The 115,343-nt window shown below is 40.3% G+C and carries 109 protein-coding genes, 2 pseudogenes, 1 riboswitch and 2 other annotated features; of the genes and pseudogenes, 30 read left to right on the top strand and 81 right to left on the bottom strand.

Going from position 1 to position 115,343, the window contains the following annotated elements:
• Positions 1-35: 35 nt before the first annotated feature.
• The 4 genes from speD to ytaF all read right to left on the bottom strand — a co-directional run bounded on the left by speD (position 36) and on the right by ytaF (position 3,477).
• Positions 36-419: an adenosylmethionine decarboxylase gene (gene speD / locus EEJ45_RS08010; protein WP_187695352.1), complete on the bottom strand. Its 384-nt coding sequence runs from the start codon at positions 417-419 to the stop codon at positions 36-38.
• Positions 420-778: 359 nt separating this feature from the next.
• Complete coding sequence (locus tag EEJ45_RS08015; protein WP_124564292.1) at positions 779-1,804, bottom strand: glyceraldehyde-3-phosphate dehydrogenase; 1,026 nt, start codon at positions 1,802-1,804, stop codon at positions 779-781.
• A 115-nt stretch (positions 1,805-1,919) separates the two neighbouring features.
• Entirely contained in the window at positions 1,920-2,516 is a 597-nt protein-coding gene (coaE, locus tag EEJ45_RS08020; RefSeq protein ID WP_124564293.1) for a dephospho-CoA kinase, read from the bottom strand.
• A 328-nt stretch (positions 2,517-2,844) separates the two neighbouring features.
• Entirely contained in the window at positions 2,845-3,477 is a 633-nt protein-coding gene (gene ytaF / locus EEJ45_RS08025) for a sporulation membrane protein YtaF (RefSeq protein ID WP_124564294.1), read from the bottom strand.
• A gap of 212 nt (positions 3,478-3,689) precedes the next feature.
• Here ytaF and EEJ45_RS18680 point away from each other — a divergent pair.
• Positions 3,690-3,764: pseudogene (locus EEJ45_RS18680) on the top strand (GNAT family N-acetyltransferase); the annotation flags it as partial.
• An 80-nt stretch (positions 3,765-3,844) separates the two neighbouring features.
• Here EEJ45_RS18680 and mutM read toward each other — a convergent pair.
• From mutM to EEJ45_RS08075, 9 genes are all read right to left on the bottom strand, one after another.
• Positions 3,845-4,663 (bottom strand): DNA-formamidopyrimidine glycosylase, encoded by an 819-nt coding sequence (gene mutM / locus EEJ45_RS08035; RefSeq protein ID WP_124564295.1) that lies wholly within the window; start codon positions 4,661-4,663, stop codon positions 3,845-3,847.
• A gap of 11 nt (positions 4,664-4,674) precedes the next feature.
• Positions 4,675-7,299: a DNA polymerase I gene (gene polA, locus EEJ45_RS08040; RefSeq protein ID WP_124564296.1), complete on the bottom strand. Its 2,625-nt coding sequence runs from the start codon at positions 7,297-7,299 to the stop codon at positions 4,675-4,677.
• A gap of 510 nt (positions 7,300-7,809) precedes the next feature.
• Complete coding sequence (pnpS, locus tag EEJ45_RS08045) at positions 7,810-9,558, bottom strand: two-component system histidine kinase PnpS (protein ID WP_124564297.1); 1,749 nt, start codon at positions 9,556-9,558, stop codon at positions 7,810-7,812.
• Positions 9,551-10,267 carry a response regulator transcription factor gene (locus tag EEJ45_RS08050; protein ID WP_124564298.1) on the bottom strand — a complete coding sequence of 239 codons (717 nt, stop codon included), beginning with the start codon at positions 10,265-10,267 and terminating at the stop codon, positions 9,551-9,553. The genes pnpS and EEJ45_RS08050 overlap by 8 nt, the downstream gene beginning before the upstream one ends.
• Positions 10,268-10,430: 163 nt before the next feature.
• Complete coding sequence (locus EEJ45_RS08055; protein ID WP_124564299.1) at positions 10,431-10,904, bottom strand: MaoC family dehydratase; 474 nt, start codon at positions 10,902-10,904, stop codon at positions 10,431-10,433.
• A 163-nt stretch (positions 10,905-11,067) separates the two neighbouring features.
• On the bottom strand, positions 11,068-12,006 hold the full coding sequence (gene mdh / locus EEJ45_RS08060) for a malate dehydrogenase (RefSeq protein WP_124564300.1): 939 nt from the start codon (positions 12,004-12,006) through the stop codon (positions 11,068-11,070).
• A 19-nt stretch (positions 12,007-12,025) separates the two neighbouring features.
• Positions 12,026-13,321, bottom strand: a complete 1,296-nt coding sequence (icd, locus tag EEJ45_RS08065; protein ID WP_124564301.1) for an NADP-dependent isocitrate dehydrogenase — start codon at positions 13,319-13,321, stop codon at positions 12,026-12,028.
• Positions 13,322-13,459: 138 nt separating this feature from the next.
• The gene (gene citZ / locus EEJ45_RS08070; protein WP_187695353.1) at positions 13,460-14,611 is read right to left on the bottom strand and encodes a citrate synthase; all 1,152 of its coding nucleotides are present in this window, start codon (positions 14,609-14,611) and stop codon (positions 13,460-13,462) included.
• A gap of 191 nt (positions 14,612-14,802) precedes the next feature.
• Entirely contained in the window at positions 14,803-15,264 is a 462-nt protein-coding gene (locus EEJ45_RS08075; protein WP_124564303.1) for a DUF441 domain-containing protein, read from the bottom strand.
• A 190-nt stretch (positions 15,265-15,454) separates the two neighbouring features.
• Here EEJ45_RS08075 and ytvI point away from each other — a divergent pair, with 190 nt between their 5' ends.
• Positions 15,455-16,570, top strand: a complete 1,116-nt coding sequence (ytvI, locus tag EEJ45_RS08080; RefSeq protein WP_124564304.1) for a sporulation integral membrane protein YtvI — start codon at positions 15,455-15,457, stop codon at positions 16,568-16,570.
• A 256-nt stretch (positions 16,571-16,826) separates the two neighbouring features.
• Here ytvI and EEJ45_RS08085 read toward each other — a convergent pair whose 3' ends face one another.
• From EEJ45_RS08085 to dnaE, 8 genes are all read right to left on the bottom strand, one after another.
• A complete protein-coding gene (locus EEJ45_RS08085) occupies positions 16,827-17,204 on the bottom strand; it encodes an FxsA family protein (RefSeq protein WP_124564305.1) in 378 nt (125 codons plus the stop codon).
• A gap of 49 nt (positions 17,205-17,253) precedes the next feature.
• Entirely contained in the window at positions 17,254-19,011 is a 1,758-nt protein-coding gene (pyk, locus tag EEJ45_RS08090) for a pyruvate kinase (RefSeq protein WP_124564306.1), read from the bottom strand.
• A 53-nt stretch (positions 19,012-19,064) separates the two neighbouring features.
• Positions 19,065-20,024: a 6-phosphofructokinase gene (gene pfkA, locus EEJ45_RS08095; protein ID WP_124564307.1), complete on the bottom strand. Its 960-nt coding sequence runs from the start codon at positions 20,022-20,024 to the stop codon at positions 19,065-19,067.
• Positions 20,025-20,328: 304 nt separating this feature from the next.
• Positions 20,329-21,297: an acetyl-CoA carboxylase carboxyl transferase subunit alpha gene (gene accA, locus EEJ45_RS08100; protein ID WP_124564308.1), complete on the bottom strand. Its 969-nt coding sequence runs from the start codon at positions 21,295-21,297 to the stop codon at positions 20,329-20,331.
• Entirely contained in the window at positions 21,285-22,154 is an 870-nt protein-coding gene (gene accD / locus EEJ45_RS08105) for an acetyl-CoA carboxylase, carboxyltransferase subunit beta (protein WP_124564309.1), read from the bottom strand. The genes accA and accD overlap by 13 nt, the downstream gene beginning before the upstream one ends.
• Positions 22,155-22,260: 106 nt before the next feature.
• Complete coding sequence (locus EEJ45_RS08110; protein ID WP_124564310.1) at positions 22,261-22,839, bottom strand: FadR/GntR family transcriptional regulator; 579 nt, start codon at positions 22,837-22,839, stop codon at positions 22,261-22,263.
• A gap of 14 nt (positions 22,840-22,853) precedes the next feature.
• Positions 22,854-24,089 carry an NADP-dependent malic enzyme gene (ystJ, locus tag EEJ45_RS08115; RefSeq protein ID WP_124564311.1) on the bottom strand — a complete coding sequence of 412 codons (1,236 nt, stop codon included), beginning with the start codon at positions 24,087-24,089 and terminating at the stop codon, positions 22,854-22,856.
• Positions 24,090-24,194: 105 nt separating this feature from the next.
• Entirely contained in the window at positions 24,195-27,524 is a 3,330-nt protein-coding gene (gene dnaE / locus EEJ45_RS08120) for a DNA polymerase III subunit alpha (protein WP_124564312.1), read from the bottom strand.
• A gap of 304 nt (positions 27,525-27,828) precedes the next feature.
• Here dnaE and ytrH point away from each other — a divergent pair, with 304 nt between their 5' ends.
• A complete protein-coding gene (gene ytrH, locus EEJ45_RS08125; RefSeq protein WP_124564313.1) occupies positions 27,829-28,164 on the top strand; it encodes a sporulation membrane protein YtrH in 336 nt (111 codons plus the stop codon).
• Positions 28,161-28,661, top strand: a complete 501-nt coding sequence (gene ytrI, locus EEJ45_RS08130) for a sporulation membrane protein YtrI (RefSeq protein WP_124564314.1) — start codon at positions 28,161-28,163, stop codon at positions 28,659-28,661. The genes ytrH and ytrI overlap by 4 nt, the downstream gene beginning before the upstream one ends.
• Before the next feature lie 20 nt (positions 28,662-28,681).
• Here the strand turns inward: ytrI and EEJ45_RS08135 are convergent, their stop codons facing one another.
• Entirely contained in the window at positions 28,682-29,620 is a 939-nt protein-coding gene (locus EEJ45_RS08135) for a DHH family phosphoesterase (protein WP_124564315.1), read from the bottom strand.
• Between the two features lie 279 nt (positions 29,621-29,899).
• Here EEJ45_RS08135 and EEJ45_RS08140 point away from each other — a divergent pair, with 279 nt between their 5' ends.
• On the top strand, positions 29,900-30,199 hold the full coding sequence (locus tag EEJ45_RS08140) for a YtpI family protein (protein ID WP_124564316.1): 300 nt from the start codon (positions 29,900-29,902) through the stop codon (positions 30,197-30,199).
• A 180-nt stretch (positions 30,200-30,379) separates the two neighbouring features.
• On the opposite strand, the gene EEJ45_RS08145 is transcribed toward EEJ45_RS08140, so the two are convergent.
• A complete protein-coding gene (locus tag EEJ45_RS08145; RefSeq protein WP_124564317.1) occupies positions 30,380-31,693 on the bottom strand; it encodes a DRTGG domain-containing protein in 1,314 nt (437 codons plus the stop codon).
• Positions 31,694-32,132: 439 nt separating this feature from the next.
• Positions 32,133-32,816: a metal-dependent hydrolase gene (locus tag EEJ45_RS08150; RefSeq protein WP_124564318.1), complete on the bottom strand. Its 684-nt coding sequence runs from the start codon at positions 32,814-32,816 to the stop codon at positions 32,133-32,135.
• Between the two features lie 154 nt (positions 32,817-32,970).
• Between EEJ45_RS08150 and EEJ45_RS08155 the strand changes: the two genes are divergently transcribed.
• Positions 32,971-34,068: a M24 family metallopeptidase gene (locus EEJ45_RS08155; protein WP_124564319.1), complete on the top strand. Its 1,098-nt coding sequence runs from the start codon at positions 32,971-32,973 to the stop codon at positions 34,066-34,068.
• Between the two features lie 63 nt (positions 34,069-34,131).
• Here the strand turns inward: EEJ45_RS08155 and ald are convergent, their stop codons facing one another.
• Together ald and EEJ45_RS08165 are read right to left on the bottom strand one after the other, a co-directional pair.
• Positions 34,132-35,256: an alanine dehydrogenase gene (gene ald / locus EEJ45_RS08160; RefSeq protein WP_124564320.1), complete on the bottom strand. Its 1,125-nt coding sequence runs from the start codon at positions 35,254-35,256 to the stop codon at positions 34,132-34,134.
• A gap of 119 nt (positions 35,257-35,375) precedes the next feature.
• The gene (locus EEJ45_RS08165; RefSeq protein WP_124564321.1) at positions 35,376-36,128 is read right to left on the bottom strand and encodes an SDR family oxidoreductase; all 753 of its coding nucleotides are present in this window, start codon (positions 36,126-36,128) and stop codon (positions 35,376-35,378) included.
• Between the two features lie 175 nt (positions 36,129-36,303).
• Here EEJ45_RS08165 and EEJ45_RS08170 point away from each other — a divergent pair, with 175 nt between their 5' ends.
• Positions 36,304-36,756: a universal stress protein gene (locus tag EEJ45_RS08170; protein ID WP_380018260.1), complete on the top strand. Its 453-nt coding sequence runs from the start codon at positions 36,304-36,306 to the stop codon at positions 36,754-36,756.
• Positions 36,757-36,783: 27 nt separating this feature from the next.
• On the opposite strand, the gene argH is transcribed toward EEJ45_RS08170, so the two are convergent.
• Together argH and EEJ45_RS08180 are read right to left on the bottom strand one after the other, a co-directional pair.
• Positions 36,784-38,163 carry an argininosuccinate lyase gene (gene argH / locus EEJ45_RS08175; RefSeq protein WP_124564323.1) on the bottom strand — a complete coding sequence of 460 codons (1,380 nt, stop codon included), beginning with the start codon at positions 38,161-38,163 and terminating at the stop codon, positions 36,784-36,786.
• The gene (locus EEJ45_RS08180) at positions 38,160-39,368 is read right to left on the bottom strand and encodes an argininosuccinate synthase (RefSeq protein WP_124564324.1); all 1,209 of its coding nucleotides are present in this window, start codon (positions 39,366-39,368) and stop codon (positions 38,160-38,162) included. The genes argH and EEJ45_RS08180 overlap by 4 nt, the downstream gene beginning before the upstream one ends.
• Positions 39,369-39,550: 182 nt before the next feature.
• Between EEJ45_RS08180 and EEJ45_RS08185 the strand changes: the two genes are divergently transcribed.
• Positions 39,551-39,868, top strand: coding sequence for a radical SAM protein (locus EEJ45_RS08185; RefSeq protein ID WP_124564325.1), 318 nt, complete (start codon positions 39,551-39,553; stop codon positions 39,866-39,868).
• Positions 39,869-39,962: 94 nt separating this feature from the next.
• Here EEJ45_RS08185 and EEJ45_RS08190 read toward each other — a convergent pair whose 3' ends face one another.
• The 6 genes from EEJ45_RS08190 to EEJ45_RS08215 form a co-directional block, all read right to left on the bottom strand.
• Complete coding sequence (locus tag EEJ45_RS08190; protein ID WP_124564326.1) at positions 39,963-40,802, bottom strand: EcsC family protein; 840 nt, start codon at positions 40,800-40,802, stop codon at positions 39,963-39,965.
• Between the two features lie 139 nt (positions 40,803-40,941).
• Complete coding sequence (locus tag EEJ45_RS08195) at positions 40,942-42,132, bottom strand: acetate kinase (protein WP_124564327.1); 1,191 nt, start codon at positions 42,130-42,132, stop codon at positions 40,942-40,944.
• Positions 42,133-42,368: 236 nt separating this feature from the next.
• Complete coding sequence (locus EEJ45_RS08200) at positions 42,369-43,352, bottom strand: class I SAM-dependent methyltransferase (RefSeq protein ID WP_124564328.1); 984 nt, start codon at positions 43,350-43,352, stop codon at positions 42,369-42,371.
• 102 nt (positions 43,353-43,454) lie between these two features.
• Positions 43,455-43,955 carry a thiol peroxidase gene (gene tpx, locus EEJ45_RS08205; RefSeq protein WP_124564329.1) on the bottom strand — a complete coding sequence of 167 codons (501 nt, stop codon included), beginning with the start codon at positions 43,953-43,955 and terminating at the stop codon, positions 43,455-43,457.
• Positions 43,956-44,073: 118 nt separating this feature from the next.
• Positions 44,074-44,457 (bottom strand): GerW family sporulation protein, encoded by a 384-nt coding sequence (ytfJ, locus tag EEJ45_RS08210; protein WP_124564330.1) that lies wholly within the window; start codon positions 44,455-44,457, stop codon positions 44,074-44,076.
• Between the two features lie 4 nt (positions 44,458-44,461).
• A complete protein-coding gene (locus tag EEJ45_RS08215) occupies positions 44,462-45,088 on the bottom strand; it encodes a DUF2953 domain-containing protein (protein ID WP_124564331.1) in 627 nt (208 codons plus the stop codon).
• Positions 45,089-45,347: 259 nt separating this feature from the next.
• Between EEJ45_RS08215 and EEJ45_RS08220 the strand changes: the two genes are divergently transcribed.
• The gene (locus EEJ45_RS08220) at positions 45,348-46,151 is read left to right on the top strand and encodes an NAD kinase (RefSeq protein ID WP_124564332.1); all 804 of its coding nucleotides are present in this window, start codon (positions 45,348-45,350) and stop codon (positions 46,149-46,151) included.
• A 165-nt stretch (positions 46,152-46,316) separates the two neighbouring features.
• On the opposite strand, the gene EEJ45_RS08225 is transcribed toward EEJ45_RS08220, so the two are convergent.
• The 7 genes from EEJ45_RS08225 to refZ form a co-directional block, all read right to left on the bottom strand.
• The gene (locus EEJ45_RS08225) at positions 46,317-47,870 is read right to left on the bottom strand and encodes an amidohydrolase (protein WP_124564333.1); all 1,554 of its coding nucleotides are present in this window, start codon (positions 47,868-47,870) and stop codon (positions 46,317-46,319) included.
• 86 nt (positions 47,871-47,956) lie between these two features.
• Entirely contained in the window at positions 47,957-49,537 is a 1,581-nt protein-coding gene (mbcS, locus tag EEJ45_RS08230; RefSeq protein ID WP_124564334.1) for an acyl-CoA synthetase MbcS, read from the bottom strand.
• Positions 49,538-49,848: 311 nt separating this feature from the next.
• On the bottom strand, positions 49,849-50,043 hold the full coding sequence (locus tag EEJ45_RS08235; RefSeq protein ID WP_124564335.1) for an alpha/beta-type small acid-soluble spore protein: 195 nt from the start codon (positions 50,041-50,043) through the stop codon (positions 49,849-49,851).
• 75 nt (positions 50,044-50,118) lie between these two features.
• Positions 50,119-51,324, bottom strand: a complete 1,206-nt coding sequence (gene thiI / locus EEJ45_RS08240) for a tRNA uracil 4-sulfurtransferase ThiI (protein WP_124564336.1) — start codon at positions 51,322-51,324, stop codon at positions 50,119-50,121.
• Entirely contained in the window at positions 51,321-52,469 is a 1,149-nt protein-coding gene (locus EEJ45_RS08245; RefSeq protein WP_124564337.1) for a cysteine desulfurase family protein, read from the bottom strand. Before EEJ45_RS08245 ends, thiI begins: the two co-directional genes overlap by 4 nt.
• Before the next feature lie 240 nt (positions 52,470-52,709).
• Positions 52,710-54,410 (bottom strand): septation ring formation regulator EzrA, encoded by a 1,701-nt coding sequence (ezrA, locus tag EEJ45_RS08250; RefSeq protein ID WP_124564338.1) that lies wholly within the window; start codon positions 54,408-54,410, stop codon positions 52,710-52,712.
• Positions 54,411-54,702: 292 nt separating this feature from the next.
• The gene (gene refZ / locus EEJ45_RS08255) at positions 54,703-55,335 is read right to left on the bottom strand and encodes a forespore capture DNA-binding protein RefZ (RefSeq protein ID WP_124564339.1); all 633 of its coding nucleotides are present in this window, start codon (positions 55,333-55,335) and stop codon (positions 54,703-54,705) included.
• A 271-nt stretch (positions 55,336-55,606) separates the two neighbouring features.
• On the opposite strand from refZ, the gene EEJ45_RS08260 reads away from it, so the two are divergent.
• Positions 55,607-56,089, top strand: a complete 483-nt coding sequence (locus EEJ45_RS08260; protein ID WP_124564340.1) for a GAF domain-containing protein — start codon at positions 55,607-55,609, stop codon at positions 56,087-56,089.
• 31 nt (positions 56,090-56,120) lie between these two features.
• Here EEJ45_RS08260 and megL read toward each other — a convergent pair whose 3' ends face one another.
• Complete coding sequence (gene megL / locus EEJ45_RS08265) at positions 56,121-57,293, bottom strand: methionine gamma-lyase (protein WP_124564429.1); 1,173 nt, start codon at positions 57,291-57,293, stop codon at positions 56,121-56,123.
• Between the two features lie 405 nt (positions 57,294-57,698).
• Here megL and rpsD point away from each other — a divergent pair, with 405 nt between their 5' ends.
• The gene (rpsD, locus tag EEJ45_RS08270; RefSeq protein WP_124564341.1) at positions 57,699-58,301 is read left to right on the top strand and encodes a 30S ribosomal protein S4; all 603 of its coding nucleotides are present in this window, start codon (positions 57,699-57,701) and stop codon (positions 58,299-58,301) included.
• Positions 58,302-58,582: 281 nt separating this feature from the next.
• Here the strand turns inward: rpsD and EEJ45_RS08275 are convergent, their stop codons facing one another.
• The 4 genes from EEJ45_RS08275 to acsA all read right to left on the bottom strand — a co-directional run bounded on the left by EEJ45_RS08275 (position 58,583) and on the right by acsA (position 62,905).
• Positions 58,583-59,167 (bottom strand): mechanosensitive ion channel family protein, encoded by a 585-nt coding sequence (locus tag EEJ45_RS08275; protein ID WP_124564342.1) that lies wholly within the window; start codon positions 59,165-59,167, stop codon positions 58,583-58,585.
• A 60-nt stretch (positions 59,168-59,227) separates the two neighbouring features.
• Positions 59,228-60,484 (bottom strand): tyrosine--tRNA ligase, encoded by a 1,257-nt coding sequence (gene tyrS, locus EEJ45_RS08280; RefSeq protein ID WP_124564343.1) that lies wholly within the window; start codon positions 60,482-60,484, stop codon positions 59,228-59,230.
• 36 nt (positions 60,485-60,520) lie between these two features.
• Positions 60,521-60,745: a binding site (T-box leader), on the bottom strand.
• A 63-nt stretch (positions 60,746-60,808) separates the two neighbouring features.
• A complete protein-coding gene (locus tag EEJ45_RS08285; protein WP_124564344.1) occupies positions 60,809-61,039 on the bottom strand; it encodes a hypothetical protein in 231 nt (76 codons plus the stop codon).
• 147 nt (positions 61,040-61,186) lie between these two features.
• Positions 61,187-62,905 (bottom strand): acetate--CoA ligase, encoded by a 1,719-nt coding sequence (gene acsA / locus EEJ45_RS08290; protein WP_124564345.1) that lies wholly within the window; start codon positions 62,903-62,905, stop codon positions 61,187-61,189.
• Positions 62,906-63,078: 173 nt separating this feature from the next.
• On the opposite strand from acsA, the gene EEJ45_RS08295 reads away from it, so the two are divergent.
• From EEJ45_RS08295 to EEJ45_RS08305, 3 genes are read left to right on the top strand one after another with little or no spacing between them, the layout of a single operon-like run.
• Positions 63,079-63,711, top strand: a complete 633-nt coding sequence (locus EEJ45_RS08295; RefSeq protein WP_124564346.1) for a GNAT family N-acetyltransferase — start codon at positions 63,079-63,081, stop codon at positions 63,709-63,711.
• 12 nt (positions 63,712-63,723) lie between these two features.
• Positions 63,724-64,359 (top strand): acetoin utilization AcuB family protein, encoded by a 636-nt coding sequence (locus tag EEJ45_RS08300; RefSeq protein ID WP_124564347.1) that lies wholly within the window; start codon positions 63,724-63,726, stop codon positions 64,357-64,359.
• Complete coding sequence (locus EEJ45_RS08305) at positions 64,359-65,522, top strand: acetoin utilization protein AcuC (RefSeq protein WP_124564430.1); 1,164 nt, start codon at positions 64,359-64,361, stop codon at positions 65,520-65,522. Before EEJ45_RS08300 ends, EEJ45_RS08305 begins: the two co-directional genes overlap by 1 nt.
• Positions 65,523-65,820: 298 nt before the next feature.
• Here the strand turns inward: EEJ45_RS08305 and EEJ45_RS08310 are convergent, their stop codons facing one another.
• From EEJ45_RS08310 to EEJ45_RS08325, 4 genes are all read right to left on the bottom strand, one after another.
• The gene (locus EEJ45_RS08310) at positions 65,821-67,800 is read right to left on the bottom strand and encodes a methyl-accepting chemotaxis protein (protein WP_380018268.1); all 1,980 of its coding nucleotides are present in this window, start codon (positions 67,798-67,800) and stop codon (positions 65,821-65,823) included.
• Positions 67,801-68,116: 316 nt separating this feature from the next.
• The gene (gene ccpA, locus EEJ45_RS08315; RefSeq protein WP_124564349.1) at positions 68,117-69,115 is read right to left on the bottom strand and encodes a catabolite control protein A; all 999 of its coding nucleotides are present in this window, start codon (positions 69,113-69,115) and stop codon (positions 68,117-68,119) included.
• A 332-nt stretch (positions 69,116-69,447) separates the two neighbouring features.
• Complete coding sequence (ytxJ, locus tag EEJ45_RS08320) at positions 69,448-69,765, bottom strand: bacillithiol system redox-active protein YtxJ (RefSeq protein WP_124564350.1); 318 nt, start codon at positions 69,763-69,765, stop codon at positions 69,448-69,450.
• Position 69,766: 1 nt separating this feature from the next.
• Positions 69,767-70,243, bottom strand: coding sequence for a DUF948 domain-containing protein (locus EEJ45_RS08325; RefSeq protein ID WP_124564351.1), 477 nt, complete (start codon positions 70,241-70,243; stop codon positions 69,767-69,769).
• 225 nt (positions 70,244-70,468) lie between these two features.
• On the opposite strand from EEJ45_RS08325, the gene EEJ45_RS08330 reads away from it, so the two are divergent.
• Positions 70,469-71,584, top strand: coding sequence for an aminopeptidase (locus EEJ45_RS08330; RefSeq protein WP_124564352.1), 1,116 nt, complete (start codon positions 70,469-70,471; stop codon positions 71,582-71,584).
• A gap of 83 nt (positions 71,585-71,667) precedes the next feature.
• A complete protein-coding gene (locus tag EEJ45_RS08335) occupies positions 71,668-71,823 on the top strand; it encodes a DUF1540 domain-containing protein (RefSeq protein WP_124564353.1) in 156 nt (51 codons plus the stop codon).
• A gap of 35 nt (positions 71,824-71,858) precedes the next feature.
• On the opposite strand, the gene murC is transcribed toward EEJ45_RS08335, so the two are convergent.
• From murC to EEJ45_RS08375, 8 genes and pseudogenes are all read right to left on the bottom strand, one after another.
• Positions 71,859-73,163: a UDP-N-acetylmuramate--L-alanine ligase gene (gene murC / locus EEJ45_RS08340; protein WP_124564354.1), complete on the bottom strand. Its 1,305-nt coding sequence runs from the start codon at positions 73,161-73,163 to the stop codon at positions 71,859-71,861.
• Positions 73,164-73,365: 202 nt separating this feature from the next.
• On the bottom strand, positions 73,366-74,481 hold the full coding sequence (locus tag EEJ45_RS08345) for a nicotinate phosphoribosyltransferase (RefSeq protein WP_124564355.1): 1,116 nt from the start codon (positions 74,479-74,481) through the stop codon (positions 73,366-73,368).
• 140 nt (positions 74,482-74,621) lie between these two features.
• A pseudogene (locus tag EEJ45_RS19050) lies at positions 74,622-76,034 on the bottom strand (DNA translocase FtsK); the annotation flags it as partial.
• A 1,182-nt stretch (positions 76,035-77,216) separates the two neighbouring features.
• Positions 77,217-77,447: a hypothetical protein gene (locus EEJ45_RS08355; protein WP_124564357.1), complete on the bottom strand. Its 231-nt coding sequence runs from the start codon at positions 77,445-77,447 to the stop codon at positions 77,217-77,219.
• A 13-nt stretch (positions 77,448-77,460) separates the two neighbouring features.
• On the bottom strand, positions 77,461-78,270 hold the full coding sequence (locus tag EEJ45_RS08360; protein WP_124564358.1) for a DUF1444 domain-containing protein: 810 nt from the start codon (positions 78,268-78,270) through the stop codon (positions 77,461-77,463).
• Between the two features lie 15 nt (positions 78,271-78,285).
• Positions 78,286-78,597 (bottom strand): thioredoxin family protein, encoded by a 312-nt coding sequence (locus tag EEJ45_RS08365; protein WP_124564359.1) that lies wholly within the window; start codon positions 78,595-78,597, stop codon positions 78,286-78,288.
• A gap of 39 nt (positions 78,598-78,636) precedes the next feature.
• Positions 78,637-79,149, bottom strand: a complete 513-nt coding sequence (locus EEJ45_RS08370) for a DUF84 family protein (protein WP_124564360.1) — start codon at positions 79,147-79,149, stop codon at positions 78,637-78,639.
• Positions 79,150-79,196: 47 nt separating this feature from the next.
• Entirely contained in the window at positions 79,197-80,270 is a 1,074-nt protein-coding gene (locus EEJ45_RS08375) for a M42 family metallopeptidase (protein ID WP_124564361.1), read from the bottom strand.
• A gap of 140 nt (positions 80,271-80,410) precedes the next feature.
• On the opposite strand from EEJ45_RS08375, the gene EEJ45_RS08380 reads away from it, so the two are divergent.
• Positions 80,411-80,719 (top strand): PepSY domain-containing protein, encoded by a 309-nt coding sequence (locus tag EEJ45_RS08380; RefSeq protein ID WP_124564362.1) that lies wholly within the window; start codon positions 80,411-80,413, stop codon positions 80,717-80,719.
• Between the two features lie 93 nt (positions 80,720-80,812).
• On the opposite strand, the gene EEJ45_RS08385 is transcribed toward EEJ45_RS08380, so the two are convergent.
• Both EEJ45_RS08385 and trmB read right to left on the bottom strand, forming a co-directional pair.
• The gene (locus tag EEJ45_RS08385; protein WP_124564363.1) at positions 80,813-81,649 is read right to left on the bottom strand and encodes a YtnP family quorum-quenching lactonase; all 837 of its coding nucleotides are present in this window, start codon (positions 81,647-81,649) and stop codon (positions 80,813-80,815) included.
• Between the two features lie 164 nt (positions 81,650-81,813).
• Positions 81,814-82,467, bottom strand: a complete 654-nt coding sequence (gene trmB / locus EEJ45_RS08390; protein WP_124564364.1) for a tRNA (guanosine(46)-N7)-methyltransferase TrmB — start codon at positions 82,465-82,467, stop codon at positions 81,814-81,816.
• A gap of 121 nt (positions 82,468-82,588) precedes the next feature.
• Between trmB and EEJ45_RS08395 the strand changes: the two genes are divergently transcribed.
• On the top strand, positions 82,589-82,867 hold the full coding sequence (locus EEJ45_RS08395) for a YtzH-like family protein (protein ID WP_124564365.1): 279 nt from the start codon (positions 82,589-82,591) through the stop codon (positions 82,865-82,867).
• Here EEJ45_RS08395 and EEJ45_RS08400 read toward each other — a convergent pair.
• The 4 genes from EEJ45_RS08400 to pepV form a co-directional block, all read right to left on the bottom strand.
• The gene (locus tag EEJ45_RS08400; protein WP_124564366.1) at positions 82,862-83,644 is read right to left on the bottom strand and encodes a phosphotransferase family protein; all 783 of its coding nucleotides are present in this window, start codon (positions 83,642-83,644) and stop codon (positions 82,862-82,864) included. The two genes, EEJ45_RS08395 and EEJ45_RS08400, sit on opposite strands and share 6 nt — an antisense overlap.
• Before the next feature lie 191 nt (positions 83,645-83,835).
• On the bottom strand, positions 83,836-85,968 hold the full coding sequence (gene pulA, locus EEJ45_RS08405) for a type I pullulanase (protein WP_124564367.1): 2,133 nt from the start codon (positions 85,966-85,968) through the stop codon (positions 83,836-83,838).
• A 253-nt stretch (positions 85,969-86,221) separates the two neighbouring features.
• Positions 86,222-87,388, bottom strand: coding sequence for an MFS transporter (locus EEJ45_RS08410; RefSeq protein WP_124564368.1), 1,167 nt, complete (start codon positions 87,386-87,388; stop codon positions 86,222-86,224).
• 67 nt (positions 87,389-87,455) lie between these two features.
• On the bottom strand, positions 87,456-88,835 hold the full coding sequence (gene pepV, locus EEJ45_RS08415; protein WP_124564369.1) for a dipeptidase PepV: 1,380 nt from the start codon (positions 88,833-88,835) through the stop codon (positions 87,456-87,458).
• A 358-nt stretch (positions 88,836-89,193) separates the two neighbouring features.
• Between pepV and EEJ45_RS08420 the strand changes: the two genes are divergently transcribed.
• Positions 89,194-89,415: a DeoR family transcriptional regulator gene (locus tag EEJ45_RS08420; protein ID WP_124564370.1), complete on the top strand. Its 222-nt coding sequence runs from the start codon at positions 89,194-89,196 to the stop codon at positions 89,413-89,415.
• A gap of 52 nt (positions 89,416-89,467) precedes the next feature.
• On the opposite strand, the gene EEJ45_RS08425 is transcribed toward EEJ45_RS08420, so the two are convergent.
• Positions 89,468-90,178, bottom strand: coding sequence for a pseudouridine synthase (locus EEJ45_RS08425; RefSeq protein WP_124564371.1), 711 nt, complete (start codon positions 90,176-90,178; stop codon positions 89,468-89,470).
• A gap of 34 nt (positions 90,179-90,212) precedes the next feature.
• On the bottom strand, positions 90,213-91,859 hold the full coding sequence (locus EEJ45_RS08430; RefSeq protein ID WP_124564372.1) for a putative polysaccharide biosynthesis protein: 1,647 nt from the start codon (positions 91,857-91,859) through the stop codon (positions 90,213-90,215).
• Between the two features lie 299 nt (positions 91,860-92,158).
• Here EEJ45_RS08430 and EEJ45_RS08435 point away from each other — a divergent pair, with 299 nt between their 5' ends.
• Positions 92,159-93,433, top strand: a complete 1,275-nt coding sequence (locus EEJ45_RS08435) for a BaiN/RdsA family NAD(P)/FAD-dependent oxidoreductase (RefSeq protein WP_124564373.1) — start codon at positions 92,159-92,161, stop codon at positions 93,431-93,433.
• Positions 93,434-93,551: 118 nt separating this feature from the next.
• Here the strand turns inward: EEJ45_RS08435 and EEJ45_RS08440 are convergent, their stop codons facing one another.
• From EEJ45_RS08440 to EEJ45_RS08460, 5 genes are all read right to left on the bottom strand, one after another.
• Positions 93,552-93,731: a sporulation protein Cse60 gene (locus EEJ45_RS08440; protein ID WP_124564374.1), complete on the bottom strand. Its 180-nt coding sequence runs from the start codon at positions 93,729-93,731 to the stop codon at positions 93,552-93,554.
• Position 93,732: 1 nt separating this feature from the next.
• Positions 93,733-93,969, bottom strand: a complete 237-nt coding sequence (locus EEJ45_RS08445; RefSeq protein WP_124564375.1) for a DUF2553 family protein — start codon at positions 93,967-93,969, stop codon at positions 93,733-93,735.
• A 73-nt stretch (positions 93,970-94,042) separates the two neighbouring features.
• Positions 94,043-94,270 carry a hypothetical protein gene (locus tag EEJ45_RS08450; RefSeq protein WP_124564376.1) on the bottom strand — a complete coding sequence of 76 codons (228 nt, stop codon included), beginning with the start codon at positions 94,268-94,270 and terminating at the stop codon, positions 94,043-94,045.
• Between the two features lie 24 nt (positions 94,271-94,294).
• Positions 94,295-94,522, bottom strand: a complete 228-nt coding sequence (locus tag EEJ45_RS18940; RefSeq protein ID WP_124564377.1) for a spore germination protein — start codon at positions 94,520-94,522, stop codon at positions 94,295-94,297.
• A gap of 367 nt (positions 94,523-94,889) precedes the next feature.
• Positions 94,890-95,198 (bottom strand): rhodanese-like domain-containing protein, encoded by a 309-nt coding sequence (locus EEJ45_RS08460; protein WP_124564378.1) that lies wholly within the window; start codon positions 95,196-95,198, stop codon positions 94,890-94,892.
• A gap of 265 nt (positions 95,199-95,463) precedes the next feature.
• Here EEJ45_RS08460 and EEJ45_RS18370 point away from each other — a divergent pair, with 265 nt between their 5' ends.
• Positions 95,464-96,057: a hypothetical protein gene (locus tag EEJ45_RS18370; protein WP_164464226.1), complete on the top strand. Its 594-nt coding sequence runs from the start codon at positions 95,464-95,466 to the stop codon at positions 96,055-96,057.
• A gap of 353 nt (positions 96,058-96,410) precedes the next feature.
• Here the strand turns inward: EEJ45_RS18370 and leuS are convergent, their stop codons facing one another.
• From leuS to EEJ45_RS08485, 4 genes are all read right to left on the bottom strand, one after another.
• Complete coding sequence (gene leuS / locus EEJ45_RS08470) at positions 96,411-98,825, bottom strand: leucine--tRNA ligase (protein ID WP_124564379.1); 2,415 nt, start codon at positions 98,823-98,825, stop codon at positions 96,411-96,413.
• 57 nt (positions 98,826-98,882) lie between these two features.
• Positions 98,883-99,098: a binding site (T-box leader), on the bottom strand.
• Positions 99,099-99,140: 42 nt separating this feature from the next.
• Positions 99,141-100,325: an MDR family MFS transporter gene (locus EEJ45_RS08475; protein ID WP_124564380.1), complete on the bottom strand. Its 1,185-nt coding sequence runs from the start codon at positions 100,323-100,325 to the stop codon at positions 99,141-99,143.
• A 263-nt stretch (positions 100,326-100,588) separates the two neighbouring features.
• Complete coding sequence (locus tag EEJ45_RS08480) at positions 100,589-100,732, bottom strand: glycogen biosynthesis protein GlgD (RefSeq protein WP_124564381.1); 144 nt, start codon at positions 100,730-100,732, stop codon at positions 100,589-100,591.
• Between the two features lie 12 nt (positions 100,733-100,744).
• On the bottom strand, positions 100,745-101,008 hold the full coding sequence (locus tag EEJ45_RS08485; protein ID WP_124564382.1) for a YtzC family protein: 264 nt from the start codon (positions 101,006-101,008) through the stop codon (positions 100,745-100,747).
• Positions 101,009-101,126: 118 nt separating this feature from the next.
• Here EEJ45_RS08485 and mnmL point away from each other — a divergent pair, with 118 nt between their 5' ends.
• Together mnmL and mnmM are read left to right on the top strand one after the other, a co-directional pair.
• On the top strand, positions 101,127-102,080 hold the full coding sequence (gene mnmL / locus EEJ45_RS08490) for a tRNA modification radical SAM protein MnmL/YtqA (RefSeq protein ID WP_124564383.1): 954 nt from the start codon (positions 101,127-101,129) through the stop codon (positions 102,078-102,080).
• Positions 102,077-102,649, top strand: a complete 573-nt coding sequence (gene mnmM, locus EEJ45_RS08495; protein WP_124564384.1) for a tRNA 5-(aminomethyl)-2-thiouridylate-methyltransferase MnmM — start codon at positions 102,077-102,079, stop codon at positions 102,647-102,649. The genes mnmL and mnmM overlap by 4 nt, the downstream gene beginning before the upstream one ends.
• Positions 102,650-102,668: 19 nt before the next feature.
• On the opposite strand, the gene EEJ45_RS08500 is transcribed toward mnmM, so the two are convergent.
• Both EEJ45_RS08500 and EEJ45_RS08505 read right to left on the bottom strand, forming a co-directional pair.
• Positions 102,669-103,724, bottom strand: coding sequence for a tetraprenyl-beta-curcumene synthase family protein (locus EEJ45_RS08500; protein ID WP_124564385.1), 1,056 nt, complete (start codon positions 103,722-103,724; stop codon positions 102,669-102,671).
• Positions 103,725-103,729: 5 nt separating this feature from the next.
• On the bottom strand, positions 103,730-104,515 hold the full coding sequence (locus EEJ45_RS08505; RefSeq protein ID WP_124564386.1) for an alpha/beta hydrolase: 786 nt from the start codon (positions 104,513-104,515) through the stop codon (positions 103,730-103,732).
• An 89-nt stretch (positions 104,516-104,604) separates the two neighbouring features.
• Here EEJ45_RS08505 and EEJ45_RS08510 point away from each other — a divergent pair, with 89 nt between their 5' ends.
• The 5 genes from EEJ45_RS08510 to EEJ45_RS08530 all read left to right on the top strand — a co-directional run bounded on the left by EEJ45_RS08510 (position 104,605) and on the right by EEJ45_RS08530 (position 109,226).
• Positions 104,605-105,123: a gamma carbonic anhydrase gene (locus EEJ45_RS08510; protein ID WP_124564387.1), complete on the top strand. Its 519-nt coding sequence runs from the start codon at positions 104,605-104,607 to the stop codon at positions 105,121-105,123.
• A 139-nt stretch (positions 105,124-105,262) separates the two neighbouring features.
• Positions 105,263-105,796, top strand: coding sequence for a phosphatase PAP2 family protein (locus tag EEJ45_RS08515; RefSeq protein WP_124564388.1), 534 nt, complete (start codon positions 105,263-105,265; stop codon positions 105,794-105,796).
• A 14-nt stretch (positions 105,797-105,810) separates the two neighbouring features.
• The gene (locus EEJ45_RS08520; protein WP_124564389.1) at positions 105,811-106,953 is read left to right on the top strand and encodes a glycosyltransferase family 4 protein; all 1,143 of its coding nucleotides are present in this window, start codon (positions 105,811-105,813) and stop codon (positions 106,951-106,953) included.
• 164 nt (positions 106,954-107,117) lie between these two features.
• Positions 107,118-108,644 carry an MDR family MFS transporter gene (locus EEJ45_RS08525; RefSeq protein ID WP_124564390.1) on the top strand — a complete coding sequence of 509 codons (1,527 nt, stop codon included), beginning with the start codon at positions 107,118-107,120 and terminating at the stop codon, positions 108,642-108,644.
• A 3-nt stretch (positions 108,645-108,647) separates the two neighbouring features.
• A complete protein-coding gene (locus tag EEJ45_RS08530) occupies positions 108,648-109,226 on the top strand; it encodes a PadR family transcriptional regulator (protein WP_124564391.1) in 579 nt (192 codons plus the stop codon).
• Between the two features lie 13 nt (positions 109,227-109,239).
• Here the strand turns inward: EEJ45_RS08530 and EEJ45_RS08535 are convergent, their stop codons facing one another.
• The 3 genes from EEJ45_RS08535 to EEJ45_RS08545 all read right to left on the bottom strand — a co-directional run bounded on the left by EEJ45_RS08535 (position 109,240) and on the right by EEJ45_RS08545 (position 110,969).
• Positions 109,240-109,863 carry a VanZ family protein gene (locus EEJ45_RS08535; RefSeq protein WP_164464227.1) on the bottom strand — a complete coding sequence of 208 codons (624 nt, stop codon included), beginning with the start codon at positions 109,861-109,863 and terminating at the stop codon, positions 109,240-109,242.
• 283 nt (positions 109,864-110,146) lie between these two features.
• On the bottom strand, positions 110,147-110,326 hold the full coding sequence (locus tag EEJ45_RS08540; RefSeq protein WP_124564393.1) for a hypothetical protein: 180 nt from the start codon (positions 110,324-110,326) through the stop codon (positions 110,147-110,149).
• 271 nt (positions 110,327-110,597) lie between these two features.
• Positions 110,598-110,969, bottom strand: coding sequence for a winged helix-turn-helix transcriptional regulator (locus EEJ45_RS08545; RefSeq protein ID WP_124564394.1), 372 nt, complete (start codon positions 110,967-110,969; stop codon positions 110,598-110,600).
• 147 nt (positions 110,970-111,116) lie between these two features.
• Here EEJ45_RS08545 and EEJ45_RS08550 point away from each other — a divergent pair, with 147 nt between their 5' ends.
• Positions 111,117-111,791: an NAD(P)H-dependent oxidoreductase gene (locus tag EEJ45_RS08550; RefSeq protein ID WP_124564395.1), complete on the top strand. Its 675-nt coding sequence runs from the start codon at positions 111,117-111,119 to the stop codon at positions 111,789-111,791.
• A gap of 136 nt (positions 111,792-111,927) precedes the next feature.
• On the opposite strand, the gene metK is transcribed toward EEJ45_RS08550, so the two are convergent.
• Positions 111,928-113,127: a methionine adenosyltransferase gene (gene metK, locus EEJ45_RS08555; RefSeq protein WP_124564396.1), complete on the bottom strand. Its 1,200-nt coding sequence runs from the start codon at positions 113,125-113,127 to the stop codon at positions 111,928-111,930.
• Between the two features lie 137 nt (positions 113,128-113,264).
• A riboswitch (SAM riboswitch) is annotated at positions 113,265-113,371 on the bottom strand.
• A 295-nt stretch (positions 113,372-113,666) separates the two neighbouring features.
• Here metK and pckA point away from each other — a divergent pair.
• Positions 113,667-115,253 (top strand): phosphoenolpyruvate carboxykinase (ATP), encoded by a 1,587-nt coding sequence (pckA, locus tag EEJ45_RS08560; RefSeq protein ID WP_124564397.1) that lies wholly within the window; start codon positions 113,667-113,669, stop codon positions 115,251-115,253.
• The last annotated feature ends 90 nt before the right edge of the window (positions 115,254-115,343 follow it).

Raw genomic sequence — 115,343 nt, forward strand, 5'->3', positions numbered from 1 at the left:
CACCTCTTTTCATTTTAAAGCAAATATCTATTTTTTTAAAGTGCTTTTGCGTCACGCTTCTTAATTTCGAAGCTGCCTGTTCCGCGTGGTAATTCAATACTTTCTCTTGTTTTTGCATTTAAACCCTCAGCAATATAGTCAGCAGCTACATTTGGGTCAATACGATCTCCGCAAGTATATACATCAATGCTCGCATAACCGTGCTCAGGGAAACTGTGAATTGTTAAGTGAGACTCAGAGATAATAACAACTCCACTCACACCCTGCGGTGCAAATTTGTGAAACGCAACCTCACGAACTTCCGCTCCTGATTTTAGCGCAGCATCTACAAATAGTTGTTCAATAAAAGGCATATCGTTCAGTTTGTCAAAATCGCAGCCCCATAGTTCAGCAATAACATGGCGGCCCATAGTGTCCATAGTGTGCATTTTATTTCCCCCTTAGAATTCGGTTTTACTTAAACGAACACACCATTGATACGTTTGGCTACCACGGGGGAAAGTTAGTCCAAAGAGGTCCTAACCCTTTAAGTAAGCTACTTTATCGGCATGTTTTGTTTACGAAAGATAGTATACTTTGTTTAATTTCATTTTGCAACAAGTCTTTTTATTTTTTTCAAAATGTCAATAAATATTTACGGTCACTAATCGTGATCAACGCTGTACAAGAGATACTTTATATAATGAATCATTTGAAATTTTCACTCTTTCAGGTTGTCAAATCTGACTTAAAGCAAAAAGCCTGCACCTTACGTGCAGGCTTTTTATGACGTAGCATATTAAATATGCTGTACATTTTGCTTTGCCAATTCTTTTGAAACAAGAGCTGTCAATTCTACAACACGACGAGAGTAACCCCACTCATTGTCGTACCAAGCCAATACTTTAATTTTACGAGAGCCGATGACCATTGTGGATAAGCTATCAATAATGGCAGAATGCGTATTTGTATTAAAATCTACAGAGACAAGCGGCTCATCGCAATATGCGACAATCCCCTTCATCGATCCTTGTGCAGCGATAGCAAAAGCTGCATTTACCTCTTCTAATGTCACATCTCTTTTTACATCCACAACAAGATCTACTAAAGAAACATTTGGCGTTGGAACACGTAGCGCCATACCATGCAACTTACCTGCCAGGTGCGGAAGTACTTTAGAAAGCGCTTTCGCAGCTCCCGTTGTAGTAGGAATAATGGATTGCGCACATGCTCTTGCACGGCGTAAATCTTTATGCGGATTATCTATATTTTTTTGATCATTTGTATACGCGTGAACAGTCGTCATTAAACCATTATCAATGCCAAATCTTTCGTCAAGTACCTTTACAACCGGCGCTAGACAGTTTGTTGTACAAGATGCGTTAGAAATTACATCATGCTTTGTAATATCCAATTGTGCATCATTTACCCCCATTACAATGGTTACATCTTCATTTTTACCTGGCGCTGTTAAAATGACTTTCTTGGCCCCAGCTTCTAGGTGTAGCATAGCTTTATCCTTGGAGTTGAATTTCCCTGTTGCTTCAATTACAACATCGACACCCATTGTATTCCAAGGCAATTCTTGCGGATTGCGATTGTTCAGAAGACGAATCATTTTTCCGTCTACAAGCAGATAATCTTCAAACGCTTCGACAGTTCCTTCAAATTTACCGTGAACTGTGTCGTATTTAATCAGATGAGCCAATGTTTCCGATGGATAGCTCGCGTTGATTGCCACAATTTCGAATTCGTTTTCTTTTATCGCCTGACGAAACACCATTCTTCCAATACGTCCAAATCCGTTAATTGCCACTCGAGTCATATAAGTTAATCCCCCTTGATTACGTTATACTATTTCTCTCCATCCCCACTAATAGTATAGCACAAAAAGAGGATAAATCACTAAACAATTTCATCAATTTCAAAAATTTATTATTTTACAAGCCCCATTCTTGTAAAATGCATCTTATTTGGGCTTCTGTATCCTCAATCGAACCTGTATTATCAATAATATAATCCGCCATTTCCTTCTTCTTTTCCAAAGACATTTGCGAATGAATTCGAGCTCGTGCTTCTTCTTGCAAAAAATTATTTCGCTTCATTAATCGCTGTAATTGTGTCTGCTGATCCACCCAAACAACAAGTACTTTTTCAACTAAATACATTAAATTACTTTCATATAAAAGGGGAATATCCAAAACTACTGCACTTACTCCCTCTTTTATGTATTGATCTCGCTGCATGAGCATTTCCTTTCGCACGACAGGATGCACAATCTGATTCAATGTATTTCGCTGCTGTTCATCGTTAAAAATAATAGCACCAAGCTTTGCACGGTCTATGTCTCCATCTTCTTGCAGCACCTGTTTGCCGAACGCTTGTACAATGTTCTTATATGTAGATGTTCCTTGCACTACCACAGCCTTAGCAATTTCATCCGCATCAATCACTGGAATGCTGTGTGCCCGAAACATCTTAGCAACCGTACTCTTTCCGCTAGCAATTCCTCCTGTCAAACCGATTACGACCGTCATTGTAATCCTTCCTTTTCGTTTATTATTGGCTGTGTTAAAGCTCTATGTGAAATTCTGCTGCAGCGGTTCACTTTCCGTAGAATTTTTCCCCTTCTCACTCCTACCTACAAGCCCATTATCAACATTACGCTTTAACACAACCTTATTATAACTAAGAAAAGAGGACTACGCTTGTATAGACGGCCCATAAATAAAATGAGTACAAAAAATCTGTATTTGTTAATAAAATGATTTCTACTTCTTACATAGTATGATGTAACGTGTTATCAATTTCTTTTCCGCCTCTCTCTATACCTGTAAAAAGTGCGAAGCCCACGCTCCGCACTTTTTACATTTTCCATATTCCCATAATAATGAGCAAAACACCTGGAAGAAAAGTCAACTTCTGCATCCATTGTAATGCAGAAAACCATTGCCCCATTTTTAAGCCAAGAGACAAAAACACGAAACTCATAATTGCTACTAAAGCGGCCATAATGAGTGGTGGGTAGCCTAGTAATGACGCACCGATGCCAGCTCCAAATGAGTCTAACGACAGCGCAAGTCCAAGCATAACAGCTTCAATACCCGAAATGGTACCGGAATTATCAAAATCTGCGACAATTGGCTTTCGTAAAATTTGAATCACGATGCCGAGAGATTGGATCTCTAGATTCCATAAAGTTTTCTCATCTAACTTCTCTTCTTTTTTATCCTCTGCAAAAAACTGATAGAGCACCCATGCGCCAATTCCAATCAATACTAGACCACCAATTCGCTTTGCCACTTCAGCCGAAAAAATAGTTTGAACAAATTGTCCAATTCCCATAGACACAAACATTACTGCAGCAGAGCAAATAGAAATAACGATGATGGATTTTAGCGAGATGCGCACTTTTCTAAGTCCATAAGTCATACCGACGCTACAACTATCTAGACTTAGTGCGAAGGCTAACATCATCAGTGCAACATATTGATACACGAAATAGACCCTCCTTTCTATTCATCTTTTGTATGTATATGAAGAGGGCCCGCCCAATGTTATTGTCAGTAGTCTCAAAAAAGATGGGCGCAATTTACATCTCATAAAAACTTCCTACTTACCCGATAGCATACATTCAATTAGTATAAAAGAAATAAGTCATTTTCTGATTAGGAGGATTTCATTGGAAACAAAAATAGAATTTAGAATAGCGACTAGATGCATTAAGGTTTTACGAGCGATTAGGGTTTCAAGAAACACATGAGGGATTAAAGTTGAAGCTATAGCAAGAAAAACACCAGGACATAATTCTGGTGTTTTTCTGATACTGTTCAATTTTGTTTATAATATCTGAAACATGCAGCTGTTATTTTTGACATATTGGGCAATAATGGGTGCCACGACCGCCCACTACGGTCTTTACAATCGGTGTGCCACACACGCAGCATGGCTCTCCCTTACGTCCGTATACAAATAAACTTTGCTGAAAGGTACCGATTTGCCCCTGCGAATTGATATACGTTCGTATAGTACTGCCACCTTTTTCAACTGCCTCATTTAGCGTTTTTACCGTTTCCTCTCGAATCTTTTCAATCTCGGTCTCCTGAAGGGAAGAACCAGGGCGTTCTGGATGGATTCCCGACCGATACAATACCTCATCTACATAAATATTACCGAGCCCAACAAGCACAGTTTGATCCAGCAAAACGACTTTTACTTTGCGATTTGTTTTACCTAAATGCATCTGTAAATGCGCCGCAGTCACATCTGACGGTTCCGGTCCGAGTCCTGAAAGCGGAAGATGAAGTGCAGCCTCCTCTTTCGGAAACAAATGAAATGTGCCGAACTTACGCACATCGTTGTAACGAAGCTCTGAGCCATCGGTGAACCGAAAGCGTACATGCGTATGCTTATCAACTGGATCACCAGCATCATGCAGTCGGTATTTTCCCTCCATCCGCAAATGCGACACGATGGCATATTGATTTGTATATATAAGTAAAAACTTCCCTCGTCTCCCTACACCGACAATACATTCACCTTGCAAAAGTCTTCGGAATATCTCCGCATCATCCGGCTCTTTTACAAGTTTTGGGTACGTAACAATTACCTCTTCAATGGTTTTGCCTGTAATCAGTGTCTCGAGCGTTCGTTTGACAGTTTCTACTTCTGGTAATTCAGGCATACTTCCACTCCTTACTTTGCATCATACCAAGTTGCACCGTGATTATAGTCTACTTTTAACGGTACTTCCAGTTGCACCGCATGTTCCATAATTTCCGGGACTAATCTTTGCATCTTCTCAATCTCTTCTTCTGGTACTTCGAAAATAAGCTCATCGTGTACCTGAAGTAACAGCCGAGCTCTCATCTTCTCGCGCTTTAGTGTATCAAACATCACAACCATTGCCTTTTTAATAATATCAGCTGCACTTCCTTGAATTGGAGTGTTCATAGCTGTTCGTTCTGCAAAACTGCGCAAGTTAAAGTTGCGACTTGTCAATTCCGGTATATAACGACGTCGTTTTAATAAAGTCGTTACATATCCTTTGTCCTTCGCATCTTGTACGCTGTCACTCATATACGCTTTTACACCCGGGAAGCTTTCCAAATACTTCTCAATAAACTCAGCTGCCGCTTTGCGTGTAATTCCTAGATTTTGTGATAAACCATAATCGCTAATGCCGTATACAATCCCGAAGTTAACAGCTTTTGCTTGTCTTCTCATATTAGAAGTCACATCTTCTTGCGCCACACCGAACACATCCATAGCTGTCTTTGTATGAATATCTAGATCGTTGCGGAACGCTGTGATCAACCCTTCATCTCCTGCGATATGCGCAAGTACACGAAGTTCAATTTGCGAGTAGTCAGCTGCAAATATGACCCATCCCGGCTTAGAAGGAACAAAAGCCTGACGAATTTTCCTCCCTTCCTCAAGACGAATGGGAATGTTCTGCAGATTAGGTTCTGTTGAACTCAGACGTCCTGTTTGTGTTAATACTTGATTAAAGCGGGTATGAATTTTAGACGTATCATCCCGTACCACCTTCAATAGACCTTCAATATAAGTAGAATATAGCTTACCGAGCTGACGATACAATAAAATCTTTTCTACAATTTCATGTTGGTCTACCAACTTCTCTAGCACATCAGCTGATGTAGAATAACCGGTTTTCGTTTTTTTCACCGGTGGAAGCTGTAGCTTCTCAAATAAAATCACACCGAGTTGCTTAGGTGAATTAATATTGAAGGTTTCACCTGCACATGCATGAATATCTTTTTCTATTTCACGAAGTCGTGTAGAAAGCTCTGCTCCCATTGCTTCTAGACGAGTTTTATCAACTGTAATACCTGTATATTCCATATGACCAAGCACGCGGGCAAGCGGCAACTCTAACTCTGTTAATAGTTCATATTGCTCATTCGCACGCAGCTCATCAATAAAAGATTGTTGTACGCTGTACAATACGCTTGCTTTGCGAGCAATATGTTCAGCCAAAACGTCTTCACTAGGTACAGCACGCTTCGCACCTTTTCCATAAACTTCTTCATCTGATTGAACTGTATGCGTACCCTTCATCTTCGCCACAGAACGAAAATCTTTATCTGTATCGGCAGGATCAAGTAGATATGCTGCTATTAAAAGATCAAAGTTTACGCCGCGTAGCGATAACCCTTTCCACAGCAATGCAACCAATGCTCGTTTAAAATCAAATACAGACTTTTCAATTGTTTCATCACCGAGCCATGCGATAAACTCTTCAGATTGCAAGCCTAGCTCAGCCGACACATAATAACAACCTGTGTCATTAGCAATACCAAACCCCTGTATCGCCGCACCATGGTAATTGTCCTCCTGCACTTCTACAATTAAAGCACCTGGGCGTAACACATCATTATTAAAGGTTTCTACTCGTTCAAAAGAAAGCGCATCTAGGTCTGTTTGTTCTTCCGGTATATCTAACTTTCCCAGCAACGAATTGAAGCCAAGATTTTGGAACAAGGGGGCAATATGCTCTGCTTCATATCCATCATAAACCAAGTCTTCGATGCGTATGGAAATGGGAGCTTCTGTATAAATCGTTGCCAACTCCTTGCTCATAAAGGCTTGTTCTTTATTTGCTTCTAGTTTTTCTTTTAGCTTTTTCCCGCTCACTTGATCTAAATGCTCATATAGCTTTTCAACGGTTTCATATTCCTTCAAAAGTTTAATCGCCGTCTTTTCTCCGACACCAGGAACACCGGGAATATTGTCTGATGCATCCCCCATTAAGCCCTTCATATCAATAATTTGCGAAGGAGTAAGCTCATATTTCTCAAACAAAGTCTGCGGTGTGTATTCATCTACCTCAGTGATACCTTTGCGGGTAATCGCAACCTTAGTCGTTGCAGAAACGAGCTGCAATAAATCACGGTCTCCTGAAATGATTTTTACTTCCGCACCTTCACGCTCCGCCTCTTTTGCAAGTGTTCCGATAATATCATCTGCTTCATAATTCTCAAGCTCATAACGCTGAATATGAAACGCATCCAATAATTCGTGAATAAATGGGAATTGTTCCGAGAGCTCCGGCGGTGTTTTTTGTCTACCACCTTTATATTCTCCGAATGTAGTATGACGAAATGTCGTTTTACCAGCATCAAAAGCCACTAACATATGGGTTGGTTTTTCTTCTTCTAAAATACGCATTAGCATCATGGTAAAACCATAAATTGCATTTGTATGTATACCTTTATCATTATTCAGTAGCGGTAATGCAAAAAAAGCACGATACGCAATGCTATTCCCGTCAATTAAAACAACCTTTTTTTGACTCATCTTCCCCGTTCCTTTCTATTATAGATTTGACCTGTTTTTATTTACACAAAAAACCGTTACCTGCCTCTATATCATAGCATGACCTGATAATAGAAGGAAAATAACGGTTTTGATTATAAATCATAAAGAAAAAACTATATACCCCATCATATAAGTGCAAATGGAGAGATAACATTTTTAGAGAAGCAATAAAAAGGAGCGGCGTGCAATTTTAATCGGGTGCTAAAAACAGTACGCGCCTAGTAAGGGCGAGTACATGTAACAATTGATTCTTGCGTTTCCGTCTCCTGTTGTTGTTACGTTAGACGAGTTAATTTGTATACAAAAAAGGGAAGTGACGAGGATAGAAGAGATCTATCCTCGTCCAAAACTACTCCTTGGATGAAGGGGTTTTCGATAAATAGAATAACAGGGTTATGTTAATGACACATGGATATAGTGTTAATGTAACGTAAATGTTTGTAAAAAAGTAACCTCCTATTTATTGTGAGGTTACTTTTTTCTGTTCTGCTATTTTTTTAAGATGATGGTAAACATTGTTCCTTTTCCAGGTGTACTTTGAACCGTGATCTCTCCATTATGTGCTTCCACCAAATGTTTTACAATAGATAGACCTAGGCCTGTTCCTCCTGTATTACGGCTACGTGCCTTATCAATTCGATAAAACCGCTCAAAAATGCGAGGAATTTCCTCTTCACTAATTCCAATTCCTGTATCAGACACACATATACGTACTCTGTTTTTCTCTTCAGTTGCAGACACCTCTATGGTTCCACCAGAAGGTGTATATAGAATTGCATTGTTAATAAGATTGATGAAGATTTGCTTTAAGCGATGCGCATCTCCCATTACTGTAATAGACGTTGGAATCATCACACGTAAATTCATCTCTTTATCTACAGCCTTGGCTTGTAAAATGACTGCTATCTCTTCAATTAGCTGCTTTACATCAACCTTTGCCATATTCATCTGAAAGCCTTGTTGTTCAATTCTTGATAAATCTAACAAATCTTCAATTAGACTCTGCATTCGATCACTTTCTTTTAAGATGATGGAAAGAAAATGTTCGCGGAATTTTCGGTCCTCCATCGCTCCGTCAAGCAAAGTCTCTGTAAATCCCTTAATAGAAGTAATGGGCGTTCTCAGTTCATGCGATACATTTGCCAGAAAATCTTTCCGCATTTGCTCAAGTTTTTTAAGCTCTGTGATATCATGAAATACAAGAATAATTCCTTTCCACTCATGATTGGTTCCGATAATAGGTGCACCATATACTTCAAAATGCTTACGTTCAATCCCAATAGGAAGGAGCATTTGTTTGCGAACCTTCACTTCCGTCATAAAAATCTCTTCAACTAATCCAATAACTTCCTTGTGATCAAACGCTTCATAGTATAAGCTGTTTAAATACTCTTCATCTGTCACACGGAAGATTTCCCTATAAGAACGATTCACCAAATTAATGTGACCACGACTATCTATTAAAATCATGCCGCTTCCCATATTTTCAATTAAAGTATGTAGCCTGTCTTGTTGCATTTCTTGGGCAGATGTCATTTCTTGCAAATTACGTGCTAACACATTAATTGCTTTGCTGAGTATCTCTGTTTCATCAACGTTACTTCCATAAGCACGGGCTTTATAATTGCCTTTCGCTAATTCAATCGCAACCTTTGCCACATTTTCAATAGGACGCGTATATTGCGTGGTGATTTTAATTCCTAAAAAGATAATAACAATAAACGCAATTAGAAAATTTGTAATAAGAAGTCCCCATATTTTCTTTTCCACTTCCGCAATGGAACTGACAGATAAATTCAAGATTAAATAAGCGCGATCATCGTGTTTATCTCGAAGTAAAATGCCGTAGTAATAGCTTTGCTTATCTCCACTCTTCGCTTCTACCACGTCGGGAGTCTTATCTAGTTTATTAATAATCCCTTTAATTGCATGTATGTTTTGTAATTCTATGCGATTTTTCGAATCATATAAAACATCGCCAGATTCATCTAGCAAACTTAGATTGACTTGTAACTTATCTTCAATACGCTTCAACGTTTCCGGATAAAACAAAGAGTAACGTATCCCTTCCCATTCCATCACAGAAGCTACATATTGTAACTCTTTTTCCATCCGCTTATTAAAATTATCTAAATAGAAACCTTTAAAGAGTTGCCCTAGTAGAACTCCTAGACCAACTAATACTGTAACAATTAAAGAGATTAATGCAAAAAGCAGTTTGGAGCGAAACTTACTCATTGATTTTCGGGTCCTCCAGCTTATAACCTAACCCACGAATGGTTTTGATATATATTGGTTTTTTGGTGTTTGTTTCAATCTTATCGCGTAAATGACTGATATGAACGTCTACAATACGTGTATCGCCCGCAAAGTCATAGTTCCAAACAGCACTTAAGAGTTGGTCTCTTGTTAACACACGCCCTTTATGCTTGGCCAAATAAATTAATAATTCAAACTCCTTTGGTGTTAATTCCAGCTTTTCTTCACCAAAATAGGCTTCAAAGTACTCAGGCAATACCTTTAATTCTCCAATTACAATTCGTCCCTCTTCTTTATTATCAATGCTCGTTCCTTCATGAAGTTTTGTTCTTCGCAAAATCGCTTTCACACGTGCCGTAACTTCTCGTGGACTGAATGGCTTTGTCATATAATCGTCTGCACCAAGTTCTAACCCCAAAACCTTATCAAACTCATCACCTTTTGCAGTAAGCATCAAAATTGGAGTCATAACGCGTTGCAAGCGCAGCTCTTTGCAAACTTCCATTCCATCCATTTTAGGAAGCATTAAATCTAGAATGATTAAATCTGGTCTCTCTGCTAAAGCAACTTTTAAAGCTGCCTCGCCATCCATGGCAGTTACAACCTCAAATCCAGCTTGCTGCAGATTAAACTCAATTAAGGTTAAAATGGATTCTTCGTCATCTACTACTAAAATGCGATTGCTCATTGTATTCCTCCAGGTTATAAAGTAAAACCGTGCTTCATCCATATAGTGTTTGTTTAACTTGTCCATTTTATGATACTAGAAAATACCAGGATGCTCAATTTAAATTGCACGTAATTATGGAGTAAATGTAGAGAACCTCGCTTTGCAAGCGAGGTTCTCTACATCAGAAATTTTCTAACGCACTTTCCCACATTACATTGTGGTGATAAGGTGGCGCAACTGTTATTAATCCTCGTATTACCAATTCTTTATTTGCATTTTGACCATGCACTCGTACTTCAATGGTATGGTTTTGCACATCAACAGCAACGACTTCGAATTGGAAGATTAATGTTTCATAGTGATACACTGGTTGAATAAACTCTAATTCTTGCCTTAAAATATGACTGCCCGGTCCTGGCAAGTATTTCGTCATAGCAGTTAGCATAATACCTGTGAGCATCACACTCGGCACTATGGGTCTCTTATAAGGGGTTTGCGAAGCATAATCATGTTGAATATATAATGGGTTTGCATCGTCTGTTAATCCTAAGTATAGTAATAAATCTTTATCTTCAATTTTTTCCGTAACAGTTAACGTCTCTCCGACTGAAATTTCATCAATTTTTCGGCCCAGCTTGCATTTCTTCCTTAACATTTCCGTCCACCCCCAACTTTTGATAACGTTTTCAAATTATTGCAAGAAAATAATCCCGTAATAAGGGAAAAAGATTCGGACACGTCCGAATCTTTTTCTTTATATTGAGCTTTATTAAAAGTCTTTGCTTATTATCCACATCAAATTATAATAAAACCCTATATTATACTAACACTTTCATAACACTACGCACAGATTCTACAGAACGATCTAACGCTACTTTCTCTTCTTCAAGCAATTCAAGCTCTATAATTTTCTCAATCCCGTTTTTGCCCAATATAACTGGCACACCAAGATATAAGTCCTTATAGCCATACTCACCTTCTAAGTATGCAATTGCCGGAAGCACACGACGTTGATCTTTTAAAATAGCTTCTGTCATCTCGACTAGCGACGCTGCTGGTGCATAGTAAGCACTGCCGTTGCCCAGCAGGTTCACAATTTCACCGCCGCCTTTACGTGTACGCTCAACAATGGCATCTAAGCGGTCTTTTGGGAGCAATGTTTCAAGCGGAATACCACCTGCATAAGAATAGCGCACAAGCGGCACCATGTCATCACCATGCCCCCCTAGCACAAACCCAGTCACATCTTTTACAGATAACTGCAATTCTTGCGCTACGAACGTACGGAAACGAGCTGTATCTAGAACCCCAGACTGCCCGATTACACGTTCTTTCGGAAAGCCTGACTCCTGAAATACTGTATATGTCATTGCGTCAACTGGATTGGTTAATACGATAATCACACTGTTTGGAGAATATTTGACGACTTCTTTTGTGACACTTTTCATGATGTTCGCATTTGTTGCCACTAAATCATCGCGACTCATTCCAGGCTTGCGGGCAATCCCCGCTGTGATGATGACAACATCTGAATCTGCTGTGTCTGCGTAATCTGATGTACCGATAATATTCGCATCAAATCCTTGCACAGGGCTTGCCTCTAACATGTCTAGCGCTTTCCCTTTTGTTGGGTTTTCAAGTTGTGGAATATCAATTAATACAATATCCCCCAGTTCTTTTTGTGCAGCTAAAAATGCTGTTGTTGCTCCTGTGAATCCTGCGCCGACTACAGTAATTTTTTTACGTTTGATCGTCATGATTTCTCCTCCTGTACGATTACGCGTTTTCTACTACCTGCTTTGCATCCATATTCTTAATTAGTTCATTAGCAAACTCAGAGCACTTCACTTCTGTAGCGCCTTCCATCAAACGTGCAAAGTCATATGTTACAACTTTAGAAGAAATTGTTTTCTCCATAGAGTCCATTACTAACTTCGCTGCTTCATTCCAGCCCATATGCTCAAGCATTAACACGCCGGAAAGAATAACAGAAGAAGGATTCACTTTGTCAAGACCTGCGTATTTAGGAGCTGTACCGTGTGTTGCTTCAAAAATAGCGTGTCCCGTTACATAGTTAATATTCGCTCCAGGCGCGATACCGATGCCACCTACTTGCGCTGCCAACGCATCGGAAATATAGTCACCGTTTAGGTTCATTGTAGCCACAACATCAAACTCACGAGGACGCGTCAAAATTTGTTGTAAGAAGATATCAGCAATGGAATCTTTCACGATGATTTTACCTGCAGCTTCCGCCTCAGCTTGTGCTTTGTTTGCAGCATCCTTGCCTTGCTTCTCAACAATGCGATCATATTCTGCCCATGTGAACACTTTATCGCCAAACTCTTGCTCAGCTACTTCATAACCCCAGTTTTTAAATGCACCTTCGGTAAACTTCATGATATTACCTTTATGAACCAGTGTTACAGATTTACGGTTTTCCGTAATTGCATACTGAATTGCAGCGCGAACCAAACGTTTTGTTCCTTCCTCAGAAACAGGCTTAATACCAAGACCAGATGTCTCAGGGAAGCGAATTTTCTTTACACCCATTTCATTTTGTAAGAAAGCCAATAATTTTTGTGCAGCTTCGCTTCCTTTTTCATACTCGATACCTGCATAGATATCTTCTGTATTTTCACGGAAAATAACCATATCCGTATCTTGCGGGCGTTTTACCGGAGAAGGTACACCTTCAAAGTAACGCACTGGGCGCAAGCATACATACAAATCTAGCTCTTGGCGAAGCGCTACGTTTAAAGAACGAATACCGCCACCAACAGGTGTTGTTAAAGGTCCTTTGATAGCAAGTAGATATTCATCAATTACATTCAAAGTTTCTTGCGGTAACCATTCGCCTGTTTGGTTGAATGCTTTTTCACCAGCAAGTACTTCTTTCCAAACAATTTTCTTTTCGCCGTCATATGCCTTTTCTACTGCTGCATCTAATACACGAGAAGCCGCAGCCCAAATGTCAGGACCAATGCCGTCTCCTTCAATAAATGGAATGATTGGATTGTTTGGTACGTTTAAAACGCTATCTGTTACTGTGATTTTTTGTCCTGTAGTCAATGTCATTACCCCCATTTGAAAATATGTATGATACAAAAGAAGTTCTGAAATCCCCTGCAAAACTTCTTTTGTTTCCAATACATTTCGATTTTTGTTACGATTCCCTTTTTGGTGAATAATCAGAATTCAGAGTGTGAATTATGCTCTGTCTTCGATTGCTACGTACTTTTGACCTGTAGGGCCTGTATAATCAGCACGCGGACGAATTAAGCGATTGTTTTCATATTGCTCTAGAATATGAGCTAACCAACCGGATGTACGGCTTACTGCAAAGATTGGCGTAAATAAATCGTGCTCAATTCCTAAGCAGTGGTACATAGAAGCAGAGTAGAAATCCACATTTGGCGGAAGGTCTTTTGAAGATGTAACAATCTCTTCAATCTTCACAGACATATCATACCATTTTCTTTCACCAGATATAATACCTAATTGTTCGGACATCGCTTTTAAATGCTTCGCGCGTGGATCTCCATTTCGGTATACACGATGGCCAAATCCCATAATCTTCACTTTATTGTTTAATGCATTTTGAATATAAGCGTCCACATGCTCTACTTCACCGATTTCCATAAGCATCTTCATTACATTTTCATTAGCACCGCCATGCAACGGACCTTTTAAAGCACCGATTGCAGCTGTAATACCGGAGTACACATCAGAAAGTGTAGCAACGCATACACGTGCAGTGAATGTGGAAGCATTCAATTCATGATCTGCATGTAACACAAGCGCTTTGTCAAATGCTTCAATTTCTATCTCATTTGGCTTTCTATCGTTCAACATGTATAAGAAATTAGCTGCATATCCAAGCTCTTTGTCAGGTGCTACCGGCGTTAATCCTTTACGGATACGTGCATAAGCAGCGACTAGTGTAGAAATCTTCGCCTGTAATTTAACCGCTTTCAAATAGTTGGACTTCTCATCCATTACTTCAGCATCTTCATCATACAGAGCCAACATAGAAACTGCTGTACGCAATACAGACATTGGATGTGATGTAGTGAGATTCGTAGTTTGTAAGTATGTTAAGATTCCGGCTGGCACGTCGGCATGCTCTGACAACTGTGTTTTTAATTCTGTAAGTTGAGCAGCATTTGGCAATTGGCGATGCCATAACAAATACACAACTTCTTCAAATGATGCGTTTTCCGCTAAGTCATCGATTTCATAGCCTACGTATGTTAAAGTATCGTCAATGATGGAACTAACAGACGACGTTGTTGCTACTACCCCTTCAAGCCCTTTAATAACCGTCATGATCATCTCTCCCTTATTTAAAGATTCCCCAATCCCTGCGGCAGTGCCTGAGGAAAAATAACAAAACATAAAACAATACGCAGACATTATTTTATGTAGTTGTTACTTTTCCTTCAACAGTAAAACTTATACATATTGGACACTTGCCTATAGTTATTATAACTAATTATCAGACTTTTGTGAATGAAAAGAATTGATTAAATTTATATTACTATAAAATTGTCTTATTTTATGAGTTGGATTACATGCATAACAGCATATGCGATTCCAGCCCCGATTAACGGACCAACAGCAACTCCATTAAACAATGCAACTGCTAAAATGGTACCAAATACAAGCGCAGCTGTAATATGAGGATCATTGGCAAGTAAAACGACGCCCCCTTTTGCCAATAAAGCAACCGCGATACCCGAAGCAAGAGCAATCCAAGCATAATATGATTTCATCGCATCAAGAAGTTGCTTAAAGCCAATTTCTCCTGTTGCGATTGGAACAAGCACTGCAATTGTAATAATTGTAACTCCGAGATTAATTCCCTTATGCTGTAAATAAGGCAATATTTTATCTCCCCAAAATGTCCACTTCAGCAATACAAGTACTCCTACAGCAACCATAAGTGATTGATTTTTAGCGAGATAACCAACTGCTAATAAAATGAATAAAAATAAAGTTGATTGACTAATCATTGCTTCTCCTTTCTTTCACACAAAAGTAATTACATCCTCAATTCTCCAGTCTCCATTTAAAAACTCTATAAAAAAGTGTTAATCTTTTCTATGTCCATAAAAACCCTTCTTTAGAGTGCGGAATATGCTTTCATTTCCTCTTTCTAGGCTGTACAATATATGGTAAATACAAATATAGGGAGGAGAGCTATTGACCAAGAATACGTTATACGCAGGACTTCGTCTGCTATTTGTTTTGAGCGCAATATATGCCATTATTCACCTACTGTTTTACTCATCCGGGCTCATTTATCCCTTTATTATTGCATTCATCATCGCGTACCTCATTAATCCCATTGTCAACTTTTTAAACAAAAAGTCTCACATTCCGCGCGCACTAGCAGTATTTCTGACTCTTGTGCTTATTTTTGGAGCTCTAGTTGGTATCGTAACACTGCTTATCATCGAAACTATCGCTGCTTTAAATTATTTGTTAGCTATTCTTCCGGAACAATTTCCTCGCCTTGCAGCGTACATCCAAGATGTATTTGTCCACAATATTATGCCGCTGTACAATGATTTAAACATGAGATTCAACCGCCTTGGTGAATCTCAACAACAAACCATTACAGAGAACATCCAGAACTTAGGAATTGATTTAACAAATAAAGCAAAGTTACTTTTAACAGGAATTATCACCGGACTAACAAGCTTTTTAGGTGCACTTCCCAACATTGTTACCGTGCTCATTTTTATTTTACTTGCTACGTTTTTTATCAGCAACGATTGGTACAGGATGGCATATGGTTTAGAACGAGCCCTCCCCGGAAAACTGCAAGGATACGGACAAACTATTTTTGAAGACTTACGAAAAGCATTATTTGGGTTTATTCGCGCTCAATTTACCCTTATTTCTATGACTACTATTATTGTATTAGTTGGCTTGCTTCTGCTCCGCGTCCCTTACGCCATTACCATCGCATTGATTACCGGCATGGTAGATCTACTTCCCTACCTAGGTACTGGCGCGGTATTTGTGCCATGGATTTTATATGTATGGTTTACAGGTGATACCGCCTTTGCCATCGGTTTGCTCATTTTGTATGTTGTTGTTATTATTCAAAGACAACTTATGGAACCAAAAGTACTTTCTTCCAATATAGGTCTTGAACCACTTCCTACTTTAATTGCACTTTTCGTAGGTTTTAAGCTATACGGACTGCTTGGTCTTATTATTGGTCCTGTTGTGCTGGTCGTATTAAAAACACTGTACGATGCACGTGTGTTTCACGATTTGTGGGTATTCATAAAGGGGAAAACGCAATAAGAATACGCAAACAATTGACCTCTAGAACTAAGCAACAGCTAGACATTTCATGCTTTCTTCCTATTAAAAAGAGGCTGAAACAAAAGGTTTTTGACCAAAGAAAAGTCCGAACTATTAGTCAGAATTCTCTACTCAGAATTCCATTTAGTTCGGACTTTTTATTTATTCTCTATTCTTTCGATTTTAGAGTTACATGATTTAGTTATGTCCTAGCCTCTTTTTGTTCTACACCTTCTGTGCACACTAATAAAACCTGTTAAAAGACTTGCTTACGCCTTATTTGCGCTTCCATTTTCTTTAAAATAAGCTGTTTAACCGGCACTCTCGTTGCAGAAAGCAACAAGATAACTCCTGCTATGTCGGTTACGTATCCGGGTGTCATAAGTAATATACCACCCACTAAAATACAAATACCATCCAATACAGCATCACCTGGTAGTTCTCCGCGCTCCATACGCGTGCGTATGTCCTGCAATAACGATGTACTTTGTCGTTTCGCTAAAAATGCTCCGATTACCGCCGTTACAATCATAATGGCGAATGTAGGTATCGCTCCGATCCATTGTACTGATGTCAACAATACGAACACTTCCGTCGCCGGTATTAGAATCAATAATAAGACCAATAGCTTCATCTTCATCCCCCTATGAAAAAGAGAAGGATATGTATCCTTCTCTTTTATATTATAATACTACTGCGTGACCGTTATATACGATACCGCGTGCAGCATCAACTGTAATTTCTTGACCGTCTTTTAAGATTGATGTTGCATTTTGCACGCCAACCATTACAGGAATACCAATAGATACTCCCACAACTGCAGCATGGCTTGTTAAGCCGCCTTCTTCTACTACAAGAGCTGCTGCCTTTTCAATTGCTGGCATCATGTCTTTATCAGTGCTTGTCGCAACAAGAATATCGCCTTCTGTCATTTTTGCAAGCGCCTCATCTGCATTTTTAGCGATAACAGCTTTTCCCTTTGCAGATTTACGCCCAAGACCTTGACCTTTCACTAGTTGCTCGCCCACAACATGAATTTTCATTAAGTTTGTTGTACCTGTTTCGCCAATTGGTACACCTGCTGTAATGACAACCGTATCACCAAATCCGATAATGCCTGCTTCCATACCTGTATGAATTGCAGTATCAAGCATCTCATCTGTAGACGTTGCTTTCTCATTCGCCAAGTATGCTTGCACGCCCCATACAAGTGCAAGCTTGCGGCATACATGCTCATCTGATGTCACTGCTACAATTGGAGATTTTGGACGATATTTAGAAATCATTTTTGCTGTATATCCACTCTCTGTAGGCGCTACAATTGCTGCCACATCAAGCGTCATCGCTGCATGTGCAACAGATTGACTAATCGCATCTGTAATAGACGCTTTTGCCTCTTTCATGCGCTTGCGGAAAATATCTTGGTATTGTAAAGAACGTTCTACACGAGAAGCAATTGTTGCCATCATTTTTACAGACTCAACCGGATACAAACCAGCTGCTGTTTCTCCAGACAACATAATAGCATCTGTACCATCAAAAATCGCATTTGCTACATCACTTGCTTCAGCACGCGTTGGACGTGGATTACGTTGCATGGAATCCAACATTTGTGTTGCTGTGATAACCGGTTTACCAAGCAAATTGCACTTTTTGATAAGACGTTTTTGTACAAGAGGTACTTCTTCAGGTGGAATTTCAACACCCATATCCCCGCGCGCTACCATTAAACCGTCAGAAACCTCAAGAATTGCATCAATGTTGTCAATTCCTTCTTGGTTTTCAATCTTTGGAATGATTTGAATGTGCGAAGCTTTATGTTCAGCCAAAAGTTCACGAATTTCAAGTACGTCAGACGCTTTACGAACGAAAGATGCCGCAATAAAGTCTACACCCTGTTCAATACCGAATACGATATCTTGTACATCTTTTTCTGTAATACCTGGCAACTTGATGCTTACGTTTGGTACGTTTACACCTTTTTTGTTTTTTACAATCCCGCTATTCAACACTTTTGTGCGAATCTCACCGTTTGCTTTTTCTAATACTTCTAATTCAATTAGACCATCGTCAATTAAAATACGTGAACCTGTTTCTACATCATCATATAAACCAGCGTAAGTAACAGAGAACTTCTCAGCTGTTCCTAGTACCTGCTCTGTTGAAATCGTTACCTCTGCACCTGTTTTTAATTCTGCTTGTCCGTTCTCAAAATCGTGCGTACGAATTTCTGGACCTTTTGTGTCAAGCAAAATTGCAACTGTTTTTCCTGCTTGCTTCGCTGCTTCACGAATGTTTTGAATACGAGCCGCGTGCTCTTCATGACTACCGTGAGAGAAATTTAAACGTGCTACGTTCATGCCTGCTTCCATCAATTGTGTTAGCTTCTCAATGCTTTCACTTGCAGGCCCTATCGTACATACAATCTTTGTTTTACGCATAACATACCTCCGCCTTTATTGGAAACGTTCCCAAATTACTTGCAATATCTGTATTAAATAGACAGCTCTTTAGATAGCTGGTACATATCCATCTCAATTGTGTGCTTTTGTGCCAACGCTTCAATGATATCATGGTCAACAATTTTATTGTTTTGGATACCCACGCAACGTCCGCCTCTACCTTCCATTAACAGTTCAACAGCCCTTGCTCCTAAACGGCTTGCTAACACACGGTCTGTCGCACTTGGAGAACCACCGCGCTGTACGTGTCCCAATACTGTTACACGTGTTTCTAAATCTGTCGCAGCTTCAAGTTTCTTACTGAAATCTACCGCACTACCTACACCTTCAGCTACAATAATGATACTATGTTTTTTACCGCGCTCATGACCGCGTTTTAAACGTGCAATAACATCTTCCATATCATAATTCGCTTCCGGTACTAAAATTGTTTCTGCACCGCCTGCCAATCCTGCCCATAGAGCAATATCACCAGCATGACGCCCCATTACTTCAATTACATATGTACGCTCATGAGAAGTAGCTGTATCACGAATTTTATCGATTGCATCGATTACTGTATTTAACGCTGTATCAAAACCAATTGTAAAATCTGTTCCCGGAATATCGTTGTCAATTGTACCAGGCACCCCTACACATGGAAAACCATGTTCTGTGAGTTTTTTCGCACCTTGATAAGATCCGTCTCCACCAATTACAACAAGACCTTCAATACCAAACTTTTTCAACTGTTCAATACCTTTCATTTGACCTTCTAAGGTTTTAAACTCAGGACATCTTGCTGAATAAAGCTTCGTACCGCCACGATGAATAATATCACCTACAGAACCCAGTTCTAACTTCTCGATTTGACCAGCAATTAAACCAGAATAGCCATGATAAATTCCATATACTTCCAAGTCATGGTAAATTGCCTTTCGAACAACAGCTCGAATAGCAGCATTCATTCCAGGTGAATCGCCACCGCTTGTTAACACACCTATCCGTTTCATCCGCACTCACCTCAATACATTATTTGCCTTTCACGAACTACCTACAGTTTTTCCAAAATTAAAATACTTTAATAGCCTAATTCATGTAAAGGACACTTTTTCCTCATCATATTTTATCACTACATTTCCTACTTATGCAATTTATCTTCTGCTTCTTCTTAAACAAACAGGTAAGACTTCATGCCACATCGTTAAAATACACGAAAACAATGAAAAATACAATGGAAAATATGTGGCTATTTATAAAAATGAAACCGTTTTATAATAAGCAGCAATGAAAAACGCGCGATCATGAGAACGCACGTTATACTGTAGACTGTATAGAAAAGGTACTTTCACCCATTTTCATATATTTATGATAGCGCTGTTCAATGAGTTGATTCGGCTTCATCTTCAATAATGTTTCTAGTGCTTTTGTTAACACTTCATCAATATACAACGCTTGCTGCGAAATATCACGATGTGCACCGCCACGCACTTCAGGAATAATTTCATCGATTACATCCAATCGCTTTAAATCTGATGCGGTTATCCCCATCGCTTCCGCCGCTTCCTTCGCCTTAGATGCATCCTTCCACAAAATGGCGGCTGCTCCTTCTGGAGAAATAACGGAATACGTCGAATTTTCAAGCATATAAACGTAATTTCCTACCCCAAGACCAAGCGCACCCCCGCTACCACCTTCACCGATAACGATGCAAACAACAGGTACTGTTAATCCCGCCATTTCGAACAAATTACGCGCAATTGCTTCACTTTGTCCACGCTCTTCCCCAGCCTTACCAGGATACGCACCTTTCGTATCAATAAAACAAATAATAGGTCGTTTAAATTTCTCTGCCTGCTTCATCAAACGCAATGCTTTACGGTATCCCTCAGGATGAGGCATTCCAAAGTTGCGGCGGATATTTTCTTTAGTATCTTTACCACGCTGATGACCAATAACGGTCACTGGCAGCCCTTTATACTTTGCGATACCGCCAACGATGGCCGCATCATCGCCATACAAGCGGTCACCATGACACTCAAAGAAGTCTGTGAACAGTCGTTCAATATAATCCAATGTAGTCGGTCGTTCCGGATGGCGAGCAATTTGGACTCTATCCCAAACGCCCATGTTGCTGTAAATCTCATTTTCCAAGTTTTCAAGTTTGGCTTCTAATATACGAATTTCTCCGCTAAAGTCCATACTGCTGTTTTTCGTATATTCTTTTAACTCCTGAATTTTGTTCCGTAGCTGTGATATAGGTTTTTCAAACTCTAGCTCTGCCATATCGTCGTTTCCTCCCCTTGATGAAGTTCCACAACTTTGCGCAATGTCTCCCGCATTTCCAAACGATTGATAACTGCATCCAACTGCCCATGATCCAATAAAAATTCTGCCGTTTGAAAATCTTCCGGTAGCTCTTCGCGTACAGTTTGCTCGATTACACGGCGACCAGCAAAGCCAATCAGTGCACCTGGTTCTGCAAAATTATAATCACCGAGTGAAGCAAAGCTCGCTGACACCCCTCCAGTGGTTGGATGTGTCATAACCGAGATAATAAGACCGCCTTCTTCGCTATATTGTTTTAATGCTACGCTCGTTTTCGCCATTTGCATTAAGCTCAAAATACCTTCCTGCATGCGAGCTCCGCCTGAAGCAGTAAAAATAATGAAAGGAACACGAAGCTCTCTCGCTTTTTCCACTGCCCTTGCGATTTTTTCCCCTACAACAGAACCCATACTTCCCATACGGAAACGAGCATCCATAACAGCTACGACAACTAACATATCGTCAATGGTACCTTCACCTGTAACAATAGCTTCATTTAAATTGGTTTTCTTTCGGTCGCCTTCTAGCTTTTCCTCGTAACCAGGAAAATGAAGAGGATTTACTGAAATCATCTCTTTGTCATATTCGCGAAACGTACCTTCATCAAGCAAGCTTTCTAAACGCTCATACGCATTCATTTGATGGTGATGTCCACAGTTGATACAAACCTTTAAATTTTTTAAAAGCTCTTTTGTATACATAATTTTTTTACAGCTTGGACATTTTGTCATCACGCCGTCTGGCACGTCTTTTCTCATTTGCTCTGAAGGAACAGCCGCGTATTTCTTTTTCTTTAAGAATAGATCTCTTAGCATATTAACCCCCTCCTTTAGGAACGCCGCCTGCATCGGAATAACCCGTGTCAAGCTAACTTTTATCTATACTTTACTCGTAGTGTGATACGATATTTGTCATAACGTGTCACAATTGTCTCGACAAATTTAGAGCATCATGTAAGCGCAATGCCTCCGCTTCGTCGCGCTTTCCGATTGCTTCCTGCAATTGCGTATACAATTCACGCGTAGATTCCTTTTCTAGGTCAGCTGCATACTCACTAACAATAAACCAAATTCGATATAACAAATGATTATCCGTACGCTTAAAAACATCCTTCCAAAAGGCATGCTCATTTTCGAAATCTGGATTGCTCCATACACTCTCTTTTGTACACAACAATCGAATAGCGTCCCGTTCAATTAAACTCTTTACTTGAAGCAGGTCACCCTTTGTTTTTTCATCCTGCAAGACAAAGCCCGCAATCAATTGAACGATTCCGTGCTCGTAGTTTCTAATAAATGTTCCTTCGCCACGCCGCGTTTCAATGAGTCCAACAAGTTCAAGAGCTCGAAGTGCTTCTCTTACAGATGACCTGCCGACATTCAACCGAACGCTTAGATCTCTTTCAGAAGGAAGGCGGTCACCAGCCGCCAATCCATCTTCCTTCATAATCATACGAATTTGTTGAACAATCTCAAGATACACCTTAGACTGCGCTGTCAATACACATTCCTCACTTATTTGCCAATCATGGCTAAGTCTTTTGTTTTTTGGGCCACTTCTTGTGGATCCACTTTGCGTCTTGCAACTCCAGTTTCCATTGCTGCTTTTGCAACATAGGCGGCTACTTGCGGTGCAACACGTGGATCGAACGGTCTTGGAATGATATAATCCGCTGTCAACTCTTCATCAGAGACAAGCTCTGCGATAGCTTGTACAGCAGCGATTTTCATATCTTCGTTAATTTGTGTTGCGTGCGTATCAAGTGCACCCCGGAAGATTCCAGGAAATGCCAATACATTGTTTACTTGGTTCGGGAAATCGGAACGTCCTGTTCCAACTACCGCAGCCCCTGCCGCTTTCGCTTCTGCTGGCATAATTTCTGGATTTGGATTTGCCATAGCAAAAATGATTGCATTTTCGTTCATTGTACGAATCATTTCCTGCGTTAACGCACCTTCTACAGACACACCGATAAATACATCCGCACCTTTGATTACATCTTCTAACGTACCTTGCAGACGATCACGGTTTGTATATTTTGCTATCTCATCTTTTACCGCGTTCATGCCTTGCGTACGTCCTTCATAGATAGCACCCTTTGTATCACACATAATAATGTCGCGTACACCATAGTGGTATAAAAGTTTCATAATCGCAATTCCTGCTGCACCCGCACCGTTTGCAACAACTTTAATATTCTTCATTTGTTTGCCTACAAGTTTTAATGCATTTACAAGACCCGCTACTGTTACGATTGCAGTACCGTGCTGATCATCGTGGAAGATTGGAATATTTGTTTCTTTTTTCAAACGCTCTTCAATGATAAAGCAATTTGGTGCTGCGATATCTTCTAAATTCACACCGCCAAATGTTGGCTCGAGTAACTTCACGGTTTCAACAATTTTATCCACATCGTTTGTATTTAGTGCTAGCGGAAATGCGTCTACACCTGCAAAGCTTTTAAACAGTACAGCTTTTCCTTCCATAACAGGCAGTGATGCTTCTGGACCGATGTTCCCTAGACCCAGCACAGCTGTGCCATCAGTTACTACCGCTACCATATTGCCCTTCATTGTATATTCATATACTTTTGTTTTGTCATCGTAAATTGCTTTACATGGCTCTGCTACGCCAGGAGAGTACGCAAGACTTAAATCTTTTGCGTTTTCTACTTTTACTTTTGATACTGTTTCTAGTTTTCCTTGATGCACTCTATGCATGTGAAGTGCTTCTTCACGAAGTGTTGACAAACCATCCACTCTCCTCAATATCTTTTATTGCCTCGATTGTTCTTTAGTGGTCTGACCACAAGTGCTACTTTTTACTATACGAGATATTCGAAAAAAAATCCATCATTATTTACAAACAACATTTTTTTCACCCGCGATTTTCTTAAGCGCTTGTAAACATTCTTCACTTGGTTGAACAAAAAGCATACGTGATAATTGTATCATTTTATGTTCTTTTTCATAATAAATTAAAGTTTTCGCATAGCCAGGATAGTGATAAGCATTGGTCATGACTTCCTGTTGTATACGTTTATCAGCTTCAGATGGCAGTTTAATATACACAACACTTTCCCTATGTCGTTCATACGCATCAGGCTCATCTAATTTATACAACCCTGTAACTACCCATTGCTTTTTACCATTCCTCACCCCAAACGTTCCCTCTATTAGCATTAATTGATTTTCCATAATTTGATGACCAAACATCAAATACGTGTCTGGAAACATCACTGCTTCTACTTCTGTTTCATCACCTAATGTTAAAAAAGCCATCTTCTGAAGATTCTTTGTTCGGATAATGTTACTTCTTGTAATGAACGCTATGACGCGAACAGATTTCTTTGTCTCTTCTGACGCTTTTTGCAGAGAAGGCAGACCAAGCTCTTCGATTAACTTCTTGTAGGGCGTAATAGGAGATGCGGATACATAAAAACCAATTACCTCTTTTTCTCGCTGCAGCATTTCCATAACATCAGGCTCTATCGCCTCTTTATACATTGGTTTCGGAATCAATTCTTCGTCTAAAAATATACTCTCTTCAGCAGGTCTCACAAGTTCCCGGTATTCAAGAGCTGTATCCAAACTCGCAAGTAAGGTACTGCGAGATGCAAATTCATCAAAGCACCCGGCATAAATGAGCGTCTCCAAGTTGCGGCGTGCCACAACGCGTGACGGTAGCCGTACACAAAAATCAAAGAAATCTCTATATTCCCCTTTCTGTCGCTCTTCTATTATTTCTTTGACCGTCGCAGCCCCTATATTTCGAATTGCAAGCAAACTGTATCTGATACTCCCTTGTTCTGGTTCGAATCGATACCCACTGCTTTGAATGGACGGGGATAAAATTGTAATTCCTTTGCGCTTAGCTTCATTCACATACTGCGACAGCTTTTCCTCATTACCGATTGCACTTGACAATAGAGCTGCCATAAAAGCGAGTGGATAGTTAGCTTTTAAGTACGCAAGCTGGTAAGAAATCATACTATATGCGGCAGCATGGCTACGATTGAATCCATAATCCGCAAAGCGGACAATCAAATCATACATTTCATTGGCTGCTTGTTCCTCATAACCATTTTGTAAGCATCCATGTACAAAATGGCGACGCTCTTCGTCTAGAATATCACGTTTCTTTTTACTGACCGCACGGCGCAATAAATCGGCTTCTCCGAGAGAAAATCCCGCAATTTGCGAAGCAATTTGCATAATCTGCTCCTGATATACAATCACGCCATATGTTCGCTTTAAAATTGGTTCTAAATGGGGATGTATATAATGAATCTCATGCCGGCCGTGCTTAGCTTCAATAAAATTTGGAATTTGCTCCATAGGTCCTGGCCGGTACAACGCATTGACAGCTACAAGGTCTTCAAATGTATTTGGTTGTAAGTTCTTTAATACATTTCGCATGCCTTGTGACTCAAGCTGAAATACGCCTGTCGTGTCTCCTTCTCCAAGTAAACGAAATGTGTTTTCATCATCAAGCGGTAGTTCCTGGAGATCAATATCCTTTTTTTCTGTACGTTTTATGTAGCGAATGACATTCTCAAGCACAGTAAGGTTACGAAGCCCTAAAAAATCCATTTTCAGCATACCGATTTCTTCAAGCGCTTCCGCTGGATACTGCGTAATATACACTTCATGTCCTTCTTGAATAGCTACATGTTCAGTTAACGGTTCATCACTTACAATCACACCTGCTGCGTGTACAGATGTATGACGTGGCAATCCCTCAGCCTGCCGGGCAAGTTCAAAGATACGTTCATGTAAAGGTGTACTGTGAACGTATTCTCGTAATCTTTCGGATTGGTGATAAGCCGACTCCAAATTCGTACCTGGCTTTGATGGGATGGCTTTTGAAAATCGATCAATTTCTTTTGGATCCAGCCCGTGTGCTCTGGCAATATCACGTACAGCCGCCTTAGCTGCCAATGTCCCGAACGTAACGATTTGAGCAACATGGAGTGCTCCGTATTTATTTGCCACGTAGCGGATAATTTCATCTCGACGAATATCTGGAAAGTCAATATCAATGTCCGGCAATGTGATACGCTCTGGATTTAAAAAACGCTCAAACAGCAGATCATACGCAATGGGGTCAATATCGGTAATCTGTAGCACATACGAGACAAGAGAACCTGCTGCAGAACCTCGTCCCGGTCCCGTCAAAATGTTTTGTTTATGGGCATATTGCATAAAATCCCATACGATTAAGAAATAATCGCTAAAGCCCATGCGTGCAATGACTTCTAATTCATGATGCAAACGTTCATGATAACGTGCATCCGCATGGGGACAGCGCGTTTTCAACGCCTGTTCACACAGACTGCGTAAATAGTGATCTGCTGTTTCTGCGACTGGTACAGGAAACTTCGGTAAACGCTGCACACCAAGTTCAATTTCCACTTCACACTTTGCAGCAATTTCCGTTGTATTTACAAGCGCTTCAGGAACATCACGAAACAGCCTTTCCATTTCTTGTGGTGATTTTAACCAATATTCTTCCGACTCCATCCGTGTGCGCTTTTCATCCGTAACAAGTACACCTTCCTCAATACAAAGCAAACAATCGTGTAACGAAGCCTCTGATTTATGAACATAACGTACATCATTTAATGCCACTAATGGAACGCCGGTTTCTAAATGCAATTGATATAATCTTGCTTGCAACCACTGTTCCTGCATCAAATCATGATTTTGGATGCTCAGGTAAAAAGATGAAAACATAGATTTATACTGCTGGATCGTCTCAAGCGCTTCTTGTTCTTGACGATTTAATAGTTTTTGTTCAATCTCCCCTTGTTGGCCTGGGGAAATCGCAATAATTCCTTCAGCATAGCGAGACAACCACTGTTTTGGAATACCTGCTTTTGCTTTTGTCATAATACTGCTGGAAATTTTAATTAAATTTCGATAGCCGATTTCATTCTCTGCCAGTAGTACCAGTGGATATGAAGTATCTTCCCCCAAAACAGAAGCAGTTAAGCCAATAATGGGCTTGATGCCCTCTTTCTTACAAGTTTGATAAAATGGAATAACGCCGTACATGACATTTTCATCTGTAATGGCCAGCGCCTCCATACCTAGTTCTTTTGCACGCTTTACTACCTGTTCAATCGCGCATGTACTTTTTAATAAACTGTATACGGTTTGACACTGTAAATGTACAAAATTCACTCGTACGCCCTCACTTTTTATTCTTTGTTTTCATTATAAGAGTCGACTTCAGGTAAATCAAAACATACTCCTTGTCCCTTGGCCATATATATGAATAGGATGGCTGTGCTAAAGCTCGATGTTGCCAATCAAAAACAAACTTTCAAGAGCAAAAAAAATACTATCCTTTTAGACTGGAGTGAAGAACGAACATATCATTGCGGTCATTACTGAAAAAGCATATGCCTAGTAAACCATGGTGATTTGCGTGCACTTTGTTATTTACATATGCTATTCACGCTTACATAAGTAAGGGAGGACAAATATGGAGGTTAAACAAACATTTTTATCACTGCTAATTACTAGTTATTTTATTGCATTTGGTGTGATGCTGGGTGGTTCTTTGATTGGCGGGCTAGGTTCATTTCTTATGGGGCAGCCTCCTTTGACAATGATTGCACGCTTTGCAGATACATTGCGAATTTGGGCGCTGATAGCCGCTATTGGTGGTACCTTTGATACCTTTTACAGCTTAGAACGCGGCTTGTTTCAAGGTGAAATTCAACATGTATTTCGCCAAGGTTTATTAATTTTATTTGCTGCAGGTGGCATGCAAACTGGCTTAACGGTCATTAAATGGTTAACGGATGAGCATGTATGAGAATACCACCTCTCTATCGCTTCCCCTTATGGCGCGTAGCTTTTGCGAGTATGGTAATCGGTGGCATCATTAGCTGGGGGATTTTTTTATTTGTGTACGGCGAACTGCAAGAGAAGCAACAGCGCCTTTTATTAATGCAGCAAAATGAAATTAATCAATTAGAAAAAGCATATCACCATCTAATGGAAGATAAGCAAAGAAGCAATGAGGAAATAAGAAAAACGCTAACAGTACAAGATATACAGATTGAAATTATCAATCATGATGAGCTGCGTTTAGATAGCTTGGCTGTTCACAGCTTAACAACCGATATTAAGGGAGAACTCCAAAATTTATTAAACAAGAGCGTTTCCACGGTTGCTGATCATAAAGAGCTGTTATGTAAAGCAATTGAAAATAAAATATACAAACGCGATGAATTTTTATATCGCTTTGAGGTCCGTACGATTTACTTTGATACAACACTGAATATCTCTTTAAAAATAGGGCGAGCTTGATGCACAAGCTCGCCTTATTTTTAGTATCCTTCACAAAGAGCTGTGAGTTCAGCTACTACACGGTCTGCTTCGTCCCATGAATATACTGTCGCACCGGAAGCTAGCGGATGTCCACCGCCATTGTATTTCATAGCTAACGTATTAATTACAATTCCTTTTGAACGCAAGCGTACACGAATGGAATCTTCCTCTTCCAAAAACAATACCCACGCTTTTAACCCTTCGATATTTCCTAATATACTTACTACACCTGAAGCTTCTGAAGGCTTTACATCAAATTTTCGTAATACATCACGTGTAATTTTGACAAAGGCTGCACCTTGTTCGTTCATCTCGAAATTTTGTAAAATATATCCGTTCAATTTAGCCAAACGAGGGCTTGTCCTATACATTTCTTCATACAGGGTTGGAAACGAAACACCCATCTCCGTTAACTCAGATGCATAACGAAGCGTTTTCGCTGATGTGCTTGGATAAATAAATCGGCCCGTATCTCCTACAATACCAGCAAAAATAAGACGAGCTGCCTCTATGCCCATGCGAAGCCCTGACTCTTTACCATGAAGGTAGAGCTCATAAATCATCTCACTACAAGAACTTGCCGATGTTTCCACCCACAGCATATCGCCGTATGGATCTTCGTTTGGATGATGATCAATTTTAATCACATAAGCTCCTGTTTTGTAACGTTGATCGCACACACGCTCTTGATTTGCCGTATCACATACAATTACAAGTGCTTCTTCATATGTACGGTCATCTATTTGATCCATCACACGCATATAAGATAGTGTTTCTTCATCCGCACCGACCATATAAACACGCTTATCTGGAAACGAATCTTGAAGCATAACACCAAGACCACATTGCGAGCCAAGTGCATCAGGATCTGGGCGAACATGACGATGAATGATAATGGTGTCATACTGTCTAATTTTTTCTAAAATTTGCTCTTTCATTTCCTTCCCTCCTTTTTATATCTATCATTATATACGAAAAGACTTCATCTATCAGAATATTTTCGCTAAAATAAGAAGTAATGAACGAAGAACTGTTTTTAGATTGGAGAGAAGAATGGGCGCTATGCTGTTGTCATTGGGGATTATAAGATGTTCGTGTTAGGTATTCGCTGTATATCCCATTCCCTTAGGCAAGGACTAATGCTGCAAGTAATCCAATTTTCTTTCTCGTTCAAGAAGAATATTTGTTTTCCATTAACCACAAATGGGGGATTATGCATGCTTATTTTCGTATTTTTAATCATCGTTTCATTTGTACTTTATTTATTCTACAAAACAAGATATTTTCGAACGCAGCGCCCAATGGAAAAACGTTGGTTGTCCGGAAAATCAGGAATTGCACTAGGGCTCTTTGTCGCATTCTTTGGTGTGAATCAGTTTTTTGTATGGGACACGACCACAAGCCGTGTTGTAGGCGCAATTTTCCTTATATACGGAGGATTAGTTGCTTATAATGGATTTCGTCAGTATAAACATTTTCTTCCGCTCGCTATTAAGGAAGCTGAAGAGTTGAAATAAGAAAACACAAAGAGGCTGGGACATAACTGAAGTAACTTTAAAGACGAGAGAATAGGGAATAACTGATACTAATAAAGGAAAAATCCGAACTAAATCGAGTTCTGTGTGAAGAATTCCGACTAATAGTTCGGATTTTTCTTTGGTTGAAAACCTTTTGTCCTATCCTCTTTTCATATGGCATTAACGATCAATAAGCTGTACCATTAACAATGCTTTACCAACCACATCACCCTCTTGATATACCTCGACATCAACCTTTCCAAATTTGCGACCAATCTCCATGACATTCGGTGTAACTTCAATCACTGTATCAATTTGAATGGGTTTAACAAAGTAGATGGTTAAGTTTTCAACAATCAGATCTCCTTTTTTATAAGAACGAAGTATCCGGTTTGTTGCTTCGGTAACAATTGTTGTAAATACACCATATGACAGTGTCCCGATTGAGTTTGTCATTTGCGGTGTTACAGAGAAACGATATACATTTTCAGTTTTTGCTTCTTTTGTATTTATGAATTGATTGGTTACAATATCTTCAATCGTTTCTCCAACCTGTGGCTGGCGTTGAATCATCTGAAGTGCTTGCAATACATCCTGCCTGCTGATAATACCTTGTAAACGATTGCCCTCATCAACAACCGGCAACAATTCAATTCCTTCCCAAACCATCATACGCGCCGCAGATGCCACAGAAATTTTTCCACTGACTGTAATCGGACTTTTAGTCATTACCTTTTCAATCAGTGTATGAACCGGCACCCCAATTACATCTTTAGATGTAATCATACCAATTACTTTCATGCTGTCATCAACAATCGGATAGCGTCCATGCATCGTTTGCTCATTATGACGATGCCACTGCTCGACTGTATCCTGCGGCTTTAGAAAAATCGTTTCTTCAAGGGGCGTTAAAATGTCCTCTACTAGTACAATTTCTTTTTTTATGAGTTGATCATAAATGGCACGATTGATTAATGTTGCCACTGTAAATGTATCATAGCTACTTGAAATAATCGGCAACTTCAATTCGTCTGCAAGGCGCTTTACATGTTCTTCTGTATCAAAGCCACCTGTGATTAAAACTGCCGCACCGGCTTCAAGTGCCAATTGATGCGCCTGTGTACGATTCCCAATAATCAGTAGATTTCCTGCTCCTGTATACCGCATCATAGCTTCGAGCTTCATGGCACCGATAACAAATTTGTTCAGCGTTTTATGTAAACCCTCTCTTCCACCAAGCACCTGACCGTCAACAATGTTGACAACTTCTGCATAGGTGAGCTTTTCAATGTTTTCTTTCTTTTTCTTTTCAATGCGAATGGTACCCACACGTTCAATCGTACTTACATAGCCTTTATTTTCCGCATCTTTAATCGCTCTGTAGGCAGTTCCCTCGCTGACATTCAAATCCTTTGCGATTTGCCGGACCGAAATCTTGTGTCCTACCGGCAAGCTGTTGATATGTTCTAATATTTGATTATGTTTCGTAGCCAAGTAGCTTCACCAATCTTTCTTTCCGCATTATTGTGTGTATTGCCAGTATACTATAATTCCCAAACTGTTACACTGCAAACTCGTGAAACTGTATTATTTTTTTAATAACAACATCCTCTTTCCTAAAGGAAACAGTATGATAAAAGTAGAATATAACGGAATTAAAACGTTAGGAGGACTCCCGTTGAAGCCACAACCTGTTATATTCCTATGCTTCTTTAGCTTACTACTTATCTGTATACAAACGAATCTTATACTGTTTTCCTGTGTGCTTGGTTTGTATGTCATCTACTCTTATGCGACCAAGCAACCACGTACTTGATATTGGACAATGGTTTTATTCAGCATAGGATTTCTTGTCTACACCTCTTCACATATACAAGCAAAAATAACACAGCTATGTTACAAAAAGGCAGCGAATTTCGCTGCCTTTTCTCTCTTATAATTCAATGGCTTCTCCGACTGTAAGTACACGCCCTTTATCTTTCGGTAAACGTTGCACAAACGCATGGGGATCTTGTTCGATGACCGGAAATGTATTGTAATGCATCGGCACTGTCACTTTTGCTTGTAACCACTCCGCCGCAAGTGCCGCATCATCCGGCCCCATCGTAAAGTTATCTCCTATTGGTAAAAACGCCACATCAATTTCATGATGAGAGCTAATCAGCTTCATATCAGAAAACAATGCTGTATCCCCTGCATGATATACTGTTTTTCCTTCTGCAGTGACTAAAATACCAGCCGGCATACCTGTATATGTAATGGTCTTTGTTTCTTCATCTGTATACGAAGAGCCATGAAACGCTTGTGTTAATTTAACTGTACCAAAGTCAAACGTATGCGCTCCTCCGATATGCATCGGATGTACTTTGACACCCTTCCAACCCAAAAATGTTGCTAGTTCAAATGGTGCCACAACTAGTGCATTATTTTCCTTTGCGAGCGCAACTGTATCTCCTACATGGTCATTATGGCCGTGTGTCAATAAGATTACATCTACTTTCACATCTGCAGCACGCAAATCAGTTGTAGGGTTTCCCGTTAAAAATGGATCAATTAAAATGACTTTGTCCTTCACTTCAATTTTCACTACTGAATGACCATGATACGAAACTTTCATCAACTTCTCCTCACCTTCGGGCAAATGTTATAACCGCTCATGTTCATGATACACAAAACAGTAACACTGTGCCAATCATACAATCTCATCTCCTTGCTTGTCATAAAACCGGTAAACAGGTAAAGTTAAAGAAAAGCAAATGGAGGCGACAGAAATGGAACATCGTTTACATAATTTGATGAGTTGGTTACAAGAGCAAGATATTGAGGCGGCGTTTATTACATCCACTTCCAACGTATTTTACTTAACAGGTTTTCATTGTGAACCGCATGAGCGTTTACTCGGTGTATTTGTATTTCAAGAAAAAGAACCGATTTTAATTTGTCCAAAAATGGAAGAGGGACAAGCAAGAAGCGCAGGCTGGCCGCATGAGATTATTGGCTTTAGTGACACAGATAACCCTTGGGCATTTATCGGGCAAGCCATTCAAAAACGTGATATTTCAGTAAAAACAATTGCGGTTGAGAAGGAACATTTAAACGTGGAGCGCTACGAAGAATTGTTAGCATTATTTTCGGGTGCAGCTTTCGTTGCAGCGGAAGCTAAGCTTCATGAACTCCGCCTGATTAAAGATGAAAAGGAATTAGCCATTTTACGACAAGCTGCATATATGGCTGACTGGGCTGTTGAGCTTGGCGTCAGTCAAATTACGGAAGGTAAGTCTGAAATGGAAATCCTAGGAACAATTGAATATGAACTCAAGAAAAAAGGCATCAGCAAGATGTCGTTTGACACAATGGTTCTTGCTGGTGCCAACTCGGCACTTCCACATGGAGAGCCAGGTACAAACCAAATTAAACGCGGTGATTTTGTATTATTTGATTTAGGTGTAGTAATCGATGGCTATTGCTCTGACATTACACGCACTGTCGCTTTTGGAGATATTTCTGAAGAACAGCGAAACATTTATGACACCGTGTTAACGGCACAGCTAAAAGCAATCGAAGTAAGTAAGCCAGGCGCTGCCATTGATACAGTAGACCGAGCAGCTCGTTCTTATATTGAAAATGCCGGCTATGGTGCTTATTTCCCACATCGACTTGGACATGGTCTCGGCATTAGCGTTCATGAATATCCGTCTTTAACAGATGCAAATCCATCACCGCTTCGTACCGGTATGGTGTTTACTATTGAGCCAGGTATATATGTACCAAATGTGGGGGGCGTGCGCATTGAAGATGATATTTATGTCACGGCTGATGGGGTAGAAATTTTAACGAAGTACCCGAAAGAACTGCAAATAATAAAATAATCTTACTTCGTCTATACAACAAGAGGGTGTTTCGTATATTCCGAAACACCCTCTTTGTATTTATTATTGTACCAAAGTCAAAGCAGATACCGCATCCGCATACTCGAAGCCATGCGCTTGTGCAACGGCTTCGTATGTAACATAGCCGTTCAATGTATTAATGCCTTTCAATAATGCAGAATTGTCTAAGCAGGCCTGCTTATAGCCTTTGTTTGCAATCTGTACAGCGTAAGGTACCGTCACATTCGTCAAAGCAATGGTTGATGTACGTGGTACGGCTCCCGGCATATTCGCAACGGCATAATGCACCACACCTTCTTTTACATAGGTAGGCTCATCATGTGTTGTGATGCGATCTGTTGTTTCAAAAATACCTCCCTGGTCAATTGCGATGTCGACCACAACAGAACCCGGCTCCATGGACTGAATCATTTCTTTTGTAACAAGCTTAGGCGCTTTTGCTCCTGGAATTAAGACAGCACCTATTACAAGATCAGATTCTTTTACAGCTTCTGCAATATTATACGGATTAGAAATTAACGTAGTGACCTGATGACCAAAAATATCATCTAGTTGACGTAAACGATCTGGATTTAAATCAATAATAGTAACATCTGCGCCCAATCCGACTGCCACCTTAGCGGCATTTGTGCCTGCAACACCGCCGCCGATAATGGTCACCTTACCACGTTTTACACCTGGCACACCGCCCAATAAGATTCCTTTACCACCCTCAGGCTTTTCCAAAAATTGTGCACCAATTTGTGCTGACATACGACCTGCCACCTCGCTCATTGGCGTTAATAGAGGCAACGATTGATTTGGAAGCTGAACCGTCTCGTAAGCAATACCTACTACTTTATTATCAATTAATGCTTTTGTTAGCGCCGGTTCTGGTGCTAAATGCAAGTATGTAAACAAAATCAGACCTTCACGAAAATAACCGTATTCGCTTGGAATTGGCTCTTTCACTTTCATCACCATTTCCATAGACCACGCTTCGGCAGCTGTATCTACAATTGATGCCCCTGCTTCTACATACTGCTCGTCTGGAAATCCAGAACCGATACCCGCACCTTTTTCAATATATACTTCGTGGCCGCTTCGCACCAAATGTACAACGCCAGCCGGCGTCATAGCGACGCGGTTTTCATTATTTTTAATTTCCTTCGGTACTCCAATACGCAATGTAATTCCTCCTCGTATACGAAACTGAAAACACAAGCTGTATTATAAGAATATCCTGTCTGTACTATATTGTAACACGCCGATACATACAATAACACGCTTTGAGGTATTTTTCTCTATTAGCGGTGACGGTGAATAACATCCATGCCCCCTGTGACTTCTAGGCACGTACCTGTAATCATGTCTGCATTTTCATCACAGAAAAACAATACAGCACGTGCAATATCTTCTCCTGTACCAGATCGACCGATTGGCGTCCGAAAATCAGATTGTATACGAGCCGCTACAATTGACGCTTCTTTCATACCACCAGCAATATCTCCTGGACATACCATATTAGACGTAATACCATATTCGGCTTCTTCATAAGCAATCGTTTTTGTTAAAGAAACCAATCCTACTTTGGCAGCGGCAAATGCAGAACGATAAATCCATCCTGCAGCACTGTCAGCTCCCTGAAATCCATAATTTACAATACGTCCAAATCGCTGTTCACGCATAATAGGAATAACACGTTTTAACAAATAAAATACAGCACTTAAGTTACCATTAATAAGCGTTTCCCATTCTTCTTCTGTATATTCAGCCATTTTTTTGCGCTCAAATATATAGGGTCCTGCATTATTGATTAAGCAATCAATTCTACCGAATTTTTTCATTGTTTCATCAACAATACGGTATAAATCTTCTTTTTTGGTTACATCAGCTTGAATAAATTGTGTATACTCATTTTCATAGGTATCACGTAACTTTGCCATCGCTTCATCGTCACTTCGATACGTGACTGTGACAGTATAGTCTTTTCGCAAAAACTCCTCCATCACCCTTTTACCGAGACCTTTTGAGCCAGCGGTAATCAATGCGTGTCTCATACGATTCCTCCTTTGAAACCCTTCTATCACATATGTAACAATTTATAAGCAAAATTACAAGCAAGACATCTTTTTATCTGTCTGAATTTTGTAACATTCGACTCGATTAAAGTATATTGATTTTATATATAATAAGGGTATAGAAAGTTACTTTGCATGTAGGAGGGGTTTTATTATGACAGCTTACCGAAATATTCTCGTAGCAGTGGACGGCTCGAAAGAAGCTGAAAAAGCCTTTAAAAAAGCCATACATGTTGCAAAGCGCAATCAAGCTAAACTCACAATTACACATATTGTAGACATTAAGGCCTATTCCGCTGTGGAGGCTTATAGCAACGTGATTGCAGAGCGTGCCAATTCCTTTGCAGAGGATTTACTAGAAGGTTATAAAAAAACTGCCTTAGACGAAGGACTGCAAGTAGAAGCGGTGCTGGAATTCGGGAACCCTAAATCGAAAATTTCTAAAGATGTTGCACCTAAGCACAATGTTGACCTTATTGTGTGCGGAGCAACTGGTTTAAATGCAGTTGAACGCTTTTTAATCGGTAGCGTTTCTGAACACATTATTCGTTACGCTACTTGCGATGTATTAGTGGTACGAGGCGAAGAAGAGCAAGGTAAACTTTGAAAAGCTGCCGGTTTCCCGGCAGCTTTCTTATTGACAACTATATAATTTTTGCTTTGCCTTATCCAAAGCCGCATATACCTGATCAAATCCAGTTCCGCCCGCGCTGTTACGGCGGCGTACCGCTGCTTGTGGCGACAGTACTTCGTATAAGTCCTCCTCAAATAATGGACAAGCCTTCTTATACGCGGTCAGCGGCAAATCCAATAAATAAATTCCTTGCCGAATACATTGCAACACAAGGCGCCCAACAACTTCATGTGCTTGTCGAAACGGCAAACCTTTAGCAGCTAAATAATCGGCAATTTCCGTTGCGTTTGAAAAATCCTGTTGTACAGCTTTTCCCATTTTATCTCGATTGACCTTCATGGTTTCAATCATACCCGTCATCACGAGGAGACTTGTACCAATGGTTTTCACCGTATCAAACATACCTTCCTTATCTTCTTGCAAATCTTTGTTATAAGCAAGTGGCAGACCTTTCATAACCGTCAATAAACCAAATAAGTTGCCATACACACGTCCTGTTTTACCACGAATGAGTTCGGCCATATCCGGATTCTTTTTTTGCGGCATAATGCTGCTTCCCGTCGCATACGCATCACTCATTTCAATAAATTGAAACTCTTGACTGCTCCATAAAATCAATTCCTCACAAAAACGTGACAGATGCATCATAAGGATAGAAGAATGACTTAAAAATTCCAAAATAAAATCGCGATCGCTCACCGCATCCATGCTGTTTTCATACATGCCGTCAAATTGAAGTAGAGATGCCGTATAGGCACGATCAATTGGAAACGTAGTGCCGGCAAGCGCACCTGCTCCTAAAGGCGAGATATTAATGCGCTTTAGTGCATCTTCGTAACGCTCTATATCTCTTTGTAGCATCCAATAGTATGCAAGTAAATGATGCGCGAAGGAAACAGGCTGCGCGCGTTGCAGATGTGTATAGCCTGGCATAACCGTTTCCACATGCTGCTCTGCCTGTATCACTAATGCCTCTTGCAATCCTTTAACCTTTTCAATAATGTTCTTTACTTCTTTGCGAAGATATAAGTGCATATCTGTCGCAACTTGATCGTTGCGGCTACGTGCCGTATGCAGCTTACCGCCCACTTCTCCGATTTCATCAATTAGCATTTTCTCAAGGTTTAAATGGATATCTTCATTCGCAACAGTAAATACCAGCTCTTCTTTTTTGGCTTTTTCAAGCAATGTGTACAGCCCTTTTTTAATTACGTTCACATCTTGCTCCTCTAAAATACCGCAATGTCCAAGCATCGTGACATGGGCAAGACTTCCTTCCAAATCCTCTATGACTAGCTTTTGATCAAAGGCGATAGAGGCACCAAACTCCTCTACCCACCCTTCTGCCTCTGCCGTAAAACGACCTCCCCACAGCTTCATACGTTCACCTTTTCTCTGCCGTTCACTTCACTGTATACCTTTGTCGGCAAACCGAATAATTCAATAAATCCAACAGCTGCACCATGATTGAACTGATCTTCCTGTGTGTATGTCGCAAGCTTTTCATTATAAAGAGAATGAGGCGATTTTCTTCCTTCTATGATGGCATGCCCCTTAAATAACTTCACGCGCACTTCTCCTGTAACTTGCTTTTGCGTTTCTTGCAAAAACGCTAGTAGTGCTGTTTTTAAAGGAGAGAACCATAATCCATTGTAAATGAGCTCCGTCAATTTATGCGCAATAATCGGCTTAAAGTGAGCAACATCTTTTGTTAGGGTTAAATCTTCTAGCTCTTTATGCGCTTTGATAAGCGTCACTGCAGCTGGACATTCATACACCTCACGAGATTTAATTCCAACAAGGCGATTCTCTACATGGTCAATACGGCCAATACCGTGCTTTCCAGCAAGAGTATTCAGCTCTAAAATCAGCTCATGCAGCGGATATACTTTTCCATTTAAGGAAACTGGAACACCTTCTACAAAAGCAATTTCAACGATATCAGCCATATCAGGTGTTGCTTCAATTGGTGTTGTTAAATCATAAGCACCTTCTGGCGGCGCAGCCCAAGGGTCTTCCAGCACCCCACATTCACATGCTCTTCCCCATAAATTCGCATCAATTGAATATGGGTTATCTAAATCAATTGGAATAGGAATGTTGTGCTTCATCGCGTAAGCAATTTCTTCTTCACGGGACCAGCTCCATTCACGTACAGGTGCAATAACCTGTAAATCAGGGTTTAATGCTTTAAATGAAACTTCAAAGCGGACTTGGTCATTGCCTTTTCCCGTACAGCCGTGCGCAACAACAGAAGCCCCTGTTTTTTCAGCAATCTCAACAAGTTTCTTTGAAATTAATGGACGTGATAACGCTGATACAAGTGGATATTTACCTTCATACAGTGCATGACTTTGCAAAACCGGTAATACATATTGCTCTGCAAATTCTTGTTTTGCGTCAATTGAATACGATTCAATCGCACCTACTTGCAACGCTTTTTGTTTAATAAATTCAACATCTTTTCCTTCACCTACATCAAGCCCTACCGCAACAACATCATACCCTTGCTGCTGTAACCATTTAATAGCCACCGATGTATCCAATCCTCCTGAATATGCTAAAACAACCTTTTGCTTTGTCATATATATCCCCCTCTATTTAAGTATATTTATTCAATAAATTTAATTTATATTCATAAATATACTTTAACAGCTTTACAAAACTCACGCAACTATTATTTTTCCTTTTCTAGATTTCATTCGAGATTTACAGGTATTTGCTATACAATATAAAGAACAATACAAGGAGCGGGAGGAGACCGAAAGTGTATACATATTTCAAGAAAGATAAACGACTTGGAATTCTCATTCCACATGTTGAAACAGAGTGGTCACAATTAGATAACAACATACAACAAGACATCTTACTGCAATGGGAACAAATACGAGGTAGTATTCCAGATCGTATTAAAGAGTTGGAGCAGATCATTAATCAAAAACAGCATGCTCTGAATCATGAGGAAAACTTTTCCGTATGTTGCCGGTTAAACAGTGAAATTGCTGATACAGCTTCTGTGATTAACGATTTATGGCTATGGTATCGTGCTAATCAAGAGCTGTCTGCTGAAAGAAGTCATACTTAAAGAGGGGTAGTTACTGAAGTTTTATGTGAAGTATTACATAAAAAGCCTGAGGGATGTGAAATTCCCTCAAGCTTTTACTTTTAAAGTATTCTGTTTATTGAGATTGTTTTTCTAGCATATAGCGCATTTGATAAAAACGATGGGTAAACTCTGTTACATTTCGTGTCATGCGATAGTTAACGGTGGATCCTACCGCAATACCCATTATTGGAATCCCTTGCATTACCTTGCGTCGCAGTGCATGAACGGCGAACACCTTCAAGATTTGAGTCAGAACCACTTGTACTGTACCGCTATCTATAATGTCCTCCGCACCTTCATAAAAGAAAAGACCATATTCATCCTGCTCCAATTCCTCCAATAGCTCTCGCCATGCATATTGCTGTAAACGAGACGGCAATATGGCTGCATGAAATACTTTTAAAGCAAGCATCATTTCATATGGTTTATTCACATCATAGCCGTATGTTGTGGCGATAAGCTGTACAGCCTTTAAATTAATAGCGATCATTAGCGGTAAATCTGCCGCCAAAAGCAGCATCCCCCCTGCACCCGTAGCAGCTCCCTGAACAAAAGAATAGAGTCTGTGGCGAGCCACTTGCTGTTCCGTTATATAAATGAGTTGATCAATCGTTAACTGTCGCAAATCTTCAATATGTTCAATCTCTTCCTTAAATAGCCTAGCATTGGAAAGAATACGGTTTCTTGCATCTAACTGCGACTGCGAGCTTTGAATAAGAGCATGAAGATGAAATAACCATTGATCCGCTTTTGCAAAAAACTCTGTTTTTTTACTTCCAGGCAATTTAGCAAACGAGCTGTTTAACCATTTATCATACGTTCTCTGAAAATCAGTAGAATCTTGTTGAGATAGCTGATATTGCCAACTTTCGATATCATTCCATATCTTTTGCTCACGTTGGGAAAGATTCATCCAGCACACTCCTTTACAAACACGCTTTTCCTTTATCATACCATATGTTTCCTGTTTTTATCACCTCAGTCAAGGCTAAGGGAGGACTTTAGCTGATATTTATTACAGTAAAAAGGACGGAGCTACAGCTCCGTCCTTTTTATACATGCGCCAAACGTGTTACGTCACGCGCAATCATGACTTCTTCGTTTGTCGGAATGACAATCACTTTCACAGGAGAGTGCGGATAGTTAATAAACGCTTCTTCACCACGCACTTTATTACGTTTTGGATCCCAGTATACGCCCATGAACTCTAATCCTTCTAGAACACGCTCACGAATTAGCGTACTGTTTTCACCGATACCTGCTGTAAAGATAATTGCATCTACACCTTTCATGCGCGCAGCGTAAGAACCGATGTATTTGTGAATGCGACTTACGAAAATATCCATTGCTACTTTCGCACGCTCGTTTCCTTCTTCTTCTGCTTGCTCAATATCGCGTAAGTCACTTGAAAAACCAGTGATACCGAGCATACCACTCTTTTTGTTTAGCACATTTACTACTTCTTCAACTGTCTGACCTGTTTTCTCCATAATGTATGGGATTAAAGCAGGATCTAGGTTACCTGAACGAGTACCCATTGTTACACCAGCAAGTGGTGTAAAGCCCATGGAGGTATCAATGGATTTTCCGCCTTCTACAGCTGCAATACTTGCTCCATTACCTAAATGACAAGATAACAGACGTAATTGCTCGATTGGACGACCTAATAACTGTGCAGCACGCTCTGTTACATATTTATGAGAGGTACCGTGGAAACCATATTTACGGATACCAAATTTTTCATAGTACTCATACGGTAAACTGTATAGGAAAGACTCTTCCGGCATCGTTTGATGGAACGCTGTATCGAATACCGCTACTGCTGGTACGTTTGGTAAAGCTTCTTGAAATGCTTTAATACCAACGATATTAGCCGGATTATGAAGAGGTGCCAAATCATTTAAGTCTTCAATCGCTGCTAATACTTCATCTGTAATCAATACAGAGTCCGCAAACTTTTCACCACCGTGAACAACCCGATGACCTACACCGCTGATTTCATCTAGTGAAGAAATAATGCCTGTGCTTGTTAATTTATCAAGAAGCATCTTTACTGCTATATCGTGATTCGGGATATCTAATACTTCTGTTTGCTTTTCATCATTCACTGTAATTGTAAATATACTGTCGTTCAAACCAATTCGTTCTACTAAACCTTTTGTTAATACCTTTTCGCTCGGCATTTCAAATAGCTGAAATTTCAAAGAAGAACTTCCGGCGTTGATTGCAATAACCTTTGACATGTCGTCTTTCGCTCCTTTTTCACTCATGTTAGCTATGCGGCAGACCGCAAACCGTGTCGAAGTTTCATAATTCACTTTACTAATTTAAACACTGTATGCTATATATTTCAAGAAAAAAGAGTGAAACACACAAAAAAATATTATAATACAGATTTACAAAAACCTAACATTTTTGTTATTTCCATAAGATATTTCAACAATCTGTATTACATCAAATAAAATCACTGTTATACATTTCACTTATTTTGTTGGAACCATTCCTCAATTTGTTTCACCATGGATTCCATAGCTTGTACTTTAGAGAAAGATGGAAGCTCTGCAAGCATCGCCTGCTTTGGTGCTTTTGCATCAGCCCCTTTTTTCTGCAGAACAAATATACTTTTTGCGTTTTTCTCGTTTTTAAACATCGACACAGGCAGCTGTAGCAAACCTTGTATATACGTGTGCTCCTTTAAAAAGGTATGCAGCTTTGCGGCTTGTTCACTGTCAAATAAAAAGTTTGGAATCAAGAAGAATACATATCCGCCTTCTTTTGTGTGCTTAATGCTTTGTTCGATTAAAAGATGGTGCGTATAGGAAAGACCCGTATCCGCACATAATTGATACTGAGCAGCGCGTAATTCATTCGGATAATACCCAACAGGTAAATCGCAGATAACAGCATCAACGGGATCAATATAAAGAGCTCCTAATCCATCTTGATGAAAAAACTCTATACCTAGTCTCTGTAAATTTGCATTTACAAACGCAAGTCGAAGCAATAATTCATCTACTTCCACACCGTAACCTTGCATTGTTGTTCCCTTCGGCGCTGTATTGAATACTGTTGTCAGTAAATTCGCTGTGCCAACCGCTGGATCTAATACCGTAATGTGCTGCTTATCTTTTAAAAACTTATGAAATAGGTAGCCAGTAAACAAGCCAACTGCATCCGGCGTCATCTCATGATTAGCTTGTACCCCTTCTTTCATTCCTTTTAATAAACAAAGTTGAAAGGCTTTGCGCATTTCCTCTCCCTTATATTGTTCTTCGGAGAGCTTTTGGTATTCCCGGTTTAATCTCTCAATTGCAGACGTTGGTAAATTTGATTGTAAAACATTTCCTTCAAATACATTATCACCCGTTTCTACCAGCGCTTCTAAGTACGTAATATCTAATTCCTTTTTTAGCACCGCACATGATGTATCAAGTACAGAAAAAATGGTTTCAACTTTATTCATTGTATATACCTCCTCATTACACATAAGCTTCATCATATCATATATATCACTTGCTATACATTCCATTGAAAAAGCACCCTCATGATAGAGGATGCTTTTGTTTTACTTTGCTGCTTTTACTGCTGCAATTGCCGCTTCGTAATCCGGATGACTTGTCCCTTCCGCCACATATTCTACATACGTTACGTTATCTTCACTGTCAAGTACAAAGACTGCGCGAGCAAGCAAGCGAAGCTCTTTCATCACAACACCGTATGCTTCTCCAAACGAAAGGTCTCGATGGTCCGAAAGTGTTACCACATTTTCTAAACCATTAGACGCACACCAGCGCTTTTGTGCGAACGGAAGATCTGCGCTAATCGTCAACACTTTCACATTTTCTACTTGAGAAGCTTCTTCGTTGAAACGGCGCGTTTGTGCATCGCACACACCCGTGTCGATAGATGGGACGACACTAATTAGTTTCACAGCGCCTTTATATGTGTCCAGTGTCACTGGTGATAAATCATTTGCAAGTACTGTAAAGCTTGGCGCCTTGTCTCCTACCTTCACTTCATTACCAATCAGAGTTACTGGATTGCCTTTAAATGTAACGTTTGCCATTTCAACATCCTCCTCAATTTATGTAATATGTACATTTTTATAATAGAGGGAAGCGGCACTGATTGCAAACAAAACACAGCACCAAGCGATAATTTCTCTTCGCTTGGTGCTACTTTACTTACATCAAAACAGGCGGTTTTTCGTTCTTTTTCATCATATCTTGTACTTTTTCTATCGCCTGCGGTGTAAGCTCAATGATTTTATCAAGCAGATGCGTATGCTTTTCTAGATGAAGTACCTTTACACCAGATGCATTCACAAGTAAAAATGCAACCGGTGTAATGGAAACACCGCCTCCACTTCCCCCGCCGAACGGATAGTTGCCTTCTCGTTTCCCAAACTCACTGCCTCCAGCAGCAAATCCAAACCCTACTTTTGAAACCGTTAAAATAACGCTGCCATCCGGGGCCTGAATTGGATCGCCAATAATGGTGTTTACATCTATCATCGTTTTCAAATTTTCCATAGCGGTTGTCATCAACCCTTGGATAGGATGTGTCATTGTATTACCCCCTTACATCCGCATCATGACCTGTAACAACAGGTTTCTTTTTTCGTATATAGCGAAATAATTTTATTGCTGTTAGTACTGCCTTTCCAATCCGGAACGTAATGGTGCATTCTAGTTGAGATGTTGTAATTTCACCTTGAAACACAGGAGTAACCTCAAGCTCTGGTGCTTTAGCGATCTTCATATACGTGCTGAGGATACCCAATATTATTCCCTTAACAGACCAAAGACCACCAGCAGTAATACCAGTATAGGCTGCATCACCTGTTCCAATATAAGAACGCCATAAAAACTTCTTAATACGAACAGAGCGAAGAAAGCCCTTAATTATAGTATGGATGTCACCTGCGCTTTTTATCAACTCAGGCAACCTTTCTAACCAGGTGGAAAAAGAAGGCGAATCATCATCAGATTGTGTTGGTTCTTGATCACCTGTAGTTTTTTTTTTCTCTATTAACTCTAAAACATTAACGGTATAGCGAAAAAACCAGATACGAACTCTTACAAACACTCGCTGTTCTTGTGGGGTATAGCCAGCCATAATTGTAATTGAAATTTTCGTTACCAAAACAAGTAAAAACAGCAGCAACAGCACTGCCGGTACGATTACAAACCATTGCATACTCGTTCATCCTTTCATTCCTTATCCATTATCGACGCATTTAAGGGCAAATAAACACGAATCAACCATAAAAACAAAACGATGTGAAAACACATCATCTTAATCACCAATATCTATTCATTGAATTAAAAATCGACAAGTAATGGTAATGCAACCAAAAAAACAAAAGGAATGATGAAGAGAGAAAAGAGGGAATTCTCATTTAATATGGAAATATAGTATATGAGTACAACTTTATGACAGCAGTGGAGGGATTAACATGGAAGATCGTCGCAAACTGTATTTCTTTTACGATGAAAAAGATGAAACAGTATTTAGTAAAATGCAACCGATTTATACGATGCTAGAGGAAAAAGGATTTACAATCATGTCGCAGCCAAACGAAGCGAATGCCATTATTAGTGTTGGAGAAGACGGTACATTTTTGCAAGCCCTTCGCAAAACAGGCTTTCGTAATGATTGCTTATATGCAGGTGTCTCTGTAACAGATGAAACATCTTTTTACTGCGATTTTCATATTGATCATGCAGATAAAGCGCTCGCTGAAATTACACATACAGAAATTGAAGTACGAAAATACCCAACGATTCACGTAACGATTGATGATGAAACGTCTTTTTACTGTTTGAATGAATTCTCTTTACGTTCAAGTATTATTAAAACGTTTGCCGTAGATGTATTTATTGACGATTTATATTTTGAAACATTCCGCGGTGACGGTCTTGTCGTTTCCACACCGACAGGAAGCACAGCTTATAATAAATCACTGCGCGGCGCAGTTGTAGATCCAATGTTACCTTGTTATCAAGTAAGTGAGTTAGCATCGTTAAATAATAACAGCTACCGCACCCTTGGCTCACCTTTTATCCTCAGCGGCAATCGTACATTAACACTTCGTATTGCACCAGGTGACAGCAGTTATCCTGTCATGGGTATGGATAATGAAGCGCTTAGCATTCAGCACGTTGAGCGCGTACAAATTCAGCTAAGCGACAAACCCATCAAAACAGTTAAACTAAAAAACAATTCGTTCTGGGAAAAAGTACAACGTACATTTTTATAAGAAAAGCGGAAGCGGCTCGTTCAGCTCCATAAGGCAGAGGTTCCCGGCACATAAAGGCGCTTTTTGCCTTAATGGGCTGGGGTTCTCTGACCGGAGGAGCTAGCCGCTGCAGCTCGACACTAGAAAAGCGGAAGCGGACAAACAAATAACGAGACATTTGCCTCGTTATTTGTTATAGACAATTTTCCCATCCACGACTGTCATGCACGCCTTTATATGAAGTAATTCATCTGCTTCAATTGTAAATGGGTCTCTATCTATAATCGTAAAATCTGCGTCGTATCCAGGGACAATCTTGCCACGCTCATTTTCTTTGTAAATGGCTAATGCACTTCCTATAGTAAATAACTGTAGTGCTTCAAACACACTTAACCTTTCTTCGGGCATGTACACCATTCCGTCAAATAAGCTTTTTCTTGTTACTGCACCATATATGCCCAAAAACGGATTTACATCTTCAATTGGTGCATCCGAGCCACCAGCACACATAAACCCCTCCTGCAACAACGTCTTCCATGCATACGCATATTGCAGGCGGTCAGGACCCAGTTTTTCAATTACGGAAGGAAAATCAGATGTCACAAATACAGGTTGTAAATCTAGCACAACTGGTAATAACTTAGCTCTTTCAATCAAATCTTTTCGCAATACCTGACAATGGATAATTCGATCTCGTTGTCCTGGGTACGGTGGATGCTTTTCAATCGCTTCTACAATATACTCAAATGATAAATCACCAATCGTATGAACCGCCACCGTCAATCCCATTTCTCTTGCCTTTTTGACCAGTTGCGCGAGTTCTTCTCTTTCAAACACCGCAACACCCTTGGTATCTTCATCTGCATAGGGCTCACTCAGCAAAGCTGTTCGCCCACCTAGCGAGCCATCTGCAAAAATCTTCATTGCTCCAAACTCAATGTAGCGTGTGCTTTCATATTGTGGTAGTTCATCCACTACTTCATGATGGACAAGTAAATGTGCTTTAAAAGGTTTATCACTTAGCCCCTTCACAAACGCGTGGTATGTTTGGGCAAAGCCACCGTAGTAATTCAAATCCTCTGTGTGGCAACCCACAAGCCCTTTGCTGTAGCAATCTGCAACAGCTGTTTCCAAGGCCTTTTGTAAATAAGCGTCGCTTTGCGTTGGCATCATATCGTCTAGCAGTTCTTGTGCACGTTCATATAGTAAACCATTTGGTTCACCTGTTATATCTCGGCCAATTTTCCCACCTTTTGGATTATCTTTAGGCAATTGTAACTGATCCAAAACGTAGGAATTGACCAGTACCACATGACGGCACATGCGCTTTAATACAATAGGGTGTTCACTTGTAATCCGATCCAAGTCTTTTTTATGGATTGTTTTACAATCTGTAAAAGCATTCTCATTCCAGCCCTCACCGATAATCCATTCACCACTTGGTGTATTTGCGGCCTTGTCAGCTATCAACCCTAACATCTCCTCATATGACGTGCAATAACTGAGGTCCAAGCGCATAAGACGCTCTCCGTGTCCGATAAGATGCATATGACTGTCTGTTAACCCAGGTAGCATAACCTGTCCTTGTAAGTCATGATAAGTATCGACTTGATAAGTACGAGAAAGCGCTTCTGCTGTTCCCGTTTCTACAATCTTACCATTAGCGACATACACTGCTTCTACGGTTTCTCCTTCTTGTTCCATTGTATAAATACGTCCACCATACCAAAGTTCTCCCATATATCCTCCTTTATGTACACTGCATGAGCAAAATGTGACCTAATTTCATTATATAAGGAGACGGAATATTCCGTCTCCTAAAACTATCATTTATACACAGACTCTTGCTCGCGTTGCCGTAGCTCTATTCGTCTAATCTTACCAGATGTTGTTTTCGGTAGTTCGCTGACAAACTCCACTTTACGAGGATATTTGTAAGGAGCTGTTAAGCTTTTTACATGCTGCTGCAAATCAGCAATTAAAGCATCATCTCCCAATACACCCTCTTGCAATACAACAAAAGCTTTTACGACATTACCACGTATTTCATCGGGACTTGCTACTACAGCACACTCTTTTACCAGAGGATGTTTAACTAACGCATCCTCTACTTCAAACGGGCCGATGGTATAACCAGAGCTGATGATAATATCATCACCGCGGCCCTCAAACCAAAAATAGCCGTCTTCATCCATCTTTGCTTTATCACCTGTAATATAATACTCTCCGCGAAACTGCATCGCTGTTCGCTCCGGATCCTTATAATAATGCTTAAATAAAGCAGGTGTACTAATATGCACCGCAATATCTCCTACTTCACCTACGCCTAGTGGATTTCCATATTCATCTACAATAGCCACTTGATTTCCTGGTGTTGGTTTGCCCATAGAGCCAGGTCTTAGCTCCATTCCATCCATAACGCCCACTAGAAGTGTATTTTCAGTTTGTCCGTAACCATCACGTACACTAATGTTAAAATAACGACGAAACGTATCAATGACTCCTCGGTTTAGCGGTTCTCCTGCCGAAACAGCGCTACGCAAATGAGGTAACTCATACGTATGTAAATTATCAACCTTTGCCATCAATCGATATTCCGTTGGTGTGCAGCACAGCACATTAATGTTATACGTGCTGAGCATATCCAAATAACGCTTTGGCTCAAATTTGCCGTGATATACAAACCCCGTTGCCCCAGAACCGAGTGTTGCCAAAAACGGACTCCAAATCCACTTTTGCCACCCCGGGCTTGCAGTGGCCCATACAAGGTCATCCTCTTTAATTCCAAGCCAGTTTGGACCGGTTGTACGCAAATGGGCGTATGCCCATCCGTGTGTATGAACAACACCTTTTGGATTGCCTGTTGTGCCTGATGTATACGACAAAAATACCATATCATCCCGATTGGTATCCGCCGCTTCTAATACATCGCTTTCTTGTTCAAGTGCTTCTGAAAGACTTGTCCAATTCTCAACATGTTCACCAGTTACAAATTTTTGTAAATATTGTATAGCATGAATGCCTTGAAATTGAGAGATATAAGGTGCATGACTGACAATCGCTTTTACTTCTCCATGTGCAATGCGATATTCAATATCCTTTTGACGCAACATTTCAGAGCTTGGTATAACAACTAACCCAGCTTTAATTGCACCTATATAAACCATATAAGATTCAATTAAACGTGGCATCATGACCAGAACCTTGTCACCTTTTCGTAAACCACTTTTTATAAAAGCGTTTCCAATTTTATTCGAGCCCTCTATTAATTGTCGATACGTAATGAGCTTCGTTTCATCTTCTTCACTTCTCCAGAGGAGGGCAACTTTCTGTGAATCTTGCGCATACTTTTCAAATTCCGATACCAAATTGTACTGTTCTGGTGCTATTAATTGATTATGGTTCATAGAAATCCCCCTTTTATATCATGCCTCCCTTTAATCGTAATGAATTTTCATTATATTTTGAATAATATTATTTTGACAAATACTGTATGATTTCTACAAAAGAAAACATAAATATTTATTTTACGACAAAACAGTATAATTTTTTGATCAATGTATGTATTACACTTAATGTAACTAATTTACATTTGTTGCTTGGCACCGAGAGGGAAGCTTAGCAGGTTGTAGCACTAAGCAGACCGCTTCCGCAACAAAAGGTAGCATCAAAAAAAGAGGGGAGTATCTACTCCACTCTCTTATCCATATATATGCAATTACTTTTGGTATCCACCTAGTTGTTGCTCAGCCATTGCTACAAGGCGCTTTGTAATTTCGCCGCCTACAGAACCGTTAGCACGAGCAGTTGCTTCAGGACCAAGGTTTACACCGAACTCAGAAGCGATTTCGTATTTCATTTGGTCGATAGCTGCTTGTGAACCAGGAGCTACTAATTTGTTTGTTCTTGTCATGTGTATTCACCTCCTTGTGAATATAGAGTGTGAAAAAACACATGTTTTCATCCTTAAAAAAATTGGTAATTTATTCTAGAACAATTCTTCAAATTCTTCTTTTTCTTCTACTTCCGCATGCAATATCATTTTCTCAATATTTTCCACAGCATCTTGGATGAGTGGTTCAAAGTCATAAAATTGCTCGAAGCGATTTGCTTTTTCACGCTTTGGTTTTGTAGAAGGATTTGGTGGTGTAAAAATGGTACAGCAATCTTCATAAGGCAAAATGGATAAGTCATACGTATCAATCTCGCGCGCAATTTTCATAATCTCTACTTTATCTGTTGTAATTAAAGGACGCAAGATGGGGTAATTAGTCGCTTCATTAATTGTATGCATACTATCGAGCGTTTGGCTAGCTACCTGCCCAAGACTTTCTCCTGTCGCCAAAGCTAGTACACCGCGCTCAGCCGCAACACGCTCTGCGATGCGAAGCATCATACGGCGCATGACTGTCATTGTATAGCTATCCGGTACTTGCTTATGAATTGCTTTTTGCACCTCTGTAAACGGCACAATATGAAGCGTAATTCGCTTACAATACTTTGTCAGGCGTTGCGCCAAATCAATAACCTTTTGCTTAGCACGCTCGCTCGTAAAAGGCGGACTGTGAAAATGAATAGCTTCTAATGTCACACCGCGCTTCATCACTAAGTATCCTGCAACAGGACTGTCGATACCACCAGAAAGCAGAAGCATCGCTTTTCCTCCTACACCTACAGGTAAACCTCCCGCTCCCTGTAAATCCTCACACATAATATACGTGAATTCCTCACGTACTTCTACACGTACATTTACATCCGGCTTACGAACATCTACAGTAATGTTTTCTGTATTTCGTAAAATATGCGCACCAAGTTCGTGGTTCAATTCATTCGTTTCCATTGGAAAGTGCTTGTACGTACGATGAACAGATATTTTAAAGGTTTTTACACCCTCGCTTACCTGTAAAAACGCCTCCAATGCGCCGCGCTTCATCTCTTCCAAATCTGTTGTTACTTTCATTGCTAAACTAAACGTATGAATACCAAAAATATGACGGATTTTTTCAATAACTGCTTCGTGATCTTCCCCGTTTAGCTTAATATACATGCGATCTCTTGTTACTTCCAATTCAAGCGCAGAAAACTTTTTAAGACGATGTTTGACATTGTCTTTTAATACACTCACAAATTTAGCGCGATTTTTCCCTTTTGTTGTCATTTCGCCGTAGCGAATCAAGATGTGATCATAATTCATACTGTTTCCCTCATTACTTCGTATAATTTTGCCACAGTGCGGCGAAGCACCGTAATAAATTGTTGCATCTCTTCCATGGTATTCTGACCAGATAAACTAATCCGAACGGCGCTTTGTGCTGTTTTTTCTGCAACTCCCATCGCCAGTAGTACATAGCTAATATCCTTTGCCTTAGAAGAACATGCTGACTTTGTAGAGATGTAAATATCATGTTCTTCAAGAGCATGCACGAGCACCTCTGGCTTTAATCCCGGAAAAGAAACGTTTATAATGTGTGGTGCGGCGTGTACCGGTGTATTAATAACAGCTGATGGCATAGCTTGTAATTCATCAAGTGCAAATGCTTTAATTTGTTCTAGCTGTTTTATATGCGCATCTTGCTTTTCTATGCTCATACGGAGTGCTTTAGTCATCGCCACAATACCTGGGACGTTTTCTGTACCAGAGCGATAATATTGCTCCTGCTGCCCACCTGAAAGAATAGAATCAATTGTAACTCCTTCTCGTACATATAAAATCCCAGTTCCCTTTACACCATGAAACTTATGTCCCGACATTGTACAAAGATCTATGTTCGCGCGTTTTAAATGAAGCGGCACTTTTCCAACTCCTTGGACATTATCCACATGAAAAATGACCTTTGGATGGTTTTGTAACAGTCTTCCGATTTCTTCAATTGGTTGAATAGCTCCCGTTTCATTATTGACATGCATAACAGAAACCAAAATGGTATCTGAACGGATTGACTCGGCAAGCACGCGAACATCTACACTTCCCGCTGGATTTACTGGTAAGTATGTTACTTCAAAACCAAGTGCTTCTAGCTGATTAAAGGCTCCTTTCACTGACGCGTGTTCGATTGCAGTGGTAATGACATGTCGACCGCGTGAGCGATGACGAATAGCTGTACCTTTGATTGCCAAATTATTTCCTTCGGTTCCTCCGGACGTAAAGACAATTTCGTTTGGTTTTACGCCCAGCAATTTTGCCGTCATACTTCTAGATTGTGAAAGCAATCTCTCTGCTGCTGCACCTAAACCATTAATAGAAGATGGATTCCCAAAATATTTCTCCGCAGCCGTTACATAAGACTGTAATACTTCCGGATGCGGCTTTGTTGTTGCACTATTATCAAAATAAATCATTGCATCCTCCTTATGACTTTTTCTTAGCTTCCCCTTGGGTTATACCTCATACGCAGGAAAGTAAAGGCGTTTCTATTCTTACTAGATAACAATTTACTTCCCTCTCTTTTATAACATCTTTGAAGGTTTGATACAGTTACTTCCTGTCAAGCTGAGGTCTCATTGACTTGTTTAACATAGCCTTATCAATTAGCAGATATTTGGCCGCACCCATAGCAAAACCCCTTATTGCTAAGGGGTCTACTCAGTCCTAACAAACTCCTCAATCTTTCCTGTTACACCAGGCTCAACCTGCTCGAGTGTGGCAGAAACTTGTTCTAAAGCGGCTTTGTATTGATACTGTCTGAACAACACTTCGGCATGTGCCAAATGATCCGCTACCTTTCTGCTTTGACTTCGATAACGATTGCCATATTGAATCATTTTTTCCACTAAGGCGGCTTGCTCAATTAATTCCTTAACCGAACTGCTCATACCTAAGACAAGACCTTGCGCTTCTTTCAGTACTTTATGTACTTCGTTCATATTCAAGGGCTTGTACTCTAATTGCTCGTACACCTTTCGTACAGCCACTTGCGCATAAGCTAGGCTCTCTAACATGTCCTGAGGCACTCCTGGTATATTTGACTTCTGTAAAAGGCGTTTTACTTCTAGAATATCACTTCTCATTTGCTGTAATGTTTCACGCGCTTGCAGTTCTTCTTTCCGAAGTGTTGCAAGCATATCTGTGTATTCTGCATGAAGACGACTCGTCTCTTCAATCTGTTTCCTAACATCACTTAACTCTTCTCCAATGACAGAAAAAGCAACATCTTGTTCTGCAATCCGTATTTGTAAGGCTTCAAATCGTTTCATGAGAAAAACAACTTGCTTCTCCACATATTTTTGCGCCTCCACATCCTCATCACTTAACTCGTAGCTTTGCTTCACAAATTGCGTTTCTTCTTTTGTTTGGTTAGATTTTTCTCTCAATTGAATCAGAGCCATACCAATTTCTCTTTGTTCTTTTTCCGCATGGTACTTGGCGGTAACTTCATTTTCTAGTACATCATACAGAGAATCCAATTTATTTTTTACTGATTCTGTTCGCGCCTTCGCTTCATGCACACGCAATGTTTTAATATCATCTAATGCAAGCTGAATTTGATGTTGCATATCTTGCACTTCTTTATCAATTTGCAAATGGTGAAGAATATAACCCTGTTCTTCCATCTCCTGATATCCCAGCAATAGATCCGAAATTTGCCCAGGCAAATTAGCTTGGCAGTCTAGCTGTAAATCCGGTATATCTTCCAACAATGTTTGTAAGTGTGCAACACCTTGCTCTAAGCTGCGGACAATATCACGGGCTTCTAAGTAATTCCCATTCACCGTAGCTTCTTCAAATTGCTGAAATTTCTGATGCTCCTGATCCAACAGTTCCTCTAGCTTCTTTTCCGCCAAACTTACTGTATGACGGTATGCTAACATATTTTTCTTCACTTCTCGATAGGCACTACGTACAACTTCAATCTCAGCATTGTTTTTGGTATGACTTTCCAATAAATTATGAAGCTCTTTTACAATACCTTCAATTTTTTCTTCTGCCTCTACAAGCAAACCACCCGCTTGCTCCATGAACAACCTAGATTTACGTGATAAAAAGCCGCTAAGCGAACTCTCTGCTTCCTGCAAATCCTTTTCAATTTGAGGAATGGAAACGGTTAACACCTCATCCCATTCATTGCGCCACTTTTCGAATAATGCTTCCGTTTGTCCGGTCATATTCAGGTCTTTTACCTTTTTTAATTCATCAGCAACCGGTTTATCCTTTAATGCCTGTTTCCAAGCTTTTAATTCCTGCAGTTCTCTATCCGCACGATTTTTAATTATAAGACCGGTTAATAGGTATATCAGTATAATACTTATGATTACAATAATAAAAGTTAACAATGAGCCCATCAAGCAGCCTCCTCTTTTCGTTTTTTCCCGTTCCGCTCTAATCTGGAAGGCATATATGTATATATAATTACTGTTGATTAATTTTATCATTACGACAGCAGTTTCCACACTACACCAAGCAGTGCTTTGCACTCTATATACAAGCAATGTCAATGTCTTTATAATATCATGTAATGCCCTGTTTTTGGCTCAAATTTTAAGATTTTTTTACAATTCGTTTTACATCAAAAAAAACGTGCTGATGCTCGCACGTTTGATAAGTCTTTTTATCTCAAATTAGATGTGCATGCCTTTACAAATGAAGAACTTGTGTAACAGGAGAGGGGTTCCCTTCCATCATCATACTTAGCCACTTTTCTACTTCTTTTCCGTACATTTTTGTAAAATATTCATCTGAAGGACGTTCATACAGCACTTCTGATATATATTGCGGATACAAATACGGAGCACTGAGCATTCCCTTTAACTGCGACATAAACACAGAAAAGGGGGTACGGATAAATACACCTTGCTCACGTCCTGTCTCTATAATATGTTTTAAATAATATTTTTCACGCTGCAAATATGTGGTCATAATCTCTCGAATAAGAATGCTATCTAAAGACAATTCTCTGTATACAAAGCGTGTAAGTGATCGATGAGACGATTGGTAATGTAAAATATCGCGGACAATGAGAAACACAACTTCTTTAGGAGACAAAACATGACGCATTTCAAAAGCTTCTGCCATTGTGCTAATATATCCTTCTAAAAAGCCAGTAACCAAATGTTCTAACAGCCCTTTCTTTCCGGAAAAATAATAAGAAATATTAGCCACATTGACCCCTGCTTCAGAAGCAATATCACGGACAGACGTACCATGATAACCCTTTGTATTAAACAAACATATGGCGGCTTCAATAATCTTCTGCTTGGTGCACGTCATTCTTTTACGCCCCCTTCATGGGATATACAATCATGTCCTCAATTTCATTTTCATACAGATCTTCCAATGTATAGTCAACTCAAACATATAAAGAGAGACACGTACGCAAATCACACTCTCATTGTCTATCGCTCATCCTTCTCTCCCTTGAAAAACAACTCTTTTTACTTAATTTCTTGACTTTTAAGACAAATTCCTTTAAGTTTCTATCGACAAAGTCATTGTTAATCTTTTGTTTTCCGATACTATTTTACAAAAGGAGGCGGTATTTATGTTTGCAACATCCACTTATAACGGTAACCGCGAAGAGAATTATGAAGTTGTGATCAAACAACTCGATGCGCTACTTGCTGGTGAAACAAATACCATTGCTAATCTAGCCAATGCATCTGCGCTTTTAAATCAATTTCTTAATGATATTAATTGGGTCGGTTTCTATCTCACAGAGGGAACGCAGCTGGTACTTGGGCCATTTCAAGGCTTACCTGCATGCGTACGTATTCCGTTTGGAAGAGGTGTATGCGGAACTGCTGCAGCGACAAAACAGACTCAACTTGTTGCGGATGTTCATCAATTCCCAGGTCACATTGCATGTGATGCAGCCTCCAACTCAGAAATTGTTGTACCTATGATTAAGAATGACCAAGTAATTGGAGTACTTGATATTGATAGCCCTAGCAAAGCACGCTTTGATGAAACAGATCAGTTGTATCTAGAAAAATTTGTGTCTGTATTGATGAAATATGTAAATTAAAGAAAGAGGCGCTCATACGCGCCTCTTTCTTTTATCCTAACGCTTTTTCTAAATCTTTCACAATATCTTCACAGGCCTCTAAGCCTACTGATAAACGCAATAGATTATCATGAATCCCCATTTGTTCACGTATAGTTTTTGGTACAACTGCATGTGTCATCGTTGCTGGATGTTGGATTAATGTTTCTGCATCTCCTAAGCTTACCGCAATTGAGATAAGTTCTAGTCGATCCATAACCGCTTGCGCTTTCTCCATGTCGCCGTGAATGGTAAAAGATATAACACCTGCCCCCTGCTTCATTTGTTTGGTTGCAATATGATAATCCGGATGATCTGTGGAAAATGGATAATACACGTTCTCTACCGCAGGGTGCTCTTTAAGAAACGTTGCTACCTTTATGGCATTTGCCGAGTGACGGTCCATACGCACAGCCAATGTCTTTAATCCGCGTAACAAAAGCCAAGCATCAAATGGTGACATAATACCGCCCGTATCTTTACGCATCGGCCGCATACATTCCGCCAGAGCCGCTGTTTTACATACAGCAATGCCTGCTACAACATCTCCATGACCGCAGATGTACTTCGTAGCACTATGGAGCACCACATCACATCCTAAGGCAAGAGGATTTTGCAGATATGGAGAACAAAAGGTATTATCAACAACTGTTATCCAGCCTTGCTTCTTTGCAGCACTAACTACTATTTGCAAATCAATAATCTGCATAGTTGGATTAATTGGCGTTTCTACAAACACGACTTTTGTATTTAACTTAGAGGCGTGTAATAAATCGTTCTCGCTTTTCATATCGCATAATGTATGGGTAATGCCAAAACGCTCCTGCAACATTTCCAGCAAACCGTACGTACATCCATATAACCCTTTTGAACAAACAATATGATCACCTGTTTTAAGCAACGAAAGAAGTACTGTGGATACAGCGGCCATACCCGAACCAAATGCAAGCGCGTCCGCTCCACCTTCCAATACTGCCATTCTTTCCTCTAAAAGCTGAACAGTCGGATTTCCTAAACGTGAGTATATATATTGATTACTTTCACCACGAAAACTCAGCTCGCCCTGCTTTGCTGTTTCAAACGTATACGTTGACGTTTGAAACAATGGGGGTGTCAAGCTCCCCCCGTACTCCTTCGCTTCATATCCATGATGAATTAATAACGTTTCTAAATTTGGTCGCTTCATCGTTGTACTCCTTTCCATACAAAAGCCCTCCATTCAATTTATGTAAGCGTTTTCTTTTCGTTCTTCATCACATTCCACATACATATATAAAAATCCTTCTATTATACAGTCAGGAACTTAAAACGTGGGTACGTCTCAAACCGGCTGGGTTCTTTTCCAGTATTTACCTAGCATGAATAGCAAGGAAATATACTTGACTCTCACCTACCAGCGAGATATAATAGCATTTGTGTAAAATATGCAGCCTTTGAGAAGGTGCTTTTGTTTGTATTTTGTTCCTCATCAGAGGTGCATCGCGTAACTCCTTGCTGCTGGGGCGAGGATGCATGAAAACAAAATACGCATCAGCAAACGTCTCACGTCTGTTTTTATTTTACGTAAAATAAAAACATGGAGGAATGTAACATGTCACGTTATACAGGTCCATCTTGGAAACTTTCTCGCCGCCTTGGTATTTCTCTAAGCGGTACAGGTAAAGAATTAGAAAAACGCCCTTACGCACCAGGTCCACACGGTCCAGGTCAACGTAAAAAACTTTCTGAATACGGCTTGCAATTGCAAGAGAAACAAAAGCTTCGTCACATGTACGGTGTGAATGAGCGTCAATTCCGTCGTACATTCGATCTTGCTGGCAAAATGGCTGGTAAGCACGGTGAAAACTTCATGATTCTTCTTGAGTCTCGTCTTGACAACTTGGTATACCGTATGGGTCTTGCTCGCACTCGTCGCGGCGCACGCCAATTGGTAAACCACGGTCACGTTACTGTTGACGGTAACCGCGTAGATATCCCATCTTTCCGCGTTAAGCCAGGTCAAACAATCAGCCTTCGTGAAAAGTCTCTTAACCTTGCAGTGGTTAAAGAAGCAGTAGAAGTTAACAACTTCGTACCTGAGTACCTTTCTTTCGATGCTGACAAGCTTTCTGCTACATTCACTCGCCTTCCTGAGCGTTCTGAATTGCCAGCTGAAATCAACGAAGCTCTAATCGTAGAGTTCTACTCTCGTTAATCTGTTTAGATTACTGAGTAGTGTACAAAACCCCTTTAAAATTTATTTTAAAGGGGTTTTGTTTTTTTATAAAATATCCAATAGGTTTTGACAGAAGTTGCGATACTCAGCTCTTCGAGTTATTTAGCTGCATCGTTTGTGTTTTCAACTTATGTAATACACTACCTATACTTATCATTCTATTCTACTTTATATGTATATCCGTTTTCACTAGATTTTTATTTTACACAAGACAAAAACCCCACCTAAGCGGGGGCTCTACCTATTCTCTTCCTTCTTACTTAAGATGATGACTCTGGCACTGGAATTTCTGTTTTTCCGCCAAGCGTATAATTCGCAACCTTCGTAATCGCACTGTTTGCAAAGAAAAACACTTCGCCATCTGGTGCTTTCAGCTTCGTGATACGAAGACCGACTTCCTCTACTGTACCAGCCGTATCATTGATTTTCACTAGATCTCCGACTGAGAATTGATCTTCAAAAATAATGAAAAAACCTGTCACAATATCCTTCACTAGGTTTTGCGCGCCAAAGCCGACTGCCAATCCGACGATACTAACACCAGCAAGCAAAGCCTTTATATCAATTCCCATCGCTTCCAACGCGGTTAACGCTGCAATAAAGTAAATGATATATACCGCAATATTTTGACAGAGCTTCGTAAGCGTTGCTTCTCTTCGTTCACTATGACGCATCATCGGTGTTCGTGAACGAATCCGAAACATCTTTTCAATTGCAACACGCACAAAATGAATCACAATTCGCGCCACAATAAAAATAAAGATTACCTTTAACAGCGCACCTCCCAAACTCACCAGCTTATCTGGACTCATCACATATGTATTAAACCATTTCACAACATCCATTTGTATATCTCCTTTCTAAGTAATAAAGGAAAAAGCGTAAGATTCACTTACGCCTTTTTATTAGTATTTAATCAAAAAGTATTTTTTCTTTCCACGTCGAATAATCGTAAATTTATCTTCGATGCGATTGTCCTTGTTTAGAACTGCGTCCGTGCTTTGTACACGCTCGCCGTTTACAGAAATTGCACCGCTTGTAATATCTTCGCGCGCCTGACGCTTAGACGGAGAGATTTTGCTGTTAACGAGCAAATCAACAAGCGTAATATCTTCACCCGTATGTGTGTAAGAAGGTACATCTTTAAAGCCCTGCTCAATTTCAGCAGCTGTTAGCTCTGCTACTGCACCGTTAAATAAAGCCTGTGAAATTTTAATTGCTTGTTCTAGTGCTTTTTCACCATGTACAAGCTTTGTCATCTCTTCTCCAAGTGCTTTTTGGGCCGCACGCTTTTCAGGAGCTTCTTGTGTTTGTTTTTCAAGCGCCAAAATCTCCTCATGAGACAAGAATGTAAAGTATTTCAAGTATTTAATTACATCGCGGTCATCTGTATTAATCCAGAATTGGTAAAACTCATATGGTGTTGTTTTCTCTGGATCAAGCCATACTGCGCCGCCCTCTGTTTTACCAAACTTCGTACCATCGGATTTTGTTACAAGTGGAATTGTTAGACCAAATACCTTTGCGTCTTCTTCTGTTTTCCGAATCAATTCCATACCAGCCGTAATATTGCCCCATTGGTCACTACCGCCTACCTGCAGTCGGCAACCTTCTGTTTGATACAACTTTAAGAAGTCGTATGATTGCAAGATCATGTAGCTGAACTCTGTAAAGGAAATACCTGTTTCTAAACGAGAAGCAACCGAATCCTTTGCTAACATATAATTTAACCCGAAGTTTTTACCAATATCACGAAGGAACGTAATTAAATCTAAAGATCCAATCCAATCATAGTTGTTCGCGATTGTTGCCGGATTACCTGTTTTCTCAAAATCAAGAAAACGAGATAGCTGCTCTTTAATGCGCTGACTAAACATCGCAACTGTATCTTGTTCATTCAATTGACGCTCCGCCTTTTTACCGCTCGGATCTCCAATTAAACCCGTACCGCCGCCTACTAGTGCGATTGGCTGATGACCTGCTAATTGAAAACGACGCAAAATTAAAATGGGAAGCATATGCCCAATATGCAAGCTATCTGCAGTCGGATCAAATCCGCAGTACAACTTGACACTTTCTTTTGCAAGCAACTCTCGCAGGCCTTCCGCGTCTGTTTGTTGATTAATAAGACCTCTAAACTCTAAATCCTGTAAAATATCCATTCTGTTCACTCCTTTAAAATAAAAAAATCGCCCCTAAAAAGGGACGATTTTATAATCGCGGTACCACCCTAGTTGTGACATGTATGTCACCACTTGATTTCCATAACGGCTTTAACCGTTCTTTTCCTCCTAAGCACATGCTCATTCGAAAAAGAATGCTCCAGGATGTAATTCATGTTTGACTTTGTACCGATTCACACCAACCACCGGCTCTCTTATAACAGTGAGTCAACCACTACTGTAGCCTTTCAACGCTTATTTATTGACTTGATATATAACCTTTTATATCATTATTTCCCCAACACTGTCAATCCCATACACACCTTACTTCTTGACTGTCACTTGTCCAATGAAGCGAGAACTATGATGCTCCTTTTCCAGCCAATTTGTAAATTCTTTCAAAAACTCTTCCTGCTCCAAATGTGTATACAATGTTCCTTCAATTTTCAATTCCATTCGTCTTGCCGGCGGTGTGCGATGAATGGAAATTCGCTTCATAATTTTATCGTATTTATCCATTGTTTCCACAAGAGACTCTTTATCTTCATTACGCATAGCCTTCACTCCTTTATCCTATTCTAACAGAACTTATACGTGCACTATGTATCATTCTCTTATCATTTTAAAAAACAGCTTTTTTCACACTCTTTTATCTTAGCATAAAAAAGAAGCTTGAACACCGCGGTTCAAGCTTCTTTCTTATTAATCTTCCATTGTCGAAAGATCTCCTGTCGGCAAATCAAGTTCCCACGCCTTTAGAACGCGGCGCATAATTTTACCACTTCTTGTTTTAGGCAATTTATCTCGAAATTCAATTTGACGAGGTGCCGCATGTGCAGCCAAGCCTTTCTTAACAAACAGACGAATATCTTCAATTAATTCATCAGATGGCTCATAACCGGTACGCAATGCGATAAATGCCTTAATAATTTCACCGCGAACAGGGTCTGGTACACCGATAACACCTGCTTCTGCGACCGCAGGGTGTTCAACAAGCTTGCTTTCTACTTCAAATGGACCTACACGCTCTCCTGCCGTCATGATTACATCATCAATTCGTCCTTGGAACCAAAAGTAACCGTCTTCGTCCATATAAGCAGAATCTCCTGATACGTACCAGTCTCCTGGCATAAAATAAGACTCATATTTTGCTTGATTATTCCAAACCGTACGCATCATAGATGGCCATCCTTTTTTGATAGCGAGATTTCCCATTGTGTAAGGAGGTACTTCTTTGCCTTCGTTATCCACAATGGCTGCTTGAATACCTGGAAGTGGCTTGCCCATAGAACCTGGACGAATTTCCATGCAAGGATAGTTACAAATAACTTGTCCGCCTGTTTCCGTCATCCACCACGTATCATGTATGCGTAAATGGAATACCTTCATACCCCAGCGAACCACTTCTGGGTTTAAAGGCTCTCCCACACTCATAATATGACGAAGCGATGATAGATCATACTTCTTCAGTACATCATCTCCCGCTCCCATTAACATACGAAATGCCGTTGGTGCACTATACCAAATTGTAACACCATATTCTTGCAGCGCCTCATACCATGCGTCTGGACTAAAACGCCCACCCAGCACAACGTTGGAGGTACCGGTTAACCATGGTGCAAAAATACCATAAGACGTACCTGTTACCCAGCCTGGGTCTGCTGTGCACCAATATACATCATTTTCTTGAACATCCAATACCCACTTTGCCGTCTGATAATGCTGAATCATCGCATTATGAACATGTAAAATTCCTTTTGGCTTTCCTGTAGAACCGGATGTATAGTGAAGGATGAGACCGTCTTCACGACTGACCCATTCAATGTCTAATTTTTTAGATGCGGCTTTGAACAATGGATTAAACGCTACTGTTTTGCCGCCTTCTTCCACGTTTTCACCAACAAGAAAAACTGTTTTTAAAGCTGGTAAATCGTTAAAGGGAACACGTGAAAGCAACTCTGGTGTCGTAACAAGCACCTTCGCTTCGCTATCCTCTAAGCGATCGCGCACAGCTCCTTCCATAAAAGCTTCAAACAAAGGTCCCACAATCGCACCAAGCTTTACTGCGCCAAGTAAAGTAAAGTACAACTCCGGCGAGCGCGGCATAAAGATGAAAACACGGTCTCCTTTTTCTACATCACCATATGTTTTCAGCACATTTCCTGCTTTATTGGAGTTTTCCATCATTTCTTTAAAGGTATATTTCTCACGACGTTCACTATCTTGATAATATAGCGCCACCTTATTTTTAAGCGGTGATGCCGCATGTCTATCAATTGCTTCATACGCAATGTTTACACGACCTGTAGTATACCAGGAAAAGTTTTGCTCTGTTTCTTTCCAATCAAAATTTGCATATGTTTCATCATAACTTACTAGATTATTAGCTCCTTTAATAACCGGAAGCGCTTCCACTTTCATTGTAACTTCCCCCTCCTTTAGCAACTCTACTATTTATTATAATAATACTTTTCTTAATTTTCAGTATAATTCATCATTTTTATGTAAATTTTTACTGACAAATTTCGATTCACATCGCGTAACTTATACGCTACTATGAAAGGAAACAACTAGCATTAAGGGGGTGAAATCGATTGATTCATAATAAGGTATACCATGCTAAAACATTAAAAACCCCAAAAGGAACCTTAATTATTGAAGGCCCTGTTTCTCCTCGCAATTTGGAACTCTATCAGTTTCACGAGGACCTTACTGCATTTAGACCGGCACAACAGCAATATAAAGCTGTTTTAGAAATTTCTAAGCTTCCAGAAGCTCGCATTATTATAGCACGCCATCAAGATGTAATTGTCGGTTATATTACATATCTTCATCCAGATCCGCTAGAACGTTGGTCAGAAGCAAATATGGAAAACTTAATTGAACTTGGTGCTGTTGAAGTTGTGCCTGCCTTCAGGGGCTTCTCTGTAGGTAAAAATATGCTGCAGGTATCTATGCTAGACGACTATATGGAAGATTATATCATCATTACAACCGAATACTATTGGCACTGGGATTTAAAAGGAACAGGATTAAATGTTTGGGAATATCGAAAAGTCATGGAAAAAATGATGAATGCAGGCGGGCTGGAGTGGATGGCCACAGATGAACCGGAAATTTGCTCACATCCTGCAAACTGTCTTATGGTTCGGATTGGTAAACGCGTTAACCAAGACTCTATTGAAGCATTTGATAAGCTACGTTTTAAAAATAGGTTTATGTATTGAGGGGGCGCACGAATGATTGTAGAAGAAATCATGAATAAGCACGTCATCACATTAAGCCCTGCGGACACGATTGAAACAGCACTGCGCACACTTACCGCTAAAGGCATTCGGCACATTCCCATTGTGACCGCAAATCAGGAGGTCGTTGGCATTATATCCGACCGGGATGTAAGAGATGCTTGTCCTTCTATTCTTGATGAGCACATTTGTAATGATACGCTAAAACAACCGATCCAGCGCATTATGACACAGCCGGTTATCACTTGCCACCCACTTGATTTTGTTGAAGAAATCGCTACGTTTTTTTATGATAATAAAATTGGCTGCTTACCTGTCACACAAGCTGGCAGCCTTGTCGGTATCATTACTGAGACAAATGTTCTGCATACACTCGTTGAGTTAACAGGCGCTCATCAGCCCGGATCACAGATTGAAGTACAAGTAGAAAATATACCAGGTATATTAAGTAGAGTCGTAGCGGTATTTGCCAAAGAACATGTAAATATCGTAAGCGTTCTTGTATATCCAGCTAAAGATGAAACGCAAAAAATCTTAGTATTTCGTATTCAGACTATGAATCCCCTAAAAATTATTAATCAATTGCGCGGAGAAGGCTACCACGTATTGTGGCCGAACACAACTTTCTAATGGACAGCGTATTTATCTACTCAGAAGCTTTTCAAAGCTATCGCTTCAGTGATGAGCATCCGTTCAACCAACTTCGTGTCAGACTCGTATACGATTTGTTGCAAAAAGGGGGATTCATTCACGAATCGCAAATCGTATCTCCGCGTATGGCAACAGATGAGGAAATCGCACTTATTCATGATAGCGCATACATTGAAGCTGTAAAAAAAGCTGGAAAAGGACTACTTGATAAACAAAGCGCTTTGCCTTATGGACTAGGTACAGAGGATACACCTATTTTTCCAGATATGCATGAAGCCAGCGCTTGGCTTGTTGGAGGCACTTTAACTGCTGTGGACTATGTCTTAGAAGGTAAAGTAAAGCATGCTTTAAACCTTGGTGGTGGATTACATCACGGCTTTAAAGGAAAAGCGTCCGGCTTTTGCATTTATAATGACAGTTCCATTGCTATTGAATACATCCGGCGTAAATATGGTCTGCGCGTTTTATATGTTGATACTGATGCCCATCATGGCGATGGCGTTCAGTGGTCTTTCTATGATACGCCGGATGTTTGTACCTTCTCTATGCATGAAACAGGACGCTATTTGTTTCCAGGCACAGGAGCTGTAACCGAAAGAGGACATGGTCCCGGTTACGGTTATTCCTTTAATGTACCGCTCGATGCATTTACCGAAGACGATTCTTTCTTAGAAACGTATCGTACGATGATGCATGAAGTAGCTGCGTATTTTAAGCCAGATGTTATTCTTACACAAAATGGTGCTGATGCGCACTATTACGATCCGCTAACGCATCTGTGCTCTACCATGCGTATCTATAAAGATATTCCGAAGATTGCACATGAAATAGCTCATCAGTACTGCAACGGTCGCTGGATTGCAGTTGGTGGAGGCGGCTATGACATGTGGCGAGTAGTACCGAGAGCTTGGTCCTTAATCTGGCTTGAAATGCAGGAGCAAGCCGTGTCAGGACTGCTTCCTCCTGCATGGATTGAAACTTGGAAGCCTCATGCCAAAACCCCTATTTGCCTGAATTGGGAAGATTCAGAAAATATGTATACACCCATTCCAAGAAAAAGTGAAATTGAAGAAAAAAATCGTTTAACAATGCTTAAATCCTTGGAAATTATACGATCCAATATGAAAAATAGCATGTTGTAGATGGAGGCCGGGACATAACTGCATTATGTCACTCTAAAGCCGACAGAATAGAGAATAACGAACACTCATAAAGGAAAAATCCGAACTCAATCGAATTCTGTGTAGAGAATTGCGACTAATAGTTCGGATTTTTCTTTGGCTGAAAACCTTTTGTCCCAGCCTCTTTCTTTTTGCTCTGTTAAAGTTCATTGTTGATTTCTGTTACGGAGCCTCCCTTTGACTTGCTTTTCCCGCAGGAGTCTCATCCCTTCACGCCAATCAACACGTGCCAATTAGCAACATCAGGATTTAAAATAGCCTATATTTTAAACCTACCAATCATATTCTGTAGCTCTTCTGCCATTTCGGATAAAGCAATCGATGCATCGTTCATTTCTTTAATCGAAGCAGATTGCTCTTCAGAAGCACTAGCGATGCGCTGCGTACCAGAGGCATTTTCATTTGCCGCAGCTGCAATTTCATTAACAGCTGCTTCTAAATTGATAGAGTCCATAGTCATACGCTGCACCGTAATCACCATGCCTTCCACCTGCGTTGCGATTGTTTCGGTAGACTTTAGAATTTCTTCGAAGCTTTGTTCAGTTTGCAGCGCAATCTGCAATCCTGACTGCACCTCATTATTAACTTGCTTCATTGTGGAGACCGTCAAGTGAACATCTTGTTGAATCTCATTAATAAGCTTTCCAATTTCATTTGAGGAACTTGCAGATTGTTCTGCCAGTTTTCGCACTTCATCGGCAACAATAGCAAATCCCCTGCCATGTTCTCCTGCTCTTGCTGCTTCTATCGCTGCATTCAAGGCAAGTAAATTGGTTTGATCCGCAATTCCTTTAATCGCTTCTAGGATTGCTCCGATTTGTTTAGACTTCTCGTTCAACAACCCAATTACGGCATCGGATTCATGAACGGAACGATGGATGGATTGCATTTGCGTAACCGTTTCTTTCACCATCGTACCACCGCTTTGCGCCTTTTGTTTTGTGTATACAGACGACTCTGAAATAACTGCAGATCCTTCCGATACACGCTGGATGCCGTTTGTTACTTCTTGAAGTAACTCCATACCTGCCGCAACACTCTTTGTTTGATGCTCTACGCCGCTTGAAACTTGCTCCATTGCATGTGTGATTTGTTGCGTTGTTTCATTAGCTTGTATGACGCTTGCTGTTAGCTCTTCAGAAGATGCAGCTACCATCCCTGCTGATGCATTAATTTGTGAGATTAAAGTTCGCAAAGACTGTGCCATTTCATTAAAACTTGTTGCAAGCTGTCCAACCTCATCGCTAGATCTTACAACAATTGTTTCAGTAAGATCACCTTCACTAATCTTCTGAGAAGAAGCTAATAAACGTTTCAATGGTCTTGTAACTGTCATGATTAGAAGATAAATACCAACACCGCCAATTACAACAGAAGCCCCAATCACTATTAAAATTTTAAATAGTGTCGGTCCGGCAGCATCAGAAACCTCCTTATCATACATAGTACCGATAATTTTCCACCCCGTATTTTCGTCTGTTTGGAATGTCATTTTACGCTCTTGACCTTGATACGTATAAGATAATATCCCTTCCGTTTTCTTATATACCGTGTTCATAAAATCTTCGTCAACTACAGTACCCGGCTTTAACGTAGGATGTACAATAACCTTTTTATCTCCTGTAAAAATAGATACATAGCCTTCCTTACCAACCTTAACTTGAGAAGCTAATTTTTTAATACTCTTCACATTAAAATCTATCGCAACCACTCCGCTACCATCAGTCGTTTTCTTAGCTAAAGTGATAACCGTATCTCCGGTAACTGCATCCTTATACGGATCTGTAATAATAATCTCTCCTGGTTTTTCCATTGCTTGTTTATACCAAGGGCGCTCCTTATGATTATAACCGGAAGGAAGTTGTTGCATCGGCATCATGGCAAATGTACCATTTTCTCCCCCTGTATATACAGATTGTATTTCTGAGTGAAGCTTAATGTATTTATTAAAGTCCACTTTAATTGCTAACATACCTTCCTCTGTTTCATAAGTAGACTTACCAATCGTTGCCGTCATGATGTTCAAATCATTAAACTTATTCTCGATATCTCTACTAATAACGTTCTCGAGCACATCTACATTCACTTTCGCATTTCTTAAAATCTCTTTCTCAAGACTATCTTTTGTTTCAGTATAAGAAATACCACCTATTGCGACACCAGCTATGATAAAAATTGCAAAAAACGGAAATAAGAGTTTTTTTCCAATAGTCTGTTTGGCAAATAGGTTCCTTATAATATTCATAAAACTCACACCCTTCTATATTTCTTTTCTCGACATATCCATGTAGATTGTGCAGTGTACTCACTTTCTTGTGAAATTAGTTTCATCAGCAGGTTATTTGAAAGTATCTTTATCACAAATAATGATTCCTCTATTACACTTTTTGAAATAAAGATATTGTCGCGCGCCATTACTCTAAGTAACAAGTCCACTCTATTGTGAATTCTATATAATACAATTTTATTTGTCTATATTATTTTAAAAATAATTAAAAAAACAACATTTCTTCTTTTTAACAATAAAAAAACGCACAGAAATCTGTGCGCTTTGCTTATTTTGTTGATTTACGGAATTGAATGCGGTGTGGTAGGATAACTGTGTGGTTCTCTACTGTTTCTTTGTTCATATATTTTGTTAACAAACGCATCGCAACCGCACCAATATCATACATTGGCTGTACCACAGTTGTTAGTTGAGGACGTACCATTGTTGCCAAACGTGTATTATCGTAACCAATTACTTCTACGTCATTCGGAATGTGTACACCTTGGTCTTGTGCACCATGAATGACACCAAGTGCCATTTCATCGGATGCTACAAAAATAGCCGTTGGCTTTTCAGCTAACTCCCATAGCTTATCAAAAGCTTCTAGTCCAGAGTCGTATGTGAACTCACCTTCTACAACAAGCTCTTCTCGATAAGGAAGACCTGCTTCTTCCAACGCTCTTCGATACCCATTTAGCTTTTTGCTTTCCGCCGCAGCATGCTCAGCTTGACCAGATACAAACGCAATATGTGTATGGCCCTTATCCGCCAAATATTGTACTGCATCAAATGCACCTTGCTCATAGTCAATATTAACAGAAGGTGTTGTGCTGCCCTCATCAAAAGAAGCAGCCAATACGATGGGAACAGGTGATTTAGAAAACTCTTCCACATGCTCTTGTGTAATTTTTTCACTCATGAATACGATACCATCTACTTGCTTGCCAAGCATCGTATTTAATAAGTGCATTTCTTTTTCTTTGTTTTGATCAGAGTTGCTTAAAATAATATTGTACTTGTACATGGTTGCGATATCCTCAATACCGCGTGCCAGCTCCGCATAAAAGATACTGGATATATCAGGGATAATCACCCCTACTGTTGTTGTCTTTTTACTTGCCAAACCGCGTGCAACCGCATTCGGACGATATCCTAATCGCTCAATAGCTTCAGATACTTTTTTACGTGTTGTCGGCTTCACATTGGGATTGCCGTTGACTACACGAGAAACCGTTGCCATGGACACATTCGCTTCTCGTGCCACATCATATATTGTTACGTTCATGCTTGTTCGCTCCTTTGTTATATTTCTATATAAGTTACTTTTCAACTGTTGTTCATTGCTTCGCACAACATGAAAACTCTCACTCGCTTGTATGCCTATTATGCACCAAATTCGCGCATCTTGAAAAAGATATTCTTCACTTATATATGTACGAGTAAGTGAGCGGCTAACAAAAAGCTTGCTCATCCGTATGTTCATGAATGTACATACTTCTTTTATCATACGATATAATTGCTTATTCAGACAATATTTTCCCTCAAAAGCGCTGAAAAAATTCCTGCGCTTTTTTATTGCAATTCAAAACAGCAAAAACCGGACAAAAGTCCGGTTTTTTACTCAATATGCTCCTTTAGAGATGCTTTTGTAATGTTCCAATGAGAGGCATGCCACGTTACTTCATGATTTCGCACATATAAAACTTGAGGCGATTCATGACGTATGGCAAACTGCTCGGCGATGTAGTTAGATAGCGCTCTTGCTTCTTGCACGTAGAGATACGCTGCCGGTACATGCGCGTCTGCCATGTATGCCTGAAACTCTTGAAATGCCGCATGACTCACAGGACAAGTTAAGCTATGCTTAAATAAAATGAGCGTATGATGTTTCGTTAAAAGAGTATGTAACTGCTCTTGCGTTTCAATCCTCTCCATCTTATTCACCTCTAGAGCGCACCGGAATACGAACCGCATCCGCTTCAATTTCTCGCTCTACTTCTGTTCGCTTTCGCTTGCGAAGGCGGTCGTACACCTCCATCGCAGCAGTTCCCCACTGCATGACTTGTGCTACTTTATCCGCATTTTGTTCTGCTTGTGTTGTAACAGTATTTGTAATACCGCGCAGCTTTGTGTTCATCGTACTAATTGTTGTCCCTATACCTTCTACTGATTTTACAACAGAATTCAAAGATTGAGATTTCTGTTGAATATCTTCTGCAAGCGCATTCGTTTTATGTAGTAATTGTTCCGTTTCTGCAGTAATTCCCTGTAGCTGCTTTTCCAATGAAGCTGTCGTACTTGCCAAATTTTCTAGCGTTTTACGAAGCGCCATCAGTGTTACGCATAAATAAGCGACCAATACTGCAAACGCCAATGCCGCCAGCGCTATACTTCCTGTTACAATCATATCCATATGTTTCAGCTCCCTCACATGTGATTTGTTATTATTATACAACGATTTGTGCCTACATACTATTTTTCACGGAATACGTAAAGGAAATGTAACCGTCTGATTTATTTTCTCATCATAATGATACACAGATACAAAAATACACAAATTAAAAAAAGTCGGTTACAATAAAAATATATAAGTGCAACTGTCTGTACTTATATTATGAAAAAAGGAGGGTACATAGGTATGAAAGATTCTCGTATTGAAACATTAGCACATAATTTAATTAATTACTCCGTGAAACTGCAACAGGGTGAAAAAGTTCTCATTGAAAATTTTGGTCTGCAACGCGAACTTGTAACTGCTTTGGTAAAAGAAGCTTATAAAGTGGGGGGACAACCGTTCGTATCTTTAAAGGATCATCAAGTGGATCGTGCTTTATTGATGGGTGCAACTGAAGAGCACTTTTCTTTATTAGCGGACTTTGAAGCAAATGTTATGAAAAACATGGATGCTTATATAGGGTTACGCTCTGGTGATAATATTAACGAACTTGCCGATGTACCAAGCGACAAAATGAAAATTCACGGTCAAACAGTAGGACAAAAGGTACATCGTGATATTCGTGTTCCAAAAACACGTTGGGTTGTATTGCGTTATCCGAACTCTTCTATGGCACAGCTTGCAAAAATGAGCACAGAAGCATTTGAAGACTTTTATTTCAATGTATGTAACTTAGATTACGGCAAAATGAGCAATGCAATGGATAGCCTTGTGGAATTAATGAACAAAACGGACAAGGTTCGTATCACAGGACCAGGTACCGATTTAACATTCTCTATTAAAGATATTCCTGCGGTAAAGTGTGCAGGTGAAATGAATATCCCAGATGGTGAAGTGTTCACAGCACCAGTAAAGGATTCTGTTAACGGTACCATTACCTACAACACACCTTCTCCATACAATGGTTACACGTTTGAAAATGTTAAACTTACATTCCGTAATGGTAAAATTGTAGAAGCAACAGCAAATGATACGGAGCGAATTAACAAAATTTTCGATACAGACGAAGGTGCACGTTTTATCGGCGAATTTGCGATTGGTGTGAACCCTTACATTTTACATCCAATGGGCGATATATTGTTTGACGAAAAAATTGACGGCAGCTTCCACTTTACGCCGGGACAAGCTTATGACGAAGCTTATAACGGCAATAACTCTAACATTCATTGGGATTTGGTATCCATTCAACGTCCAGACTACGGCGGCGGCGAAATCTACTTTGATGATGTACTCATTCGTAAGGACGGCGTGTTCGTTATCCCTGAATTAAAAGGACTAAACCCTGAGAATTTAAAATAAGAGCTTGTATGAGCATCTCTTTTTCCGGAAAAACTAGTGTTGTATTCCTTATGGATACTACTACCATAAAAGGGGGCTCTCATATGGCACAGGATGTATTATGTGAAGTCAATAACTGCGTACATTGGAAACAAGGTAACAATTGCGGCGCAACGCAAATCTACGTAGTGAGCCATACTGGTAAACAAGCTGATAATTCCAAAGAAACAGATTGCAAAACGTTTGAACCAGCTATTTAAGGTAAAATAAAAGATGCGAGCAATGCTCGCATCTTTTATTTTACCTCTACTTCTTTCTCATATGCTTGCTGGAATTTTTGAATATCGCCTGCTCCCATAAAAATGAGAACACCATTCGTGTAGCGTTTTAACACTTCTGTTGTCATTACAGTAATTAACTCTGCACCGTCGATGCGCTGCTGTAGATCACGAATAGACAATTCCCCTTGGTCTTCACGAGCTGAGCCGAAAATATCACATAGATACACTTGGTCCGCTTTTTCTAAACTTTGTGCAAATTCATCTAAAAATGTTTTTGTTCGTGAAAATGTATGTGGTTGGAAAATAGCAATAATTTCACGATTCGGGTACTTTTGGCGTGCTGCTTCAATCGTTGCTGTAATTTCTGTTGGATGGTGTGCATAATCATCAATAATAATTTGTTCACCCAACCTTTTTTGACTAAAACGACGCTTTACGCCTCTAAATGTCATAAGTTGTTGTTTTACAATGTCAACATCAATATTTTCGTAATGACACAATGCAATAACAGCAAGCGCGTTCATCACACTGTGATTGCCGTACCCTGTAATACGAAACGTGCTGTAAAACGTATTTCGTACAAACACGTCAAATGTCGTGCCATCTGTATCTTTTTGAATATTACGTGCTTGAAAATCATTGTCCTCGCCAAGACCATAGAAAATAACCGGTACTTTTGCTTGGATTTTTTGCAATTGCTCATCATCGCCACATGCGATAATCCCTTTCTTTACCTGCAAAGCCATTTCCTGAAATGCACTAAATACATCATCAATATCCCTAAAGTAATCAGGGTGATCAAAATCAATATTTGTCATAATTGCGTAGTCAGGATGATAAGAAAGAAAGTGTCTACGATATTCACATGACTCAAATACAAAATACTTACTATCTGATGCACCGCTTCCTGTTCCGTCGCCAATTAAATACGACGTAGGATGTGCGCCTCTCATCACATGAGCTAATAGCCCTGTTGTCGATGTTTTACCGTGAGCCCCGGAAACAGCTATGCTCGTATAACGCCCCATCAATTCCCCTAAAAAATGATGATAACGATGAACTGGCACATTCATTTCTTTTGCTGCCACAATCTCTTCATGCGTATCCGGAAATGCATTGCCCGCGATTACAGTCTGGCCTTCTTCAATATTCCCAGCGTCAAATGGAAAGATAGAGATGTTTCTTTTTTCCAATTCTGCTTGCGTAAAGAAATATTTCTCCACATCCGAACCTTGCACTTTGTTGTTCATGTCATGCAGGATTTGTGCCAGTGCGCTCATACCCGTACCTTTAATCCCTACAAAATGGTAAACTGTCATTTTAAAGAACCTCCAACATCAATAACTGATCCAGCAGTCTATCTGTTAGACAGTATATGATGGTTTTTCTAATTTGGGAATATCCCAATCCATACGTACACATGTATCCATATCTTTAGTCACAACAAACTCATTATACCAAAAATCCCATTATGGTACGAGACAGAAAAACATGACAGGAAACATCCCATCATGTTTTTGCTCATTGGTCTTTTTTTCTTAAGATAACGCGCTCAAGACGTGGGTTCGGGCGATACTTACGCCCCGCTTTGGCCGCAGGTTCACCATCTAATTCCACATTGTCACCTGTAAAGCCAATATTGATTTTTAATAAACTGCCGCCTACACCATACATATCCACAGGTACATGTTGCGCTTCAAACTCACGAATACGCTTTTCATCAAAGCCACCGCTTACCACAATTTTTACATGGTGAAAACCTTCTGCATCTAGCGCTTGTCGCAACGCAAAAATAAGAGGTGGATTAACACCGCGTGGGTCAAATGTACCAAGCAATTCCGGATGACGGATAAAATGCTGATCAATCATGGTCCTTGATGTATCCACTCGTACCCCTTTCAAAACTGTACCAAATTCACGTGCAACTTTTAGAGCATCGGTAATAACATCATTGTTGTAATCAATCAATACAATTAAATCGTCGGTTGGAAACTTCTTATGATATGCTTTTGCCGCTTGTACAACATCGCCATTAAACATTTGAATGAGGGCATGCGGCATAGTTCCCATGCCGCTTTTACCCCACCATTCATTCATAGCATGTGTAGCTTGGGCGCTCGTACCACCAATATGCGCCGCATATCCGTCACCAGCTTGTTGTGTAAAATGGTCATCTCTATCTCCCATAAAGATAATCGGCTTTTGTTTACCGGCGCTTCGAGCTGCTTGTACGACGTTGTATACATTCGTTGCGACGGACGTTCTGCGTGCTAAAATACCGTCAATCACACCTTCTAAATACCCAAAGTCCTCATAACGACCTCGAATCGTTAAAACCGTTTCAAATGGTGCAATCATATCACCATCTTTCAATGCATAAACCTCTAATTGTTCAGGATGATCAGCGAATGTTTCTAAAAGCGCTAACACTTCATCAGTCCCACATAGTACTGCATGCTCTTTTTGGAAAAACTGCATGGTTACAGTTGTTCCTGGACGAAACTCCTTAATGATATCTCGCGTTTTTAAGAAGTACACTGCAGAAAACCAACCTTCCCCCACGCGCTCATCAAACTTGAATGTATGATTTGTTAAACGGCTTATATGCCCCTGTAATTTTAACTCAATCTCTTTCATATCATAAAAACTCCCTGTTGTACTCTTGTCCTTTATAGTATAAAGTATCTCCTGTCACTTTATCACATATGAATAGGCGAGCCTATTCACCTGCACATTCATACACACAAAGGACAGTATATTATTACATGTTTTATAGGTTACATAGAATCTTGCATAGCTACAAGCTCTTCCTCTGTAACAAGAACATCGCGCGGCTTCGTTCCACGCGCCTCAGAGATAATACCTTGCTGCTCCATTTCCTCAATTAAGCGCGCTGCTCGGTTATAACCGACGCGAAAACGACGTTGCAAGGAAGATGTAGATGCGCCGCCCTGTTGTAGTACGTAATGACATGCTTCAAAAAATAATTCATCTTCCGCTTCATGATGTTCCGCCTTAGCGAGCAGGTCCTCTTGCTGAAACAAGTAATTGGGTTTCATTTCTTGCTTCACATGATATACCGTACGCTCAATCTCTTCATCAGATACATATACACCTTGTATACGAACTGGCTTACTTGTGCCATTCTCTAAAAAGAGCATATCACCTCGTCCAAGTAGCTTCTCGGCTCCGCTTATATCAATAATCGTTCTTGAGTCTACTTGTGATGATACGGTAAACGCGATACGCGTTGGGATATTCGCTTTGATCAACCCTGTAATAACATCCACAGAAGGTCTTTGTGTAGCTACAAGTAAATGAATACCGCATGCGCGCGCTTTTTGTGCAATGCGACAGATTGCCTCTTCGACATCAGCAGGAGAAACCATCATTAAGTCCGCCAGCTCATCAATGACAATTACAATGTATGGCAGAGCTTTTCCTTTATCATGTTGAGCGGCTAAATCATTATAACGAGTCAAATCACGTACACCTGCATGAGCAAACAGCTCATAGCGACGTTCCATCTCATCAACAGCCCATTTTAATGCTGCTGTCGCTGCTTTTACATCTGTAATAACCGGAGCAACCAGGTGCGGAACAGCATTATAAGGCGCGAGCTCTACCATTTTTGGATCGATGAGAAGCAGCTTTACTTCATGTGGCATCGCTTTGTATAAAATACTTGTTAAAATAGCATTGATGCACACACTTTTTCCAGATCCTGTGGAGCCAGCAATGAGACCGTGCGGCATTTTACGAAGATCCGTTACAATAGGCGCACCTGAAATGTCAAGACCAAGAGCCACAGTCAGCGGTGAGGTTTGTTCTGTAAATACAGAGCTACTTAGTACCTCTCGCAAAAACACAGGCTTACTCGTTGGATTTGGTACTTCAATTCCGACCGCATTTTTTCCTGGTATAGGCGCCTCAATGCGAATATCGCGCGCTGCTAGATTGAGCTTAATGTCGTCAGATAAATTTGTAATTTTATTTACTTTGACACCCGGCTCTGGTTGGACTTCAAATCGCGTTACCGCAGGCCCTTGTGTTACATGAATAACACGGGCACCAACATGGAAGTTTTCAAAGGTCTTGTCTAGTAACTTGGCTTGTTCGTCTAGCCACATATCATCATTGGCTTGTATCTCTGGAGGCGCCTCAAGTAAATCAAGAGACGGCAATGCATATACAGGTAATGCTTCGTCCTGGCTAGACTCAATATTCTCAGGTGCTATATATTCTTGTATCTCTTTCTCAGGAACCCTTTCTACTTCCAACTTCTCTTCTACAAATTGCACAGGCGGCTGTGTCTGTTGTTTTGCCGCAAGCTTACGCTTATCCTGCTGCAGCATAAAAACATTGTATGGTACAAAACGCTTTTTCTCACGTTTTGGCTCTTCTTTATTGTGTAAAGAAACAGACTGCTGTTGTACGCTCGCTGCTTCGTTCATATCCAGCTGGTTTTCAGCAATTTGCTGCTCCTGAGCCATGCTACTTTCTGTTTGCATATGAGCAACCTCACCTTTTAAAGCGGACTCTTCTTGCGAGGGCTCCGCAATTGCTGCGACACGTTCTTCTGCTTTTGTAGGTTCTTCAATGGATTCCTGTGTTAAAATGCCTTTCATAGTTTCTTCTTGAGGTTCTACATTTTCTTTACGCCCTAGCTCTTTAGGCGACAAAGAATCAACGATTTGCTGCTCGAGTACCGCATCTTCATTCAAATCATACGAAGATGTTGGTTCTCCAAATGGATGTTTCTGTTGCACTTCTCGGTGATCTTCGTCCACGTATGCTTGTCCAAAATTCACTTCTTTTTCGTCTATGAATCCATTTTTAATCAGCCACGCATCGACCACAGATACCTGTTGCTCTGATAAATTGAATTCTGGCTCTGCCGGTTTCTTTAAAATATTTTCTTCCGGCCGCTGATAGCCAAACACCGGTGAAATCACTTCTGTTGGTTGAAATGGTTTGTTATCAGGTACAGTCTCCTTTACCACTATTCGCGGTGCAGTTGGTACCACTCGTACTTTAGCAACCTGTGGAGACACCTTAACTTCAGGCTCCTTTACTGATACCGGCTGAGAAATTTGACGATGTCCCACCTTGCGAGGTGCTTCATCCGGAATGACAGGAAAACGAAACTTCCCTGCTACTTCCGTTTGTTTTTTTTCATATGTTACGGGGGCTTTCATATCGGCGATCTCTGTAACTTGTTCCTCTTTGTTTAGAAGTTTTTTCATCCAATCTAACATACATGACCACTCTTTCTTCCAATCATAACATCCTTTATTGTAACAGCATTCATCAAAAAGTGCAGGAAAACTTGCACATCTCTTTATATATGACAGATTTGCACTCTCTATCGGTCAATTTACACCTTCTATCGGCCGTTTCAACCTCTCTATCGGCCGATTTACACCTTCTATCGGCCAATTCACACTCTCTATCGGCCGTTTCACACCTTCTATCGGCCAATTCACACCTTCTATCGGCCAATTCACACCTTCTATCGGCCAATTCACACTCTCTATCGGCCGATTTCTTAATGCAACTACCTTACATATTCTAGAGAAAAAACACCGATACAAGATTTGCATCGGTGTCTCATCGTTATTCTACGTTAGGTTTTACAGGTGGTACAACACGATTTTTTCCTAAAATAAAAATTGGCTCTAGCTCGTCTTCATATACAAACGACAGGGAAGTAATCGGAACGCGGCCTTCTGCAAAAAACTTCATGGTCAGATGTGCTATTATATCGTAACCCACTTCATTGCGTACATCAGCAATAATGAGTACATCTTGATGTGGAACGGCTACAGCCATGTCACCTGTTACTTGTTGTTTCATATCGTTAAGTAAAGATTCATCTAAAATCCGGCTTGCATCATATCCATCGTTGGCACGAAAAAAGTAGAAGATATTTCCTGCAACTTCATCTTGCTTTACCTTTTTTGGCAAAGACCGTACATTAAACCGAGCCATTTCTCTTACTTGCTCCGTTGTCCAGCCTAGCTTTTGTAAGAGAGCCTGATCGATTAAACGGTAGGTTTTTTCCGAGTCTAAAGCATAATAAATACGGGTTTCAGCGGTATGCTCCGTTGTTACAAATGGATTGCCTTCCTGGGCTTCGAGCGGAAACGATGTGGAACGAATTACAGGCAACACTTTTGCTTCTGTGTCTTCGCGGTGCATGGCCAGCAATGCTTGTTCTACATAGTAGACCACTTCTTCAATGGCTTCTTCCTTCTTCATTTCCCACTTTGCAATGATGCCACCCAGTGTAACTGTAATTCCTTTTTGTGTGTGCTTATCTTCAATGCGAAGCGTTTCTTTCTCCTTATCATAATGAAACACCCACTCGTCGCGCTGCAATCTTCGAATAAGCTCTTCTTTCATTTTCTTACTGGTCATTTTCATAAAGCTTGACTCCTCTTACAAACCGCTCAAAAACGCCTCGATTTGCTCTTGTGTTTTACGATCTTTATTTACATAGCGACCTACCTCTTGTCCATCACGGAATGCCACAAAGCTTGGAATACCAAACACATCCATTTCAATACATACATCAATAAATTGATCGCGGTCTACATAATAAAACACATATTCATTGTACTTTTCCTCTACTTCCGGCATAAAAGGCTCGATAAAGCGACAGTCCGGGCACCAATCTGCAGAAAACAAAAGAATTGTATTTCCTGCACTTTTCACCGTTTGTAATTCTTCAAGCGTTTCAATTTTTTTCATATAAAAATCCTCCTCTGTAGGAATGTCTTTGGTTTATTCTTATTGTATTATACCAGCCTTATACTGATACTGTCCCACCAACAGCTTCGCAACATGCGTGAACATCGCTTCACGATCCACCTGTCCCGCAGTAAAAATGCCGATTGCTCCTTCATTCGTACGGATATCCTTTCGCTTTGTATAAGCATTCATCACTTCACTAAGCTCAGCACCTGCCTGCAGCGGCTCTAAAAATTCATCAGGCAACGGAATGCGGGCGCCCCCGGCAATATATGTTTCCCCTTGTTTTGTATAAAGTGCGCCCCAATTGCATAGGAATAAACCTCTATTTGTTTCCACAACACCGCCCTCAAGACCAATTGCATAATCAGCACCTGTTTCTGTCAGTGCATATCGTGCACGATTGACAGCACCCTCTATTGTTTCTTCGTCCGAAAAAGGCTGCGCCGCTACACCCGACGGAGCATCTACCATCATAACTTCTTCTGTCTGTACAGCATTTTTTACAGCTTGTACCTTTGTTTTGTTACAAGATCCAATTGCGATTTTCACTCTGTTCCCTCCTCATAACAAGAAAAGGCCGCATGGGCCTTTTCTTGTTATGCGTTATTTTTAATCGTTTCTAGCGTTGTACGATCTGTTGCTTTCACAAGTTTTACGATGAGCTCTTTTGCAGCTGCGTAATCGTCTACATGCATGATAGAAGCATGTGTATGAATATAGCGTGCACATACACCGATTACCGCAGAAGGCACACCGGAGTTACTTGTATGGACACGACCTGCATCTGTTCCGCCTTGTGATACAAAATACTGATATGGAATATTATGCGTTTCTGCCATATCTAAAATGAATTCACGCATACCTCTATGCGTAACCATAGAGCGATCTAAAATACGAAGCAACGTACCTTTACCAAGTTGTCCAAATTCATTTTTATCACCGCTCGCATCGTTAGCCGGACTTGCATCCAATGCATAAAAAATATCCGGATTAATCATGTTAGCAGCGGTTTGTGCACCGCGAAGCCCTACTTCCTCTTGTACTGTTGCACCGGAATAGAGCATATTTGGAAGCATCTCATTCTTGAGCTCTTTCAGCAATTCAATTGCTAGCCCGCAACCGTATCGATTGTCCCAAGCCTTTGCCATAATTTTCTTTTGATTAGCCATTGGTGTAAATGGACAAATCGGTAGAATTTGTTGACCTGGTTTCACACCAAACGACAATGCTTGTTCACGGGAATCTGCACCAATATCAATCAACATATTTTTTATATCCATCGGTTTTGCTCGTAACTCTTCACTTAAAATATGAGGCGGGATAGACGCAATCACACCCGTTACAGGTCCTTTTTCCGTAATAATCTGCACACGCTGTGCTAATAGTACTTGACTCCACCAACCACCAAGCGGCTGAAAGCGAAGCATACCGTTATCTGTAATTTGTGTGATCATGAAACCAACTTCATCCATATGACCTGCCACCATGACACGCGGTCCATTTTCATCACCTTTTTTCACACCGAAAACGCTTCCTAAACGATCCTGGATGATTTCATCACTATACTTTGCTAGTTCTTGTTTCATAAAGCGGCGTACTTCATGCTCAAACCCTGCAGCACCTGGTAGTTCCGTTAATGTACGAAACAGTTCCAACGTTTGTTCGTTCATACTTCACACTCCTCTGTATGTATCCACCATATTTTTATTGTATCGAAATTTTGTAAATGTCGCTAGTTTCTTCTTTTTTCTTGCAAATTCGATTATACTGAGAGTGCTAGGGAATTTTTCGCAATTGAGGTGGAGAATTTATGAAGTGGAAAAGTTTACTTATCGGTACAGGTCTCGGATTAGTAGCTGGATATGCGCTTGCACATACATTAAAATCAGAACATGTGACTGCAGAAAAGGCTCTCAAAGCAGCCAAGCGTATATTTGCAAACAAAGGAGAAGTGACTGGCTCCTGGATTCATATGGTCCCAGAAGTGATGGAACGATTCGACTTAACGTATGAAGTATATAGGGGTGGCATTACAATCAATATAGGCGAAGAACAAGAACGCTTCGAATTCCTTCTCGATGCGAAAACAGGTGCGATCTTAGAAGTTCATCCGTCGTGAAAAACGAAGCTACTGTTTTTATGTGGCGAGAAAAGATTGCGCCACAACAGGATAGTCGTTTTAAACAGGGTGCCCCTAAGGACACCCTGTTTCTTATACACACTCAACTTTATGCGTAATATTTCCATACTCATCCCACTTTACCGCTCGTACGTATGCATCGTGGTAAAATGTAAACCACGCTCCGTTTTGCATGCCCCACTGTAGCCAATGCTGCTTTTGATGAATAGATGTAATCGGATAATCATCGTATGCCATCACCCAAAGCGGATTTTGATGTGCATGTGTCGGAAGCAAATCCCCCATATGTAGCATGATGTCATCATGGTGCTTGACAATTACAATCGCATGACCGTCACTATGCCCGCCTGTATGAATGACACGTATCGCTTCGGTCACATATACCTCTTTTTCAAATGTTACCACCTGCTGTTGCACTGGCTCCCAGTTCTCCTTCCAGTACGTATGTCTGGAACGCATATTCGGACGTCTCATTTCATTCCATTCTATTTCTGAAACATATATTTTAGCATTTGGAAATGAAGACACCAATTTCTCATCATACCATTTGGTAAGGCCGCTGGCGTGGTCAAAATGCAGATGAGTCATTACGACTATATCAATATCTTCAGGTGTTAAGCCCAGCTCCTTTAGAGAACTCTCTACTTGTGATTCTTCTGTTACTCCTTGGTTGCGCTTCATCTTTTCATCCATTTTGTTGTTGCCGATTCCCGTATCAATGAGAATATTTTGTTCACCCTGCAATAGCAGTGGATCTGTGCGTAAATGAATTCTGTTCATTTCATTATGCTCATACTTGCGCGACCATAATGCTTTTGGTACAACGCCAAACATTGCACCGCCATCCAAATGTGTATTGCCTCCCACTAGCCATGTTACTTGTATATCCCCAATTTGCAACGTATTCATACTATCTCCCCTTTCCTATACAAGTGTACCACAGAAAATCAAAAATGATGATTGGGTGCAGTAGCAGCGTGTTTACTGTACATAACCAAGTAGGTTTATCGGCTCATTCTCGCCAGTTAACTGTAGGTTCTCTGCTAAAATAGACAATAAAAAAAGCCTACGCATTACTGCGCAGGCTCATTTTGAAATTTGGCTTCTAGTCGATAAATCCGGTTGCCTTTTTGAGAAAACTTTTCTTCATATTCTGTCATAACATTGCCTTCAAACTCACTATTATGCAAATCAAGGCTGATATACTTCAACAGCATACCGTATGCCGAGATGCTGCATAAAGAGTACTCAAATAACCCTTGGTTATCAGTTTTAAAGTGAATTTCTCCACCTTTGACTAAGACCTGCTCATAATTTTGCAAAAAGGAGTGATAAGTAAGACGGCGTTTTTCATGACGTGTTTTCGGCCAAGGATCTGAGAAATTCAGGTAAACGCGATCTACTTCACCGTCGGCAAAGAACAATGTTAAATCTTTAGCATCTTTATTAATTAACTTTAAATTTGGCAACTCTTCTTCTAATTGCTTGTCCAATACGTCAACAATCACGCTAGAAAACTTCTCAATGCCAATGTAATTGATATGTGGATTTGCCTTTGCCATACCATAAATAAAGCGACCACGGCCTGTTCCTATTTCAATATGAATCGGTTGTTCATTTCTAAATACATCCTTCCATACGCCGCGATAAGCTTGCGGATTGGAAATAACGATGTTTGGATTGTCATTTAATTTATCGATTGCATATGGCTTATGTCTTAATCTCATGATGGTTCTCCCTTCTATGACAACAAAAAACCAAGTACCTCGCGCAGCACTCGGCTCAAGAATAAAATAAACAAAACTCACGGACACTATAAGATGAGTACAGGAAAGGATGTGATATTCGATGCCTCTTACACACGAACACCAGGTAGGTATCTTAAAGGATATTTTAACAAATCATCAAAGCGATTGCTGCGGTACAGTTTCCGAGTGTGAACAGGTCGAACGATTGGTTGAATCGCTAATGAATAATCATGCTGTAGATGATGAACTAAAAGCGATGCTAGGTGATGTATACCATTATAGTCAAACCGGTAAATCATCAAGCGATCTCGGACAACATATCTCAAATCATCAAGAACAGATTACCGGATGGATTTCAGGAATGGACAGCTTTTCATAACAAATTTTCTAGATAGCGAAGCCAATATTCTGTTTCAAAGGATTTGCCTTTGCTTTTGTACCACTGCACGGAAATAATGGATTGTGCGACAACATACCATTCCATTCTTCTTAATAAGGAATCGTCTAATGGCATACCATAATTTAAAAGCCACGCTTCCCATTCTTCACGCGGAATGTACCAATGAAGAAGCATTCCAATGTCAAGAGCAGGATCTGCAACAACGGCACCATCCCAATCAATCAAATATAATTGGTCGCTATCAGACATCAACCAATTATTATGGTTTACATCACAGTGACATACAACCGGCTGGTCGTACCTCACTTCATGCAGCGCTTCCTCTAAGTAGCGAAGCGCTTTTTGGATAATTGGGATATGGATGACTTCTTCATCTAATGTCTCCATCATTTGCTCCAAAATGTCCGCTGCCCCAATTGGCTCCTTACCCAGCTTTTGAATCATTTGCAAAAGCGCATCGGACGTATGAATTTTCTTTAGTAAAAATGCCACTCGTTCCGAGCGCATATCTTCCGGCTCTAGCTTATGACCGTTCAGCCAAGCTTGTGCAGAAATCACATCGCCACTTGCAATCCGTTTTGTCCACAGCAATTTCGGGACAATTCCTTCGGCGGAAAGCACAGCTAAAAAGGGGGAAGAATTCCGTTTTAAAAACAGCCGCCTCTCCCCTTGCTCTGCGAAGTATGCCTCACCCGTGGCGCCACCGGCAGGAATTATATTCCACTCTTCTCCTAATAATTGCTCCAACCATTCCATCCTGTTAACAATTCCTTTTGTTGTTTTTATTGAAAACATCGTTCGTACACAATGCCTCTATATTTACATGTAGAACAAATTTTACGATGATATGACTTTTTTACAAAAAAGAGAGCTATCGCGGCAATAATACCATAATAGCTACCTTTGTCAATTCTACCTTTATTCGATTCTTATAGTCAAGTATAGAATCATCCGCTTTTGGCGATAATCCATAAACTAATTGGACTTACAACAAGTGTGTTTCCAATTAATGCGGAGGATGCGGCTATGTCTACTGTTTTACCATCAACCAATATGTGCCAATCGGCTATACTTGGTAATCGTACTTGTTGTGCGGCCTCAGTTGGATTGAAAATAACACATATCTCACTCCAATCATTAAAAGAGCCTATGTCATGCAGCTGATAAATAGTTACCCCGTCCGGTGCAGGTGGAAATGATACGTGACGGCGCACTGCCTCGGCATCAGGAAGACGAAAAGCAGCATTCATCCTGCGGATAGCGATTAACCCTTTTATAAATGCTATATATTTCTCATGTGCATCCTTTCTTGCCCAGTCCAATTGATTAATATAATCAGGAGCATTATAGCTGTTTTCTATACCTTGCTTTGTGCGAAAGAATTCCTGTCCCGCGTGTATAAACGGAATTCCTTGTGCCAAAATAACCATTCCAGTTGCCAACATATGCCTTCTTTTACGAACTTCCTCTGTGTCATCTTTATTGCTTGCCCATAATTTATCCCACATGGTAGCATTGTCGTGACATTCTACATAATTCACACTTTGAGATGGACTAGCAAACAAAGCATGATCTCCATCTTTCAATCCTACACTACCTGTTAACAAATATTGAATCGTTTCTCTGTTATATGAACCCCCAAAAGCATATCCTCGATTTGTGCTATGAAAAGCACTTCCTTTAATGGTATCACGAAACACATCATTAAACTGGGCAATATTAGGCATGCGATGCGCATTACGAAGCGTTGCTTTTTGCTCCTGCGGCAAAGGAGTATTTAAATCCCACCCTTCACCGAGCAGAAGTATATTTGGGTTGATTGTATGCACAGCTTGTTCTATCGCATTCATAGTGTCCCAATCTAAAATACCCATTAAATCAAACCGAAAGCCATCGACCTTATATTCACATAGCCAATATAAAATAGAATCAATAATAAATTTTCGTACCATACGGCGTTCTGATGCAATATCGTTTCCTACTCCTGTACCATTAGAAGGCATGCCGTTTTGATCATGTCTGAAATAATAACCGGGCACAAGCTTTTCAAACGATGAAGTTTCCCGTACATACACGTGGTTGTATACAACATCTAAGATAACCCGCAACCCTTGTTCGTGGATAGTCGCAATCATTTGCTTCAGCTCTCGAATTCTGCTGTACGGGTCACAGGGATTGCTTGCATAACTGCCCTCAGGCGCATTAAAATGAAGTGGATTATAGCCCCAATTATAGGCCGTAGGGTTTGCTTCATCAATGCCGTAAAAGTCATGAAGCGGCAACAATTCAATATGCGTAATTCCTAAATTACGAAGATACGTCAAACCTGTGTCTCGATTATGTGTTGCTGTTTCCATAACGCCCCTATACGTTCCTTTATGCACGATACCGCTATTGGGATGCATCGTTAAATCTCGAATATGTGCCTCATAAATAATTGCGTCTGTGTAACTTTGCAACGGCGCAACTGGTGGACTTCCTACTTTTGTTTGTTCCAAATCAACTATCACACCATATTCTCCATTTAAAGATACGCTCTTTGCATAAGGATCTACAGCCTCGTGCCAAACAAGATTGATGCATACTAATATCGTATATCGTACACCATCTTGATCTCCCTCAGCGATTGCTTTCCATATTCCGTTTTCCTCTCGCTTCATTGGAATATCTGTATACTTGCTTTCTTCATACAAACGCAATTTTGCCGCTGTTGCTGTAGGCGCCCATACTTTACAAACACTTGCCTGCTTGCTATAAGTGATTCCTAAATCATTGCCATCATAGCTATATAACATATCAAATTCGCTCGTCCGAATAATAGCTCCTACCTGCAAGTCTGTTGTTTCATTTTGCTCATTTTGCACCGTATACATCACACCCAATATAGGAGCATGAGGTGTACTACATTCATATTTAATAAACTCTGACATTTGTATACGGTTTGTGACCGTCATATCCCATTCTTGTGCGCCGCATTGCAACTTAAAGTGGCCGGGGCCTTTATACATTGTAGGCATCAGTATTGTTACTTGATTGATTCCGTCCAAATACGCTTCGAATGCGCGCTCAATTTTCAGCATGCTGTTCACCATCCTCTAGGTCGCATTGGCTTATTCCAACTGTTCCTAATAGTATATTCGCCATAACAGAAAACGTTTTCAACAAAATCATACTGCCTTTTATACGTGCAATAACATTTGATGCGTACAAAGATTGTTATGATGGTTTTTAGACTTCTTTATAAATGATAGACAAACAGCTCTTCGTATTTAGGAATGCGCATCATATGCGTTTCATACAATACATCCCTTGTAGCTTCAAATGACAAAGGCTCTATACTCCAACCTTTTTATGCAAGGGCCAAACCAGCAAGGCAATCCCTACACATGTTAATATAAAGAAGAAAATATATACATTTTCTACACCGAAGCGGTCCATCAGAACACCTCCAGTAAACGTACAAAACCAAGTGCCAAACCCGCCCCCTGCCGTTGCATACAATGCCACTGCCGTTGATTGCATCGGGAGCGGTGCAAGTTGTCTCACATATTGCAGAGCCGCAGGAATAAATAAACCAATCGATAGCCCTTGTGAAATAGTTGTTGCGTACACAAAAAGCAACGGTGGTTCAAAGAAGTAAAACAGCCAGCGCAGTGCAGAAATACAGGCAGAAAACAAAAGAATATAGGTAACGCCCCATTTTTGAATCCAGCCCTCCGCCCATTTCATAAATGGTGCCTCACTGCCTGCTGCCAATAAAAAAGCAAGGCCTACTCCTGTCAGTGTACCCCCTAAATCTGTGATGAATAACCCGAAATATGTATTATTTGCATAAATCGGACCAAATATCAAAAACGTGCACAATAGAAACAAAGCGAATTGCTTATCCCGAAGCAAGTGCTTACTTCCTTCTCTAATATTGCCGCGTGTCGCAGCGTTATCCCTAGGAAGCTGTGTGATAAGTAATGCAGCAGTAAATAAAGCACCAGCAAATAAATAAAAAATGGCATACATACTAAAATATTCAGAAGTTTTACCCGCAACCAACACCGCTACCGCAAAGCCAACGGCACCGTACAACCGAATGCTTCCATAAGCGCCTCCACGCTTTTGTACGTGTGTTAATGTGATGCTATCTGAAATAGGGACAATCGCACTTTGCGCAAACGCCAATAAAACTGCAATGAGTAACAATACACCATAGTTCTGCGTAGTTGTATAAATATATCCCATGATGCCTGTAAGCAGTAACGCAAAAAATAAAATATGACGCGGTTTCTGTGTATAATCTGAGAAAATCCCCCACATAGGCTGTATTAAAATCATCACGACCGGTCCAACAGACATAATATTGCCAATTTGCATACCTGAGAGCTTTACTTGCTCTTTTAAATATACGCCAAGAAGCGGAAATAACGCTCCAATCCCGAAAAAGATTAAAAAATAAAGTATACGAAATGTAATAGATGCTTTTGCTTCTCGTTGTACAGATAGATCCATTTTATTCTCTCCCTCATGGTTGAACCGCCCTTTTAAGAAGGGCGGTTCAACCATAGCTATATTTATCTTATTTCGCTAATTCATAAATAGCTTGTGCATAAATTGCTGTTGCTTTTACTAAGTCCTCAATTTCAATATATTCATCTTTTTGATGAGCTAAATCTTCTTTGCCAGGGAAGAGTGGACCGAATGCAACACCTGCTTGCAAAGACCTCGCATACGTGCCTCCTCCGATTGCCAGCAATTCTGCCCGCTCTCCTGTTTGTTCTTCATATACACGCTGCAGCGTCTGGATGAGCACATGCTCTTTCGCTACGTGATGTGGACTAGAATTAGATATTTGCTTTGCTTCAAAGCCTCGTTGCTTTGCATACTGTACCATCTTGCTTACCATTTCATCAACATCCGTTGTTACAGGATAACGAATATTAAGTCCAAATGTCCCGCCTTCTTCGGCTTGATAGGACATCGTCCCTACATTGATGGTTAAATCCCCAGTAATATCATCAGTATACGCTACTCCAAGGCGCGTTCCTCTCGTATCATCTTGAAATGCTTCCATTGCAAATGAAACAAATGCAGCACCACCTGTATCAAGCTCTTGCTGTTGTAAAAAGGCGGCCAACAGCACACCTGCATTTTCTCCTTTTTCAGGTGTAGAACCGTGCGCCGAAACACCCCTCATTTCGAGTGTTACTTGTGATCCTTGCACAACTGCGTTTCCATACGAAGCAAATTGCTCAGCGATTTCCCCTGCTCGTTCAGACATCAACACAGCTTTGGCATAATCAGGGACCATGTTTAAACGTCTTCCTGATGTGAATTCTTGTAAAACAGTACTTCCCTTGCTTATATTTGGCTTCATGGTAATATGTACAGTGCTGATTCCTTTTTCCGCGTTGATAATTGGGAAATCCGCATCAGGTGCAAATCCCATGGTCGGCATTTCTTCTTTCTTAAAATAATGATCTACACAGCGCCATTCGCTTTCTTCGTCTGCACCTAAAATCATACGAACCCGTTTTTGCAAAGGCAATCCGAGTTCTTTGACAATCTTCATTGCATAATAAGCAGCCATGGTCGGACCTTTGTCATCGATGGCACCTCGCGCGTAAATGTTACCATCTCGAATATCAGCTCCATACGGATCGCTCGTCCACCCATCGCCTTCTGGAACCACATCAACATGACATAAAATACCAATCAATTCTTGTCCTTGTCCCATTTCTAAATGTCCGGCATAACCATCCACATTTTTAGCCACAAATCCATCAGCTTCACCTTTGTTCAGCATAAAGGATAATGCCTCTGCTACTCCTGTTCCGAACGGTGCACCGACTGCAGCCTCCTCCATATTCAATACACTTTTAATGCGTAGAAAGTTTTGTGTATCTGCAAGTAGCGCATCCTTTCTTTTCTCTACTTCTTCCATCCAATTGATTTTCATAGTTTCACCTGCTTTATATCTATTTGTTATACGCTAATTTCTTCCATCATATCAAAACGCTCTTCACTGTGCCAACTGCAACAATTTAGGAATAACGAACATTTATAAACTTAACTACTAAAAAAATATGTTTTTAAATAAAAAAATTCGACAAAAAAAAGGATTTTGTTATTTCTTGTAGAAGAATATACGTGATTGTACCTATGCAGCTTATGCCATTTCAATTATTTTATACTTGTTAATTTTCTGTTAAAAATAATTAAAAAAAAGCATGAAAATGGCCTTGTAGAGTACAATGGAAGTGAAAAGACCTTCTTTTCCTGTTGGGTCAACAAAAAACTCTTGAAGGAGTGGTTTTTTGAAAATGACAACTTCTCGTATGCTTACACGGATTAAGTCGATTTATATGTTCATCAACGAAAAAGGCACAGTAACAACGCAGGACCTTGTCGAAGAATTTGGAATCACATCCCGGACCATACAGCGAGATTTGAACGTGCTTCAATTCAACGAGCTCGTTTGCAGTCCAAGTCGCGGCAAGTGGACAACAACAGGAAAAAAGGTGCGGCTCACATCGTAATACGTTTTCTACATATAACCCCTTTCTGGTATCAGAAAGGGGTTTCTCGGGTTTATTCTTCTTTTAACAGGGCAACTTCTTCTTCCGTCAATTCACGGTATTGGCCTAATTCTAATTCCTCATCCAATTTAAGCGACCCCATCTCCGTTCGCTTTAAATACACAACTTTCTTCCCAACCGCTTCAAACATGCGCTTTACCTGATGAAACTTTCCTTCGGTGATGACAAGCTCAATTTCAGATAACGGGCCGCTGTGCAAAATGGTTAATACTCCCGGCTTTGTTTCATAGCCGTCATCTAATATCACACCTTTTTGAAACGCCTCTACATCCTCTTCTGTCACTTGTCCTTCTACTTTAGCAAAGTATTTCTTAGGTACATGCTTTTTAGGAGACAGTAGTTGATGTGCGAGCTGACCGTCATTTGTTAGCAGCAAAAAGCCTTCTGTATCCTTATCCAATCTTCCGACAGGAAATGGCTCAAACACCAGGTCCTCTTCTTCAAGCAAATCAATCACCGTTTTATGCATATTATCCTCTGTTGCAGAAATAACGCCCTGTGGCTTGTTCATCATTAAATAGATAAACTCTTTATATTCCACCACTTCACCATAAACTGTTACCTCATCTTCTGTAACATTCACATGAAATTTCGCATCTTTTACAGGCATACCGTCAATTTTTACAGCGCCATCTTTTAGTAATTTTTTTACTTCTTTGCGGCTACCAAATCCCATATTGGCCAATAACTTATCTATCCGCATACCTATTCACCTTCTTTGCTAAAATATCGCCCTATTACGCACCTTTTGTACCAATTTTTAACTTTCGTCCAAATTTCGCTTTAAATTTTGCTAAAAACTCTTCTCCAAATATCCGTTTCATAACACCTGTTTGAATTGCCAACGTCATATAAACGGCTGCACCCACAATTGCCGTGAGTCCCACTGTTGCAATTGCCAGCCAACGACTTTCAACATCCCACACAAGCGCTAATACGGAAAGAGTGCCTTTTGCCGCTACGGCCATCACAAGCGTTAATATTGCCACTTGAAACGTACGCTTGTATACAAGCGTGAAACTAAAGTTTGCATGCTTACGAATTTGCATGTTGGTATACCATACCGATGCCAAGAAGCCGATACCAGTCGCAAGTACTCCTCCAATTGCACCAAAGTAACGAATCAGTACTAGATTTCCTATCAGCTTTAGTACAATTCCAATTCCCAATCCGATAATGGCTTGTCTTTGTTGATTGATTCCTTGTAAGATCGCGCCTGTAATCGAGAATAAAGCAAAAAATAAGGCAACAGGTGCATACCACATCAAAATTTCTCCACCAAGCTTGTCCGCCCCGTAAAAAGCGGCATATAACGGATAAGACAGAACGGAAATACCTACTACTGCTGGAAGTGTTAAAAAGATATTTAACTGAAATGTTTGCCCAATTTGACGATGCAAAACAGTTTGATTTTGTTCTGTAAATGACTTTGTAATCGCAGGTACAAGCGTTAAGCTGAATGCTGTTGCTAAGGACACCGGAATCATAATCAGCTTATGTGTCCACATCGTAAAAATGCCCAGCGCAGATTCAGCGATTTTTGACTGACCTGCGGCAGCCATCGCTTTATTAAAGGTAAGTGTATCAATTTGTTGATAGAGCGGAATGGTAAGCCCGACAACAACATAAGGCAGAGCATAAGCAAATAGCTCTTTAAATAACTGCGGCGTGCTCACATTTGCCGGCTGCACAGTTTGATTAACAAGCAAAGTATCAAGATGATGCTTGCGTTTTACCCAATACCAAATTAAAACAGCCAGCGCCCCAAGTGCCGATATAAAAGCAGCGAAGGTCGACACCCCGATTGCCATGGCAACTGTTCCATCCAATACCTTAATGACAACATAACTTCCGCCTAATAATACAGCAATGCGGATAATTTGTTCGATAATTTGTGAAATCGTAGTGGGTCCCATCGATTGATGACCTTGAAAAAAACCGCGAATCAAACTTGCGGCTGGTACAACTAAAAGCGCAAAGCTAACAAGGCGAATGATTGTCGCAACCTCTTCCACGCTGTTTGGTCCTTCCGCTTTGCTGAGCATGGTTTTTGCAAAGAGCGGCGCTGTGGTATATAGCGTCACAAACGACAATACGCCCATCACAATCATTAACTTCATACCAGAGCGAAACATACGCCGACTTGTTTCGTAATCACCAAGTGCATTATACTTTGAGACAAATTTGGAGACCGCAAGCGGTACGCCGGCAGTTGCGATGCTTAAAAAGATAGTGTAAGGCACATAACCGTACGTATATAAAGTTCCTCCATTTGTCCCAACCAACTGATAAAACGGAAACACATAAATCATGCCTAGGAATTTAATGAAAAATGTTCCCAACGTCACGATGAGTGTGCCGCGTATAAATTTAGAATCAGACATATATAATCCTCCAAACACTGGGAATCTAACCTTTGTATTGTATCACAAAATGCGATGAAGAAGGAAAAGCTTGTTGATTTATGTGGAAGAGTTCTCGTACAAGCAACAAGCTTTGTCATATATCTATTTTCTTAGCTACTTATCGCACTGTGATCGGTATTCATTTGTTTATGCATTTCTTCTATCAGATTTTTCAATATTCACATAAGCGATTCCAAAAATTAATTGTATCCTAGTCGTTTTCCTTTTTGCCGCATTCGTGCTATTCTGTTGTACAGTACAAAAACAAGGGTGATAGTATGCTTTATGATGTAATTGTAATTGGAGGGGGACCTTCAGGGTTGATGGCCGCTATTGGAGCTGCAGAAGGCGGAGCAAAGGTTCTTCTATTAGATAAAGGAAATAAATTAGGGAGAAAGCTCGCAATATCTGGGGGAGGAAGGTGTAATGTCACCAATCGACTACCTCTAGATGAAATTGTGAAACATATCCCAGGGAATGGCCGCTTTTTATACAGTGCATTTTCCATTTTTAACAATGAAGATATCATTCGTTTTTTTGAAGGACTAGGTGTCGCATTGAAAGAAGAAGACCATGGACGTATGTTTCCTGTATCCGACAAAGCGCAATCTGTAGTTGATGCGCTACTGCGCCGTTTACAAGAGCTTGGCGTTCACACACGTACAGATACACCAGTTCAAACCATTGAATATACGGACGGACAAACCTCAGCAGTGGTTTTACAAAACGGAGAAGTGATTCCAACGCAGCACGTTATTATTGCGGTTGGAGGTAAATCCGTTCCGCATACAGGTTCAACAGGAGACGGTTATGCATGGGCTGAGAAAGCTGGGCATACCATTACAGAATTGTTTCCGACAGAAGTTCCTATTACGTCATCTGAGTCATTTATTAAGAAGAAAACACTACAGGGTCTTGCACTTCGCAACGTAGCATTAAGCGTATTGAATCCAAAGGGGAAGACAGTTAAAACACACCGTATGGATATGTTATTTACACACTTTGGCATATCAGGTCCTGCCGCACTCCGCTGTAGTCAATATGTAGTTCAAACCATGAAAAAATTTAACACACAATCCGTAACCATGCATATTGACGCGCTTCCTGATTGGAAAGAACAGTCGTTATTGCAAGACATTATACAACAAATGAAAAATGAACCTAAAAAATCTCTCAAGAATTTGCTGAAGGGGATTGTACCAGAGCGCTATTTTCTATTTTTACTTGAGAAAAATGGAATAGATGGTGCACAAGCTGCTGCTCATGTCAGCAATGAACTGATTCGCGCCCTTGTAAAAGATATGAAAGGTTTTACGTTTTCTGTAAATGGTACACAATCCATTGAAAAAGCGTTCGTTACTGGTGGAGGGGTTTCTGTTAAAGAAATTCATCCGAAGGAAATGTCTTCAAAATTGATGAAGGGCTTATACTTTTGCGGAGAAATTCTCGATATTCATGGCTATACAGGTGGCTATAACATCACATCTGCTCTTGTGACCGGACGAGTTGCAGGAATGACAGCTGCTCAGCATGCCTTAGCGCCTTCTTATTAATGATAGGCTGTGCTAATGATGTGACGGGGAGAGGCTCGTGACTGTCTGCAGACGCCCCTGTAACAAATCTACACCAAACTTTAACAGATCCTAATAATAAGAGCCTAACTCTGTTAGGTTAGGCTCTGTATATAATCATCGCTGAAAAGCAATATATTTGATTTTCATCATTATTGTTTGCAATGGCTACTTGATACTTCACATCTACAATTTGCGTATCATCGATCTTCTTTAAAAATGCATTCACACGTTCTTCTAAATCCTTTTCATGCATTTCATCAAATATTTTTACACGCATATTAGCACCACCCTGAATCACACCCGGAAACTGATGGATCATTGTCGCGACGCATTTGAATTAAGCGATAAAAACGACCATCTTCATAAATATACCCATCTTCTAGTTCATACTTTTGTTCCGCCTTATACATATACAGCTTTCCAATCATAAATTTATTCGAATATAATTCCAAATACTTTTCCTTAAACTTCGCTGTTACTTTTTCTGTAATATCAATTTTTAAAGTTTTCCCCATTCATGCCCCCTCCCTTCATGAATGTCATTACCTACTCCATTTTATTTCCAGTTTGGTTTACTTATGATTAAAATTATAGATTCATTGTACTTGTATCTTGTACAGTTGATTGCGATATGGCTTCGGTCGTATTGGTTTCTTCGTTTGTTGTCCGCAGTACACGGCGCCCATTAATAAAATCCGCACCTGTTACTCCCGTCGCACCATTTATGCTTTTAGATGCCGTCATTGTAATTTCACTGATATTATTACCGCATTGAATCGTACCGTAGTTATTCACTACGATAAACTTCTTGATCATACACATCTCCTGTCTCTCCTTCTATTAAAATGTTTCCTCTTCCACAGCTACATCAATAGCAGGTTCTCTCTCGCTTATAAAACGTCCCTCAAATTCGTTGTTGGCTCGAACACCGTTTAATAGAAATGCCGTACTGTTCCCACCTGCACCATTGCTCACTTTAGAGACCATTAAAGGAGATATATTATAGCAGTTCCCTATATTCACATGACCGTTGTTATTGATAATCTTCACGTTTTGAATAAACGCCATCTCTGTCCTTCTCTCATTTTTTATTATTGTATGCAAACAGCAAAAAAGCGGAAGCGCCCTGCTTAGGCACTAGAGATAGAAAATATCTATAATTTTTATACTTTCTGATCTATACCAACATTCTTGTTTGGTGGCTGTCGTTCGCCTATACCATTCAAAAGTCGCAAAAAGAACAAACCGTAAACCAATGGTGACGAAAACCAAGCACCAAATCGAAAACAAGACTGCAAGACCATGCGAATTTCGTATCAACCGTAGGGACTACGGGGGTAGCTAACCAAAGGATACTTTGGTGTTCGTAGGAATCTCGGTATTTCAATGCTGAGTAGTTCAAATAGTAAAAAACGCGGAACATCTTGTTCCGCGTTTACTCTGTCTTACCCGTATAATACAACATGCCACCAATCATATTGATTGCTTTGTATCCCTGCTCCTGCATGTACATGCACACATGCTCGCTTCGCACACCTGCTTTACAAATAAAGATGTACGTATCCTCTTTATTAAAATAACTTAATTTATTAGGTATATCTCCCATTTTAATATGAATGGCCTCAGGAATCTTACCGTAACATGCAATTTCTTCATCTTCCCTTACATCAACTAGATGCAGTGTTTCTCCTTGCTCTAACCTTGCTTGCACTTCCTCAGGTGTAATGGTTTGAACCTCGTGCATTTTTTCAGCCCCTTTCCGTACTGTTATTATTCTAGCAACGCATCGAATTGAAAGCAAAGTATATACATACACATGTTGTTATTTTAACAAGTAGCTTGTAGTTGCGGTCAGGACGCACCTGCCCACTAAGCTTGAATGTATATCACATGTGTTTCTATCTCTAATACAATCTCCTTTTGAAAAACATACTAAATTCACACAGAAAACACAAAAAAAGGGCAAACTGTTTACAGCAACACCATCTTATCAGTTTAGGAGTGATGATATGAAGTGGAAATTGGCACTTGCTTCGTTGGTAACAACCGCTGTTGTCGGGGGGACAATGGTATCTGCTGCTACACCTGAACAACAAGACACATTGCAAAAGCTAGAAGTGCAGGAAAAAGCACTGCACAAGCAGTTGCATGAGCAGCGCGACGCGAAACGCAAACAATGGATTGAGCAATCCAATTTAACAACAGAAGAAAAAACAAAACTAAATGCTTTGCATGAAAAAATGCAAGCACTGCATGATAAAAAGCATGCTTTGCGTGAACAGATTGACAGCACAACGGACGAGGCAAAAAAAGCGGAGTTACAAACACAGCTACAATCTTTGCATAATGAGATGAAAGCGCAGCATGATGAAATGCGTACCATTATTAAGCCATTGAAAGAAAAAATAAAAGACGAGAAACAAAAGGTGCGCGAGCAAGACAAGTTTGGTGCGCACCACGAACTACGTGATTTATATCGGCAGAAAAAAGAGCTACAGCAGTCTGCTACAGAAGAAGATGCTGCGAAGTTAATTGAAATTGAAAAGCAAATTATTGCGAAGCAGCAAGAGCTGTTAGAAAAAATGAAAGAAAATACTAACTGAAGAAGAGAGACCGAGACATAACTGCATCATATAACTCTAAAGCCGAAAGAATCCAGAATAGATAACAATAATAAAAGAAAAATCCGAACTAAATCGAATTCTGTGTAGAGAATTCCGACTAATAGTTCGGATTTTTCGTTGGTTGAAATCCTTTTGTTCCAGCCTCTTTTTCTTATTGCTCTTTGTTTTTCTTTTGACCTTGACGCTGCTTCCCTTCAGAAGCTTCATTAAAATTTGGTTGTTTTTGCCCTGCGTTGTTGCTTCTTCCTTTGCTCATCATCATCCCTCCTTATTTGTAATGTTATCTTATTTTGCACCAAGCAAAAGAAAAAAATCGGCTCTAAGGCCGATTTTTAGTTTGCTACGATATTAACAAGCTTACCAGGTACAGCAACAATTTTCCGTACTGTTTTCCCTTCAATTTGTGCATTCACTTGTGCATCAGCTAACGCCAATTGCTCCATTTGCTCTTTTGTTGCGTCTTTTGCGACCAACAATTTTGCTTTCACTTTACCGTTGATTTGGACAACAATTTCAATCTCATCTTCCACAAGCTTAGACTCATCAAATGTCGGCCATGCTTCATACGTAATGGTCTCACTATGCCCAAGCTTGCTCCATAATTCTTCCGCGAGGTGCGGTGCAATTGGAGACAATAGCTTTACAAATCCTTCTACATATTCAACTGGAAGAACTTCTGCCTTATAGGCATCATTGATGAATACCATCATTTGTGAAATAGCTGTATTAAAACGAATGCCTTCATAATCTTCCGTTACCTTTTTCACCGTTTGATGATATACCTTATCTAAGGCTTTATTAGATTCTTGTTTAATTTTGTCGCTTAATTCGCCATTTTCCTGTACAAATAGGCGCCATACACGGTCTAAGAAACGACGCGCTCCATCAAGACCTGTTTCAGACCAAGCGATAGATGCTTCAAGCGGCCCCATGAACATTTCATATAAACGAAGCGTATCCGCACCGTGGCTTGCCACAATATCGTCAGGATTTACAACATTTCCTTTGGATTTACTCATTTTCTCATTATTAGAACCTAAAATCATACCTTGGTTGAACAATTTTTGGAATGGTTCCTTCGTCGGTACCACACCTAAGTCATACAAAAATTTATGCCAGAAGCGCGCGTACAATAAGTGAAGTACCGCATGCTCAGCGCCGCCGATATAAATATCAACCGGTAGCCACTGCTTCAATTTTTCAGGATCAGCAAGCTTTTCATTGTTATGCGGGTCAATATAACGTAAGTAATACCAGCAACTTCCGCCCCATTGCGGCATGGTATTCGTTTCACGGCGACCCTTTTTGCCTGTTACCGGATCTACTACATTCACCCATTCTGCCACGTTCGCAAGTGGAGATTCACCTGTACCGGAAGGACGAATATCATCTGTTTGCGGCAATACTAGCGGAAGCTCCTCTTCCGGTACAGCAGTCATCGTGCCGTCTTCCCAATGAATAACAGGGATCGGTTCACCCCAGTAACGCTGACGGCTGAACAACCAGTCGCGCAAACGATACGTTACCTTCTTCTCACCCATTTTATTTGTTTCCAACCAAGCAATCATGGTTGTGATGGCTTCTTCTTTATTTAAGCCATTTAAGAAATCAGAGTTTACATGTTCACCATCACCTGTGTAAGCTTCTTTTGTAATGTCGCCACCTGCAACAACCTCTTGAATTGGCAAATCGAACTTTTTCGCAAACTCATAATCGCGCTCATCATGTGCTGGTACTGCCATAATGGCACCCGTTCCGTAGCTCGCAAGTACATAATCCGCAATCCAAATTGGCATTCTTGCGCCGTTCACTGGATTAATGGCATATGCACCTGTAAATACCCCTGTTTTATCCTTTGCCAAGTCTGTACGCTCTAAATCGCTTTTCATTTTTACTTGATCTAAGTAGGCTTCAACAGCCGCCTTTTGCTCTGGTGTTGTAATTTTCTCAACAAGCGCGTGCTCAGGTGCCAATACAGAATACGTTGCGCCAAACAAGGTATCAGGACGTGTTGTAAACACTGTATACTTCTCATCTGTGCCATCTACTTGGAAGTGGATCTCAGCACCTTCTGAACGACCAATCCAATTACGCTGCATTTCCTTCAAGCTTTCCGGCCAATCCAGTTCTTCCAAATCTTCCAATAAACGATCCGCGTACGCTGTGATCTTTAATACCCACTGCTTCATCGGACGGCGCTCTACCGGGTGACCGCCGCGCTCACTCTTGCCATCAATAACTTCTTCGTTCGCCAATACAGTACCAAGTGCTGGACACCAGTTTACCGCTACCTCATCAACGTAAGCTAAGCCTTTTTCGTATAATTTCAAGAAAATCCATTGCGTCCACTTATAATAATTTGGATCTGTGGTATTTACTTCACGATCCCAGTCATAGGAAAATCCAAGTGCTTTAATTTGATTGCGGAATGTATTGATGTTTTTCTCTGTAAATTCCGCAGGGTCGTTTCCTGTATCAAGTGCATATTGTTCTGCTGGAAGACCAAATGCGTCCCATCCCATTGGATGAAGCACATTATAGCCTTGCATACGTTTCATACGAGATAGAATATCAGTAGCCGTATATCCTTCCGGGTGCCCTACATGAAGACCAGCGCCGGACGGATATGGGAACATATCCAACGCGTAAAACTTAGGTTTGTCAGTATCTTCAGTCGTACGGAAGGTTTTATTCTCTTCCCAATACGCCTGCCATTTCTTTTCAATTTCCTTATGATTGTAGCTCACAAAATACCCTCCAATTCATCTATGTCTCCGCAAAAATACAAAAAACCCCTCATCCCTAAAAGGGACGAGAGGTTATAAATTCCCGCGGTACCACCCTAGTTAGTGCCCGTAGACACTCGCTCAAATCCGTAACGTGGATGAAACGGCAACCGCTACTGTTGTTCACGATTGCAACTCTAAGGCGAGTTCACAACGATATCCGGATTGACTTTCACCACACGTCAACTCTCTGAGCCGGTTCTATTTGCTACTACTCCTTGTCACTGTTATTGCTTATTTGCTTACAGTCTATTCTAAAACATGTTGTTCGCTACGTCAAACCGCTATTTTTTCTTTTGTTTGCTTTTCTTTTAGCTTATAATCATATAGACTTGTCGCAACCATTGCTATCAACAGCATTGCCATTAGCACCATAAACAATACTTGAATATTGTATAAATCGACAATTAAGCCACCCATCCACGGACCAAGCATCCGTCCCCCCGTTGCCGCACTGTTTACGACACCTTGATAAAAGCCAATTTTCCCTTCAGGCGCTAATTCATTGGCAATCGTCGGAACAGCCGGCCATACAAACATTTCACCAATCGTTAAAATGAGCATACCTGTCATAAACATGCTAAATTGTTCTGCCTGTCCAACAACGAGAAATGAAACAATAAAAATAGACGTACCAATTAAAATTTGTTGTTTTAAAGAACGATTAAATCTTCGGATAAATGCTGTGACAACTGGTTGTGCTAATACAATTAGTGCTCCGTTCACCGTCCACAATAAACTGTATGCACGTAAACTAATATCTAAATCCTGCATATGAGCAGAAATTGTAACCTGCCATTGTACATACGCAATCCAGCAAATCGCATATGCAATGCACATCACCAATAGCGCCTGCAAGGAAGGCGTCAGCTTCCAGGATGCTTTTTCTACTTTTGTCTCAACCTTATCTACGTTGATCTGCATATCTTTAAAACTGATCAAAGCAATCATAAAGAATACAAAATACAGTGTTAGATTGGCTAAAAAGATATAGTCAATGCGGAAGGAAGCAACTAAGCCTCCTAATGCAGACCCAACCGCAACACCCACGTTTTGCCCGATATACATCGCATTAAATGCTCTTCGGCCACCTTCTGGCCAAACAGCACCCACCATCGCATACATCGATGGAAACACCATGCCGGCCCCTAATCCAATAATACCGAGCCATACCACATACAGCGGCCAATCGTGGAAAAAAACAAGACCCGTCACTGCTGATAAAGTAATTAGAATACCGCTCAAAATTGATGTATAGCCGCCCATTTTATCAAACATAATGCCGCCAACAAGGTTCCCGACCACACCTGCAAGCGAGTTAATCAACAAGGCCATTCCCGCCACTGATAAAGATTTACCAAGGTGATTGTGAATATAGATGGTGTTAAAAGGCCATAAAAAAGAAGCCCCTGTCACATTAATAACCATAGCAATGACCAATAGCCATACTTTTCGAGGCATGCTTCTCCCTCCTTTTTCATAGAATCGTCCGAATGCAACATTACGATTGTATGCCTTTTACAGAAGGTTGACAACAGATTTGCCCTTTAAAAAACAATTGTGAATTTCAGTATATTGCGGGCTTTTAATTCCTTTAAAACCTATGTAATTACAGCGTTTTATACTCTTTGTTAGCCAATTCCACTCTTCTATCGGCCAATTCTTCTCTTCTATCGGCCGAAGCTGTTTTCCAAGCAATAAAAAAACTCGCATACGCGAGTTTTTTATTGCTTGGATTTTTGTGGTTGTCCTTTTTTACGGTTTTTTTGCTTTGCTTGTACAACCGGATCTAATTCGTTAGAGAATTCCTGGTTATGACCATTTTGTGTTTTTTGCTCGGGATTATTCATATCAGAACGCTTTGCCATAGTATCAGCTCCTTAGTGTGGTGTTGTAATCATTTGATGCTGTAAATGACGCATTTGCGCAAGTGTGCGGTCAATGCGTTCACGCTGCTCCGCGTTAGCATTGTCCATCATTTTTTCCAGCGCAATTACAGCTTGCTCAAGCTGAAGCTGCGCGTCAGAATACTCCATGTCATTGTAATGCTCTTGTCTCATACCGAGCTCTAACTGCTCGTGTCCGTATTTCATAGCTTCCTCAGCCTCATGGATACATTGGTCTAATGAGTATCGATCTGTCATCTTTCACCCTCCTCACTATTGTTGCTTCACTTTATTTTCCCCAACAATGCAAACTCTATGAGCGAATGCTATAATGAAATGTATTTTTGCTTTCCATACAGAATAGGGAGGGAAACCAATGGAAAATCCATTTCCGTTTTCGACCGACAATAAGCGTTATCATACATGGAATTATCATCTGCGCAAGCAGTTCGGCACAAAGGTGTTTAAGGTCTCTCTCGATGCAGGGTTTGATTGTCCGAATCGCGACGGCACGGTGGCATTTGGTGGCTGTACCTTTTGCAGCGCCGCTGGATCTGGGGACTTTGCGGGAAGCCGGACGGAGGACGTTATCACACAATTTCATAACATTAAAACAAAAATGCATACCAAATGGAAAAATGGCAAGTACATGGCGTACTTTCAAGCATTCACCAACACCCATGCGCCTGTTGAAGTATTAAAACAAACCTTTGAACCCGTTTTAACGCAAGAAGGCGTTGTTGGTATTTCTATCGCGACCCGTCCTGATTGCTTGCCTGACGATGTGGTGGAATACTTGGCCGATTTAAACAAACGAACATACTTGTGGGTAGAGCTCGGATTACAAACTGTTCATGAACGCACCGCACTTTTAGTTAATCGTGCTCATGACTACCAAACATATATAGCAGGTGTAGATAAGCTCCGCAAACACAACATTCGCATATGCTCTCACATTATCAACGGTCTTCCGCTTGAGACATATGACATGATGATGGAAACAGCACGTGAAGTTGCAAAGCTGGATATTCAAGGAATTAAAATTCATCTGTTACACCTACTAAAAGGAACACCGATGGTAAAGCAGTATGAAAAAGGCTTGCTTAGCTTTTTATCGCTAGAAGAGTATGTTTCTCTTGTTGTAGATCAGCTTGAAGTCATGCCGCCTGATGTGATTGTACATCGCATTACTGGTGACGGCCCACCCGAGTTAATGATTGGTCCCATGTGGAGCATGAACAAATGGCATGTATTAAACAGCATTGATGCGGAGTTTGCGCGCCGCAATAGCTGGCAAGGTAAGTTTGTAGAAGAGGTGATGAAGAAATGAAGCTAGATCGTGTTTTGCCGTTCGCGCGACTACTGCTTGAAAAAGCGGTGCGCCCAGGTGATTATGCAGTGGATGCCACAATGGGAAACGGCCATGACACCTGTTTTTTAGCAAGTATAGTAGGACCTACCGGAAAAGTATTTGCATTTGATATTCAAGAAGAGGCATTAAAACAAACAAAAAAGCGCTTATCAGAGCAGAATATGATGGATCGTGCCGTTTTATTTCACAGCAGTCATGATCAGTTGCTTGATGCATTACCTGCCGATGCGAACGGTCATGTAACTGGTGCCGTTTTTAATCTTGGCTACTTGCCAGGCGGCGATAAACGTATTGTAACAAAGCCGAATTCTACAATCGCTGCCATTCAACAATTACTACAAGTAATGGCGCCGGAAGGAATCATTGTTCTTGTCATTTATCACGGCCATCCGGAAGGACAAATTGAACGAGATGAAGTGATTCAATTTGCAATGTCTCTTGACCAAAAAGAAGCGCATGTGCTTCGTTACGAATTTATTAACCAGGCAAACAATCCACCTTTTATCATTGCTATAGAAAAACGATAAGGTCCGGAATATCCGGACCTTATGCGCGTTTTCGATACATTTTTCCGTTCATGTAAAAGAAATACGAAGTAAGACCACCATATTTTACAATTTGCTTTGCCATTCTCTTCATATCCTTTTGTTCATGTACCTTTTGATCGGAGAGATATACACCAAGAAGACCGCGGGCAATGAGGCGATGAAACTTCGCATGCGGCAATTGCTTCGTACTGCGATCGGTCTCCGTTACAAAATGCTTAAGCCTCTTCAATAGCTCTTCCCTATTCTCATAATAGCTACAAAAATTTAGATCTCCGCCCTGTTTGTCTTCTTCTTGATCGATAAAGTAGTCAAGCAAGATATGCAGCCCTTGCAGATACGGAAAATATCCTTTTTTAATTGCACAGATATCTTCATCACTTAAGTGTTCATGAAACGCATACGCCACTAGACAAAAAATACCAAGTGTAGATCCGGCGCAAGCTGAAAATTCGTACCACTGCATGTCAGGTAATTGCTCCTTATACAAAGCAAACCAATTCTGAAGCCGTTCCTCCCGTTCATGCACTGCCACATGCTTATGTACCTGCAAATCACAATAATAAGAAGCAAGCTCCTGCAAATCTGTTGCAATCCTATCATAATGCTTCGTCTTTTGCAGGATACGTTGACACGTAATAACTAAATCATGCAAATATTCTCCATCATTTTGATCCTCACGGTAACGATAATAATTGCTTTTTGGAGCTGAAGGGGTTAGCGCATGCGCCATAGATTCATGTAACGCGGCAAAATCATCCGGATCTAGAGATGTACTCCTATCACATAAATTATCCAAATAATCGCTAATTGTTTGATATGCCACCACAAACGTAATTACATCACGGCGATGGGGTCCGGCCAAGAGCGCTAGAATACCACCTCCCTCACAGTGAAAGGTTTTGTGCTGGATACTCGCGAGCGCTTGCTTACGAAGTTCCGAATTTGGAATAGCCTGCGCACGTTCACGCCAATATGATAGTTCCTCATGCACGGCAGGCATCACTCGTTTATAAATACGAGCCATTAACGTCACAGAATTTTGTGGTACTTTCACCTTTATCACTTCTCCTTAATATGCGCTTCTGTAAAGCGATAAGCCATCGCAAAAATTTCGTCTCGCTCATACTCATTAAATAATTCATGATAACACTTATCCCATTCTTTATACGTTTTTTCATTGATTTTCAATGTGTCAAACCAAGTGCGTACTGTAGATTTATCTACAATTTTATCTTCACATGCTTGCATTAAAAGAAGCGGTACATTTGGAAAACGGTGCTGTTTTGTATGAGCCAAAGCGATTCCTTTTACAAGCTCACTATACCAGCGTACAGACACTTTTCGTAAATATAAAGAATCGTTCTCCATTTGATCGCGGATTTCTTTATTTCTTGTTGCCATTTCAACTGTTAGATTAGAAGCAACACGCAGACGTGGCATCACACGGTTTAAAATACGGGAAGCGGCGCGTAAATAAGCGGGTGGCTGCGCAACAACTCCTAAACAAGGAGAGCTTAAAATAACCCCGGCCACCGGTATGTGAGTCTCTTGCAATGTTCGAATAACAATTAATCCACCCATGCTATGTCCAAGAAGAAAAACCGGCAGCCTCTCTCTTTGCGCTTCTTCTATCCAATGCAAAACCTCATCTATATATTCTTGAAAGCTGTCAATATGTCCTCTGTTGCGCGAACTTGTTCCGTGTCCAGGCAAATCTCCCATAACAACATGATAGCCATTCGCAGTCCACTTATCTCCAAGCTCCGCATATCGACCATGATGCTCCATCGCACCATGTACTATTACAACGACTGCCTTCGGCTGCTCTGCACGCCATTTCCACATAATCATTCCCCCGTTCTCTCGTATGTGCTACACTAGCATCAAGTATTGTTTTCGCTTTCATTTATCTCAATAGAAAAGGTGGTTTCTCTATGATTTATCCGTATAAAGATAAACAACCCCGCATTGCCAAGAGTGCTTTCATCGCTGATTTTGTGACCATTACCGGCGATGTAAAAATTGGCGAAGAGTCGAGCATTTGGTTTAACACTGTCATCCGCGGCGACGTGTCTCCCACTATGATCGGAAATCGTGTAAATATTCAAGATCAATGCACATTGCACCAAAGCCCCAAATATCCACTGATTTTAGAAGATGACGTTACGGTCGGACATCAGGTTATTTTACATAGCTGCACCATCCGAAAAGATGCGCTTATTGGCATGGGATCGATTGTCCTTGATGGAGCTGAAATTGGCGAAGGGGCATTTATCGGTGCTGGAAGTTTAGTACCACAAGGCAAGAAAATTCCGCCAAACACATTGGCATTTGGGCGTCCAGCTAAAGTCGTACGTGAATTAACAGAAGAAGACCGACTTGATATGGCTCGTATTCGCCGTGAATATGTAGAAAAAGGACAATTTTATAAGAGCCTGCAAAACGGTAGGTGAGACGGGGAGAAAATCTCTGTTTCTCTGCCGTTTTTACATTTTCAAAAGCTCTCTTTACAATTTCTTAGCACCGGCTCAACAAACTCTTATTAAAATAAAATCATGAAAGAAAATATATTTCTAATAGGAGGTGTCGCGCATGATGTCCAAATCTATCCATACCTTATATGAGATAGAATGTTACATTTTAAAAGCAATTAACCGTCATTTCGATCGAAAAGCGTTAAATGCCTATTTTAACAGCATCACTCATCTTGGCGGTGCAACACTTACCATCTCTTTCGTTCTTGTTTTGCTGCTTTTCTTTCAAGGTAGCGTGCGAGAAACGGCCATAATTGCTGGTGTTTCTCTTGCCGTCAGTCACCTCCCTGTGCAAATTTGTAAAAAACTCTATCCTCGAAAACGACCGTATTTGCGCGTGCACGGAACAAGATATCATACAAATCCATTACAAGATCATTCTTTTCCTTCCGGTCATACAACTGCCATTTTTTCTGTTATCATCCCTTTCATCATATATATGCCAATTCTTTCTGTTTTTTTATTACCCATCGGCTTATCCGTTGGTATATCTCGTATCTATCTTGGTCTTCACTACCCGTCTGATGTGCTTGTCGGCTTATGTTTAGGAACGCTTACAGGTGTAATATCGTCTTATCTCATCTCGTTTTAAAGGGAGGCTTCCGGATGAAGATTGCCATCTTTACCGATACGTTTACACCGCAGGTCAATGGTGTTGCTAAAACGCTTGAACGCTTTACCCGCTACTTAGCGCAACAAAACATAGAATATTACGTGTTCGCACCAGAAAATCCTGCGGAAGAACACGTGATGACGAACGTAAAAAAGCTAAAAAGCATTCCTCTAGCCTTGTATCCAGAATGCCGGCTTGCCATCCCGAATCCTATACGTTTAAAACGTGAATTATTGCAATTTAAGCCGGATATTATTCATGTGGCAACACCCTTTAACATGGGCCTTTGTGGTATGTATTACGCGAAAAAATTAAATATTCCTCTTGTCGGCTCATATCATACTGATTTTGACGCTTACTTACAGTATTATAAAATGGAGTTTTTCTCAAATATGTTGTGGAACTATCTAAAGTGGTTTCATAGTTCACTTCAAAAAACATTTGTCCCTTCTTTAGAGACATTAAAACAACTGAAACGAAAAGGGTTTTGTGACCTTCATATTTGGAGTCGCGGTGTGGACTGTAACCTATATCATCCACATTACGATTCAAATATTGTACGTGAGCGCTATGATATTAAAGAAGAACATATCATATGTTGGGTTGGACGAATCGCACCAGAAAAAGATATCGAGACACTTACGCATATTATAAATAAACTGCACATAAAACGAGCTAACTCGATTCATTGGTTACTCGTAGGAGATGGTCCTGCATCAGCTGATTTAAAAGAAGCTTGTACGGAAAATGTCACTTTTACTGGCTATCTAAAAGGAGAAGACCTCGCTGCCATATATGCCACCTCTTCATTAATGGTCTTTCCATCTTCTACAGAAACATTTGGAAACGTTGTACTAGAATCGTTAGCCTGCGGCACTCCGGTGATCGGTGCAGATGCAGGTGGTGTGAAAAATATTATTACACATGGAAAAAACGGCATGCTATGCTTTCCTAAGCAAGCTGACTTATTTATAAACGCGATAGAAACCCTACTAGATGATTACAATTTACGACAGGAAATGAGACAGCATGCGCAAGAATACGCACTCTCTCAAAGCTGGGATTCTATATTTGCAAACCTTCTTAAGCATTATGAAGATGCCATTGAAGCTCCGCAAGAAGAGCTATTGGCATAAGTATGCCCCGTTCAAACGAACGGGGATTTTTACTTGACAAAGGGGTTTATTATTTTGCGAAAAAAGGCGGAAAGATTATCTATACAAATAGTTTGATTAGACTATAATAAATACATATGGTTTAATTAAACTATATACACCTATATAAAGAAAGGAGCTTAACCATGGTTTCAAAAGAAAGTAATATTCGCCTTGTTATAATAGGTTTGTTACTGGGAATCTTGATGGCGGCTATGGATAACACGATTGTAGCAACAGCTATCGGAACAATTGTTTCCGATTTAGGCGGACTCGATAAGTTTGTGTGGGTCACATCAGCGTACATGGTCGCTGTAATGGCTGGTATGCCCATTTTCGGGAAGTTATCCGATATGTATGGCAGAAAACGATTTTATATATTTGGCTTATTAGTATTTCTACTTGGTTCTGTGCTATGCGGAATGGCCCAAAACATCGTGCAGCTCAGTATTTTTCGTGCTATTCAAGGCATCGGTGGCGGGGCGTTAATGCCGATCGCCTTTACAATTGTTTTTGATATTTTTCCTGTTGAAAAGCGCGGCAAAATGACTGGCTTGCTAGGAGCCGTATTCGGGATGTCTAGTGTATTTGGTCCCCTTCTGGGTGCCTATATTACAGAAAATATTAGTTGGCACTGGGTTTTCTATGTAAACATTCCAATTGGTTTAATCTCTTTATTCTGTATCGTCAAAGCTTATAAGGAAACAGCTCCTACCACCAAGCAGTATATTGATTGGGGCGGTGCTATTACTTTAATTGTAGCCGTGGTCAGCATTATGTTTGCGCTAGAGCTTGGCGGAAAAGAATACGCATGGAGCTCTGCACAAATTCTTGGCTTGTTCAGCGTGTTTGTTATTTTCTTTATTTCCTTCTTAGTTATTGAAACAAAGGCGAAGGATCCTATTATTTCATTTTGGATGTTTAAACAACGCGTGTTTGCAACTTCACAAATTATCGCATTCTTGTATGGTGCAACGTTTGTCATTTCAACAGTGTTTATTCCCATCTTCGTGCAGGCTGTTTACGGTGGTTCTGCGACAAGCGCAGGCTTTGTATTAATGCCGATGATGCTCGGTTCTGTTGCAGGTAGCGCGATTGCGGGTATTTTTCAAACGAAAACCACCTATCGCAATCTCATGTTATTATCCATTGCCTCCTTCCTGGTGGGCACAATCTTTTTAAGTACGATGACACCAGAAACAACACGCATGATGGTAACTTTATATATGATATTGGTAGGGTTTGGTGTAGGATTCTCCTTCTCACTGTTACCAACATCATCTGTTCATAATATAGATCCGCGTTTTCGTGGTTCTGCAACTTCAACGAATTCCTTTTTCCGTTCACTCGGTATGACGTTAGGTGTTACCATCTTTGGAACCATCCAAAACACTGCATTTACAGAGAATTTAAAGAATGCTTTTGCTGGAATGAATGAGGGGGCAAATGCACTAGGCAATATGGGGGATTTAAAGTCCATTTTTGAACCTGCCACACGTGCAAAGATTCCGGCTCCCATTTTAGATAAAATTGTAGATGCTATGTCATCTTCTATCACACATATCTTTGCCCTTTCCCTAATCCCACTTGTACTATCAGCTATTGCGATTGTATGGATGGGAAATGCACGGGTTTCCGTGAAGAAAGATGAAAATGTAAATATTGAGGCATAGCCGATGAATGTAAAACTAGTGGTACTCGGTCTTCTTATGGAAAAGAATAGACACCCTTATGAAATTCAGCAAATCCTACAGCAAAGTCATATGAAATACTATATGAAAATCACAAAGGGTTCTTTATATTACAACTTTGAGAAGCTAGAGGAACAGGGTTTCATAGCCGTCACAGATATTATTTCGGATACACCAAGACCTGAAAAAACAGTGTATGGGGTAACGGAGAATGGCGTGAAAGAATTTAATCAATTGTTATTAGAACAAATCGGAAAACAGGAAAATATGCAGCGCGCTATCCATGAAGCATTGTTATTCGCTCAATATGGAGATATTGAGCCGATGATTGCCAAGCTTGAAGAAAAGGTTGCTGAAACGAAATTGTATTTGACAACAATGGAAACGGTATACGAGAAGAAATACCGACAGGAAAATCTAGCCATTGGTTATATTCTCACCAGCGTCATTTTACACTTACGCACTGAATTGCTTGTTCTTACGAATTTGTGTCATGATATGAAAACGAAAAAATTGCCTGAAAAAGGCATAGATGTATTACGAATAATTGACCCTTCCCAGTAAGGCGAAGACTATTTTAGTCCTCGCCTTTTTTCAAGCTTAAATTACAGAATAGCACCCCTGCCCATGCGCCGATAAAATTCAGCAAGATATCATCCACATCAAAGCTACCAATCGTATAATGTTTTTGTGCCATTTCAATTCCGATGGTTGTAAGTAATGATAAACATGATGCAGCATAACGGTTGCGTACGACATAACATAAAAATACCCCAACAGGAATGAATAAAATAATATTGCCTAGCAAGTTGGTTGCGATATAAATTGATGCAACATTGTTATTGAGGTATAAATCAATTGTATGAAACGGAATATAATTGTCTTTTACGTTTCCTGCCTCTGGTTCTCGAGCGAACAACATGAATCCAAGCAACAGCAAATATAACAAACTAAAATACACCTTAAACCATCTAAACAAGCGAATTCGTCGGTATCGCATAATGGAATACATGCATACATAAACAAAATATAACAAAGACGCTCCTATAAAACGAATGAGCAGAAATACTGCAATTGATGCATAAGGAATCATTTTACTTATTGCATCATCCACATAACGTTCCATTATAATAAACGATGTTAATACACATATGAAAAACACCACCATGTGATGTATTACTCTACGAAATGAAAACTTCATACCACACCTGCTTTTATGTAATATCATGACTTATACATATGCATAAGCCAGTACCATATTACCATGATTGTCACAGAAGTCAGGCGAATTTTGTACATTTGTCACATGAACGTTTTACTATTGTAATGAGATGTCATTAGACTTCAAAGTAGCCGATTTATTTTGTATCTGGCTAAAAGTGACCGATTTATTTTAAATCTGACCGATATCTGGCTAAAAGTGACCGATTTATCTTGCATATCATAAAAGAGCATGGAAAAACCGCTGATTATATCAGCGGCCATCATCCCGTCATACCTTTTCCAGAGAATCCTTGAATAAGCTTTTGTAAGTTTTTATGACCTTCTCTAAGCTTTAACGCCTCCTGTAAGATTTTTTGCAGTTCCTCCAATTCCTTATCAGAAGCATGAATAATACCGTCGGGAATATCCTGTACAATTTGATGCAATGTATCTCGATTCATATACTAACGCCCCCTTTCCCTTTTGTGTGATGAAGGTTATATTGGCTTTTCTTGTTGTACATATTATCCCGATTCCTCTCTGTTTCCTGCATGCCGTCAAAGGTTCTTATAAAACGACAAGAAAAGCGAAAGCGGCTTGTTCAGCTCCATAGGGCTGGGATTCTCAGACCTGAGAAGCTAGCCGCTGTAGCTCGATCAAAGAAAAGCAAAGACAGTAGAATGCAAATATCTCTGCTTGACAAAAAAGAAAGCCAATAATGCTTCCTTTTTATTAGACGTCAGCTTGTTCTCGATGCTGGATAATCTTATCCGTATTTTCAACGCCCCACTTCAACATAAGGTGAATAATAGGTGTAAGCGTTTGGCCAAATTCTGTTAGCCAATATTCTACTTTCGGTGGAACTTCCTTATATACTTCACGATGAACAATGCCGTCTCTTTCTAATTCCCGTAGCTGCAACGTTAACATCCGCTGCGTAATATCAGGAATAAGCCGTTTTAGCTCATTAAAGCGCAATGTTTGATCTGATAAATGATATAGAATCACACTTTTCCATTTACCACCGATAATGTCGAGCGTTGCTTCAACAGGGCATGCATATCCGTGAGATTCCCAATTAGAAATATCAATTTTGGCTGTCATATTAACATCCCCTTTAGTATAAAAAATGATACTATAACACAAAAATGTGCGTACTTTTATTTTAATTGGTTACTTTTATAATAGAGCTTGCAGGAGCAAAAAACCAATATTTCACTTTATAGAAACACCCTTAAAGGAGAGAGCCATATGAATAAAGAAGCCAAAAAACAAGAGATTTTAGAGGCATATCAATTCAGACATGCCACAAAAGAATTTGATCCAGAGAAAAAAATTTCTGAAGAAGATTTTGCATTTATTTTAGAAACCGCGCGATTATCTCCAAGCTCATTTGGATTTGAGCCTTGGCGCTTTGTCGTTATCCAAAATCCAGCGCTTCGCGAACAATTACGATCCGTTTCATGGGGAGCGCAAAAACAGCTGCCAACTGCAAGTCACTTTGTTGTACTACTGGCACGCACAGCAGAAGATATGATATATAACTCTGATTACATTGCGCATATGAAAAAAGATATCAAACAGCTGCCAAAAGAAGCATACGATGCGATTAGCGGCTTCTACAAAACATTTTTAGAATCTGATTTTAAGCTTCTTGGGAATGACCGTGCGATGTTTGACTGGGCTGCAAAGCAAGTATATATTGCACTAGGCAATATGATGACAGCTGCTGCTCAGATCGGCATTGATTCCTGCCCAATTGAAGGATTTGATCAAGAAAAAGTGCACGATATTTTAGAAAAAGCAGGTGCTCTAGAGGGTGGAAGCTTTGATGTAGCAGTTATGGTTGCATTCGGTTATCGCGTTCGCGATCCACGCCCCAAAATACGTCAAGATATGAACGATGTCGTAAAATGGATTAGCTAATTCCGTGAATAACTTTATGCAAGCAAACACAATGGTATGTAAAAAATACTTTTGTAGAAGCCACGCTCAAAGATTAAAAGGTAGTTAAGAAAATTTTATCAACAACAAAAAAACCCGCACATGTGCGGGTTTTTTCTTATAGACCAGCTTGCTCTTTCAAAGTCGCAGCTTTGTCAGTACGCTCCCAAGTCAAATCAAGGTCGTTGCGACCGAAGTGACCGTAAGCAGCCGTTTTCTTGTAGATTGGGCGACGAAGGTCTAGCATTTTGATGATGCCTGCAGGGCGAAGGTCGAAGTTTTTACGTACTAGTTCAACCAATACATCTTCAGATACAGCGCCTGTTCCGAATGTGTCAACAGCGATAGATACTGGCTGTGCTACACCGATTGCGTATGCAAGTTGTACTTCCGCTTTGTCAGCAAGACCAGCAGCTACGATGTTTTTCGCAACGTAACGCGCTGCATATGCCGCAGAGCGGTCAACCTTTGTAGGATCTTTACCAGAGAATGCACCGCCGCCGTGACGAGCGTAACCACCGTACGTATCAACAATGATCTTACGTCCAGTCAAACCAGCATCACCTTGTGGTCCGCCGATTACGAAACGACCTGTTGGGTTGATGAAGTATTTTGTGTTTTCATCAATCAATTCAGCAGGAACGATTGGATTGATTACATGCTCTTTCAAGTCGCGCTCGATTTGCTCGTGCGTCACTTCTGGTGCATGTTGTGTAGAGATAACGATTGTGTCGATGCGTACAGGTTGATTATTCTCATCGTACTCAACTGTTACTTGCGTTTTTCCGTCCGGACGCAAATACTCTAATGTATCGTTTTTGCGCACTTCTGCCAAGCGGCGAGATAATTTATGCGCAAGAGAGATTGGAAGAGGCATTAACTCTTCTGTTTCGTTACATGCATAACCGAACATTAAGCCTTGGTCACCAGCACCAATTGCTTCAATTTCAGCATCCGTCATAGAACCTTCACGTGCTTCCAATGCTTGGTCAACACCCATAGCGATGTCAGCAGATTGCTCGTCAATGGATGTTAATACAGCACAAGTCTCTGCATCAAATCCGTATTTCGCACGTGTATAGCCAATTTCACGAACTGTTTCACGAACGATTTTTGGGATATCTACATACGTAGAAGTTGTAATCTCTCCCGCTACTAATACCAAACCTGTTGTTACTGTTGTTTCACAAGCTACACGTGCATTTGGATCATTTTCCAAAATTGCATCTAGAATGGAATCGGAAATCTGATCTGAAATCTTATCTGGATGTCCTTCAGTTACGGACTCAGACGTAAATAAACGACGCTTCGTTGTCATTGGTAAACCTCCCTGTTCATTTATGTACGGAACTCATCTCTCTGGATGTCATACGACATTTTTAAAATTCCCAATATGTCAAAATAAAAAACCTTCCCTTTTGAGGAAAGGTTGAATTTGCTCTTAATTGCCTTTCACTCTTATCGTTCAAGGCTTGAGCGCCTTGCACAGGTTGAGCACCTTTCACGTATGTGAGGTTGCTGGGCTTCATAGGGCCTGTCCCTCCGCCAGCTCGGGATAAGAGAGTATCCGTCCAACAGATATACTATCGAAATACTATGGTTTTGTCAACGGATAATCCTTACCATACCTGCTGTTTTTTTACTTTCTTTAAATGTTACAACTTTCTTTTCTTATCATGTATAATCACTATAGTATTGTTTACCTGTACAAATAATGCAAATATAAAAAAGAAAGCCTATTCATTACAATGACACAAACAATTCATAACAATTAGTATACATTATTTATATGAATGTGTTATACTTTTATTGGGTATATGAGAAATTTTCATAAAATAAACAAAGGATGGTATGTATATGAGTACTGTGAATGTCCAAATCGAATTAGATGAGCTATTGAACGGAAGCAATGCACACGTGCAATTAAGCGTTCCACAGCTAGTTGAGAGAGTGCTGATGCGCGGCGAAGGCACGCTAACCTCAACAGGAGCAGTTTCTGTTTCAACAGGTAAATATACAGGACGTTCCCCTAAAGATAAATTTATTGTAAAAGAAGCATCGGTTGCAGATAAGATTGATTGGGGTTCTGTCAATCGCCCGATTTCTGAAGAACATTTTAATCATTTATATACAAAAGTGTTAGAGCACCTAAAAGAAAAAGAAGAACTTTTTGTATTCAAGGGGTTTGCAGGAGCTGATCATAGCTATCGCCTACCGCTTCAAGTTGTTAACGAATATGCATGGCACAATCTATTTGCGCACCAGTTGTTCATTCGTCCAACTCAAGCCGATCTTGCTAATCATGAGGCACAGTTTACGATTGTATCGGCTCCAACATTTAAAGCAGATCCAGCGATAGATGGCACAAACTCCGAAACATTTATTATTATTTCTTTTGAAAAACGCATTGTCCTTATTGGTGGTACAGAGTATGCCGGGGAAATGAAGAAATCAATTTTCTCTATTATGAACTTCTTGTTGCCAGAACAAGATATTTTATCTATGCATTGCTCTGCAAATGTGGGAGAAGAGGGCGATGTAGCTTTATTCTTCGGTTTGTCCGGTACAGGCAAAACAACATTGTCCGCAGACCCAACTCGTAAATTAATTGGCGATGACGAGCACGGCTGGTCTGAAAATGGTGTATTTAATATTGAAGGTGGTTGCTACGCAAAATGTGTAAGCCTTTCTCGTGAGAAAGAACCACAAATTTTTGACGCAATTACATTTGGTGCTGTTTTAGAAAATGTTGTAGTAAACGAAAATACGAGAATTGCAGACTATAACGATGTCTCTTTAACGGAGAATACAAGGGCCGCTTATCCTATAGAAGCAATTGACAACATTATTCTTCCAAGTGTTGCTGGTCATCCTAATACAATTATCTTTTTAACGGCTGATGCATTTGGTGTATTACCTCCTATCAGCAAGCTATCAAAAGAGCAAGCAATGTACCATTTCCTAAGCGGCTATACAAGTAAACTGGCTGGTACAGAGCGCGGTATTACATCACCGCAAGCAACATTCTCTACATGCTTCGGATCGCCGTTTCTGCCTCTACACGCATCTCGCTATGCAGAAATGCTCGGTGAAAAAATTGATAAGTACAATGCACAAGTATTCCTTGTCAACACCGGTTGGACGGGTGGTGAATATGGCGTTGGAAAACGTATGAATCTCGCCTATACACGTGCAATGGTGCAAGCTGCCTTGAACGGCGAGCTAAAGCTTACAGAAACAGTGAAAGATGATATTTTCGGCTTGGAAATTCCTCTTCATGTGCCTGGTGTCCCTGACGAAGTGCTAACACCGATAAAAACATGGGCAGATCAAGATGCTTATAAAGAAAAAGCATTAGAGCTAGCAAATCAATTTAAAGAAAACTTTAAGAAATTTGACGGTATCGCAGACAGTATTATTAAATACGGCGGTCCGACTGTTTAAAAAAGCACCAAAAAACCTTGTACCGACTGGTACAAGGTTTTTTAGGGATTAAAAAGGCAGTCATATCCACCGCCAATCTTATCGGATATT

The sequence above is a fragment of the Ectobacillus antri genome, from assembly GCF_003852715.1.
Lineage (GTDB): Bacteria > Bacillota > Bacilli > Bacillales > Bacillaceae_G > Ectobacillus > Ectobacillus antri.

Excerpts from the sequence above, each read along its gene's own strand:
- EEJ45_RS08515 (WP_124564388.1), top strand. The coding sequence starts at position 105,263 with ATGATGTCCAAATCTATCCATACCTTATATGAGATAGAATGTTACATT.
- accD (WP_124564309.1), bottom strand. The coding sequence starts at position 22,154 with ATGCTAAGAGATCTATTCTTAAAGAAAAAGAAATACGCGGCTGTTCCT.
- EEJ45_RS08305 (WP_124564430.1), top strand. The coding sequence starts at position 64,359 with ATGGACAGCGTATTTATCTACTCAGAAGCTTTTCAAAGCTATCGCTTC.
- EEJ45_RS08435 (WP_124564373.1), top strand. The coding sequence starts at position 92,159 with ATGCTTTATGATGTAATTGTAATTGGAGGGGGACCTTCAGGGTTGATG.
- EEJ45_RS08520 (WP_124564389.1), top strand. The coding sequence starts at position 105,811 with ATGAAGATTGCCATCTTTACCGATACGTTTACACCGCAGGTCAATGGT.
- EEJ45_RS08300 (WP_124564347.1), top strand. The coding sequence starts at position 63,724 with ATGATTGTAGAAGAAATCATGAATAAGCACGTCATCACATTAAGCCCT.
- EEJ45_RS08050 (WP_124564298.1), bottom strand. The coding sequence starts at position 10,267 with ATGAGCAATCGCATTTTAGTAGTAGATGACGAAGAATCCATTTTAACC.
- EEJ45_RS08275 (WP_124564342.1), bottom strand. The coding sequence starts at position 59,167 with ATGGATGTTGTGAAATGGTTTAATACATATGTGATGAGTCCAGATAAG.
- EEJ45_RS08245 (WP_124564337.1), bottom strand. The coding sequence starts at position 52,469 with ATGATTTATTTTGATAATAGTGCAACAACAAAGCCGCATCCGGAAGTA.
- megL (WP_124564429.1), bottom strand. The coding sequence starts at position 57,293 with ATGAAGCGACCAAATTTAGAAACGTTATTAATTCATCATGGATATGAA.
- argH (WP_124564323.1), bottom strand. The coding sequence starts at position 38,163 with ATGAAGCTGTGGGGAGGTCGTTTTACGGCAGAGGCAGAAGGGTGGGTA.
- EEJ45_RS08200 (WP_124564328.1), bottom strand. The coding sequence starts at position 43,352 with ATGAATAAAGTTGAAACCATTTTTTCTGTACTTGATACATCATGTGCG.
- ezrA (WP_124564338.1), bottom strand. The coding sequence starts at position 54,410 with ATGGGCTCATTGTTAACTTTTATTATTGTAATCATAAGTATTATACTG.
- EEJ45_RS08480 (WP_124564381.1), bottom strand. The coding sequence starts at position 100,732 with ATGGCAAAGCGTTCTGATATGAATAATCCCGAGCAAAAAACACAAAAT.
- EEJ45_RS08505 (WP_124564386.1), bottom strand. The coding sequence starts at position 104,515 with ATGTGGAAATGGCGTGCAGAGCAGCCGAAGGCAGTCGTTGTAATAGTA.
- EEJ45_RS08410 (WP_124564368.1), bottom strand. The coding sequence starts at position 87,388 with ATGGATCTATCTGTACAACGAGAAGCAAAAGCATCTATTACATTTCGT.
- EEJ45_RS08525 (WP_124564390.1), top strand. The coding sequence starts at position 107,118 with ATGGTTTCAAAAGAAAGTAATATTCGCCTTGTTATAATAGGTTTGTTA.
- EEJ45_RS08430 (WP_124564372.1), bottom strand. The coding sequence starts at position 91,859 with ATGTCTGATTCTAAATTTATACGCGGCACACTCATCGTGACGTTGGGA.
- EEJ45_RS08165 (WP_124564321.1), bottom strand. The coding sequence starts at position 36,128 with ATGAGACACGCATTGATTACCGCTGGCTCAAAAGGTCTCGGTAAAAGG.
- EEJ45_RS08380 (WP_124564362.1), top strand. The coding sequence starts at position 80,411 with ATGAAGTGGAAAAGTTTACTTATCGGTACAGGTCTCGGATTAGTAGCT.
- EEJ45_RS18940 (WP_124564377.1), bottom strand. The coding sequence starts at position 94,522 with ATGGCGTTTATTCAAAACGTGAAGATTATCAATAACAACGGTCATGTG.
- EEJ45_RS08540 (WP_124564393.1), bottom strand. The coding sequence starts at position 110,326 with ATGAATCGAGATACATTGCATCAAATTGTACAGGATATTCCCGACGGT.
- EEJ45_RS08055 (WP_124564299.1), bottom strand. The coding sequence starts at position 10,904 with ATGTTAAGGAAGAAATGCAAGCTGGGCCGAAAAATTGATGAAATTTCA.
- EEJ45_RS08545 (WP_124564394.1), bottom strand. The coding sequence starts at position 110,969 with ATGACAGCCAAAATTGATATTTCTAATTGGGAATCTCACGGATATGCA.
- EEJ45_RS08225 (WP_124564333.1), bottom strand. The coding sequence starts at position 47,870 with ATGGGAGAACTTTGGTATGGTGGACGTATTTATACAATGGAACAAGAA.
- speD (WP_187695352.1), bottom strand. The coding sequence starts at position 419 with ATGGACACTATGGGCCGCCATGTTATTGCTGAACTATGGGGCTGCGAT.
- EEJ45_RS08335 (WP_124564353.1), top strand. The coding sequence starts at position 71,668 with ATGGCACAGGATGTATTATGTGAAGTCAATAACTGCGTACATTGGAAA.
- EEJ45_RS08460 (WP_124564378.1), bottom strand. The coding sequence starts at position 95,198 with ATGCACGAGGTTCAAACCATTACACCTGAGGAAGTGCAAGCAAGGTTA.
- EEJ45_RS08550 (WP_124564395.1), top strand. The coding sequence starts at position 111,117 with ATGAATAAAGAAGCCAAAAAACAAGAGATTTTAGAGGCATATCAATTC.
- EEJ45_RS08485 (WP_124564382.1), bottom strand. The coding sequence starts at position 101,008 with ATGACAGATCGATACTCATTAGACCAATGTATCCATGAGGCTGAGGAA.
- EEJ45_RS08075 (WP_124564303.1), bottom strand. The coding sequence starts at position 15,264 with ATGATTAGTCAATCAACTTTATTTTTATTCATTTTATTAGCAGTTGGT.
- EEJ45_RS08375 (WP_124564361.1), bottom strand. The coding sequence starts at position 80,270 with ATGAACGAACAAACGTTGGAACTGTTTCGTACATTAACGGAACTACCA.
- EEJ45_RS08195 (WP_124564327.1), bottom strand. The coding sequence starts at position 42,132 with ATGTCAAAGGTTATTGCAATCAACGCCGGAAGTTCTTCTTTGAAATTT.
- EEJ45_RS08085 (WP_124564305.1), bottom strand. The coding sequence starts at position 17,204 with ATGAAGCTATTGGTCTTATTATTGATTCTAATACCGGCGACGGAAGTG.
- pyk (WP_124564306.1), bottom strand. The coding sequence starts at position 19,011 with ATGCGTAAAACAAAGATTGTATGTACGATAGGGCCTGCAAGTGAAAGC.
- EEJ45_RS08425 (WP_124564371.1), bottom strand. The coding sequence starts at position 90,178 with ATGCGGATAGATAAGTTATTGGCCAATATGGGATTTGGTAGCCGCAAA.
- EEJ45_RS08475 (WP_124564380.1), bottom strand. The coding sequence starts at position 100,325 with ATGCCTCGAAAAGTATGGCTATTGGTCATTGCTATGGTTATTAATGTG.
- accA (WP_124564308.1), bottom strand. The coding sequence starts at position 21,297 with ATGGCAGAGCTAGAGTTTGAAAAACCTATATCACAGCTACGGAACAAA.
- mnmM (WP_124564384.1), top strand. The coding sequence starts at position 102,077 with ATGAAGCTAGATCGTGTTTTGCCGTTCGCGCGACTACTGCTTGAAAAA.
- tyrS (WP_124564343.1), bottom strand. The coding sequence starts at position 60,484 with ATGGATATTTTACAGGATTTAGAGTTTAGAGGTCTTATTAATCAACAA.
- EEJ45_RS08190 (WP_124564326.1), bottom strand. The coding sequence starts at position 40,802 with ATGAATCTTTCCCAACGTGAGCAAAAGATATGGAATGATATCGAAAGT.
- ccpA (WP_124564349.1), bottom strand. The coding sequence starts at position 69,115 with ATGAACGTAACAATATATGATGTGGCACGAGAAGCGAATGTGTCCATG.
- EEJ45_RS08385 (WP_124564363.1), bottom strand. The coding sequence starts at position 81,649 with ATGAATACGTTGCAAATTGGGGATATACAAGTAACATGGCTAGTGGGA.
- ytrI (WP_124564314.1), top strand. The coding sequence starts at position 28,161 with ATGAGAATACCACCTCTCTATCGCTTCCCCTTATGGCGCGTAGCTTTT.
- metK (WP_124564396.1), bottom strand. The coding sequence starts at position 113,127 with ATGACAACGAAGCGTCGTTTATTTACGTCTGAGTCCGTAACTGAAGGA.
- EEJ45_RS08155 (WP_124564319.1), top strand. The coding sequence starts at position 32,971 with ATGGAACATCGTTTACATAATTTGATGAGTTGGTTACAAGAGCAAGAT.
- mdh (WP_124564300.1), bottom strand. The coding sequence starts at position 12,006 with ATGACGATCAAACGTAAAAAAATTACTGTAGTCGGCGCAGGATTCACA.
- EEJ45_RS08260 (WP_124564340.1), top strand. The coding sequence starts at position 55,607 with ATGTTTGCAACATCCACTTATAACGGTAACCGCGAAGAGAATTATGAA.
- pnpS (WP_124564297.1), bottom strand. The coding sequence starts at position 9,558 with ATGAGTAAGTTTCGCTCCAAACTGCTTTTTGCATTAATCTCTTTAATT.
- EEJ45_RS18370 (WP_164464226.1), top strand. The coding sequence starts at position 95,464 with ATGAAGTGGAAATTGGCACTTGCTTCGTTGGTAACAACCGCTGTTGTC.
- mbcS (WP_124564334.1), bottom strand. The coding sequence starts at position 49,537 with ATGAACCATAATCAATTAATAGCACCAGAACAGTACAATTTGGTATCG.
- pfkA (WP_124564307.1), bottom strand. The coding sequence starts at position 20,024 with ATGAAACGGATAGGTGTGTTAACAAGCGGTGGCGATTCACCTGGAATG.
- mnmL (WP_124564383.1), top strand. The coding sequence starts at position 101,127 with ATGGAAAATCCATTTCCGTTTTCGACCGACAATAAGCGTTATCATACA.
- EEJ45_RS08330 (WP_124564352.1), top strand. The coding sequence starts at position 70,469 with ATGAAAGATTCTCGTATTGAAACATTAGCACATAATTTAATTAATTAC.
- EEJ45_RS08355 (WP_124564357.1), bottom strand. The coding sequence starts at position 77,447 with ATGCAAATCTTGTATCGGTGTTTTTTCTCTAGAATATGTAAGGTAGTT.
- polA (WP_124564296.1), bottom strand. The coding sequence starts at position 7,299 with ATGAGTCAAAAAAAGGTTGTTTTAATTGACGGGAATAGCATTGCGTAT.
- EEJ45_RS08400 (WP_124564366.1), bottom strand. The coding sequence starts at position 83,644 with ATGGAATGGTTGGAGCAATTATTAGGAGAAGAGTGGAATATAATTCCT.
- pulA (WP_124564367.1), bottom strand. The coding sequence starts at position 85,968 with ATGCTGAAAATTGAGCGCGCATTCGAAGCGTATTTGGACGGAATCAAT.
- ytrH (WP_124564313.1), top strand. The coding sequence starts at position 27,829 with ATGGAGGTTAAACAAACATTTTTATCACTGCTAATTACTAGTTATTTT.
- EEJ45_RS08345 (WP_124564355.1), bottom strand. The coding sequence starts at position 74,481 with ATGAAAGAGATTGAGTTAAAATTACAGGGGCATATAAGCCGTTTAACA.
- EEJ45_RS08535 (WP_164464227.1), bottom strand. The coding sequence starts at position 109,863 with ATGAAGTTTTCATTTCGTAGAGTAATACATCACATGGTGGTGTTTTTC.
- EEJ45_RS08150 (WP_124564318.1), bottom strand. The coding sequence starts at position 32,816 with ATGAAAGTTTCGTATCATGGTCATTCAGTAGTGAAAATTGAAGTGAAG.
- EEJ45_RS08140 (WP_124564316.1), top strand. The coding sequence starts at position 29,900 with ATGCTTATTTTCGTATTTTTAATCATCGTTTCATTTGTACTTTATTTA.
- ytfJ (WP_124564330.1), bottom strand. The coding sequence starts at position 44,457 with ATGACACATCCTATCCAAGGGTTGATGACAACCGCTATGGAAAATTTG.
- ytxJ (WP_124564350.1), bottom strand. The coding sequence starts at position 69,765 with ATGGAGAGGATTGAAACGCAAGAGCAGTTACATACTCTTTTAACGAAA.
- thiI (WP_124564336.1), bottom strand. The coding sequence starts at position 51,324 with ATGAATTATGATCACATCTTGATTCGCTACGGCGAAATGACAACAAAA.
- EEJ45_RS08235 (WP_124564335.1), bottom strand. The coding sequence starts at position 50,043 with ATGACAAGAACAAACAAATTAGTAGCTCCTGGTTCACAAGCAGCTATC.
- coaE (WP_124564293.1), bottom strand. The coding sequence starts at position 2,516 with ATGACGGTCGTAATCGGTTTGACAGGAGGAATTGCTAGCGGAAAGAGT.
- EEJ45_RS08450 (WP_124564376.1), bottom strand. The coding sequence starts at position 94,270 with ATGATCAAGAAGTTTATCGTAGTGAATAACTACGGTACGATTCAATGC.
- EEJ45_RS08395 (WP_124564365.1), top strand. The coding sequence starts at position 82,589 with ATGCCTCTTACACACGAACACCAGGTAGGTATCTTAAAGGATATTTTA.
- murC (WP_124564354.1), bottom strand. The coding sequence starts at position 73,163 with ATGACAGTTTACCATTTTGTAGGGATTAAAGGTACGGGTATGAGCGCA.
- EEJ45_RS08215 (WP_124564331.1), bottom strand. The coding sequence starts at position 45,088 with ATGCAATGGTTTGTAATCGTACCGGCAGTGCTGTTGCTGCTGTTTTTA.
- EEJ45_RS08170 (WP_380018260.1), top strand. The coding sequence starts at position 36,304 with ATGACAGCTTACCGAAATATTCTCGTAGCAGTGGACGGCTCGAAAGAA.
- EEJ45_RS08530 (WP_124564391.1), top strand. The coding sequence starts at position 108,648 with ATGAATGTAAAACTAGTGGTACTCGGTCTTCTTATGGAAAAGAATAGA.
- EEJ45_RS08440 (WP_124564374.1), bottom strand. The coding sequence starts at position 93,731 with ATGCGTGTAAAAATATTTGATGAAATGCATGAAAAGGATTTAGAAGAA.
- tpx (WP_124564329.1), bottom strand. The coding sequence starts at position 43,955 with ATGGCAAACGTTACATTTAAAGGCAATCCAGTAACTCTGATTGGTAAT.
- EEJ45_RS08135 (WP_124564315.1), bottom strand. The coding sequence starts at position 29,620 with ATGAAAGAGCAAATTTTAGAAAAAATTAGACAGTATGACACCATTATC.
- EEJ45_RS08180 (WP_124564324.1), bottom strand. The coding sequence starts at position 39,368 with ATGACAAAGCAAAAGGTTGTTTTAGCATATTCAGGAGGATTGGATACA.
- mutM (WP_124564295.1), bottom strand. The coding sequence starts at position 4,663 with ATGCCTGAATTACCAGAAGTAGAAACTGTCAAACGAACGCTCGAGACA.
- EEJ45_RS08015 (WP_124564292.1), bottom strand. The coding sequence starts at position 1,804 with ATGACTCGAGTGGCAATTAACGGATTTGGACGTATTGGAAGAATGGTG.
- refZ (WP_124564339.1), bottom strand. The coding sequence starts at position 55,335 with ATGACGTGCACCAAGCAGAAGATTATTGAAGCCGCCATATGTTTGTTT.
- trmB (WP_124564364.1), bottom strand. The coding sequence starts at position 82,467 with ATGAGATTAAGACATAAGCCATATGCAATCGATAAATTAAATGACAAT.
- pckA (WP_124564397.1), top strand. The coding sequence starts at position 113,667 with ATGAGTACTGTGAATGTCCAAATCGAATTAGATGAGCTATTGAACGGA.
- pepV (WP_124564369.1), bottom strand. The coding sequence starts at position 88,835 with ATGAAAATCAATTGGATGGAAGAAGTAGAGAAAAGAAAGGATGCGCTA.
- EEJ45_RS08325 (WP_124564351.1), bottom strand. The coding sequence starts at position 70,243 with ATGGATATGATTGTAACAGGAAGTATAGCGCTGGCGGCATTGGCGTTT.
- EEJ45_RS08365 (WP_124564359.1), bottom strand. The coding sequence starts at position 78,597 with ATGAAAAAAATTGAAACGCTTGAAGAATTACAAACGGTGAAAAGTGCA.
- acsA (WP_124564345.1), bottom strand. The coding sequence starts at position 62,905 with ATGAAAGTGGAAGCGCTTCCGGTTATTAAAGGAGCTAATAATCTAGTA.
- EEJ45_RS08360 (WP_124564358.1), bottom strand. The coding sequence starts at position 78,270 with ATGAAAATGACCAGTAAGAAAATGAAAGAAGAGCTTATTCGAAGATTG.
- EEJ45_RS08510 (WP_124564387.1), top strand. The coding sequence starts at position 104,605 with ATGATTTATCCGTATAAAGATAAACAACCCCGCATTGCCAAGAGTGCT.
- EEJ45_RS08445 (WP_124564375.1), bottom strand. The coding sequence starts at position 93,969 with ATGGGGAAAACTTTAAAAATTGATATTACAGAAAAAGTAACAGCGAAG.
- EEJ45_RS08220 (WP_124564332.1), top strand. The coding sequence starts at position 45,348 with ATGGAAGATCGTCGCAAACTGTATTTCTTTTACGATGAAAAAGATGAA.
- rpsD (WP_124564341.1), top strand. The coding sequence starts at position 57,699 with ATGTCACGTTATACAGGTCCATCTTGGAAACTTTCTCGCCGCCTTGGT.
- EEJ45_RS08285 (WP_124564344.1), bottom strand. The coding sequence starts at position 61,039 with ATGCGTAATGAAGATAAAGAGTCTCTTGTGGAAACAATGGATAAATAC.